This window comes from Janthinobacterium sp. PSRC1-1 (assembly GCF_049897525.1).
Lineage (GTDB): Bacteria > Pseudomonadota > Gammaproteobacteria > Burkholderiales > Burkholderiaceae_D > Janthinobacterium > Janthinobacterium tructae.
The window spans coordinates 1-115,343 of the sequence record NZ_JAFCWK010000011.1; the positions used below are offsets into that span (position 1 = coordinate 1).

The 115,343-nt window shown below is 64.3% G+C and carries 86 protein-coding genes and 1 riboswitch (1 of these 87 running past the window's edge); of the genes, 46 read left to right on the forward strand and 40 right to left on the reverse strand.

Features of this window, described 5'->3' with window-relative positions; genetic code table 11:
• Positions 1–21 precede the first annotated feature (21 nt).
• Together ACP7DW_RS21365 and ACP7DW_RS21370 are read left to right on the forward strand one after the other, a co-directional pair.
• Positions 22–11,271: a YDG domain-containing protein gene (locus ACP7DW_RS21365; RefSeq protein ID WP_426056732.1), complete on the forward strand. Its 11,250-nt coding sequence runs from the start codon at positions 22–24 to the stop codon at positions 11,269–11,271.
• Between the two features lie 122 nt (positions 11,272–11,393).
• The gene (locus ACP7DW_RS21370) at positions 11,394–11,597 is read left to right on the forward strand and encodes a hypothetical protein (RefSeq protein WP_426056730.1); all 204 of its coding nucleotides are present in this window, start codon (positions 11,394–11,396) and stop codon (positions 11,595–11,597) included.
• Here ACP7DW_RS21370 and ACP7DW_RS21375 read toward each other — a convergent pair.
• From ACP7DW_RS21375 to ACP7DW_RS21410, 8 genes are all read right to left on the reverse strand, one after another.
• Positions 11,594–11,914: a DUF2288 domain-containing protein gene (locus tag ACP7DW_RS21375; protein ID WP_298405475.1), complete on the reverse strand. Its 321-nt coding sequence runs from the start codon at positions 11,912–11,914 to the stop codon at positions 11,594–11,596. The two genes, ACP7DW_RS21370 and ACP7DW_RS21375, sit on opposite strands and share 4 nt — an antisense overlap.
• A gap of 52 nt (positions 11,915–11,966) precedes the next feature.
• On the reverse strand, positions 11,967–12,665 hold the full coding sequence (locus ACP7DW_RS21380; RefSeq protein ID WP_426056728.1) for an RES family NAD+ phosphorylase: 699 nt from the start codon (positions 12,663–12,665) through the stop codon (positions 11,967–11,969).
• Positions 12,666–12,667: 2 nt separating this feature from the next.
• Positions 12,668–13,105, reverse strand: coding sequence for an antitoxin Xre/MbcA/ParS toxin-binding domain-containing protein (locus tag ACP7DW_RS21385; RefSeq protein ID WP_426056726.1), 438 nt, complete (start codon positions 13,103–13,105; stop codon positions 12,668–12,670).
• A 135-nt stretch (positions 13,106–13,240) separates the two neighbouring features.
• Positions 13,241–15,853: a putative Ig domain-containing protein gene (locus ACP7DW_RS21390; RefSeq protein ID WP_426056724.1), complete on the reverse strand. Its 2,613-nt coding sequence runs from the start codon at positions 15,851–15,853 to the stop codon at positions 13,241–13,243.
• 83 nt (positions 15,854–15,936) lie between these two features.
• Positions 15,937–16,023, reverse strand: a riboswitch (cyclic di-GMP riboswitch).
• 266 nt (positions 16,024–16,289) lie between these two features.
• Positions 16,290–16,709, reverse strand: a complete 420-nt coding sequence (gene fos, locus ACP7DW_RS21395; RefSeq protein WP_426056722.1) for a fosfomycin resistance glutathione transferase — start codon at positions 16,707–16,709, stop codon at positions 16,290–16,292.
• 15 nt (positions 16,710–16,724) lie between these two features.
• Positions 16,725–17,312: an RDD family protein gene (locus tag ACP7DW_RS21400; protein WP_426056720.1), complete on the reverse strand. Its 588-nt coding sequence runs from the start codon at positions 17,310–17,312 to the stop codon at positions 16,725–16,727.
• A gap of 115 nt (positions 17,313–17,427) precedes the next feature.
• Positions 17,428–19,128, reverse strand: coding sequence for a single-stranded-DNA-specific exonuclease RecJ (gene recJ, locus ACP7DW_RS21405; protein ID WP_426056719.1), 1,701 nt, complete (start codon positions 19,126–19,128; stop codon positions 17,428–17,430).
• A complete protein-coding gene (locus ACP7DW_RS21410) occupies positions 19,125–20,177 on the reverse strand; it encodes a hypothetical protein (RefSeq protein WP_426056717.1) in 1,053 nt (350 codons plus the stop codon). Before ACP7DW_RS21410 ends, recJ begins: the two co-directional genes overlap by 4 nt.
• A 386-nt stretch (positions 20,178–20,563) precedes the next feature.
• Here ACP7DW_RS21410 and ACP7DW_RS21415 point away from each other — a divergent pair, with 386 nt between their 5' ends.
• The 10 genes from ACP7DW_RS21415 to ACP7DW_RS21460 all read left to right on the forward strand — a co-directional run bounded on the left by ACP7DW_RS21415 (position 20,564) and on the right by ACP7DW_RS21460 (position 35,164).
• Complete coding sequence (locus ACP7DW_RS21415) at positions 20,564–24,076, forward strand: SdrD B-like domain-containing protein (protein ID WP_426056715.1); 3,513 nt, start codon at positions 20,564–20,566, stop codon at positions 24,074–24,076.
• 66 nt (positions 24,077–24,142) lie between these two features.
• A complete protein-coding gene (locus tag ACP7DW_RS21420) occupies positions 24,143–24,814 on the forward strand; it encodes a PEP-CTERM sorting domain-containing protein (RefSeq protein WP_426056713.1) in 672 nt (223 codons plus the stop codon).
• 82 nt (positions 24,815–24,896) lie between these two features.
• Positions 24,897–27,062: a type I secretion system permease/ATPase gene (locus tag ACP7DW_RS21425; protein WP_426056711.1), complete on the forward strand. Its 2,166-nt coding sequence runs from the start codon at positions 24,897–24,899 to the stop codon at positions 27,060–27,062.
• Positions 27,059–28,372, forward strand: coding sequence for an HlyD family type I secretion periplasmic adaptor subunit (locus ACP7DW_RS21430; protein ID WP_426056709.1), 1,314 nt, complete (start codon positions 27,059–27,061; stop codon positions 28,370–28,372). The genes ACP7DW_RS21425 and ACP7DW_RS21430 overlap by 4 nt, the downstream gene beginning before the upstream one ends.
• Positions 28,372–29,655 (forward strand): TolC family protein, encoded by a 1,284-nt coding sequence (locus tag ACP7DW_RS21435; RefSeq protein ID WP_426056707.1) that lies wholly within the window; start codon positions 28,372–28,374, stop codon positions 29,653–29,655. Before ACP7DW_RS21430 ends, ACP7DW_RS21435 begins: the two co-directional genes overlap by 1 nt.
• 104 nt (positions 29,656–29,759) lie before the next feature.
• On the forward strand, positions 29,760–31,037 hold the full coding sequence (locus tag ACP7DW_RS21440; RefSeq protein ID WP_426056705.1) for a lipoprotein-releasing ABC transporter permease subunit: 1,278 nt from the start codon (positions 29,760–29,762) through the stop codon (positions 31,035–31,037).
• 65 nt (positions 31,038–31,102) lie between these two features.
• On the forward strand, positions 31,103–32,368 hold the full coding sequence (locus ACP7DW_RS21445) for a lipoprotein-releasing ABC transporter permease subunit (RefSeq protein ID WP_426056703.1): 1,266 nt from the start codon (positions 31,103–31,105) through the stop codon (positions 32,366–32,368).
• A 16-nt stretch (positions 32,369–32,384) separates the two neighbouring features.
• Positions 32,385–33,110 carry a lipoprotein-releasing ABC transporter ATP-binding protein LolD gene (lolD, locus tag ACP7DW_RS21450; RefSeq protein WP_035819561.1) on the forward strand — a complete coding sequence of 242 codons (726 nt, stop codon included), beginning with the start codon at positions 32,385–32,387 and terminating at the stop codon, positions 33,108–33,110.
• A 12-nt stretch (positions 33,111–33,122) separates the two neighbouring features.
• Positions 33,123–33,929: a TatD family hydrolase gene (locus ACP7DW_RS21455; RefSeq protein ID WP_426056738.1), complete on the forward strand. Its 807-nt coding sequence runs from the start codon at positions 33,123–33,125 to the stop codon at positions 33,927–33,929.
• Positions 33,926–35,164: a PQQ-dependent sugar dehydrogenase gene (locus ACP7DW_RS21460; RefSeq protein ID WP_426056701.1), complete on the forward strand. Its 1,239-nt coding sequence runs from the start codon at positions 33,926–33,928 to the stop codon at positions 35,162–35,164. The genes ACP7DW_RS21455 and ACP7DW_RS21460 overlap by 4 nt, the downstream gene beginning before the upstream one ends.
• Before the next feature lie 37 nt (positions 35,165–35,201).
• Here the strand turns inward: ACP7DW_RS21460 and ACP7DW_RS21465 are convergent, their stop codons facing one another.
• Together ACP7DW_RS21465 and ACP7DW_RS21470 are read right to left on the reverse strand one after the other, a co-directional pair.
• A complete protein-coding gene (locus ACP7DW_RS21465) occupies positions 35,202–37,190 on the reverse strand; it encodes a helicase-related protein (RefSeq protein WP_426056699.1) in 1,989 nt (662 codons plus the stop codon).
• Positions 37,191–37,328: 138 nt separating this feature from the next.
• Entirely contained in the window at positions 37,329–38,090 is a 762-nt protein-coding gene (locus ACP7DW_RS21470) for a hypothetical protein (protein WP_426056697.1), read from the reverse strand.
• Positions 38,091–38,307: 217 nt separating this feature from the next.
• Between ACP7DW_RS21470 and ACP7DW_RS21475 the strand changes: the two genes are divergently transcribed.
• The 3 genes from ACP7DW_RS21475 to ACP7DW_RS21485 are packed head-to-tail and all read left to right on the forward strand — an operon-like array spanning position 38,308 to position 42,120.
• Positions 38,308–40,734: a DNA internalization-related competence protein ComEC/Rec2 gene (locus ACP7DW_RS21475; RefSeq protein ID WP_426056695.1), complete on the forward strand. Its 2,427-nt coding sequence runs from the start codon at positions 38,308–38,310 to the stop codon at positions 40,732–40,734.
• Positions 40,735–40,773: 39 nt separating this feature from the next.
• A complete protein-coding gene (locus tag ACP7DW_RS21480; protein WP_426056693.1) occupies positions 40,774–41,538 on the forward strand; it encodes a hypothetical protein in 765 nt (254 codons plus the stop codon).
• A gap of 60 nt (positions 41,539–41,598) precedes the next feature.
• On the forward strand, positions 41,599–42,120 hold the full coding sequence (locus ACP7DW_RS21485) for a GNAT family N-acetyltransferase (protein ID WP_426056691.1): 522 nt from the start codon (positions 41,599–41,601) through the stop codon (positions 42,118–42,120).
• A gap of 3 nt (positions 42,121–42,123) precedes the next feature.
• Here the strand turns inward: ACP7DW_RS21485 and ACP7DW_RS21490 are convergent, their stop codons facing one another.
• Positions 42,124–43,047, reverse strand: coding sequence for a LysR family transcriptional regulator (locus tag ACP7DW_RS21490; protein WP_426056689.1), 924 nt, complete (start codon positions 43,045–43,047; stop codon positions 42,124–42,126).
• Positions 43,048–43,198: 151 nt separating this feature from the next.
• Between ACP7DW_RS21490 and ACP7DW_RS21495 the strand changes: the two genes are divergently transcribed.
• The 4 genes from ACP7DW_RS21495 (at position 43,199) to dcd (ending at position 46,250) form a co-directional block, all read left to right on the forward strand.
• Positions 43,199–43,960, forward strand: a complete 762-nt coding sequence (locus ACP7DW_RS21495) for a sulfite exporter TauE/SafE family protein (RefSeq protein WP_426056687.1) — start codon at positions 43,199–43,201, stop codon at positions 43,958–43,960.
• 20 nt (positions 43,961–43,980) lie between these two features.
• A complete protein-coding gene (locus tag ACP7DW_RS21500; protein ID WP_426056685.1) occupies positions 43,981–44,688 on the forward strand; it encodes an HAD family hydrolase in 708 nt (235 codons plus the stop codon).
• Between the two features lie 58 nt (positions 44,689–44,746).
• Positions 44,747–45,547 carry an alpha/beta fold hydrolase gene (locus ACP7DW_RS21505; RefSeq protein ID WP_071076829.1) on the forward strand — a complete coding sequence of 267 codons (801 nt, stop codon included), beginning with the start codon at positions 44,747–44,749 and terminating at the stop codon, positions 45,545–45,547.
• 133 nt (positions 45,548–45,680) lie between these two features.
• Entirely contained in the window at positions 45,681–46,250 is a 570-nt protein-coding gene (dcd, locus tag ACP7DW_RS21510) for a dCTP deaminase (RefSeq protein WP_071076830.1), read from the forward strand.
• A 37-nt stretch (positions 46,251–46,287) separates the two neighbouring features.
• Here the strand turns inward: dcd and ACP7DW_RS21515 are convergent, their stop codons facing one another.
• Positions 46,288–47,514 carry a PrpF domain-containing protein gene (locus ACP7DW_RS21515; RefSeq protein ID WP_426056682.1) on the reverse strand — a complete coding sequence of 409 codons (1,227 nt, stop codon included), beginning with the start codon at positions 47,512–47,514 and terminating at the stop codon, positions 46,288–46,290.
• 167 nt (positions 47,515–47,681) lie between these two features.
• On the opposite strand from ACP7DW_RS21515, the gene ACP7DW_RS21520 reads away from it, so the two are divergent.
• Entirely contained in the window at positions 47,682–48,017 is a 336-nt protein-coding gene (locus tag ACP7DW_RS21520) for a FlxA-like family protein (RefSeq protein ID WP_426056680.1), read from the forward strand.
• A gap of 40 nt (positions 48,018–48,057) precedes the next feature.
• Here the strand turns inward: ACP7DW_RS21520 and ACP7DW_RS21525 are convergent, their stop codons facing one another.
• Positions 48,058–49,548, reverse strand: a complete 1,491-nt coding sequence (locus ACP7DW_RS21525; protein WP_426056678.1) for a HAMP domain-containing sensor histidine kinase — start codon at positions 49,546–49,548, stop codon at positions 48,058–48,060.
• A gap of 2 nt (positions 49,549–49,550) precedes the next feature.
• On the reverse strand, positions 49,551–50,240 hold the full coding sequence (locus ACP7DW_RS21530) for a response regulator transcription factor (protein WP_071076833.1): 690 nt from the start codon (positions 50,238–50,240) through the stop codon (positions 49,551–49,553).
• Between the two features lie 193 nt (positions 50,241–50,433).
• Here ACP7DW_RS21530 and ACP7DW_RS21535 point away from each other — a divergent pair, with 193 nt between their 5' ends.
• The 3 genes from ACP7DW_RS21535 to ACP7DW_RS21545 are packed head-to-tail and all read left to right on the forward strand — an operon-like array spanning position 50,434 to position 51,938.
• A complete protein-coding gene (locus ACP7DW_RS21535; RefSeq protein ID WP_426056676.1) occupies positions 50,434–50,937 on the forward strand; it encodes a Spy/CpxP family protein refolding chaperone in 504 nt (167 codons plus the stop codon).
• 30 nt (positions 50,938–50,967) lie between these two features.
• Entirely contained in the window at positions 50,968–51,138 is a 171-nt protein-coding gene (locus tag ACP7DW_RS21540; RefSeq protein ID WP_426056674.1) for a hypothetical protein, read from the forward strand.
• Entirely contained in the window at positions 51,096–51,938 is an 843-nt protein-coding gene (locus ACP7DW_RS21545; RefSeq protein ID WP_426056673.1) for an intradiol ring-cleavage dioxygenase, read from the forward strand. The genes ACP7DW_RS21540 and ACP7DW_RS21545 overlap by 43 nt, the downstream gene beginning before the upstream one ends.
• On the opposite strand, the gene ACP7DW_RS21550 is transcribed toward ACP7DW_RS21545, so the two are convergent.
• Both ACP7DW_RS21550 and ACP7DW_RS21555 read right to left on the reverse strand, forming a co-directional pair.
• Positions 51,935–53,380: a DUF1501 domain-containing protein gene (locus tag ACP7DW_RS21550; protein WP_426056671.1), complete on the reverse strand. Its 1,446-nt coding sequence runs from the start codon at positions 53,378–53,380 to the stop codon at positions 51,935–51,937. The genes ACP7DW_RS21545 and ACP7DW_RS21550 overlap by 4 nt on opposite strands.
• A 9-nt stretch (positions 53,381–53,389) precedes the next feature.
• Complete coding sequence (locus ACP7DW_RS21555) at positions 53,390–55,180, reverse strand: DUF1800 domain-containing protein (protein WP_426056669.1); 1,791 nt, start codon at positions 55,178–55,180, stop codon at positions 53,390–53,392.
• 425 nt (positions 55,181–55,605) lie between these two features.
• On the opposite strand from ACP7DW_RS21555, the gene ACP7DW_RS21560 reads away from it, so the two are divergent.
• From ACP7DW_RS21560 to ACP7DW_RS21595, 8 genes are all read left to right on the forward strand, one after another.
• Positions 55,606–56,172: a hypothetical protein gene (locus tag ACP7DW_RS21560; protein WP_426056667.1), complete on the forward strand. Its 567-nt coding sequence runs from the start codon at positions 55,606–55,608 to the stop codon at positions 56,170–56,172.
• A gap of 75 nt (positions 56,173–56,247) precedes the next feature.
• A complete protein-coding gene (locus ACP7DW_RS21565) occupies positions 56,248–56,967 on the forward strand; it encodes a hypothetical protein (protein WP_152252015.1) in 720 nt (239 codons plus the stop codon).
• Positions 56,968–57,034: 67 nt separating this feature from the next.
• Entirely contained in the window at positions 57,035–58,327 is a 1,293-nt protein-coding gene (locus ACP7DW_RS21570; RefSeq protein WP_426085230.1) for a hypothetical protein, read from the forward strand.
• A 10-nt stretch (positions 58,328–58,337) separates the two neighbouring features.
• On the forward strand, positions 58,338–60,500 hold the full coding sequence (locus ACP7DW_RS21575; protein WP_426056666.1) for a hypothetical protein: 2,163 nt from the start codon (positions 58,338–58,340) through the stop codon (positions 60,498–60,500).
• A 20-nt stretch (positions 60,501–60,520) separates the two neighbouring features.
• Positions 60,521–61,567, forward strand: a complete 1,047-nt coding sequence (locus ACP7DW_RS21580) for an aminotransferase class I/II-fold pyridoxal phosphate-dependent enzyme (RefSeq protein WP_426056664.1) — start codon at positions 60,521–60,523, stop codon at positions 61,565–61,567.
• Positions 61,551–62,405 (forward strand): hypothetical protein, encoded by an 855-nt coding sequence (locus ACP7DW_RS21585; protein WP_426056662.1) that lies wholly within the window; start codon positions 61,551–61,553, stop codon positions 62,403–62,405. The genes ACP7DW_RS21580 and ACP7DW_RS21585 overlap by 17 nt, the downstream gene beginning before the upstream one ends.
• A gap of 43 nt (positions 62,406–62,448) precedes the next feature.
• Positions 62,449–63,099 (forward strand): hypothetical protein, encoded by a 651-nt coding sequence (locus ACP7DW_RS21590; protein ID WP_426056661.1) that lies wholly within the window; start codon positions 62,449–62,451, stop codon positions 63,097–63,099.
• Between the two features lie 13 nt (positions 63,100–63,112).
• Positions 63,113–63,847: an amidohydrolase family protein gene (locus ACP7DW_RS21595; protein WP_426056659.1), complete on the forward strand. Its 735-nt coding sequence runs from the start codon at positions 63,113–63,115 to the stop codon at positions 63,845–63,847.
• Between the two features lie 6 nt (positions 63,848–63,853).
• On the opposite strand, the gene ACP7DW_RS21600 is transcribed toward ACP7DW_RS21595, so the two are convergent.
• From ACP7DW_RS21600 to ACP7DW_RS21615, 4 genes are all read right to left on the reverse strand, one after another.
• A complete protein-coding gene (locus ACP7DW_RS21600; RefSeq protein WP_426056658.1) occupies positions 63,854–65,236 on the reverse strand; it encodes a sigma 54-interacting transcriptional regulator in 1,383 nt (460 codons plus the stop codon).
• Between the two features lie 280 nt (positions 65,237–65,516).
• Positions 65,517–67,775 carry an arginine/lysine/ornithine decarboxylase gene (locus tag ACP7DW_RS21605; RefSeq protein WP_141169729.1) on the reverse strand — a complete coding sequence of 753 codons (2,259 nt, stop codon included), beginning with the start codon at positions 67,773–67,775 and terminating at the stop codon, positions 65,517–65,519.
• Positions 67,776–68,025: 250 nt separating this feature from the next.
• Positions 68,026–68,511: a dihydrofolate reductase gene (locus ACP7DW_RS21610; RefSeq protein ID WP_426056656.1), complete on the reverse strand. Its 486-nt coding sequence runs from the start codon at positions 68,509–68,511 to the stop codon at positions 68,026–68,028.
• A 5-nt stretch (positions 68,512–68,516) separates the two neighbouring features.
• Positions 68,517–69,278: an alpha/beta fold hydrolase gene (locus ACP7DW_RS21615; RefSeq protein WP_426085171.1), complete on the reverse strand. Its 762-nt coding sequence runs from the start codon at positions 69,276–69,278 to the stop codon at positions 68,517–68,519.
• A 221-nt stretch (positions 69,279–69,499) separates the two neighbouring features.
• Here ACP7DW_RS21615 and ACP7DW_RS21620 point away from each other — a divergent pair, with 221 nt between their 5' ends.
• From ACP7DW_RS21620 to ACP7DW_RS21635, 4 genes are all read left to right on the forward strand, one after another.
• A complete protein-coding gene (locus ACP7DW_RS21620; protein WP_071076851.1) occupies positions 69,500–70,075 on the forward strand; it encodes a TerD family protein in 576 nt (191 codons plus the stop codon).
• A gap of 76 nt (positions 70,076–70,151) precedes the next feature.
• A complete protein-coding gene (locus tag ACP7DW_RS21625; RefSeq protein WP_426056652.1) occupies positions 70,152–71,402 on the forward strand; it encodes a TerD family protein in 1,251 nt (416 codons plus the stop codon).
• A 9-nt stretch (positions 71,403–71,411) separates the two neighbouring features.
• Positions 71,412–72,746 carry a VWA domain-containing protein gene (locus ACP7DW_RS21630; RefSeq protein WP_426056650.1) on the forward strand — a complete coding sequence of 445 codons (1,335 nt, stop codon included), beginning with the start codon at positions 71,412–71,414 and terminating at the stop codon, positions 72,744–72,746.
• A 184-nt stretch (positions 72,747–72,930) separates the two neighbouring features.
• Positions 72,931–75,216, forward strand: a complete 2,286-nt coding sequence (locus ACP7DW_RS21635; protein ID WP_426056648.1) for a TonB-dependent receptor domain-containing protein — start codon at positions 72,931–72,933, stop codon at positions 75,214–75,216.
• Here ACP7DW_RS21635 and ACP7DW_RS21640 read toward each other — a convergent pair.
• Positions 75,213–76,256 (reverse strand): SMI1/KNR4 family protein, encoded by a 1,044-nt coding sequence (locus ACP7DW_RS21640; protein WP_426056646.1) that lies wholly within the window; start codon positions 76,254–76,256, stop codon positions 75,213–75,215. The two genes, ACP7DW_RS21635 and ACP7DW_RS21640, sit on opposite strands and share 4 nt — an antisense overlap.
• Complete coding sequence (locus ACP7DW_RS21645; protein WP_426056644.1) at positions 76,256–77,230, reverse strand: thymidylate synthase; 975 nt, start codon at positions 77,228–77,230, stop codon at positions 76,256–76,258. Before ACP7DW_RS21645 ends, ACP7DW_RS21640 begins: the two co-directional genes overlap by 1 nt.
• A 157-nt stretch (positions 77,231–77,387) precedes the next feature.
• On the opposite strand from ACP7DW_RS21645, the gene ACP7DW_RS21650 reads away from it, so the two are divergent.
• Together ACP7DW_RS21650 and ACP7DW_RS21655 are read left to right on the forward strand one after the other, a co-directional pair.
• Positions 77,388–80,180: a bifunctional diguanylate cyclase/phosphodiesterase gene (locus ACP7DW_RS21650; protein ID WP_426056642.1), complete on the forward strand. Its 2,793-nt coding sequence runs from the start codon at positions 77,388–77,390 to the stop codon at positions 80,178–80,180.
• A gap of 157 nt (positions 80,181–80,337) precedes the next feature.
• On the forward strand, positions 80,338–81,780 hold the full coding sequence (locus ACP7DW_RS21655; protein ID WP_426056640.1) for an OmpP1/FadL family transporter: 1,443 nt from the start codon (positions 80,338–80,340) through the stop codon (positions 81,778–81,780).
• A gap of 82 nt (positions 81,781–81,862) precedes the next feature.
• On the opposite strand, the gene ACP7DW_RS21660 is transcribed toward ACP7DW_RS21655, so the two are convergent.
• Genes ACP7DW_RS21660 through wrbA form a run of 9 tightly spaced genes read right to left on the reverse strand, consistent with a single transcriptional unit; the run spans position 81,863 to position 92,065 of the window.
• On the reverse strand, positions 81,863–82,954 hold the full coding sequence (locus ACP7DW_RS21660) for a threonine aldolase family protein (RefSeq protein ID WP_426056638.1): 1,092 nt from the start codon (positions 82,952–82,954) through the stop codon (positions 81,863–81,865).
• Between the two features lie 9 nt (positions 82,955–82,963).
• Entirely contained in the window at positions 82,964–83,638 is a 675-nt protein-coding gene (gene leuE / locus ACP7DW_RS21665) for a leucine efflux protein LeuE (protein ID WP_426056636.1), read from the reverse strand.
• A gap of 2 nt (positions 83,639–83,640) precedes the next feature.
• Positions 83,641–85,503 (reverse strand): ABC transporter transmembrane domain-containing protein, encoded by a 1,863-nt coding sequence (locus tag ACP7DW_RS21670; RefSeq protein WP_426056634.1) that lies wholly within the window; start codon positions 85,501–85,503, stop codon positions 83,641–83,643.
• A gap of 36 nt (positions 85,504–85,539) precedes the next feature.
• Positions 85,540–86,616, reverse strand: coding sequence for a lipocalin-like domain-containing protein (locus ACP7DW_RS21675; protein WP_426056633.1), 1,077 nt, complete (start codon positions 86,614–86,616; stop codon positions 85,540–85,542).
• A complete protein-coding gene (locus tag ACP7DW_RS21680) occupies positions 86,616–89,207 on the reverse strand; it encodes an FtsX-like permease family protein (RefSeq protein ID WP_426056631.1) in 2,592 nt (863 codons plus the stop codon). Before ACP7DW_RS21680 ends, ACP7DW_RS21675 begins: the two co-directional genes overlap by 1 nt.
• On the reverse strand, positions 89,195–89,623 hold the full coding sequence (locus tag ACP7DW_RS21685; RefSeq protein WP_426056629.1) for a DUF4124 domain-containing protein: 429 nt from the start codon (positions 89,621–89,623) through the stop codon (positions 89,195–89,197). The genes ACP7DW_RS21680 and ACP7DW_RS21685 overlap by 13 nt, the downstream gene beginning before the upstream one ends.
• On the reverse strand, positions 89,620–91,050 hold the full coding sequence (locus ACP7DW_RS21690; protein ID WP_426056627.1) for an FAD-binding oxidoreductase: 1,431 nt from the start codon (positions 91,048–91,050) through the stop codon (positions 89,620–89,622). Before ACP7DW_RS21690 ends, ACP7DW_RS21685 begins: the two co-directional genes overlap by 4 nt.
• Positions 91,047–91,460 carry a DUF2069 domain-containing protein gene (locus tag ACP7DW_RS21695; protein ID WP_423245191.1) on the reverse strand — a complete coding sequence of 138 codons (414 nt, stop codon included), beginning with the start codon at positions 91,458–91,460 and terminating at the stop codon, positions 91,047–91,049. Before ACP7DW_RS21695 ends, ACP7DW_RS21690 begins: the two co-directional genes overlap by 4 nt.
• Positions 91,457–92,065 (reverse strand): NAD(P)H:quinone oxidoreductase, encoded by a 609-nt coding sequence (wrbA, locus tag ACP7DW_RS21700; RefSeq protein ID WP_426056625.1) that lies wholly within the window; start codon positions 92,063–92,065, stop codon positions 91,457–91,459. The genes ACP7DW_RS21695 and wrbA overlap by 4 nt, the downstream gene beginning before the upstream one ends.
• Before the next feature lie 67 nt (positions 92,066–92,132).
• On the opposite strand from wrbA, the gene ACP7DW_RS21705 reads away from it, so the two are divergent.
• Positions 92,133–93,509 (forward strand): YihY family inner membrane protein, encoded by a 1,377-nt coding sequence (locus ACP7DW_RS21705; RefSeq protein WP_426056623.1) that lies wholly within the window; start codon positions 92,133–92,135, stop codon positions 93,507–93,509.
• A 13-nt stretch (positions 93,510–93,522) separates the two neighbouring features.
• Here the strand turns inward: ACP7DW_RS21705 and ACP7DW_RS21710 are convergent, their stop codons facing one another.
• From ACP7DW_RS21710 to ACP7DW_RS21725, 4 genes are read right to left on the reverse strand one after another with little or no spacing between them, the layout of a single operon-like run.
• Positions 93,523–95,514 carry a DUF6630 family protein gene (locus tag ACP7DW_RS21710; protein ID WP_426056622.1) on the reverse strand — a complete coding sequence of 664 codons (1,992 nt, stop codon included), beginning with the start codon at positions 95,512–95,514 and terminating at the stop codon, positions 93,523–93,525.
• Positions 95,515–95,543: 29 nt separating this feature from the next.
• Positions 95,544–96,938, reverse strand: a complete 1,395-nt coding sequence (locus ACP7DW_RS21715; protein WP_426056620.1) for a PoNe immunity protein domain-containing protein — start codon at positions 96,936–96,938, stop codon at positions 95,544–95,546.
• A gap of 25 nt (positions 96,939–96,963) precedes the next feature.
• Entirely contained in the window at positions 96,964–97,770 is an 807-nt protein-coding gene (locus ACP7DW_RS21720) for an alpha/beta fold hydrolase (protein ID WP_426056619.1), read from the reverse strand.
• A 1-nt stretch (position 97,771) separates the two neighbouring features.
• Positions 97,772–99,082: an O-acetylhomoserine aminocarboxypropyltransferase gene (locus ACP7DW_RS21725; RefSeq protein WP_426056618.1), complete on the reverse strand. Its 1,311-nt coding sequence runs from the start codon at positions 99,080–99,082 to the stop codon at positions 97,772–97,774.
• Between the two features lie 280 nt (positions 99,083–99,362).
• On the opposite strand from ACP7DW_RS21725, the gene ACP7DW_RS21730 reads away from it, so the two are divergent.
• Positions 99,363–99,986, forward strand: a complete 624-nt coding sequence (locus ACP7DW_RS21730; protein WP_426056617.1) for a 2OG-Fe(II) oxygenase — start codon at positions 99,363–99,365, stop codon at positions 99,984–99,986.
• A 128-nt stretch (positions 99,987–100,114) separates the two neighbouring features.
• Positions 100,115–100,561: a CBS domain-containing protein gene (locus ACP7DW_RS21735; protein WP_010398828.1), complete on the forward strand. Its 447-nt coding sequence runs from the start codon at positions 100,115–100,117 to the stop codon at positions 100,559–100,561.
• A gap of 68 nt (positions 100,562–100,629) precedes the next feature.
• On the opposite strand, the gene ACP7DW_RS21740 is transcribed toward ACP7DW_RS21735, so the two are convergent.
• Positions 100,630–102,891 carry a putative bifunctional diguanylate cyclase/phosphodiesterase gene (locus ACP7DW_RS21740; RefSeq protein ID WP_426056615.1) on the reverse strand — a complete coding sequence of 754 codons (2,262 nt, stop codon included), beginning with the start codon at positions 102,889–102,891 and terminating at the stop codon, positions 100,630–100,632.
• 433 nt (positions 102,892–103,324) lie between these two features.
• Between ACP7DW_RS21740 and aroC the strand changes: the two genes are divergently transcribed.
• Entirely contained in the window at positions 103,325–104,419 is a 1,095-nt protein-coding gene (gene aroC / locus ACP7DW_RS21745) for a chorismate synthase (RefSeq protein WP_426056614.1), read from the forward strand.
• 119 nt (positions 104,420–104,538) lie between these two features.
• On the opposite strand, the gene ACP7DW_RS21750 is transcribed toward aroC, so the two are convergent.
• Positions 104,539–106,035, reverse strand: coding sequence for an HDOD domain-containing protein (locus ACP7DW_RS21750; protein ID WP_426056612.1), 1,497 nt, complete (start codon positions 106,033–106,035; stop codon positions 104,539–104,541).
• Entirely contained in the window at positions 106,032–107,771 is a 1,740-nt protein-coding gene (locus ACP7DW_RS21755) for a putative bifunctional diguanylate cyclase/phosphodiesterase (RefSeq protein WP_426056611.1), read from the reverse strand. The genes ACP7DW_RS21750 and ACP7DW_RS21755 overlap by 4 nt, the downstream gene beginning before the upstream one ends.
• 395 nt (positions 107,772–108,166) lie before the next feature.
• Between ACP7DW_RS21755 and ACP7DW_RS21760 the strand changes: the two genes are divergently transcribed.
• From ACP7DW_RS21760 to ACP7DW_RS21775, 4 genes are all read left to right on the forward strand, one after another.
• A complete protein-coding gene (locus ACP7DW_RS21760; protein ID WP_426056610.1) occupies positions 108,167–109,849 on the forward strand; it encodes an isovaleryl-CoA dehydrogenase in 1,683 nt (560 codons plus the stop codon).
• A gap of 145 nt (positions 109,850–109,994) precedes the next feature.
• Complete coding sequence (gene upp, locus ACP7DW_RS21765) at positions 109,995–110,645, forward strand: uracil phosphoribosyltransferase (protein ID WP_096235746.1); 651 nt, start codon at positions 109,995–109,997, stop codon at positions 110,643–110,645.
• A 20-nt stretch (positions 110,646–110,665) separates the two neighbouring features.
• Positions 110,666–111,028 (forward strand): Hpt domain-containing protein, encoded by a 363-nt coding sequence (locus ACP7DW_RS21770; RefSeq protein WP_426056609.1) that lies wholly within the window; start codon positions 110,666–110,668, stop codon positions 111,026–111,028.
• A 298-nt stretch (positions 111,029–111,326) separates the two neighbouring features.
• Positions 111,327–111,530 carry a cold-shock protein gene (locus ACP7DW_RS21775; RefSeq protein WP_010398811.1) on the forward strand — a complete coding sequence of 68 codons (204 nt, stop codon included), beginning with the start codon at positions 111,327–111,329 and terminating at the stop codon, positions 111,528–111,530.
• 263 nt (positions 111,531–111,793) lie between these two features.
• Here the strand turns inward: ACP7DW_RS21775 and ACP7DW_RS21780 are convergent, their stop codons facing one another.
• On the reverse strand, positions 111,794–112,705 hold the full coding sequence (locus tag ACP7DW_RS21780) for a LysR family transcriptional regulator (protein WP_426056608.1): 912 nt from the start codon (positions 112,703–112,705) through the stop codon (positions 111,794–111,796).
• A gap of 215 nt (positions 112,706–112,920) precedes the next feature.
• Here ACP7DW_RS21780 and aceB point away from each other — a divergent pair, with 215 nt between their 5' ends.
• Entirely contained in the window at positions 112,921–114,519 is a 1,599-nt protein-coding gene (gene aceB / locus ACP7DW_RS21785; protein ID WP_426056606.1) for a malate synthase A, read from the forward strand.
• 80 nt (positions 114,520–114,599) lie between these two features.
• Here the strand turns inward: aceB and gloB are convergent, their stop codons facing one another.
• Positions 114,600–115,343, reverse strand: partial view of a hydroxyacylglutathione hydrolase gene (gene gloB / locus ACP7DW_RS21790; RefSeq protein ID WP_426056605.1) — the 3' portion only. Its footprint extends 66 nt past the window's final position; the window shows 744 of its 810 coding nt (coding positions 67–810); its start codon lies off the right edge, out of view; the stop codon is at positions 114,600–114,602.

Genomic DNA, 115,343 nt, shown 5'->3' on the forward strand with positions numbered 1-115,343 from the left:
GATATCAACAACGCCGACTTCATGGCCGGCAAGTACCAATTTAGCGGCAATGGCACGGGTAAAGTCCTGAACCAGGGCTCGATCAGCGCGCCGGGCGGCTATGTGGCCTTGCTGGGCGCCAACGTGTCAAACGAGGGCACGATCCAGGCACGCCTGGGTTCGGTGGCGCTGGCGGCGGGCCGCGCCATCACGCTCGATGTGGCGGGCGACGGCTTGCTCAATGTCGCCGTCAACGCGGGCGCCGTGGGCGCTTTGGTCAACAATGGCGGCATGATCAAGGCTGACGGCGGCAGCGTGGTGCTGACGGCGCAGGCGGCCGGCGACCTCTTGAGAACCGTGGTCAACAACACGGGCGTGATCGAGGCGCAGACCATCGACACGCGCGGCGGCACGATCAAGTTGCTGGGCGACATGCAGACCGGCACGGTGAACGCGGGTGGCACGCTGGACGCCAGTGCGCCGGACGGTGGCAAGGGTGGCTTCATCGAAACCTCGGCCGCGCATGTGAAATTCGATGACGCGTTGAAGGTCACGACGGCATCCAGCCACGGCCTGACCGGCACCTGGCTGATCGACCCGACCGACTACACCATCGCGGCGACCGGCGGCGACCAGACCGGCGCGTTTTTTACGAATGCGCTCAAGAGCACCAGTGTGCAGATTCAGAGCATCTCGGGCGGCAGCGGCGTGCTGGGCGACATCAACGTCAACGACACGATTTCATGGTCGGCCAACCAGCTGAAGCTGACGGCGCAAAACAATATCAATATCAATCAGCCGCTGCGCGGCTCCGGCACGGCCAGCCTGGCGCTGGAATATGGCCAGGCTAACGTGGCGTCCGGCAACACCAGCAAGTACAACGTCAAGGCCGAGATCGACCTGCCGTCGGGGCTGAACTTCAGCACCAAGCTGGGCAGCGATACGGTGACGGCGACGACCTACACGGTGATCAACTCCCTGGGCGTGGCCACCAGCACCAGCGGCACCGATTTGCAGGGCCTGAAAAATGCGTTGTCCGGCAAGTTCGTGCTGGGCGCCAATATCGATGCCACCGTCACTTCGACCTGGAATGGGGGCCTGGGATTTACGTCCATCGGTACCACCAGCGTGCCATTCACCGGCCAGTTTGACGGCCTGGGCCATGTCATTACCGGCTTGAACAGTTCCACCACATCTGCGGCCGGCGCCGCAGGCCTGTTCGGCTCCAATACCGGCAGCATCCGCAATATCGGCCTGGTCGCGCCGGTCATTGCCGCCAATATCGCCAGTACACAAGGCAATGCCGCCGCACTGGTCGCCATCAACAGTGGCACCATCAGCAATGCGTATGTCAGCGGTGGTTCGGTGACAGTCACGACGGGCGCCATCGGCGCCGGCCTCGTCGGTCTCAACAGTGGCACGATCAGCGACAGCTACAACAGCAGCAAGGTCAGCGTCGTGGGGAACTATGACTTCTGGATGGGGGGGCTGGTGGGCAATACCACCAAAACCAGCACCATCATCAACAGCTATAACGCGGGTGAAGTGGTCGGCGCGTACACCGCGGGCGGCCTGGTTGGCAACAATCTGGGCGCTATCACCAATAGCTTCAATAGCGGCAATGTATCGGGAACTACCAATACAGGTGGGCTGACATCGCATAATCGCGGTACCGGGGTCATCACCAACAGTTTCAATACCGGCGCCGTGACGAGCAACAGCCTGACCGGCGGCCTGGTTGGCAGCAATGTGGCGTCCGGCCAGATCCTCAACAGTTACTCGACCGGCGCGGTGAGCAGCCGTAGCACCACCGCCACCGGCATTGGTGGCCTGGCTGGAGGAAACTCAGGCATTATCAGAAACAGTTACGCGACCGGCGCGGTGACGGGCGTTACTGCGGTGGGCGGCCTGATTGGCGCCAATACCAGCGCTGGCTTGACCGAGAATGCCTATTCGTCCGGCGCGGTGAGCCTGCTTTCCGGCGGCACCGGAACCTTGGGCGGCCTGATCGGCAGTATCGCTGCCGGCACGAATCCCTCGATCACCGGCGGGTATTACAACAACACCGTGAACTCCGGCATGCCAGGTGTCGGTACGAATGGCGGCGGCACCACGCCCGCGATCACTGGCCTGACATCGACGCAAATGCAAACTGCGTCGAATTTCAGCGCCTTTACTTTCACGACAGTGGGTGGCGCGACCGGTAACAACTGGGTCATGGTCGATACCGACGGCACGCTGAACAACTCGAGCGGCGCGCTGGGCGCCACCGGGCCGATGCTGGCGGCCGAGTACAGCACCAATATCTACTCGTCGCATCAGTTGCAATTGATGGCAATGAACCTGGCCGGCAACTACACGCTGCGGCAGGATGTCAACGTGGCGGCCACCGGCCTGCTGACCGACGTCTGGAATAGCAACAACTTCATTCCGGTCGGCACCAGCACGGCGACGCCGTTCACCGGCACCCTGGACGGCGCCGGCCATGTCGTGTCCGGCCTGGTCATCAACCGCCCCGGCACGAATTTCGCCGGCCTGATCGGCGCGACGTCCAGCACGGCCATCGTGCGCAATATCGGACTCGAAGGCGGCAGCATCACCGGCAAGAATGGCACCGGCGCGCTGATCGGCAGCAACCTGGGCACGGTCAGCGGCAGTTTCAGCACCGCCAGCGTGAGCGGCGCCACCCAGGTCGGCGGCCTGGTCGGCGCCAATGGCGTCGGCAGCACCATCACCAACAGCTACGCCAGCGGCGCCGTCACCGGCACCGGCACCATCGGCGGCCTGGTCGGCTTGAATACGGGCTCGCTGATCAACAACTATGCCAGCGGCGCCATCACCGGCGGCAGCGTCTCGGGCGGCCTGGCCGGCTCCAATAGCGGCACCGGCACCACCACCGGCAACTTCTGGGACACCACCACCAGCGGCCAGGCCACCAGCGCCACCGGCACGGGTTTGAGCTCCGCGCAAATGAAATTGCTGTCCACCTACAGCGGCGCAGCGTGGGACCTGGCCGGCGCGTGGATCGTCTACGACACTTATACCTATCCCTTGCTGCGCGCCTTCATGACGCCGCTGCAGGTGACGTTTGCCTCGAACACCAGCAAGACCTATGACGGCACCGCCACTTGGGCGGCGCCAGTCTACACGTATTCAAACCCGAACGTCTCGCTGGCCGGCTCGCTGAACTATGGCGCGGCGGGCACCGCCGTCAACGCCGGCAGCTACGCCATCACGACCGGCGGCCTGTATTCGGGCCAGCATGGCTATGCCATCAGCGCCAATGACGCGACCCTGACGATCAACAAGCGGGCCGCGACGCTGACCGGCGCGTTGGTCCAGGATCGCACATATGACGGCACCACCTCGGCCAACATCCTTGGCGGCATACTGAGCGGCATCTTGACGGTGGATAAAGGCAAGGTCACGGCCAACGTGGGCAGCTTTGACACCAGTAACGCCGGCACCGGCAAGACCGTGACGGTGATCGGCGGCGGCACCGCCGGCGGCAATTACGCGATCACGGGCGGCGGAGCAGGCCTGACCGGCACGATCACGCCGAAAGCGCTGACCCTGTCCGGCCTGGCCGCTACCACCCGGCAATATAACGGCAGTACCGCCGCCACGCTGACCGGCGGCTCCTTGACCGGCCTGATTGGCAGCGAAACGCTGAACCTGGGCGCCACGAGCGGCGTATTCGACGGCAAGAATGCCGGCACCCAAGCGGTGACGGTAACGCTGGGCGCGCTGTCCAATGGCAGCGGCCTGGCCAGCAACTACACGCTCGATGCGCCGACCAGCGTTACCGGCACCATCACGGCCAAGACGCTGACCTGGAATAACCTGGCGGTGGATAACAAAGAGTACGATGGCAACACGACGGCCGCCATCAACAAGGGCAGCATCACCGGCTTGGTTAGCGGCGAAACGCTGACAGCAGGCCCGACGGCCGCGTTTGCCGACAAGAACGCCGGCAATGGCAAGACGGTCACCGTCAGCACCCTGCTGGGCAATGGCGGCGGTGGCGGCCTGGCGTCCAACTACACGCTGGCCGATACTTCAGTGATGGCCAACATCACGCAAAAAGCCTTGACGGTATCGGGCATGACGGCCGGCACGCGCGCCTATGACGGCACCACGGCCGCGACCCTGGCCGGCGGCAGTTTGACGGGCCTGGTAACGGGCGAGACGCTAGTGGTCTCGGGCGGCAGCGGCGCGTTCGGCGACAAGAACGCCGGCAACGGCAAGGCGGTGACGGTGTCTGGCGTCAGCCTGGCCGACGGTACCGGCCTGGCCAGCAATTACACGGTCAGCAATCCGACCGATGTGACGGGTTCCATCACGCAAAAAGCGTTGAGCGTCACCGGCGCGCTGGCGGCCGACAAAACCTACGATGGCGCGCTCGATGCGACCATCACGGGCGGCAGCCTGAGCGGCTTTGTCGGTTCGGAAACAGTCGGCCTGGCGAGCCTGGCCGGCGCGTTTGCGGACAAGAACGCCGGCAGCGGCAAGGCCGTCAGCATCACCGGCGGCACCTTGTCCAACGGCAGCAACGGCGGCCTGGCCAGCAATTACTCGGTCGACCCTGTCAGCGGTCTTACGGCCGGCATCGCGCAAAAGGCCTTGAGCGTCACCGGCGTGGCGGCCGCCAACAAGGTATATGACGGCACGACCAAGGCAAGCGTGACCGGCGGCAGCTTGAGCGGCCTGGTCGGTGGCGAAACCCTGGGCCTGTACGGCCTGTCGGGCGCCTTTGGCGACAAGAACGCCGGCACCGGCAAGGCGATCACTGTCAGCGGCGCGACGCTGGCCGACGGCACCGGGCTGGCCAGCAACTACACGATCAGCAACCCGACCGGCGTGACGGCCAATGTCACCCAGGCAACCATCAGCTCGGTGACCAATGTGGTGGCCGACAGCAAGGTCTATGACGGCGGTACTGCCGTCACCTTCCTTGCTGCCACGGCCACTTTCAATGGCATGGTGAGCGGCGACAGCCTGGCCATCGGCGCCACCAAGGCGGCGTTCAGCGACAAGAACGCCGGCGCCGGCAAGGGCGTGACGATCTCCTTCCTGACCCTGGGCGGGCTTGACGCGGCCAACTACACGCTGGCGAGCAGCGCCGCGACTGGCACCGGCACGATCACGCCGAAGGCGCTGACGATTGCCGGCATGTCGGCCGTCAACAAGGCGTATGACGGCAGCACCAAGGCGACCTTGTCGGGCGGCTCGATCAGCGGCCTGGTCGGCTTGGAAACCCTGGGCGTGACGGGCTTGAGCGCCACCTTCGATACCAGGGACGCTGGCACCGGCAAGACGGTGACGGCGACCGGTTCGACCCTGGCCAACGGCGGCAATGGCGGCCTGGCGGCCAACTACACGATCAGCAACCCGACCGGCCTGATCGCCAACATCACGCCGAAAGCCTTGACGGTATCGGGCATGACGGCCGGTACGCGCGACTATGACGGCACCACGGCCGCTACCCTGGCCGGCGGCAGCTTGACGGGCCTGGTACCGGGCGAGACGCTGGTGGTCTCGGGCGGCAGCGGCGCGTTCGGCGACAAGAACGCCGGCAACGGCAAGGCGGTGACGGTGTCTGGCGTCAGCCTGGCCGACGGTACTGGCCTGGCCAGCAATTACACGGTCAGCAATCCGACCGATGTGACGGGTTCCATCACGCAAAAAGCGTTGAGCGTCACCGGCGCGCTGGCGGCCGACAAAACCTATGATGGCGCGGAGGGCGCCACCATCACGGGCGGCAGCCTGAGCGGCTTTGTCGGTTCGGAAACAGTCGGCCTGGCGAGCCTGGCCGGCGCGTTTGCGGACAAGAACGCCGGCAGCGGCAAGGCCGTCAGCATCACCGGCGGCACCTTGTCCAACGGCAGCAATGGCGGCCTGGCCAGCAATTACTCGGTCGGCCCTGTCAGCGGCCTGTCGGCCAGCATCGCGCAAAAGGCCTTGAGCGTCACCGGCGTGGCGGCCGCCAACAAGGGGTATGACGGCACGACCAAGGCAAGCGTGACCGGCGGCAGCTTGAGCGGACTGGTCGGTAACGAAACCCTGGGCCTGTCCGGCCTGTCGGGCGCCTTTGGCGACAAGAACGCCGGCACCGGCAAGGCGATCACCGTCAGTGGCGCGACGCTGGCCGACGGCACCGGACTGGCCAGCAACTATACGGTCAGCAACCCGACGGACGTGACGGCCACTATCAGCAAAGCCAATATCGGCGGGGTCAGTAACATCGTCGCTGGCAGCAAGGTATATGACGCCACGGATACGGCCACCGTCAGCAATGCCGGCGCCACGTTTGCCGGCATGGTCAATGGCGACAGCTTGAACGTCAGCGCGACCTCGGCCAACTTCATCGACAAGAACGCCGGCAGCGGCAAGGTTGTCAATGCCAGCGGCATGACCCTGGGCGGGACCGATGCGGGCAACTACAATCTGACGGCCATCACCGGCACGGGCGCAGGTTCCATCACGCAGGCGCTGATCACCGGCGTGACCGGTATCGCGGCCGCCGGCAAGACGTATGACGGCACGGATACGGCCACCGTCAGCAACGCTGGCGCCACGTTTGCCGGCATGTTCAATGGCGACAGCTTGAACGTCAGCGCGACCTCGGCCAACTTCATCGACAAGAACGCCGGCAGCGGCAAGGTTGTCAATGCCAGTGGCCTGACCCTGGGCGGCACGGATGCTGGCAACTACAATCTGACGGCCATCACCGGCACGGGCACGGGTACCATCACCCAGGCGCAAATTGCCAGCGTGAGCGGCATCACGGCCGCCGGCAAGACGTATGACGGCACGGATGCTGCCATCTTGAACGCCGGCGCCACCTACAACGGCATGTTCGGCGGCGACAGCCTGACGTTCACCGCCACCAAGGCCGCGTTCAGCGACAAGAACGCCGGCACAGGTAAAACGGTCAACGTCAGCGGCATCGCACTCGGTGGCGCCGATGCGGGCAACTACACCCTGGCCAGTAACACGGCCAGCGGCACGGGCAATATCGCCAAGGCGGCCATCACGGGCGTGAGCGGCTTTGCGGCGGGCACCAGGGTGTACGACGCGACCACCACGGCCACCGTCAGCAACGCCGGCGCCACGTTCGCCGGCATGGTCAATGGCGACAGCCTGAACATCAGCGCGACCTCGGCCACCTTCATCGACAAGAACGCCGGCAGCGGCAAGGTTGTCAATGCCAGCGGCATGACCCTGGGCGGCACGGACGCGGGCAACTACAATCTGACGGCCATCACCGGCAAGGGCACGGGCAGCATCAGCCAGGCGCAAATTGCCAGCGTCAGCGGCATCACGGCCGCCGGCAAGACGTATGACGGCACGGACGCGGCCATCTTGAACGCCGGCGCCACCTATAACGGCATGTTCGGCGGCGACAGCCTGACGTTCACCGCCACCAAGGCCGCGTTCAGCGACAAGAACGCCGGCACCGGTAAAACGGTCAACGTCAGCGGCATCGCGCTCGGTGGCGCCGATGCGGGCAACTACACCCTGGCCAGCAATACGGCCAGCGGCACGGGCGATATCGCCAAGGCGACCATCACGGGCGTGAGCGGCTTTGCGGCGGGCACCAGGGTGTACGACGCGACCACCACGGCCACCGTCAGCAACGCCGGCGCCACGTTTGCCGGCATGCTCAATGGCGACAGCCTGAACATCAGCGCGACCTCGGCCACCTTCATCGACAAGAACGCCGGCAGCGGCAAGGTTGTCAATGCCAGCGGCATGACCCTGGGCGGCACGGACGCCGGCAACTACAATCTGACGGCCATCACCGGCACGGGCACGGGTACCATCACCCAGGCGCAAATTGCCAGCGTGACGGGCATCACGGCCGCCGGCAAGACGTATGACGGCACGGACGCGGCCATCTTGAACGCCGGCGCCACCTACAACGGCATGTTCGGCGGCGACAGCCTGACGTTTACCGTCACCAAGGCCGCGTTCAGCGACAAGAACGCCGGCAACGGTAAAACGGTCAACGTCAGCGGCATCGCACTCGGTGGCGCCGATGCGGGCAACTACACCCTGGCCAGCAATACGGCCAGCGGCACGGGCGATATCGCCAAGGCGGCCATCACGGGCGTGAGCGGCTTTGCGGCGGGCACCAGGGTGTACGACGCGACCACCACGGCCACCGTCAGCAACGCCGGCGCCACGTTTGCCGGCATGCTCAATGGCGACAGCCTGAACATCAGCGCGACCTCGGCCACCTTCATCGACAAGAACGCCGGCAGCGGCAAGGTTGTCAATGCCAGCGGCATGACCCTGGGCGGCACGGACGCGGGCAACTACAATCTGACGGCCATCACCGGCACGGGCACGGGTACCATCACCCAGGCGCTGATCACCGGCGTGAGCGGCATCACGGCCGCCGGCAAGACGTATGACGGCACGGATGCTGCCATCTTGAACGCCGGCGCCACCTATAACGGCATGTTCGGCGGCGACAGCCTGACGTTCACCGCCACCAAGGCCGCGTTCAGCGACAAGAACGCCGGCAACGGTAAAACGGTCAACGTCAGCGGCATCGCGCTCGATGGCGCGGATGCGGGCAACTACATCCTGGCCAGCAATACGGCCAGCGGCACGGGTGCCATCACGCCGAAAGCACTGACGGTGACGGGTGTTACTGCCGGCAACAAGGTCTATGACGGCACGCTTGCGGCGGGCTTGACGGGCGGCGCCTTGAATGGCCTGGTCAGCGGTGAAACCTTGTCGCTGTCCGGTTTGACGGGCACATTTGCCACTCAAAATGCGGCCAGCAACATTGCCGTGACGGCCCGCGGCGCGCAATTGGCCGATGGCACTGGCCTGGCCAGCAACTACACGGTCAGCAATCCGACCGGCGTGACGGCCAATATCACGCCGAAGGCACTGACCATCGGTGGCATTGCTGCGGGCAACAAGGTCTACGACGGTACGCTGGCGGCCAGCCTGACCGGCGGCGCCTTGCAGGGCTTGGTGGGTGATGAAACCCTGGTATTGTCAGGCACCACGGGCGTGTTTGGCGACAAGAACGCGGGCAGCAACAAAACGGTCACCGTCAGCGGCGCCAGCCTGGCTGATGGTACCGGCCGGGCCAGCAATTACACGGTCAGCAATCCGACCGGCTTGACAGCCAGCATCACGGCCAAGGCCTTGACGGTGGCGGGCCAGCTGGCCGGCAATAAAGTCTACGACGGCAATACAGTCGCCAGCCTGTCCGGTGGCGCCCTGAGTGGCCTGGTGGCGGGCGAAACCCTGGGCTTTGGCGGCCAGAGCGCCGTGTTCAGCGACAAGAACGCGGCCAATGGCAAAGCCGTGACGGTAACGGGCACGAGCCTGGTCGACACCATCACCGGCCTGGCCAGCAACTATACGGTCAGCAACCCGACAGGCTTGACGGCCAGTATTATGGCCAAGGCCTTGACGGTAAGCGGTCAATTGGCCGGCAATAAAGTCTACGATGGCAATGCACAAGCGAGCCTGTCCGGCGGCGCCTTGAGCGGCCTGGTGGCGGGCGAAAGCCTGGGCTTTGGCGGCCAGAGCGCCGCATTCAGCGACAAGAACGCGGCCAATGGCAAAGCCGTGACGGTGACGGGCACGAGTCTGGTCGACACCATCACCGGCCAGGCCAGCAACTACACGGTCAGCAACCCGACCGGCTTGACGGCCAGCATCACACCGAAAGCCTTGACGGTGGCGGGCCAGTTGGCTGGCAACAAGGTCTACGACGGCAATACGGCGGTGCAATTATCCGGCGGCGCCTTGAGCGGCCTGGTGGCGGGCGAAAGCCTGGGCTTGGCTGGCCAGACGGCGACGTTTGCCGACAAGAATGCGGGCACGGCCAAAGCCGTGACGGTCAGCGGCACAACCCTGCTCGACACGGCCAGCGGTCTGGCCAGCAACTACACGGTCAGCAATCCGACCGGCTTGACGGCCAGCATCACGGCCAAGGCCTTGACGGTAAGCGGTCAACTGGCTGGCAACAAGGTCTACGACGGCAATGCAGAAGCCAGCCTGTCCGGTGGTGTGTTGCGCGGCCTGGTGGCCGGTGAAACCCTGGTGATCGGCGGCCAGAGCGCGACGTTTGCCGACAAGAACGCGGCCAATGGCAAAGCCGTGACGGTGACGGGCACGAGTCTGGTCGACACGGCCAGCGGCCTGGCCAGCAACTATACGGTCAGCAACCCGACCGGCTTGACGGCCAGCATCACACCGAAAGCCTTGACGGTGGCGGGCCAGTTGGCTGGCAACAAGGTCTACGACGGCAATACGGCGGCGCAATTGTCCGGTGGCGTGCTGGCGGGCCTGGTGGCGGGCGAAACCCTGGGCTTGGCTGGCCAGACGGCGACGTTTGCCGACAAGAACGCGGCCAATGGCAAAGCCGTGACGGTAACGGGCACGAGCCTGGTCGACACCATCACCGGCCTGGCCAGCAACTATACGGTCAGCAACCCGACCGGCTTGACGGCCAGCATCACGCCGGCCAGCCTGCTGGTGCGCGCCACGGGCGCCGCGTCGCGCGTGTATGACACCACCACCAACGCCAGCGTGACCCTGGCGGACAACCGTATCGCCGGCGACGTGCTGACCATCAGTAACAGCGGCGCCAGCTTTGCCGACAAGAACGCCGGCACCAACAAAACGGTGACGCTGAACGGCATTGCACTCAGCGGTACGGACGCCGGCAATTACACGGTCAACGCCACGGCGACCACCACGGCCAGCATCACGCAGGCGGCCCTGGGGGTGAAGGTGGACAATGCCGAGAAAGACCAGGGGCTTGCCAATCCGGCCTTCACGGCCAGCTACACGGGCTTGCTGGGCAACGACACGCTGGCGAACGAGGTCGGCGGCAATCTGGCGTTCAGCACGTCGGCCACCATCGCAACGCCATCGGGCAGCTATCTGGTGTCGGCGGCCGGCCAGACGTCGACCAACTATGCGTTGACGTACACGCCGGGCGTGCTGACCGTCAAGCCGACCGAAGCGCGGCAAAGCGCGGTGGCCAGCGTGATCGCGGCGGTCAATGTGGCGCCGTCGCAGGGCAATATGGTGCAGGCCGAAGTGGTGGCGAAAGGCGAAACCGTGACCAGCAAGGAAGACGTGGTGCAGGTGGTGGCGGAGCGCGGCCAGCCGCGGCAGGGCAGCACGCCGGTGGTGCTGACGACGGCATCGGTGAACAGCAATGTCTTGCCGGGCTTGCGCCTGAGTGTGGTCGATACGGGCCTGCGACTGCCTGTGGCGGCTGGCAACACCAGCATCGAAAGCCAGTAAGCATGTGCTAACCGGGTTTGCCAGTGGACGTGCCGCTTCGCGATGTAGGCGAAGCGGCATTTTTTTGCCGCCATGCCATCTGCTGGCAACCTCTCATCAGCCTGCCGCTTTCGACGCCAGTCGTGGCCGATGACGGCTACGTGCTGGAAAGCGGCAGCATTGCCGTGCGCGGCCCGGCCGAGCGTCTGAAACTGTCGGCGGCCAATTTGCTGCGCCAGCAACAGCTGCAAGGGCAATCGTATGTCGAGGATGCGGGCCGCAGCGACAGCGTGACCCGCCTGGACGGCAGCGCTGCGCTGCGCCTGCTGTTCGAGCGCAGTCTTTAGTGTTGCGTCGGCTTTTCCTGCTGCACCAGGATGAACGGGCTGACGACGACGGCCCACAGGGCCGCATCGGCCGCTTGCCAGTCCAGCGCCTGCTGGTCCGACACCTTGGCCACTTTGCCATCGACCATCCATTGCGTGATGGTGGACTTGTCGTCGTGCGAAATGCGCACGGCCACTTCGACCAGGTCCAGCTCATTGGCGACCCAGACGACGCTGCCCTGGGCGAAGTGTTTTTCCAGTTCGCTCCAGGCCAGGCGGGCCGTTTCGCTGTTCACTTTGAGGCGCAGTTCGGTGTCTTTTTCAGGATTGGTTTGCATGCGAGTATCAATGTTCGGTGAGTCGGGTGCCGTTGCGCGCGCTTGGCTAGCCTTACACGGCTTCCACGCGCGGCGTCGGCGTACCCTGCCATGTTAACCGATAGGCGGCACCTTTGCGAACATTGCCCACCAGGGCGGGGCGGAAGCAGGCCAGGTTGGTGCCGCTGGCGTGCCGGACGCTGGGGAAGATCACGCCCATGGAACCGGCTTCGAGCAGGATGGCGGCCAGGTCTTGCGAGGCGATGTAGCTGGCCGGATCGAGGCAAGCCTGGTAGCGCTCCTGGCCGCGCAGGTCGTGGAAGCTGGCGGAAAAATCGGCCAGCAGCGACTGGTAGCTGACGCTGTCGTCGAAATGGTCGATTTCCTGGTATTCCACGGTTTTATGGAAAATGATCTCGGCCAGCGCCGTCTGCATGTCGAAGGCGCAATACCAGGCGCCCCGCTCGCCATCGTTGAAACGCGCCCCTTCCGGGCGGGCATAGGTGTAGGCGGCGTTGATGATGCGGAAGTGCGGTACGCCAAAAACCAGCTCGTCCACGCCAATTCCTGGCGCGCCGCCATACTCGGCCACCAGGCGCGCGTTGGTCGCGTTATCGAGCTCGAACAGCTCGCGCAGGTGCTCGTCGTCCTCGGCCAGGGGCGCCAGCACGGAGTCTTCCATGTCGGCGAAACGCGAGGGAATCAGGCGGCAAGTGTCGATCTGGCGCAAGGCGGCCAGCGGCGGCAGGTGGTCATGGGCGGTGGCGGGCAAGATTACAGCCCTCCGCGGCGCGCGTCGAGCAGCTTGCGCACGGTCTGCATGGCCAGCAAGCCGCCGGCCAGCATCTGCGACAGCGGTGTGCGGCCAGCGAAGATGGGATTCTTGTTGGGCAAACTCACCCATTCGTCGGCCAGCTTGTCGCCGTACAGGATGTGCAAGGCCTTGTAGATGCCCAACAAATAGGAAATGCGCGTGATGCGGTCCACTTCCAGCACGCGGTCCGGGTGCTTTTTCCACTCGTACCAGGCGCTGCTGGACAAGCCGCCCAGCAGTTCGCGCGCATCGTCGTCGCGCAGTTTCCAGGCGGCGGTCAGCTTGAAAAACCCTTTCAGTGCGGCCTGCGACAATCGCTCGCGCTCGGCTTTGGCATTCAGGTCGACGAGCACGGCAGGCTCGAAGCGGCTCTTGGGGTAGGCGTAGGCGAGATTCATGGCGCTCCTTCAACAAAACTCTGTTTATGGATTATTTATACTCCTTTTCGGGACTCGTTGCAAGGTCGGCGCGCATGAAAAAGGGGCGCAGCAGGACAGGTGTCCCACTGCGCCCCATTGGCAAGCCGTGCTGGCTTATTTTGCCGTGACAGTGAGCGGCACGTTCAGTTGCGCCGTCAAGCCGTTATTGTCCAGCGCCACGACCTTCAGCGTATAGCTGCCGGCCACCGCTTGCGGCCAGGTGGCCGTGATGGTCAGGCCGCTCATGGAAAACTGCATGCCCAGCGGCGCGCCGTCGATCGAGATCCGCAGCGAGGTCGCCCCTGGCGCCGTCAGCACGATGCTGCCGCTCATGGCCTTGCCGGCCACGCCCGTCATGGCGGCGGCCGTGATGGTGGGACCGGCGGCGGCGATTTTCACCGTCGTCACGGCCTGGCCCGACAGGCCGGTCTTGCTGTCTTTGGCGATGATGGTCACGCCATACGTGCCAAGCACGGGGCTGGTCCAGCTGACGACGCCGGCCGCACTGATGCTCATGCCGGCTGGCGCGCCCGACAGGCCGTAGGTGACGGGGTTGGGCGCCACCACCGTGCTGGCGAACGACAGCGCCACGCCGGGCTTGCCAGTGACGCTGGCCGCCGTGACCACGGGCGGCAGCGGGGCGGCGATGGCCACCGTGTAGATGCCTTTGCCGCTCAAACCGGTCTTGCTGTCCTTGGCTATGACGGTGACGGCATAGGTGCCCGCCAGCGGCACCGCCCAGCTCACCAGGCCCGCGCTGCTGATGCTCATGCCGGCTGGCGCGCCAGCGAGCGTATAGCTGACGGGGTTCGGTGCGGTGACGCTGACAGTGAAGGCCAGCGCCGTGCCGACCTTGCCCGCGACGGCGCCGGCGGCGACGACAGGCGCCGGTTGCGGCGCGATGACGATGTTGTACACGGCCTGGCCGGTCAGACCGCTGACGGTATTGCGCGCCACCATGGTCACGGCATAGCTGCCGGCGATGGGCGCGGCCCAGCTGACGACGCCCGTGGCGGCGATGCTCATGCCGGCCGGCGCGCCCAGCATGGTATAGCTGAGGGGATTGGCCGCGCTGGCCGATACCGTGAACGAGAGCGGCGTGCCGACCATGCCGCTGATGCTGGCCCCCGTTACCACGGGCGCGACCGGGGCGGCTGGCATGCCCGACAGGCTGGCCAGCAGGCTTTTCACGTTGGGCGTGCCCAGCCCCGCCAGCGGGTCATAGCCGACCCTGGCCGTGCACACGCTGCAGGTGCCGTTGCTGCCGCGCGTGATGTCGGCAAAGCTGCTGGCAAAGGTGCCGGGCACGGTGGCGATCTGACCGTACAGCGTCGTATGCGCCAAGCCCAGCGCCGTCTTCGCTTGCAGCGCGCGGCTGGCGTTGGCGATGGCGATCAGGCCCGCCCACTGTGGCGTGGACAGGCTGGTGCCGCCGATGCTGAGCCAGCTGGCGGTGCTGCTGCCCTGTGCCATCACGGCCGTGTACTGGCCTGTGGCGGGATCGGCATTGAAGGCCACGTCGGCCACATTGCGGCGCAGCAAGCCCGTCATGCCCGGTACGTTGCTGGCGCTCTGGTAGGAGGGCAGTGCCGTATAGGCGCTGATGCCGCCGCCCGTGCCCGACCAGGCAGCTTCGCTGCGCGTGCCGCTACCGCTGTAGCTGAGCGTGGTGCCGCCCACGGCCAGCACGTTCGGTGACACGGACGGCCAGGACACGCTGCTGCCCGAGTCGCCCGTGGCGGCCAGATACGTCATGTTCTTGCCCGTGAAGGCGCTGTCGACGGACGCTGTCCAGTTGCCTTCGACGGCGCCAAAACTCATCGACACGACGCCAGGCCCCATCAGGTTGGCCAGGCGCACGGCGCCCAGCAGGCTGTTGATGGAAGCGTCGGGCGCCTCGATCAGCACGATGCGCGCCAGCGGCGCCGTGGCATGCGCCCACTGCACGTCGAGCGCGATTTCCATGGCCCAGCCCGAGTTATAGGCGGGCGCGGTGGCCGTCATGGTGCTCGATGGCGTGTTGTAGACAACAGAAAACTCACAGCCGCTGGCCGGCGCGGGTGGCAAGGGCAGGGTGGCATTCGTGGCGATGGCCTTGGTGGTGCAGGCGGGCAAGCCGAATTTCTGGTTGAAGAGGGCCAGTTCGGCCGCCGCGTTCGGGTTGTGCATGGCGTCGACGATATAGATCGTCTGCCCCGCGCCCAGCTGGGCCGCCTGGGCTGGTGTCAGCGCTGTGCCCGCCGCCGGCAGGGCGGGCAGGTCGTAGGCGGCGCGGATTTGCGCGGGGGAATAGGTCGCCACCACGCTGCTGCCGGCCATGGGCGTGGCGCTGTCGCCGTCCAGCAGCGGCGCGATGTTTTGCGCCGCCTGTTGCGCGGCGGCGATCTTTTGCGCCGTCAGGCGGCGCGTGGTCATTTCCCGCATGGCGCCGGGCACATGCTGCAAGTGCGGACGCCAGTGGGCCGAGCCGCTGCTGTTGGCGCTGTCGCGCCCGTCAGGTGCATCGAGCAGGGCGGGGGCGGCATGGAACATCGGCTGCGCCACCAGCGCACCGACGGCGGCGGGGATGACGGGCACTTCGACACTGAACTGTGTCGCCGCCGTGGCAATGGCGGCGGGCGGCGCCGATGTCTCCTGGCCCGGGCCGCAAGCGCCCAGCAGGATGGCGGCAGTGGCGCCCAGCAGCAAACGCCCTTGACGGGGATGCAGGGGGGTGAATTTTTTCATGGCGAAACTCTCCGGGTTGGCGAGGGCCACATCTCGACAATGCATCCTGGCATGGCGCCGCGCGCTGGCGGTCCCGGCCCTGCATTGGCAGCCCCGCTGCCGTGGCGCTTGCGCGCGGTAGGCCGGTGGCTTTGCGTCCCCGACTTTCGGCGGGTTTGCCCTCAGAATTGATCATGCATCGTGACAAGCTTCCTGATGCGTTATCAATTCTAGCGAATTTACCAAATAAGTGTTAACTATTTTCAATGAACATGTTCATTTTTATAATGATATGTGGTGAATTTGCCTATTCTCGGAGGTAATCTTGCCAGCTTGATTAAGCCTTACAGACAAGGTTATCAGAGGGCTATCGACGTGTGGCAGTGTTTTTTCACAGCAACGGCGCTTGTTTTTCCGCTAATTTAATGAATTTAATGAATTTATCGAATATGCTGTTTCAAGCATCCGCCTCGAACACCATGCCTGGATACGGCGCTGCGCGGCAGGCCGCCAGCCGCTGCGCCAGGTTGCCCTCATGGGCTTCCAGCTGGTGGCCGTCCGGATCGAGAAAATACAGGGAATCGCCGGAGCTGCGATTTTGCTGCCATTCGGGCACGCCAGCGGCGCGCAGGCGGGCGGCAAAGGCGGCGAAGTCTTCCGGGGAAATGGAAAACGCATAGTGCGTGTAGGCGGGGCTGGCCAGCGCGGCTGCGTCCTGTCCATCCAGCGACAGGCACAGCCACAAATCCCCGGCCGACAGATACGCGCCCCTGTCCCAGCGCGCATGCAGGCGCAGGCCCAGCGTATCGCGGTAAAAGACGGCGCTGCGATCAAGGTCGCGCACGGACAGGGTGAGGTGGTTCAGGCCGGTTAACATGTTGCTGGATAACTTTCAGGTGGGGGTGATGGCCAGTGGCGGCGTTTGCGGTGCTTTGGCTGAAAGCTTGACGACGACAGTGCCGGCCATGAAGTCTTGCAGGGCGCGGCGCTGTTTATTCAGCATCAGGGCGATGAACTCGCTAAGCATCCAGATCCATACTATATTAACGAACCATTCCTCCCAGGCGCTCGCGTAGCCGAAGGCCGAGGCTCCCTGAGTCAATGTGGCAGGAAGGAACAGTAGTAAGAGCTCCCAAAGTCTTGGAATATCGGCCAATAGACTGAGGTCGGCTACGACAGAGTAGCGTAGCCAAGTGGCGCGGCAGGTAACTGCAGATCCATCCTGCATGCGTAGTTTTAATTTGAATAGCCACATGCCTGGAGTCGAACCGTGGCGAGCAACTAGAAAGACGTTGTATACCAGCATGATAGGCAGAAGAAGAAGAGAAAGCTCTTCAATAATATGCGTAGGCACAACGGTACGTAGAGCAATGAATATTGCCGCGGCAATGACGCCTCCAATTACGGCAAGGCTTAATATCATCGTTATTTGATCAAATAAAAACGCGCCCAGCCGGCGCCAGAATCCCCCGTATTCCATCCGATATCCTCCCAGTCAAGGCAACCGGCGGCTGCCTGCATGACTAGATACGCTATTGCTTAGGGGGAATGTTGGCTATCTGGCGCATGCTTGAGGTGGGGCAACAGTCACGCCATTAAGCAGGCTCCGCGTGTTCGACCATGAGCTGCACCTTGGTCGTGCCATTGTATTCATTCGCATCGAGCCGGAAGGCGACCCTTGTGCGTTCGCCCAGCGCGTCCGTGTGGCCGAACCAGATGGCGTCGAAGCGCACGCCGTTCTTTTCCAGCAGCAGCTTCAAATGGCGCTCTTTTAATATGCGCTGGCTGACGACGCGGAATTCATCGCAGAAGACGGGCGGGGCGAAGCCCTGGCCCCACACCTGGCCATCCATCAGCTCGATGAAGGCCGTCGTGTAGTAGGCGTCTTCCAGCGGGCCGTCCGTTTCCACGACCCGCTCCAGCTGTTGGGCGCTGAGCCAGGCCTGGCCCACGGCTTCGAAGGCCTGGGAAAACGCCTCGAAGGCGTCGGCGCGGATGGTCAGGCCCGCCGCCATGGCGTGGCCGCCGAACTTGTCGATCAGGCTAGGCGCCCGTTTCGACACGAGGTCGAGCGCGTCGCGCAAGTGGAAGCCGGGAATCGAGCGGCCCGAGCCCTTGATCCAGCCGTCCGCGCCGGGCGCGAACGTGATGGTCGGGCGATAAAACTTTTCCTTCAGGCGCGAGGCGACGATGCCGATCACGCCCTGGTGCCAGGATTCATCGAAGACGCTGATGGTGCTGCTGTTGGCCGGCTCGAAAGCATCGAGGTGCAGCAGGGCCGTATCCTGCATGTCCGCCTCGATTTCGCGGCGCTTCAGGTTGATGTCGTTGAGTTGCTGGGCCAGTGCCCAGGCGCGGCCTTCGTCGTCCGTGATCAGGCATTCGATGCCCAGCGACATGTCCTGCAGGCGCCCGGCCGCATTCAGGCGCGGGCCCAGGGCAAAGCCCAGGTCGAACGGCGTGGCGCTGCGCGCTTCGCGGCCCGCCACGCGGAACAGGGCGGCCACGCCCGCGTGCATATTGCCCTTGCGCATGCGTTTGAGACCTTGGGCGACGAGGATGCGGTTGTTGCTATCGAGGCGCACCACGTCGGCCACCGTGCCCAGCGCCACCAGATCGAGCAGGTTGTCGAGCTTGGGCTGCGTCTGTGCATCGAATACACCGCGCCGGCGCAGTTCGGCCCGCAGGGCCAGCAGCACGTAAAACACCACGCCCACGCCGGCCAGGTTCTTGCTGGGAAAACCGCAGGCGGGCTGGTTCGGATTGACGATCACGGCCGCGTCGGGCAGGGTGTCGGCCGGCAAATGGTGGTCGGTGACGACCACCTCGATGCCGCGCCGGTTCGCTTCGGCCACGCCGTCGATGCTGGCGATGCCGTTGTCGACGGTGATGATGATGTCGGGCGACTTTTCGCGCGCCGTCAGTTCGACGATTTCCGGCGTCAGGCCGTAGCCGTATTCAAAACGGTTGGGCACGATGAAATCGACGTCGGCGCCCATGGCGCGCAAGCCGCGGATGGCCACGGCGCAGGCGGTGGCGCCGTCGCAATCGTAGTCGGCCACGATGACCATGCGCTTCTTGGCGGCAATGGCGTCGGCCAGGAAGACGCCGGCCGCGCCGATGTGCAGCAAGCCGGACGGCGGCATCAGGGCTGCCAGTTCGCTCGACAGTTCTGCCGCGTCCGTCAAGCCGCGCGAAGCGTACAGGCGGGCCAGCACGGGGTGGATGCCGCCCTGGCGCAGCAATTCGGATTCGCGGTAAGGGCAGGGACGGGTGGCGATGCGGGTACGGGTCATGATGCTTTCAACTTGTTCAGGGTAATCGCGCGCCAGAATTTGCGCTGCGCATGCTTGCTGGTGGTGCAGCTTAGCCAGGCGTCGCGGTGACTCAGCATCAGGCGCAGCTGCCGCACGCGGCCATCCTTGACGGCCGCCAGCAGGGGGGCGAACCAGTCCGCTTCCAGCGCTTGCAGCTGTTGCAGCCACATGCCCCATTCCTGGGCCTGCGCCGCTTCGATCAGGCCGCCCAGCACGACGATCGCATCCTGTTGGCTTGCCAGCACACTGTTTGGACTGGCATCGCGCTGCGCCGGTTCCGCCAGTGCGGCCAGCCAGCCCGGTGCTTCCCTGGTATGCAGGCTGGCGGCGCAGCGCGCAGCGTCCACTGTTGCCACGCTCCCGCCCCAGATCCAGAAGGAATTGATGGCTTTCAATCCCCGCTCCTCGCGCGCCGCGTTGACAGGGTGTTCATGCCACAGCATCTGAACTTCATTTTGCAGGCGGCGCGCGGCGCGCGCGTGCTCGCCTTCCGGCATCCAGACGGACAGGTCTTGCGTGGTGGCGGCGTCCGGCGAGGCGCACTGCAAGTCGCTCCAGCCATCGGCGCGCATGAACCAGGTGCCCGCGTCGCCATACGCCAGTGGCTGGCCGATCTCGTCGAAATACGGGGACGCAATGTCGAACAGGGCGCGGCCATCGGCCTCGCTCAGCTTGAGCTGGCGCAAGTCTTCCAGGCTGATATGGCTGCGGGCAATGGCCAGGTGGGCCGGGTGCAGCAGGAAATAGCGCCCGCCCGGTTCCGGCACGAGGCCGTAGCCGCGCATGGCGCGTGCGGCAAAGGCCGCCTGCGCCGCCTCGCCGTTGGGCGCGGGCGACAGTTCCAAGGCGTGCGCCAGCCACGCTTCGTGCGGTAGCAGGCGCTTGGCGTTGTCAAAAGTTTCCAAATCGCAAGTGGAGGTGCGCGACAGCAGTGCCGCCAGCGCGGGCGCTTGCAAGACCTTGAGCAGGTCGGCAGCCAGTTCGGCATTGGGCAAGGCGAAGGGCAGGACGAGGGTAAGTTGATTCATCCCGAGATTGTAGGCGATTGTAGTCATGCCAGAGTAGGGGCAGATAATCTTCTGTAGGTACTTTAAGTATCAAAAAAACATCAAGGTTATATAAATTTAATTCTTTTTGAGGGAAAACAATTTTCTTTTGAAAATATAGGCGATATAATTGCGTCAACTTAAATATCAGAAAGATAACCACACCCCAGCTGTGTGGTTGCGTCGTCTGGCTCCTGTATCCCTCGAAACCGAATACAAGATGCTGCCGGCTTCATTTTTTAAACAAGTTTCTTTCTTGGAAGCCCACCCATGTATACATTCGCCGCTTTGCGCAGCCAGGCTGATCGCGCCCTGGCCTCTCACGTTGCCACTCCTGCCGCCACCGCTGCGCATCGCCAGGAGGCCGCATGACTACCTACAATTTGTCGACCACGGTGCACGTGTGTGAAGACATCAACAAGAACTTTGATATCCGCGACCTGCTGATACAGGCCGGCTATACGGCGCAAGGCGAGCTGAACATCAAGAATTTTACCGTCCTGTTACCGGATGATACGGAATCGACCAGCAACACGCCCCTGTTCGGCATGCTCGACGCGGACACCGTGTATGTGCGTCCCGGCGACTGGGCAGCCAACTACCACGGCAATTTCTCGACCATCCAGGTGACGATCGACAAGGGCAATGGCGATATCGTCCAGCTGGAACTGCAAGTGATCATCGATCCCGTCAACGACGCGCCCGATGCGGCCGACAAGACCTTCAACCTGGTCGATGGCGCCAGCGTCGTGCTCAGCGAGAGCGATTTCGGCTTCCACGACGACGTCGAGCACGACGGCTTCAAGTCCATCGTCATCACCAATACCACCACGGCAGGGCAAGTCTTGCTCAACGGCGTGGCCGTCGCGGTCGGCACGGAAGTCTCCATCGACGACATCCGCGCCGGCCACCTGGTCTTCGTGCCGAGCCAGAGCGTGGCCGGCAATTTCGATCTGGGCTTCAAGGTGCGCGATGACGGCGGCGTTGCCGGCTGCAACGCGCAAGACCTGAGCCTGGTGCCGCATCACCTGACCTTCAACGTGCCGATGGCCCACCTGGGCGACTTCGTCTGGGAAGACACAAATGCCAACGGCGTGCAGGATGCGGGCGAAGCGGGCATCGCCAATGTCGTGGTGCAATTGAAAGACGGCGCCGGCACTGTGGTGGCATCGACCACCACCGACGCGAATGGCGGTTACCACTTCGATGTCAATCCCGGCACGTATTCCGTCACCGTCGTGACGCCGAATGGCTACACGGCGACAGCGGCCAACCAGGGTGGCGACGCGGCCAAGGATAGCAATATCGATGCGGCCGGCAACATGGCACCCGTCACCCTGGCGCCAGGCGAGACCAATTCGAGCCTGGACGCGGGCCTGTACCGCGCCGCCGAGCTGGGCGACCGCGTGTGGTTCGATGCGAACAAGAACGGCGTGCAAGATGCGGGTGAAGCGGGCGTGGCCGGCGTGAAAGTGACCTTGCTCGATGCGTCGGGCAACGCCGTCGGCAGTCCGCTCGTCACGGACGCGAATGGCAACTACCTGTTCACGAATCTGAAGCCGGGCGCCTACAGCGTCCAGTTCGACAAGACCAGCCTGCCTGCCGGCTATGCCTTTACGGGCCAGGACCAGGGCGGCGATGAGCAGCGCGATTCCGACGCCATCGCCATCGACGGCAAGACGGCGCAAGTGCTGCTCGCTTCCGGCGACAGCAACCATAGCCTGGATGCGGGCATCGTGGCCTTGCCGGCCTCGCTGGGCGACCGCGTCTGGCATGACGCCAACTTGAACGGCGTGCAGGATGCGGGCGAAGCGGGCATCAGCGGCGTCACGGTGCAGCTGAAAAATGCGGCCGGCGGCGTGATCGGCTCGACCGTCACGGATGCCACCGGCTACTACAATTTCAGCGTCGATGCCGGTACCTATTCCGTCGCCGTCGTCGCGCCGCCAGGCTATTTGAGCACGGCCAAGGATGCGGGCGGCAACGATGCGCTCGACAGCGATATCAACGCGGCGGGTCAGAGCGCCCTGGTGACCGTTGCCGCCGGCCAGAACTACAAGGACCTCGATGCCGGCCTGTATAAAACCGCCAGCATTGGCGACCGCGTGTGGTTTGACGCCAACGGCAACGGCACGCAGGACGCGGGCGAAGCGGGTATGGGTGGCGTGAAAGTCAATCTGTACAACGCTTCGGGCGCCGTGGTGGCCAGCGCCACCACGGATGCCAGCGGTCATTACCTGTTCAGCAACCTGGTACCAGGCAATTACTACCTGGGTTTCGTACCGCCGGCCGGCTACAATTTCACCAAGGCCGACGTGGGCGGCTATGCCACCGATTCGGATGTCAATCCGGCTACCGGCCTCACCACCACCATGATTGCGCTGAAATCGGGTGACGTCCAGCTCGATTGGGATGCGGGCCTGGTCAAATGTGCGCCGGTTACCGGCAGCATCGGCAATCGCGTGTGGGAAGACAATAATTACAATGGCGTGCAGGAGGCGGGCGAACTGGGCGTGGCGGGGGTGAAAGTCAACCTGCTCAATGCCAGCAACCAGATCATTGCCACGACAACGACGAATGCCAGCGGTAATTACCTGTTCGACAACCTCGTCGCCGGCAGCTACAAGGTGGCAGTCGTGCGTCCATCGGGTTTCTATTACACCAAGGCGAATGTCGGTAATGACGCCAGCGATTCCGACGTCGATGCGAGCACGGGCCGTTCCGGCCTGATCAACCTGGCCGCCGGCCAGAACGACATGAGCTGGGATGCGGGCATCTACCGCAAAGCCAGCCTGGGCGACAAGGTGTGGCGCGACGCCGACCATGACGGCGTGCAGGATAGCAATGAGGCGGGCATCGCCTATATCAAGGTGCAACTGTTTTCGGGCAGTGGCGCATTGCTCGCTACCACTTACACCAACTCGAATGGCAACTACAAGTTTGCCGACCTCGATCCGGGCAGCTACTCGCTCAAGTTCGACAAATCGGGCGTGTATCACGCCGGCTACGCCATGGATAGCTGGAAGTGGGGCGTGAAGAACGTGGGCACGAACGACAACGTCGATTCGGACGTCAACAGCAATGGCTCGTATGCCAACGTGGTCTACACGGATATCCTGAAACTGGCCTCGGGCCAGAACGACATGAGCTGGGATGCCGCCATCACGCCTATCGTGATCGACCTGAATGGCGACGGCGTGCATACCATCGCCCGCGCCGATTTCCATGGCAGCTTCGACTTGCTGGGCACGGGCAGCGCCATCCAGTCGGGCTGGGTCTCGGCCCATGACGGCTTGCTGGCCATCGACAGCAACGGCAATGGCAAGATCGACAATATTTCCGAACTGTTTGGCGGCAACGAGAAGGGCACGGGCTTTGCCAAGCTGTCCAGCTATGACTCGAACGGCGACGGCGTGGTCGACGCGAAAGATGACAAGTTTGCCGAACTGCGCATCTGGCGCGACGCCAACAGCAATGGCGCGACGGACGACGGCGAACTGATGTCGCTGCACGACGCGGGCGTCGCCAGCCTGACGGTGTCCTACACGGAACTGCCTTTCCTCGACGCCAACGACAACCTGCACCTGGAGCGCAGCAGCGCCACCCTGGCCAACGGCAAGACGGTCGATATGACGGACGTGTATTTCAACGTCGATGCCAAGGATGCGGCCAAGGCCGGCGTATCGCTGCCAAGCATGGCCGACCTGCTGCGCGATGACCATGCGCTGGACACGGCGCTGGGGCAGGACGCGAGCGTCGCCACGGTGGCTGCAGCCCCCGCTGCTCCCGCTGTCGAAGCCCAGGCCCAGTGCGAGATGGCGGAAGTGTTGCGCCGCGCCATGGCGCACACCACTGCACAGCCCCAGGAAATGGCTGCCTGATGTCTCTTGCCGGGCCGTCATCCTGCCCGGCGCTCACCACATTGAATAAATCATAGGAAATACACCATGAAACAATCCATGCACCTGATCGTCCGCGCCGCCATCACAGCCGCTGTTGTCACCCTCGCCAGCGGCAGCGCCCTGGCCGCGTCCAATCTGCAAGTCGTCGACTCGCATAGCGTCAGTGTGTTTACGGCCAGCGGCGGCGCCTTCGGCGCCGGCAACGCCATCTCGCCGACCTTGTGGCAAGTCAAGTACGACAGCAATACCTTCCTGGCGTTTTGCCTCGATCCCCATGTCGGGCTGAACAACGATTCGAACAGCTACAGCAGTGGCGTCTTTGCCGCCAGCGACGCCGTCAAGCGTCTGTACGAGGGCTATTACGCCTCGTCCATCGCGAATGTGTCGGCCAACGCCACCAGTGCCGCCGCCTTCCAGGTGGCCTTGTGGGAATTGAACAATGACAACAGCAATGTGTTGACGGGTGAGCTGCGCTTCAGGAGTCTGAACAATGCAGTCGTCAGCGAAGCGAACGCCATGCTGGGCGTGGCGACAGGCGCTGGCAGCATCAAGAATCTGTACAACTACACCAGCCTGAGCAGCGTCAACCCCGCTTCGCAAACCCTGCTGAGCGTGTCGCCGGTGCCGGAAGCGCAAACCTGGGCCATGCTGGTAGCCGGCCTGGGCTTGCTGGGCTTCATGGCGCGCCGCCGCAAGGGCGCCGCCGCGCTGAATTAACCATCGCTCATCGCGCAAGCGATAGCGTTCCCGCTGCGGCGCGCCCGACCGGCGCGCCGCAGCGTTTTATTGTGAACCCATCATGACCCCAGCCCCCGACACTTCCACCGCTTCCGCCGGCAGGTCCACCGATGCCATCGCCGATGCCATCGTCTTCCTGGCGCGCTTTTTCGGCGTTGCCGTGCAGGCCGAACGCCTGCGCGCCAGCGTGCTCGCGCATGGCGACCCGGCCGCCGCCGACTTCCTCGACCAGGCGCTGGCCCATGGCAGCCTGGCCGGCACGCCGCTGCCGGTGGGTAAGCCGCGCCGCCCCACGGAAATGCCGGCCCTGCTGTTGAATGGCGCGGGACAGGCGCTGGTGGTGCTGGCGATCGCCGACGGCAAGTATGAATGCCATGTGCCCGGCATCGAAGGCAGTTCCTGGCTGGATGCGGCCATGCTGGCGCAGGAAGTGCCCGCCGGGCGCTGGGTGGCCGTGCGTCCGGTGATGTTCTTCGATCAGCGCAGTCTGCTCTACAGCATGCCGGCGGCGGGGCGCTGGTTCTGGGATGTCTTCAACCGCAACCGCTGGGTCTTTCGCTGGGCCTTGCTGGGCACTCTGGTGCTCAATATCATCAGCGCGCTGGTGCCGTTTTACGCGATGGCCGTGTATGACCGCGTGATCCCGAACAATGCCACGGCCAGCCTGTGGGTGCTGACGATCGCCGTGGTGGGACTGACCGGTTTTGAACTGGCCATGCGCTTGCTGCGCGGCGAACTGGTGGAAACGGCGTCGCGGCGCATGGACGTGGCCCTCTCGTCGAGCATCTTCGCCCAGTGCCTGCGCCTGCGCGCGGCCAGCCGGCCCGCCTCGGGCGGCACGCTGGCCAATACCGTGCGCGATTTCGAATCGGTGCGCGAATTCTTCGCCTCGACCACCCTGACCACCCTGGGCGACTTGCCGTTTTTGCTGCTGTTCCTGCTGGTCATTGCCTTGGTCGGCGGCTGGCTGGTGCTCGTGCCGCTGGCCGCCATTCCGATCCTGCTGCTGGTCGCCTTTGCCTCGCGCGCGGCGCTGGCGCGCCATGTGGCCGCCTCGATGCAGGAAAGCGGGCAGCGCACGGCGCACCTGTTTGAAACCATGAATGGCCTCGACACCATCAAGGCGCTGGGCGCCGAGGCGTGGAGCCGCCGCAAATGGGAAAGCCTGACCGTGGCCATCGCCGCCAACAGCGTCGAGACGCGCGAAATCGTCAGCCGCGTCAATTACATCAACACGGCCGTGCTGGCCCTGTCCGGCACGGCCGTGGTGGCCGTCGGCGCCTTGCTGATGGGCGAGCGCCTGCTGACCTTGGGCCAGATCATCGCCGTGAGCATGCTGACGGGCCGCGCGCTGGCGCCCGTGAGCCAGATCGCGGGCCTGATCATGCGCTGGGAGCAGACCAAGCTGTCGTATCACGCACTCAATAAAATCATGGAAGCGCCCACCGACGACGATGCGGCCAGCCTGCAGGCGCCGCCCCTGTCCGGACGCATCGAATTTCGCGACGTGGGGTTTGCGTATCCGCACTCGCCGCCGCTGCTCGATAAACTCAACCTGCATATCCGCGCCGGCGAAAGAGTGGGCGTGATCGGCAAGCTCGGTTCCGGCAAGAGCACCTTGCTGCGCCTGCTGCTCAACCAGTACGGTCCGCAAAGCGGCAGCGTGCTGTTCGACGACCTGGCCAGCACCCAGCTCGAACCATTGAGCCTGCGCCGCCAGATCGGCTATGTGCCGCAGGACGTGACCCTGTTCCATGGCACGCTGCGCGAAAACATCGAATTGGGCCGCAGCGGGCCCGATGACGCCAAGCTGCTCGACGCCATCCGCCTGGCTTGCCTGGACGACATCATCACCCAGCTGCCCAACGGCGTGGCGACGGAAGTGGGCGAGCGGGGCGAGCGCCTGTCGGGCGGCCAGCGGCAAGCCGTGGCCATGGCGCGCGCGCTGCTGGTCAAGCCGCCCATCCTGCTGCTCGATGAACCGAGCAGCATGTTTGATCCGGCCACGGAACAGCGCCTGATCGCGCGCCTGCGCACCTTGCAAGACACCACCATCGTGCTCGTCACGCACCGCATGGCCATGCTGGCGCTGGTGGACCGGCTGATCGTCTTCGACCGTGGCCGCGTCGTGGCCGACGGCCCGCGCGACGAGGTGCTGCGCGTCTTGAACGGACAGGGCGCCAAGCCCGCCGCCGCCGTTGCAGCCAACACGGGAGCGCCGGCATGAGCGCCCTGCATGCGCGTCCCTTGCCGCAGGCGCACCCGGACCCGGAACGCGAGCCGCGGCGCCTCGTCATCCGCATGCTGGCGCTGATCGCCGTGCTGGTGGTGCTGACCTTGGCCTGGGCCACGTTCGCCCAGCTCGACGTGTCCGTGAATGGCCGCGGCGCCATCACGCCGCCATCGCATCTGCAGGAAGTGCAAAGCCTGGAAGGCGGCATCGTGCGCGAGATGCTGGTGCAGCCCGGCCAGCAGGTGCATCGCGGCGATTTGCTGCTGCGCCTGGACACGGCCCAGTACGAAGCCAACCTGGGCGCCAGCGTGCAGAACCGCCTGGCCGCGCTGGCGGGCAGGGCGCGCCTGGACGCGCTGCTGACGGGCGGCACGCCCCGCTTCGAGCCGGCATGGCAGCAAGAAGCGCCTGAACTGATCGCCAAGGAAACGCAGTTGTGGCGCGACGGCCAGCGCGAGTTCGCGTCTGCCACGGCGGCCGCGCGCGAAGGCGTGACGCGCCGGCGCGGCGAGCTGGCCGAGGCGCACGGCCGCATCGCCCAGCTCGAGACGGGCCTCAAGATCGGCATGGAAAGCCTGGCGATCGAGGAGCGCCTGTTCAAAGAGGGCGCCGGGTCGCGCGGTGACTACCTGAACGCGCAGCAGCGCGTGCAGCAGCAGCGCACGGAACTCGACGGCCTGCGCAGCTCCGTGCCGCGTTTGCTGGCCACCCTGGCCGAAGCGCAGGCGCAGGCCGGCGAAGTCGAAGCGCGCATGCGCGGCCAGTGGGGTGCGCAGCGCAGCGAATACGAAACCAAGGCGGCCGCGCTGGCCAGCACGGTCAAGGGCCAGCAGGATCAAGTGAGCCGGCGCGACATCACGGCGCCCGTCGACGGCGTCGTCAACCGCGTGCTGGTGGCCACCGTCGGCGGTGTGGCGCAGCCCGGCAAGCCCATTCTGGAAATCGTGCCGGCCGACTCCGAGGTGCTCATCTCCGTGCGCGTGAAACCGTCCGACATCGGCTTTATCCATGTGGGGCAGAGCGCCTCGGCCAATGTGCTGGCGTATGACGCCACCACCTACGGCCGCATGCAGGCGCAGGTGGTGCGCGTGGGCGCCGACGCCATCCCCGACGAACGCAACGAGCCGTATTTCGAGGTGCAGCTCAGCACCGACCGCCGCCAGTTGACGGCGCATGGCAAGGTGCTGCCGGTCACGCCCGGCATGCCGGTCGACGTTGGCATCCTGACGGGACGCCGCTCGGTGATGCAATATGTGTTCAAGCCCGTGCTGCGCGGCTTGCAGTCTTCCCTGCAGGAGCGTTGATGCGTGCCTTTTTATTCTGCATGGCATTCGCCTGCGCGAACGCGGCGGCGCAATCCGCGCCGCCGGCCACGTTCCAGGCGCAGTCCATGCGCGGCTTGCCGGCCTTGCTGGCGCGCGCCGTGCCGCGCGATCCGCAAGTGATCGCGGCGCAGGCGGCGCTGGCCACCACCGAGGCGCGCTACAAGCAGGCCCGTTCGCGCCTGTTTCCGAATGCGGCGCTGCAGGCCACGCGCGGGCGCAGCAACGATCTCGATGGGACGCTGGACGTGCAGCGGCGCACGCACCAGGTGGAGGCCAGCCTGCGCTGGAATGTGTACAACGGCGGCGCCGACGGCGCCGAAATGGATGCCGCCGGGCGCGAGGTGGCGGGTGCCGCCTTCGACGTGCAGCGGGCACGCGCGGACAGCGCGGAAAAGCTGGCCGAAGCCTATTTCGACATGCAGCGCCTGGAACGCAGCCTGCTGCAATCGCAGGAGCGGCTGCGCGACGTGACGCAGCTGGTGCAGCAGGTGATGCGCCAGGCGGAGCTGGGCAAGGCATCGGAAGTGGACCGCGAGCTGGCGCAAAGCTCGCAGCTCGATGCGGAACTGGTACACGACGGTTTGCTGACGGACCGTCTGGCCGCGCAGATCAAGCTTGAAGCGCTCGCTTTCGAGCCGGTGGCGCAGTTTGCCGACTTCACGTTTGCGCCGCTGCCGGCGCAGGCCCTGGAAAACGCCGACACGCAGCAGGCGCAATTGCGCGCCGCGCGCGAACGCGCCGCCGCCGCCCGGCTGCGCGTGCGCAGCGTGGCGGCCACCCTGGCGCCGAAAGTGGACCTCGATGTCAGCCATCTGTTGAATAACAAGACCACGCCGCCGCCATCGACCATCCAGCAGCGCGGCTGGTCGGTGGGCGTGAGCTGGGAGTTTCCGCTGGGCGGCGGCAGCCTGGCGCAGCGCGACGAGAGCATCAGCCGCGCCCAGGCGGCCGACGCGGACGTGGTCCGCGCCGAGCAGGGCACGCGCGCCGACCTGGCCAGCATGCTGCCCCGTATCGCCAATGCGCAGCGCACCCTGGCCTTGCTGGAAGAGCAGGAAAAGAAGATGGCCTTTGTCGTGCGCGGCGGGACCATCCAGTACGAGGCGGGCCGGCGCAACCTGCAGCAGATCATCCAGACGCGCGACAGCTACTTCACGATACAGCAGCGGCGCATCGACCAGCTGCACCGTTTGACCCTGGCGCAGATGCGTCAGTACGCTCTGTCCGGGCAGCTGTTGCAGGTGTTCGGCCTGGCGCAATAGGAACATTGCTGCGGGCGTGCGGCGCTGCACACATAGTTTCATGCATAAAAAGCCCATTGTGTGGCACACTGCGCGCTCGCATATTATCGTTGTCGCGGGAGCGCATGAGCATCATCAAACAATTTCCCTTCGAGTGGCAGGTCGGCGTGCGCTATACGCGCGCCGGGAAGCGCAGTGGCCGCAACAGCTTCATTTCCTTCATTTCCCTCATTTCCGTGGCCGGCATCGGCCTGGGCGTGGCCGCCCTGATCGTCGTCCTCTCCGTCATGAACGGCTTCCAGAAGGAAGTCACCGACCGTTTGATGTCGGTGCTGGCCCACGTCGAGGTGTTCGACACCAGCGGTTCCATGCCGAACTGGCAGGCGCAGGAGCGCGCCGCCTACGCCAACCCGCAAGTCAAGGCAGTGTCGCCGTTCGTGGAAACGCAGGGCATGCTGCTCAACGACGAAACCATGCGTCCGTCCATCGTGCGCGGCGTGCTGCCGCAGCAGGAAACGACCGTCTCCAGCGTGGCGAGTCAGATGAAGCAGGGCAGTTTCAAGGATCTCACGCCAGGCTCGTACAACATCGTGCTGGGCATCGACCTGGCCAAGGCGCTCGATGTGAAAGTGGGGCAGAACGTCACCCTGATGCTGGAACGCGAGCCAAGGGCGGGCGATCCGGCCACGGGCATCGTCATGCCGCGCATGCGCGCGCTGAAAGTCGCCGGCATCTTCGAGGCCGGTCACAACGAGCTCGATGGCAGCCTGGCCTTCGTCAACATGCAGGATGCGCAGCAGCTGCTGCAGCTCGACGGCCCGTCCGGCCTGCGTCTGCGTCTGCACGACATGAACCAGGCGCCGCAGGTGGCGCGCGAACTCAAGGCGTCGATGCCGGGCCAGCTGTGGATGCGCGACTGGTCGCGCGCCAGTGCCAGCTGGTATGCGCTGGTGCAAAGCCAGAAGAACATGATGTTCATCATCCTGAGCATGATCATCGCCGTGGCCGCGTTCAACCTCGTCTCGACCCTGGTGATGTCGGTCACCGACAAGCAGGCCGACATCGCGATTTTGCGCACGCTGGGCGCCTCGCCGTTTTCCATCATGAAGATTTTCATGATCCAGGGCGCGCTGGTGGGCTTGCTGGGCAGTGCGCTGGGCGTGATCGGCGGCGTCGTGCTGGCGCTGAACGTGGGCGTCATCGTGCCCTTCATCGAAGGCATCTTTGGCCTGCACTTCATCTCCAAGGAGATCTACCAGATCAGCGCCGTGCCGTCCGACGTGCACTGGCTGGACGTGGCGCAGATCGGCCTGATCGCCTTTGGCCTGGCGCTGGTGGCGACGATTTACCCGAGCTGGCGCGCCGCCAGAGTCAAGCCGGCCGAGGCGCTGCGCTATGAGTAATTGGCTGATCAACAAACTGCTGGGGTCAGACCCGGCGGGTCGGACCCCAGAGAATTAACGAATCAATGAGCATGTTAAAAAATATTCCCTTCGAATGGCTGGTCGGCCTGCGCTACACGCGGGCCGGCAAGCGCAGTGGCCGCAACAGTTTTATCTCCTTCATCTCGCTCATTTCCATGGCCGGCATCGGCCTGGGCGTGGCGGCGCTGATCGTCGTGCTGTCGGTGATGAACGGCTTCCAGAAGGAAGTGACGGACCGCATGCTGTCCGTGCTGGCCCACGTGGAAGTGTTCGACAACAGCGGCAGCATGCCGGACTGGCGCGCCGAAGCGGCGCAGGCCTTTAAAAATCCGGCCGTGAAAGGCGCCGCGCCGTTCGTGGAAACGCAGGGCATGCTGCTGCGCGACGATGCGCTGCGCCCCGCCATCGTGCGCGGCGTGCTGCCCGAGGAAGAGCCGAACGTCTCCGACGTGGCCGGCCAGACGCGCATGGGCAGCTTCAAGGCGCTGCAGCCGGGCACCTTCAATATCGTGCTGGGCATCGAGCTGGCGCGCGCCTTGCGCGTCAACCTCGGTGAAAAAGTGACGTTGATGCTGGCGCAGGGCCAGGTCACGCCGGCCGGCGTGCTGCCGCGCATGCGCAGCTTTACCGTCAGCGGCATCTTCCAGGCGGGCCACAATGAATTCGACGCCGGGCTTGCCTTCATCAACATCGAAGACGGCCAGCGTTTGCTGCGCATCGACGGCCCGTCCGGCCTGCGTTTGCGCCTGGCCGACATGAACCAGGCGCCGCAAGTGGCGGCGGAATTGAAAAAATCCATGCCGGGCGACCTGTGGCTGCGCGACTGGTCCAAGCTGAACGCGAACTGGTTCGCCGCCGTGCAGACGGAAAAGCGCATGATGTTCATCATTTTGACCCTGATCATCGCCGTTGCCGCCTTCAACCTCGTGTCGACCCTGGTGATGACGGTGACGGACAAGCAGGCCGATATCGCGATTTTGCGCACGCTCGGCGCTTCGCCCCGCTCCATCATGAAGATTTTCATGATCCAGGGCGCGCTGGTGGGCATCCTGGGCACGATGTTGGGCGTGGGCGGCGGCGTGCTGGTGGCGATGAATATCGACGTCATCGTGCCCTTCATCGAGCATTTGCTGGGCGTGCAGTTCCTCTCCAAGGACATTTACTTCATCAGCACCGTGCCGTCCGACCTGCGCTGGCCCGACGTCACCAAGATCGGCGTGCTGGCCGTGATCCTCGCCTTTTTGGCGACCCTGTACCCAAGCTGGTGGGCTGCCCGCGTCAAACCTGCGGAAGCCCTGCGCTATGAATAAACCACTGACGACGACCATGACCGATCTGAACAAACCTGCTTCCAACGGCGCTTCCGCCGATTCCGCCGTCCTGTCCTGCCGTGGCCTGGGCAAGACTTTTACACAGGGCAGCTACAAGGTACAGGTGCTGGCCGGCATCGACATCGATGTCCACCGTGGCGAGCGGGTCGCCATCGTCGGCGCTTCCGGCTCCGGCAAGTCGACCCTGCTGCACCTGCTGGGCGGCCTCGATACGCCCACCAGCGGCAAGGTGACCCTGCTGGGCAAGGATTTCGCCACCCTCAGCGAAAAGGCGCGCGGCGACTTGCGCAACGCCTCGCTGGGCTTTGTCTACCAGTTCCACCACTTGCTGCCCGAGTTTTCCGCGCTCGACAACGTCGCCATGCCGCTGATGATACGGCGCATGAAGCGCGCGCCCGCTACCGAGCTGGCGCAGCAGATTCTCACGCGCGTGAACCTGGCCAAGCGCGTCACGCACACGCCGGGCGAGTTGTCGGGTGGCGAACGGCAGCGCGTGGCCCTGGCCCGTGCCCTCGTCACGCAGCCGGCCTGCGTGCTGGCCGATGAACCGACGGGCAACCTCGATCACGCCACGGCCGAACAGATTTTCGACCTGATGCTGGAACTGTCGCGCACCCTGGGCACGGCCTTCGTCATCGTCACGCACGATATCGAACTGGCCAAGCGCTGCGACCGCGTGCTGCGCCTGACGGACGAAGGGCTGCAGCCGTACCAATATTAAGGAGCCGCCATGCTGTGGATCGACACGCACTGCCACCTCGACGCGCATGAATTCGGCAGCGAATCGCTGCAGGTGGCGGCGCGCGCGCAGCAGCAGGGTGTGGGCATGATCGTCATTCCCGCCGTCGAACGGGCCAATTTCAGCATCGTGCGCGAGCTGGCGGCAGCGGCGCCCAACGCCTGCTATGCGCTCGGCATCCACCCGATCTACGTGCCGCACGCCACCGAGGACGATCTGATCGCTCTGCGCGAAGCCGTGCAAGCCGCCATGGCCGACCCGAATTTCGTCGCCATCGGCGAGATCGGCCTCGATTTCTTCCTCCCCATGCTGTGCGAACCGGCCATGCGCGCCAGGCAGGAGCATTTTTTGCGCGAGCAGCTGAGAATCGCCCGCGACTTCGACCTGCCCGTGCTGACCCACGTGCGCCGCTCGCAGGACATCGTCCTCAAGCACGCGCGCCAGATCCGCCCGAACGGCGGCATCGCGCATGCGTTCAATGGCAGCTTCCAGCAGGCGCAGGGCTATATCGACCTCGGTTTCAAGCTCGGTTTCGGCGGCGCCATGACGTTTACCCGCGCGCTGCAGATACGCCGCATGGCCACGGACCTGCCTTTGCAGGCCATCGTGCTGGAGACGGACGCGCCCGACATTTCCCCCAGCTGGGTCCATCCGGGCCGCAACAGTCCCGAAGAATTGCCACGCATCGGCGCCGTGCTGGCCCAATTGCGCGGCCTCGATATCGCGCAGGTGGCCGCTGCCACCAGCGCCAATGCGCGTGCCGTGCTGCCCCGATTACCCTTGATGGAAACACCCTCATGAACAAGAAGATCATCGCCGGCGCCCTGGCGGCCTGCCTGTCCACCGTGTTGGCGCCCGCCATGGCGGCGCCAAACGCCCAGTGCGACGGCATGCCGCGCCTCGATGTCGCCACGCCAGCCGGCTTTTGCGTGGCCGTGCTGGCCGACGGCCTGAAATTTCCCCGTGGCGTGCTGCCGCTGACGAATGGCGATATCCTCGTCACGGACATGGCGGGATGGGCGCCGAAGCAGGGTAAATTATGGCTGCTGCAGCGCAAGGGAGCTGGTGCCGGTTACGAGCGCAAGCTGTTGCTCGACAAGCTGGATCGCCCGAACGGCATCGTGCAGGGACCGGACGGCATGGTCTACGTGGGCGAGGTGGGACGCATCTTCCGCTTCGACCTGCGCGATCCCGCCCGCGCAACCACCGACATCATTGGCGGCAAGGCAAAGACGCCGCGCCTGCCAGGCCTCGGCTTGCACCTGCTGACGACCATGCGTTTCAGCCCCAAGGGCGACCTGTATGTGAACGTGGGCTCGAGCACCGACCATTGCGAGAACGATGGCAAGGCGCCCGATGCGGGCAAACCATGCGCCTCGGCGGAGGGACCGGAAGCGCTGGGCGCCATCCGCGAATACACGATGGCCTGGCCGGCCGGCACGGTGACGGGCTGGCGCACGCATGCGCGCGGCTTGCGTAACTCGATGGCGCTGGCTTTTCACCCGGTCACGGGCGAGCTGTGGCAGGCGGAGAATTCGCGCGACGCCATCCAGGCCGCCATGCCGCAGTTGAAAAGCGACGAGAACCTGCCGCACGAAGAACTGAACCTGATCAAGGCCGACCGGCATTACGGCTGGCCGTACTGCTACGACGACAACGTCGCCAGTCCCGAATATCCGAAGATGGCTTGCGCCGCCCGATACGCGGCGCCGCAGCGCCTGCTGCCCGGCCATGCCGCGCCGCTGGGCATGACGTTCTACACGGCCAGCCGTTTCCCCGAACTGTACAAGAACAGCCTGATCATCGGCTACCACGGCTACCGTGCCAACGGCCACCGCCTGGTGGCGCTGCTGCCCGACAAGGCCGGCGCGCCGCTGGGCAAGTCCGTCGAGTTGATCAGCAACTGGGAGCGCAAGGGCAAACAGGGCAGGGGTGCGCCCGTCGACGTGAAACAGGGGCAGGATGGCGATATCTACATGGCCGACGACCATAATGGGCTGGTGCTGAAACTGCATTATGCGGCGCCAAAGCCGTAACGCATATTGCTTGACGTTCTGGCCACTCCGTTGACCCCTATTTGAACTTCTTGCTGGCGCGTCCGCGCGAAGCGGCATTGTGCGCGCGCAGGATGGAGTCGACCCGTTCCGACGCGTCGCGCGACAGGTTTTGCGCCACGGCGATATCGGGGAAGAACTCGGGCAGGCGGTAGCTGAGCCACGCATACGCCGAGTAGTAGCGGCAAGTGTCTTCCACCTGCTGCAGATTCTGCGTGCCGCCGCCATAGGCATGCTGGCGCAAGGTGCTGGTTTTTCCCTGCGACAGATTCTTAGCCCAGTGTTCCCACGCCGTTTGCAAGGACGGCACTTTGCTCGATATCGGCACCAGCGACAGCGTGAACTTGTCGGCCACGGACAGGGGCAGGGTGTCGAGCCAGACGGCGCGCTCCTTCTGGTCTTCGGTGATGCGCGGGAAGAAGAAGCCGTCCGGTACGTCGATGTTGTGGATGAAGCGGCGCAGCAGCTTTGACAGCGACAGTTCGCCCGTCACCGACGAAATGCGGTGCAAATGCTCCAGCGAGGGCGCCACGGCAAAGCCGCTGGTGTTCAGCGGGTGCAGCTTTTCCTTGAGCAGGGCGCGCATCACTTCATGCGTCTCGTTGTCGTAGCCGGCCACCAGGCCCTCTTCATGCACGCCATAGCGGCCAGCGCGCCCGGCGATCTGGCGCGCCAGTGCGGCCGAAATCTCTTCCTCTTCGCGGCCATTGTATTTGACGCAGGTGGTCATCACGATGCGCGCGATCGGCATGTTCAGGCCCATCGCCAGCGCATCCGTGCCGACGACGATGTCGGCCGTGCCGTCGCGGAAGCGCTGCGCCTGCGCGCGCCGCACTTCGGGCGACAGATTGCCGTAGACGGTGGCCACGGACAGCCCCGTTTCCGTGATCATGTCGCGCCACATCAGCACTTCGCGGCGCGAAAAGGCGATGACGGCGTCGCCGCGGCGCAGGTTGCGCACCTTGCGCACGGCGCTCGCTTCCATCGACAGGGGCGCCATGCGTTTGAGTACATGCACTTCCAGCGGGCAGTCCAGGCGTTCGGCCAGCGCCTCGATGGCGCGCCGCGCTTCGGGCGCGCCCACCAGGTACACGGTGTGGGCCGGTGCGCCGCAGACGGCCGCCGTCCACGCGGCGCCCCGGTCCGGGTCGGCCAGCATCTGGATTTCATCGATGACGGCCACCTCGACGACGGTTTTCGTATCCAGCATTTCCACCGTGCTGGCCACGTGCGTGGCGCCGTCGACCACGCGGCGTTCCTCGCCCGTGATCAGGCTCACGGCCAAGGGTTTTCCGTGCGGTGCGGCTTCCTGCAGGCGTTCGTAGTTTTCCAGGGCCAGCAAGCGCAAGGGCGCCAGGTAGATGCCGCTCTTTGCTTTGACCAGCGCTTCCATCGCGCGGTGCGTCTTGCCGGAGTTGGTGGGCCCGAGCAGGGCGATGAAGCGGCGCGGCAGGCGGCGCGCCATCTCGAACGAGGCCGGATACTCGGCCAGGTTGATGCTCTGGCGCGTGCGCGCCGCGTGCTGCTCTTCCTGCTGGCGTTCGATGGCGTGATTAAAACGCTGGCGGATGCGGTCGAAGACCATGCCGGCCGGCTCCGACGTCTGCATGTCGGCCAAGGTGTGCAGGAAAACCATCGGGTCCGTGTCCACGTCTTCGCTCAGGCCCGCGATATCGGCGACGAAATCGATCACATGCTGACGCAGTTCCTCGAAGACGGCCGCGCTGGCCCGTTCGCGCACCAGGGCCAGCTTGGCCTCGCGGTCCATCTTGCGCCACTTGGCCGGCCGCGCCAGCACGCCCTGCGCTGGCACCAGCGCATACGGCACCACCAGATGGCCTGCCTTGACCGTGCCGGAAAAGCGCACGAAGACGCGGCCTTCCATCTTGACGAGGCGGATATGCTCGGCCAGCTCCCCCAGTTCCGCGACCAGGGTGGCGTCGTTATTGTCTTCGGTGCTGTCGGAAATGTCGCTGGAAGTGTCGGGAGGAAGTGCGGAGGAAGTCATGTCGTGCCTGGGTGTTGAAGTAAGCGAGGCCGATTATACCGCGTGGCAATTGCGCTGACTGTGGCGCCTTGCGGCCAAGCCGTGGCGTCGCACGGTCGGGTCGCAAGGAAGACATGGAGGACGATGAAAAAGTGGCGATCAAGGCGTGCCGCGTGGTTGGGCGGGAGGCGCGGCGCGCGGTGGAGTGTTCGCGCCCAGGGTGTTGAATGCCGAGTGCAACCTGGCGATGAGCTGTGGCACGGTGCCCCGGAAGTAAATGAAGGTGCCATTGCCGGGGTGTGTCACGCCCAGGAGCATGGCGCCGTCGTCGTCCACGACATGCTCCAGGTGCTGGTACATGCAGGCGATATACTCTTCGAACTTTTTCCGCGGCAGGCCGATGCCGTCGCCGTAGTAGTCAGGGTGCATCTGGCTGGGGGTATCGTCTTGCGCATTCAGTAAATCGTAGAAAGCATCGAAGGAGATGGGGCTGCGGGAATAATCCAGCGCATGCCAGGTCCTGTCCTGGAGCAGGATGCCGTCGACGATGTCCTTGCGTGACTGCCGGGGCGCGACGGCATGCGCGTAAGGTTCAAATGCCAGCACGGCATCTTCAGGATAGGCGGCGAAATGGCCCACGTTGGCCATTTGCTGACAGCTGCTGTCATTGCGCAGATGCTGATACAGCGCGTGCCGGTGCGGTTTGCCGGTCACGCTTGCTTCCTGCGCGATGCCGGCGCGCTCGAGCTTGAATTCCACCAGAAAGTAGCGAAGCCCGACCTTTCCCGCTAGATCACCGAGTTTGGCATCGAAGTCATTCTGGCTATTGCCCAGCAACACAGTGTCCGGACGGAGGCCATCGGCCCCTTCCCTGGCACCCCACAGACGGAAAAAGTGATGCGTATAGTGGCTTTCGTACATGGTGATTTTCCTTGTAAATGGTAAGGGACGGCATCGATCATCGTACGCGGAAGACTCCTGCATGCAATAAAATTGAGGCTGATTGTCAGAGTAAATCGCTTGAGATTGATGGATATCAAACAAGTGAGTTTCTGTTCCTGGGCAATGGGTGGAAAGTCTATTCTTTCACAGGCAGCGCCCACTTCTTCCTGTCAGTATTTGAACGCAAGGCCGCATCATGCGCATGGGCATCCTTGGTTTTGCAATCGGTGCGGTCCTGCTGCAAATGCAGGCGGAACTACCCGCCGCTGCAGGTAGGGTACTGTTGTGCATGTTGGTTGTCGCGCTGGCGTATGCGTTGTTGATGTACCTGCAGCGGTGGGCCTTGGGTGGCGTCGCCGGCTTGTGCTATGGCGCCGCCTTGGGCTTCTTCTGGGCCGCCTGGCTGGCCCAGGCCGCCATGGCGCCGCAACTGGCGCTGGCCGATGAAGGCCAGGACATTACCGTCACGGGCACGGTGGCCAGCCTGCCGTACCGTTTCGAGCAGGGCGTGCGCTTCAATTTTGCCGTGGAGAAGGCGGTGGGCGCCAAGGTGCCGCCTTTGATCGCCCTGTCCTGGTACGCGGGTTTCCGTGATGCCGTGACGAACGAGGTGGGCGACGTGCAGCCGGGCGAGCGCTGGCGTTTGACGGTGCGGCTGCAGCGTCCACATGGCAACGCGAATCCCATGGGCTTTGACTACGAGGCATGGCTGCTGGAGCAGGGCGTGCGCGCCACGGGCTATGTGCGGCCGCAGCCGCGCGCCGATACGCCGAACGTGCGCCAGGCCGCCTTCGTGCCCGGCTTCGGCAATGTGGTCGAAGCGAGCCGCGCGGCGTTGCGCGCGCGCATCCTGCGCAGTCTGGAAGGCAAGCAGTATGCGGGCGTGATCGTGGCGCTGGTGGTGGGCGACCAGCGCGCCATTCCCCAGTCGGACTGGCAAGTGTTCAACCGCACGGGCGTCAGTCACCTGATTTCGATTTCTGGCTTGCACATTACGATGATCGCGGGCCTGTTCGCCTTGGGCGCAGGTGCGCTGTGGCGGCGCTCGTTTTTCACGGAGCGGCAACTGCCGTTGCTGCTGCCGGCGCAAAAAGTGGCGGCCCTGGCCGGCGCGCTGGCGGCATTTGTGTATGTGCTGCTGGCCGGTTTTGGCGTGCCCGCGCAGCGCACTTTATATATGTTGCTGGTGGTGGCGCTGGCCCTGTGGCTGGGGCGCATCACCAGCATCGGCCATATCCTGTGTCTGGCGCTGGGCGTGGTCGTGCTGCTCGATCCTTGGGCCGTGCTGTGGCCTGGTTTCTGGCTGTCGTTCGGCGCCGTCGCCACCATGCTGTACGCGACGGCGGGCCGCACCACGGCGTCCTTGCCGCAGAGCGCCGGCCGCTGGCGCCGCTTGCGCGCGGCCGTGGCGCTGGGCGCGCATACGCAGTATGTGGTGACGGTGGGGCTGGTACCGTTGACGATGCTGCTGTTTTCGCAAGTGTCATTGGTCAGCCCCGTGGCCAATGCGCTGGCCATTCCCGTCATCAGCCTGCTCGTCACGCCCTTGTCGCTGGCCGGCAGCCTGCTGCCGGCGCCTTTGTGCGACTGGCTATTGCTGCTGGCACACGCCATCGTGCAGATGCTGGCGCAGGTACTGGACTGGCTGGGTGCGCGCCGTTTTGCCGTGTGGACGGCGCCCGCGCCGCCAATCTGGAGTTTTTGCTGGGCATTGTTTGGCACGGCATGGCTGCTGGCGCCACGCGGCTGGCCGCATCGCTGGGCGGGCATGCTGGGCTGGCTGCCGCTGCTGACGGCCTTGCCGTCCAGCCCGCCACCTGGCCAGATGTGGGTCACTGCCTTTGACGTGGGACAAGGCATGGCCGTGCTGGTGGAAACCCATGGACACCGCTTGCTGTACGACACGGGACCCGCCTACAGCCTCGACTCCGATGGCGCCAGCCGGGTCATCGTGCCTTACTTGCGCGCGCGCGGCATCGCCAAACTCGACGGCGTGATCATTTCCCACAGCGACCTCGATCACGCGGGTGGCGCCGTATCCCTGCTGGAAAACGTGCAGGTGGGCTGGCTGGCTTCGTCGCTGTTCGATGGCCACCCGGCCGTCGAGGCGCGGCGGCAAGCCCGGCGTCCGTATCTGCATTGCGTTGCCGGTCAACGCTGGACCTGGGAAGGCGTGCACTTCGCCATGCTGCACCCGCTGCCCGCCAGCCACGCGGACATCAGCCTGACGCCGAACGCCCGCAGCTGCACCGTGAAAATCACGGCGGGCAAGCATGCGATCTTGCTGGCCGGCGACATCGAAGCGGCACAGGAAGCGCAACTGCTGGCGCGCTCGGTGGACGGTGACTTGGCGGCCGACGTGCTGCTGGCGCCGCACCACGGCAGCGGCACGTCATCGACGCCGGCGTTTTTGAACGCCGTCCATCCGGCCCTGGCGATTTTCCAGGTCGGACACAGGAATCGCTATAAACATCCGAAGGCGCAGGTGTATGCGCGCTATGGCGAGATGGGTATTGCGCGGCTGCGCACGGATGTGGAAGGGGCGGTGGTGATGGAGTTTGGGGGCAATATTGATGTGATGCAGTATCGGGCTAGCCGGCCGCGTTATTGGCATGGGCGATAAGGTAATGCGCCTCACCGGATGCCGAACAGGAGATTTACTATGTGCGATGAATGCAATCCCTTCGAGCGCTTGCTGGCGAAAGCCGACGCTGGTTATCGGCGCCTGCGTTCGATTCGGTGGGATCAATGGTTGCGTCATGTGGACGAGGTTTCGCCAGCGTTGGCGCAGGCGATGCGGCATACGGGTATTGGCATTGCGAGTGGCTTGTTTACTGGCTTGATCTTATTTGGATTGCAATTTACGAGTGATCAGCCTGTCAATGACATGGCCAAGTCGCTGCAGTGCAAATTTATCGTGCATTACCAGGATATCCCAGCGCCCTTGTTCAATCTGGTCCTATTTCTGGTGGCATGCACCATGTTGTTGACTGCCGAGTGGGGGCATTTTCTTAGGCAGAAAGTGCTGGTGCCTGTCATACATGGCATCTCGCATACAGTGTCAATTACCACCGGGATGTTATTGTCGCTCGTCTTTTCTGAAGTGTTGACGAAGAGGTTTCTACCGAATGTCAGGCAATGGTTAGGCAGCCTCCTTGTTATTTTGATAGTGTGGATACTCGCAGTGACGATGAACGCCGTTATTTATTTGTGTCGCTACGGCGCGGTGGGACTATGGCGAAAGAACAGCGGCGCTGGCGAAGACTATGCTGCGCCGCAAAAAAAATATGAGATCCTGCACTTTATTTTTCCACTGGTGGGCATTTTTCTTATCTTTTACCTGTGGGGAGATGTCAAGCGAAGTGCCGTGCAGGTGGCGGATGCCGCCAAGGCCAGCAAGGTGGCGGCTTGTGCAGTTGCACACTAGCTGTTTTCATATTCGCTTCAGCCAGCATCTCAACGGAAGAACCCAGTCGAGGAGCGTTGATTGTTACATCGAAGCACCCATTATCTGATCAGTCCGGCCCAAGCCGCCGACATTGACGCCATCACGGCTTTGCTGCAAGCCAATTCCCCCTCGCAGGGAGGCAGCCTGACGGGAGAGTTTTCGCGCGACAAGGTGGCCGCCATGGCGGCTGGACAATCGCCCGTCATCGTGTCGCGGCGCGCGGCGGACGGGCCTGTCGTTGGCGTGCTGTTCAGCGCGGCGACAGCCACCGTGCAGGCGCCCGTGGTATTGGCCATGCTGGCCGCGTATGCGGGAAGAGACAACGCCTATGTGTACGGTCCCGTCTGCATTGCGGACTCGGAACGGGGGCAGGGCTTGCTGGCGCTGCTGTACTCCGCCATGCGGGAGCGGCATGGCGGTGCGGAGGCCGTGCTGTTCATTCGGCGCGACAATATTGCTTCGCTTCGCGCGCATGAACGGCTGGGCATGCGCGAGGTGGCCGCCTTTCTCTTTGATGGCGCACAGTTTGCCGTGTATAGCGATGCCATCGCCGCCAAATAGACGCTAACATTCTCGTTCATCCGGTATCTCCAGCCCCCGCTGCCGGACATATTCCAGAAACAGCCGCGCCCCCTTGGCCATCCTCGACGTGCCATACACGGCATGGATGCTGGGATCGAGCTCCTTTGACGACGTCAGCCGGTACGCCGTGCAGACCCTGCGTAAATTGCCGGCGGCCACGGCCGGTTCGGCCAGCCAGCTGGCCAGGCGCACGATGCCGGCGCCTTCCAGGGCCGCCTGGAAAGTGGCGATGCCGGAAGTGAAGCGGAAGCGCGGTTGCACCTGGTAGCGCACGTTGCGTTCGGTGGAGACAAAATGCCAGTCGCGCAGGATGCGCGGGGCCGAGTGCATGATGATGTCGTGGCCGGCCAGCTCTTCCGGTTCATCGGGCGCGCCCATGCGTTCTATGTAGCCGGGCGAGGCGTACATGTAGCGGCGGTAATTCCACAGGGGATAGCCGATCAGCTCGCTAGACTGAGGGAAGGCGCCGCGGATGGCGAAATCGAGCTTTTCCTGGATGGGGTCGATCGATTTATCGGAGAAATGGATGTCCACCGACACATTCGGGTAGTCGCGCGAAAACTGCGCCACCACCTTCGGCAAGAAACCCAGCGACAGGATTTCCGGCGCCGAGAGGCGCACCCAGCCTTGCGGCGAGTTGCTCAACTCGGCCAATTGGTCTTCCGCCTCGGCCTGCGTTTCCAGCAAGTGCTTGGCCGACGCGTAATACGTCTCGCCGGCTGTCGTCAGGGTGAACTGCTTTTGCGTGCGCAGGATCAGTTCGGCGCCGATGGCGTCTTCGAGGAACTGGATGGCGCGCGTGACGGCCGACGGCGAGCGTCCCAGCATGCGCGCCGCGTGGATGAAGCTGCGCTTTTCGACCACGGTGCAGAAGGCGCGGATCTCCCACATCAGTTTCATCGACATCGCGTGGCTCCCGGCAAAAGAGGCCAGTAGACCGCATGGGGCGAATTCCGTCAAGCGTTACGCCTGATTGCGTTTTCCGCAATTTGAAGTTGCATCCGGAAAAATCCACGGCGCCTATACTGCCGCTGTCGCCCATTCCTCATTGCCTATCATGCTGACCATCTCACTGCTGTGTTTATTTGCCTTCTTTGCCGGCCTGATCGATGCCGCCGTGGGCGGGGGCGGGCTGATACAGCTGCCGGCCCTGTTCAACCTGATGCCGAACATGGCCTCGACCTCCTTGCTGGGCACGAATAAACTGGCATCGGCCTGCGGCACCACGTTTGCCGCCCGCTCGTTCGTCGGCAAGGTCAACATTCCCTGGCTGCTGGTGCTGCCCGCCGTGGCCAGCGCCTTTGTCATGTCCTTCCTCGGCGCGGCCGCCGTATCGTATGTGCCGCAGCAGGTGGTGCGCCCGATGGTGCTGGTGTTGATCATTATCATGGCCATCTACACCTTCATCAAGAAGGATTTCGGCACGACGCGCGAAGCGCGCCCGATCGGCCCGCGTGAACGCATCCTGGCCATCGTCATCGGCGGCGCCATCGGCTTTTATGACGGCCTGTTCGGGCCGGGCACGGGCAGCTTTTTGATTTTCCTGTTCATCCGCGTCTTCGGCTTCGATTTCATCCTCGCCTCGGCCTGCTCGAAACTGGTGAATATCGGCACCAACGTGGCCGCGCTGGCCTTTTTCATTCCCGCCGGCCACGTGGTGTACGCGGTGGCCGCACCGATGGCCGTGTGCAATATCCTGGGTGCGCTGACGGGTACCTGGATCGCGGTGCGCCGCGGCGCCGCCTTCGTGCGCATCCTCTTCCTCGTGCTGCTGGTGCTGCTGATCGTGAAATTGTCGTACGACATCTTCTTCAAGTAAGTTTTGAGCCTAGCCTAGTCATGAAAACCATCCAGGGTGTGCTATGGGACAACGATGGCGTGCTGGTTAACACCGAGCAGCTATTTTACGAAAGCAACCGCGATTTGCTCTTGCCCTACGGCATAGACCTGACGCCCAAGCAATTCTTTGACTGGTTCCTGGACAATAACTACGGCGCCTGGCATGTGCTGCTGGGGCAGGGCCACGCGATCGAGCTGGTCGAGCGCCTGCGCGCCGAGCGCACCGTGCTGTTTGCGCAACGCTTGCGCCAGGCGCGCCAGCTGGCCATGCCCGGCATCGCGCAAGTACTGGCGGCGCTGCGCCCGCACGTGGCCATGGGCGTGGTCACCAGCGCCTACGCACAGCATTTCCAGATCAGCCATGCGGCCACGGGCATGTTGCGCCACTTCGATTTCGTGCTGACGCGTGAAATGTATGGCGAAAGCAAGCCGGCCCCCGATGGCTACCAGATGGGCTTGCAGCGCCTGGGCCTGGCTGCGGCCCAATGCGTGGCGGTGGAAGATTCGCCGCGCGGCTTGCGCGCCGCCAGGGCAGCCGGGCTGGAATGCATCATTGTGCGCAATCACATGAACCGCGAGCATGCGTTTGACGATGCTTTTTGCGTAGTGGAATCGAGCGCCGAGCTGGGCGCGGTGCTGGCCTCGTTCGTGCCCGGCATGGCGCCGGCGCCCCCGCTGCTGCCTCAGAAATTAGAGGTCTTCCTCTGATACGTCTTGCCGGCATGCCATTACAATTGCCTATCGCATTCACCGGCACCATCCCACGATGACACTCCCGCAACTGCACTTTGCCCACGCCAACAGCTATCCCGCCGGCACCTACCGCAAGCTGTTCGGCCTGCTGGGCCAGCACTACAGCGTGCAGGCGCTCGACATGCATGCGCACGACCCGGCATATCCCGTCAGCACGGGCTGGCCCGAGCTGGTGCGCGAGTATATCGATGACCTGGAGCGCCGCTACAGCGCGCCCGTGATCCTCGTCGGCCATTCGCTGGGCGGCATGCTCAGCGTGATGGTGGCCAAGCAGCGGCCCGACCTGGTGCGCTGCGTGGTCTTGCTCGATTCGCCCGTGGTGGCGGGCTGGCGCGCCTTGCTGGTGCGCCTGGCGCGCAACACGGCGCTGGGCGAGCGGTTTTCGCCGTCGCGCTTTTCCGCCCGGCGGCGCAAGCAGTGGCCCGATGCGCAAGCCGCGTATGCCCACTTTGCCGCCAAGGACATGTTCGCCATCTGGGCGCCGCAGGTGTTGCGCGACTACATCGACAGCGGCCTGGTTCCCCATCCGGACGGGGTGCAGCTGCGCTTTACGCGCGAAGTGGAAACGGATGTCTACCGCAGCCTGCCGCACCATATCGGCGGCCTCGTCAAGGATGGTTTACAGGTGCCCATCGGCTTTATCGGCGGCACGGAATCGGTGGAATGCCGCCAGGCGGGCTTGAAGGCCACGCGCAAGCTGGTCGGCAAGTTTTTCCGCCAGGTGCCGGGCGGCCATCTGTTTCCCATGGAAAACCCTGAACTGACGGCGCAAGTCGTGCGCGAGATGATCACTTCCTTGCTGGCGAAACAGTAGCCTGAGACCAACGATTTTCATCTTGCAAGGGCCAACAGTGGCGGATTTTCGCGTAAAATCCTGCCATTCGGGCCGTGCCTGCAGCAGGCGTGCGGCCCCCGCCATTCCGATATTCTAGAAAGATACCCCTGCGATGACGATTAAAAGCGATAAATGGATACGCCGCATGGCCGAATCAACGGGCATGATCGAGCCGTTCGAACCGGGCCAGGTCAAGGAACGCGACGGCAACCGCATCGTTTCCTATGGCACCTCCAGCTATGGCTATGACATCCGCTGCGCCGACGAGTTCAAGCTGTTTACCAACATCAACACCACCATCGTCGACCCGAAGGATTTTGATGCGAACAACTTCGTCGATGTGTCGGGCAAGGGCTATTGCATCATCCCGCCGAACTCGTTCGCGCTGGCCCGTACGGTCGAGTATTTCCGCATTCCCCGCAACGTATTGACGATTTGCCTGGGCAAGAGCACCTACGCGCGCTGCGGCATCATCGTCAACGTCACCCCGTTCGAACCGGAATGGGAAGGTTTCGTGACCCTGGAATTTTCGAATACGACACCGTTGCCGGCGAAAATCTACGCCAACGAAGGCGTGGCGCAAGTGCTGTTCTTCGAGTCCGATGAAGTGTGCGAAACCTCGTACAAGGACCGCGGCGGCAAGTACCAGGGCCAGGTTGGCGTGACCTTGCCGAAGACCTGATGGATTGCCGGGGCGAGGCGCCGCCCCTGGCCTTGTTTTAAATCTGGCTCAGCAGCCAGGCTTTCAGCGCGGCGGAAGCCTGGTATAGCGGCACATGGCCGCGCAGCAGGATTTGCGCGCTGCGCCGGTACGCCGCACCGTGGATGGCGATGTGTCCCACCGGATCTTGACGCGCCACGATGGTGGTGTCCAGGATGCCGGCCGGGTTTTCGATGCCGACCTCGATATCCCTGTCTGCCAGCCCGACGGGCGGCAAGCCATGCGCCAGGCCATGCGCCACCGTTCCTTCTATCAAGCATGCCGCCGCCAGGCAGCAGCCGCCCGAGACGGCCAGCGAGGCGTGGCCCGCTTGCGGCGTGAAGTAGCGTACCGCAATATGTCCCTCTCGCGCCGCCGCGCCCACGATGCAGAACTTGGGGATGGTTTCGCTGCGTTCCAGTTCTTCCAGTGTCATCAATGCGCCATCGCGCCGCCGCAAGCCCATCAACAGTCCCGCCGCGCTCCACACCTGGCGGATGGCCTGCATGAAAGCCGTGTCCGCCTCCAGTTCCCGTACCGGTTCCTGCGCCGTCTTGCCGAACTGGCTCGCCAGCGCGATGACCATGGGCACGGCCACGTCCACGCACGAGACGTCATAGCCGTGCACCTGGTCTTGTACATTTCCTGTTGGTAGTAATTTGCCTGTCTTGGCGCCTGCTGGCTGCTGCAGGAACAGGTCGACGCGGGGGAAGCTGCCGGGTACGCCGGGAATGCTGCTCGCCGTAAAGCTGCCATCGAGTTCGCGCGCCATGCGCGAGGTGGTGATGACGCCCGTGTTGGTGTTGCGGATATCGATATCGTGCGCGCCGATCGCCAGGGCCTCGATCACGCCGCTGTCCAGGCCCCACAGTTGCAAGGCCGACGACATATTGCCGCAGTTCACGCTCCAGTCGATATGCGCATGCTCGCCAGCCAGCTGCGCCAGGGTGCTGACCAGGCGCGGCTGGCCCGCATGCCGTTCCACCTCGGCGAGGAAGACTTTGTTGCTGGTGGGTGCGCCGCGTCCCAGGCCCGTGATCTGCCGGTTGCCTGGCAACGGGCGGGACTGGGGCGTGCCCATCAGGTGGCGCAGCAATTCCTCGCGCAGTGCCAGGTCCGCCGGCACGCTGGCCGCATGCAGAACCAGGCCCGTCGACGTGCCGCCACGCATGTGGTGGACGGGAAACTCGATCACGCCGCAGCGCTGGCGGAGCACGAGGTCGGGCAGGGCGGGCAGCAAGGGCATGGCGATCCGATCAAGGTACGTCTGGGGAGCTGCCAGTGTGCCAGTTTTTTGTGCCGAGGAGCAAGAGTGCGTGCCGGCGGCCGTCTTTACCTGCCTTTACACCCGCGGCCCTACATCCGCGCCCCTGCCTGCCGTTAACCTTGGTATTGACACATCGAGGAGGCAGTATGGTAGCGGCAATCGGTTCAGGCAGCGCAGTCGGCGCGGCCGGTAGCGCCAGTTCGGGCAGCAGTTCGCAGATCGCGGCGCTGCAAAAGCAGATCACGGCGGCGCAAAAAGAATTGACGGAATCGCAAAAGGGCGAGCAGACGGAGGCGTCGCAAAAGCTGCAACAGCAGCTGGCACAGCAAATCCAGGCCTTGCAGGCGCAAATTGCCCAGTTACAGGCGGCAGCGGCGCAGGCGCAGCAAGCTTCTCAGACGGCCAGCAGCGCCGATACGGCGACGAGTCCGGCCAAGTCAAGCTCGTCGACCCTGGGCAGCATCATCGATACGCAGGCGTAGCAGCACATCCGCGCGTCAATACGCCAGGCTCGCCGACAGGTCAGCCTGGCGTTTTGACGGGCAACAGCATTTCCACGCACAGCCCGCCACCACTGCGCAAGCTGGCCGCTATGCGGCCGCCATGGGCGCTGATGACGTGCTGGGCGATGGCCAGGCCCAGGCCATGGCCGTCCGTGCTGTGCTGGGTATGGCTGGCGCGGAAGAACGGTTCAAAAATGCGGGCCAGGTCGGCGCTGGCCACGCCGGGGCCGCGGTCCAGCACGGCAATGCGCAGCAGATCCTGCTTGCCGTCATGCCGGCGCGACAAATTCACTTCCACCGTGCCGCCGTCGGGGCTGTGCTTGATGGCATTGCGCACCACGTTTTCCACGGCGCGCGCCAGCAGTTCCGGCCGGCCCGTGACAGCGGCGTCGGCAATGGCCGCGTCGCCCGCCAGGGTGATGCCGACCTGGCGCGCCTTCGCCTCGTAGCGGGCATCTTCCATCATGTCGTGCAACAGGTCGGCGATGCCGACGTCTTCGCTGAGGGGCGAGCCGGCGCCCGCTTCCAGCCGCGACAGGGTCAGCAGCTCGCCGATCAGCTTATCCATGCGTTCGCTTTCGCGTTCGATGCGCTGCAGCGAGGCGTCCATCTTGTCCGGCTGCTGGTGCGCCAGACCGATGGCCGCTTGCAAGCGCGCCAGCGGCGAGCGCAGTTCGTGCGACACATCGTGCAGCAAGCGCGTCTGGCTCTCCATGAGGCTGCGCAAACGGCCCGTCATGCGGTCGAAATCGCGGCCCAGGTCCGTCAATTCATCGCCGCGCTTGCCGCTGGCGTGAAAACGCGGCGCCAGGTCGCCATGCGAGGCAGCCTCGAATGCTTGCCGCAGGTCGCGGATGGGACGCGCAAAATACCAGGCCAGCAAGAAGGAGAACAGCAGGCTGGCGGCGATGGCGGCGGCCAGCGGAATGAAGGTGCGGTAGGGGCTGTCCATGCGCGGGCCCGGTGGCATGCCGCGGCCGAAGTCGCCGCGTGGCGGCGGGGCGCCCGCTGCGTTGGGCCGTGGACCGGCTGCCATGCCGCGCGGGCCGCTCATGGTGACAGCGTTGAGCGTGTCGCGCGCCGCGCCCGCTTCGGCATTGCGGAAACGTTCGGACGAGGGCAGGAACAGCAGGTAGCGCACGCCGTCGCGGCCGATGACCTCGCGCACCACGGCATGGGGCGAGCCTTGCGCCAGCAGCGCGCGCGCCTTGGCCAGCATGGCGGGATGCACCGTGCGGCCCATCAGTTCTTTCCCTTGGGCATCGACGGCGAATACGCGCATGCGTTCGAGCTTGCCCAGGAATTGCCGCAAGGCCTGGCTGCCGCCCGCTTCCACGGTGGCGCTGGCCGCCTCGATGATCATTTGCGCCGGCGGACTGGTATCGATGCCGAGGGCCCGCTCCTGCTGCGCCGCCCGGTTTTTCAGCCAGAAGGTACCGCCGATGCCGATGGTGGCCGTCACTTGCGCCAGCATGATGCACAGAAAAAACTTCCAGAACAGACGGCCCACGCTTACTCCTTGATCAGCTGGTAGCCGAGACGGTAGACGGTCTGCAGGCAGGAACGGCCGTCGGCCAGGCTGCCCAGCTTGCGGCGCAGGCTGCTCAAGTGCACGTCGATATTGCGGTCGAAGCGGGCCATGGGCCGGCCCAGGCCCAGTTCCGACAATTGATTCTTGCTCACGGGCTTGCCCGCATGGCGCACCAGCACTTCCAGCAGATTGAATTCCGTGCTCGTCAGCTCCAGGTGCGCGCCGGCCCAGGCAACGCGGCGCTGTTCCGGCCACATCGTCAGTTGTCCAACAGCCAGCGGTGCCAGGCCCGAGCTGTCGTGCGGCGCCGCTTGCGAACGGCGCAGGATGGCGCGGATGCGCGCCGTCAGTTCGCGCGGCGTGCACGGCTTGGTCACGTAATCGTCGGCGCCCAGCTCCAGGCCGACGATGCGGTCCGTATCGTCGCCGCGCGCCGTCAGCATCAGGATGGGCAGGTTGCTGCCGGCGCGGATGCGGCGCAGGGTTTCCAGGCCATTCATGCGCGGCATCATGACGTCGAGGACGGCGATGGCGTACAGGCCCGTCAGTGCCTCGGCCGCGCCGCTTTCGCCGTCATGCACGGCGCGGGCGTCAAAACCTTCCTGCGTCAGGTATTCCTGGAACATGCCGACCAGTTCCACGTCGTCATCGATTAACAAAACCTTGCTCATGCCTGTGCTTTTTTCGGGTGAATATCGCCCGATGATAGCAGTCAGCAGGGGTGGTTCAGGGCCCTTTTACCCGCTTTTACATGCGTCTGCTTACATTTGCGCAGCTTCTTTTACATGCTTTTACGCGGCCCTAACGTTGCTTTACATGCCAGACGCCGACAATCAGGGCTGATCGCCACGAAAGGAAAACCCGATGAAACACCTGAGTATCGCCGTCTCCCTGTTGCTGCTGTCCGCCTGCAGCATGCCGCTGCTGGCGCTGGCCCAGCAAGCATCCGCACCGGACGGCCCGCTAGCGCGTGCCATGGAAGGGCCGCCGCCCGGCGTCGTCCATGGTCCCGGCGGCCCTGGCGCGCCAGGCTTGCCGCCGTTCCTGCACGGTATCGAGTTGAGCGAGGCGCAGCAGGACAAGGTTTTCGCCGCCACCTACGCCCAGGCGCCCTTGCTGCGGGAACAGGAAAAGATCGCCTTCAAGGCCCATGCGCAGCTGCGCGAGCTGGCTGCATCGAGCGCCTACGACGATGCGAAGGCCGGTGCGCTGGCCAACACGGCGGCGCACGCCATGGCGACAATCAGCTTGCTGCAGGCGCGGCTGGAGCAGCAATTGCTGGCCGTGCTGACGCCGGAACAGCGCAAGCAAGCGCAGCTGCGGCGCGACAGCCGCCAGGGCTTGCACGCTTCCCAGCGCCCGCGGTAAGCGGCAGGCGCGAGCACAGGGAGAGTCTGCATGCGCATCCAAGCCCCGCGTCCGGACCGCAGCTTGCCGGCGTTTTCGCGCCAGGCGACCCAGGCGCTGTACTTGTGCGCCAGTCTGAGTCCCGCCTTGGCGGGCTTGCCCCATTTGTTGGAGTATGTATGGAATTACATGATCACGGTCTGGTATCCGACCTCGAAATGATGCGGCAGGCGGCCGAGCGGCGGCAAGTCCTGCGCTGGCTGCTGGCCGGCGCCGCCACCTTGCCTTTGATGAGCTGCGGCGGCGGTTCGGCGGCAGGCGGCGCTGCCAGCACGGGCACGTCCGGCAGCGCCGTCACGCTACCGGTCGCGGGCGCCTGCCCGGTGATGCCCGAGGAAACGGGCGGGCCGTATCCGGCCGATGGCACGAACACGCATGGCGGCAGCATCATCAACGTGCTGAAGCAGTCGGGCGTGGTGCGCAGCGATATCCGCGCCAGTTTTAACGGCGCCACGGGTGTGGCGGAGGGCGTGCCATTGAGCATCAAGTTGCAGTTGCTTAACGCCAGCGCCAGCTGCGCCAGCCTGGCCGGCTATGCCGTGTATGTATGGCATTGCGACCGCGACGGCTTGTATTCGCTGTATTCGAGCGGCGTGACGGCGCAAAATTACCTGCGCGGCGTGCAGGAAACGGATGCGTCCGGCAATCTCGGTTTTACGACGATCTTTCCCGGCTGCTATGCGGGGCGCATGCCGCACGTGCATGTCGAGGTGTATCCCAGCCTGGACAAGGCGGCTAGCGGCGCGAACCGCCTCAAGACGTCGCAGTTCACCTTCCCGATGGCAACCTTGAACGAGGCCTACACGGCCAGCGGCTACACGGCCAGCGTGCGCAACCTGGCGCAGATCAGCTATGCCACCGACAACGTTTTCAGCGACGGCAGCAGCTTGCAGATGGCCACGGTGACGGGCAATGCCACGCAGGGCTATGTCGTCACCCTGAGCATCGCCGTGAACGGTTAAGTGACTGTCATGAAACCCAGATCGCGCTGGCTGAAGTTGCCGATATTCGGGAACACCTCGGCCAGCTGGCTGTCGGCCACGCCGAACCACTTGGCCAGGGTGGCGCCGTACTGGTCGACGGAGGTGGTCGGCAGCAGGGCGCCGGAACCCACGTCCAGCGCATGGCCCAGGCCCGTGGCGGGGACGGTGCCGTAGATGTCGCCCCCTTTCACGGCACCGCCCACGATAAAGTGGTGCGCGCCCCAGCCGTGGTCCGTGCCGTCGCCGTTGCTGCTGAAGGTGCGGCCGAAGTCCGAGGCCGTGAAGGTCGTCACCTGGCGCCGTACATCGGTGCCCTGCAGGGCCGCCAGGGTGGCGTCGAAATACGCCAGCGCGTGTGCCAGGCGCGCCATCAGGTCGCCATGCAATTCCTTCTGGCGGTCATGCGTGTCGAAACTGCCCAAGGTCACATAAAACACTTGCCGTTTCGCCGCCAGGGCGCCGCGCCCGCCGATGATGCGCGCCACCGTCTGCAATTGCACGGCCAGCTGGTTGACGCCGGACGCGCCCGTGTTCGGGTTGACATAGGGCGGCGGATTGGGCACGCCACCCGCGCCGGCCGCCAGCATGGCGCCGCTCAGCACGCCCTGGCTGGAAATGGCGCGCTGCACCGTCGCCACGTGTTCCTGCTCCATCAGGTCGTCGCCCGCCGTGCTGATGATGTCGCGCAAGGCGGTCTCGCCCTGGGTGCTGCCGAACAGATAGCCGCTGCCGATATTGCGGATGGGTACGGCGCCCGCCTTGCCCACCTGGAACTGGCGCACCTGGCGCCCGCTGAGGAACAGCGCGTTCGACGCGGCCGAGATGGCCGTAAACGTGGCATTGCCGTTGCCCGTGCCGAGCAGGTCGCCCAGGCGTCCGCCCCAGCCCACGCTGGCGCCTTCCGGCAAGCCCGATTGCCAGGTCGATTGCTGGTCGTTATGCGAAAACAGTTTCGGCGGCAGCGCCACATTGCCCGCCTTGTATTGCGCCAGGGTGACAGGCTGGATCAGGGTGCCCACATTGGCAAGGATGGCGGCGCGGCCGCCGTCGAACAGGTCTTTCACGGGGGCGAGGGCGGGATGCAGGGCAAAGCTGCGGCCTGCCTGCGCCGTGGCGGGCACGATCGGCAGCACGCCGCCCGTTTCGCCCACGCCGGGCAGGTGGATCGAATCGTTGCCGCCCGTGTTGCGTAACCGTAAGTATTCACTCCAGGATGGCGTGTCGGTGGCCAGCACCGTGTTGAAGGTATCGTTGCCGCCGGCCATGAACAGGCACACGAGAGCCTTGTAGTCGTCGGCCGACTGGGCCGCTGCCTGGCCCATGGCGGCTAGGTTGAGGGCGAATGGCGCAGCCGTGCTGCCGGCCAGGCCCAGCATGGAGCCGAGGAAGCGCCGGCGCGAGAAGTGGGAGGTGATAGTCATGCAGCTTCCTTATTTTTGAACCAGGTATTCAGGCGAGGCCATGGCCAGGAAAATGGCCAGGTGCACGCGGTTGGTTTTCGCCGTCGTCACTTGCGCGGCATTGCTGCCGCTGGCGGCGGGAATCGCGATGCTGGTGATGGCCGAGAGGATTTTGCTGCGCAGCCGGGACGACATATGGCCCGACATCAGCAGCAAGTTGACCCGCTCCAGCAAGGCGGCAGGCTGCTCGGCCAGGGCCAGTTCGGCCGAGTAGTCGGCCCGCACGGCACGGCTTTCCGCCACGCCGCCGCTGATGGCATCCTGCATGAAGTTCAGGTAGCCGGTGACGGACGGCTCAGACGTGATCTGCATTTCCGGCGCCACCAGGCCCGCCGTCGCCAGCGCGGAATTGGGCGGCACGTAGGAGGGACGGAAGTAGTTGAAGACGGACGGCGCGTTCATGGGGTTCTGGCCCAGTCCCGACAGCGGATCGCTGAGGTAATAGATGCGGTACTGCAAAGCAGCATCCTTGGCGTTAAACGCGCGCATCCAGTTGCCCAAGCGCAGCAGCGGTTCGCGCAGTTTGCCCGTGCGCAGGGTGCTGCCGGCTGGCGCCAGCGCTTCGGGGTCCAGCAGCACGGCGCGGATCACGGCCTGCATGTCGCCGCGCACGCCCGCACCATTGTTGGCAAAGGCGGCCGCGACCCGGCCCACATAGGCCGGGCTGGGATTGCTGGTGACCAGGCGCTGGATCAGCTGGCGGCCAAAGAACGGGCCAACGTTCGGATGCTTGAACAGGGTGTCGAGGGCCAGTGCCATGTCCGCTTCGCCGCTGCCGGCGCCGGCCGCACTCACGCCGAGAAAGTGTTTTTCGCTGGTGGAGTGAAACGCCGCATAGTTCTGCATCGGTTTCCAGTCGCGGTCCGGATCGGCCAGGCTGCCAAAAAAACGCTTCGTGCCCTGGTCGGGGCCGGCCCAGCTCCAGCCCGTAAACACTTTCGCCAGGCCGCTCACATCGTCGCGCGTGTAGGTGTCGATGGGTTTGCCGCCGGACATTTTCAATGAGCCATCCGCGTTCAGCTGGTACAGGCCGATGGTAAATAACTGCATGACTTCGCGCGCGAAATTTTCGTCGGGTGTGCGTGTGGCTGATTCCTTCTGGTTGCGTAGGTGCGACAGGTACAGCCCCATCATCGGGTGGGTGGCCACACCCTGCAGCAGGGTGCGGAAGTTGCCGAACGCCTGTTGTCCCAGCATATCGTAGTAACTGGCGAGGCCCCGCGTTTGCGGCCCTACGGCCGCGTTTTGCGTGGAGACGACGAAGATTTCAGACAGGGCAAAGGCCACGCGCTGGCGCAACTGGTCGTCGCCGCGCACGGCTTGCTGCCAGAACGACTCATAAAAGTCGTTTGACACGGCCTGGGTGGCCGCTGCGCCTGCAGCCGGATACTTGGCGTCAATATATTTGCGGTGCAAGGTTTGCGGCTTGGAAAACTGGGCCTCGAACCAGGCGTCGCTGTCGCTGGCCGCCAGCGCATCGATGGCCGCCATGTTGGGGCCGAACGTGGCCCGGCCCAGGAAGCGCGACGCTTCCTGGCGCGTGAAGGTGGTCGTCTGTTTGGCCGGCGGCGTGCTCAGGGGCGGGGGTGGAATGGCGTCGCCCGGCGTCGTGCCGGGGGCGGTGGTCGCCGGCGGCACGACCGAAACGTCCGGGTTCTGGGGCGCGCCGGTCTTGCTGTCGCCGCCACCGCCACCGCCGCAGGCGGATAGCAGACTGAGCAATGTGATGACCAGTAAGCGGCGCAAAGTAGGGGGAGTCATTTAGTTTCTTTCGGGCAATTAAAATATGGCCCGTTAATTGTAGGGCTTGCTTACCAGAATCTTCTTTCCAATTAACTATTTGCGTGTTGGCTACGTTTATTGTTAATCGGTGTTGGCGTGTCATTGAGGGTTTTTTTGTCGACATAGCGCGAAGTTTGTTTTTTGAAAATGAAAAATATTTTTTGCTGATGACGCGCACTGTGGCGGATAGGCGACGTAATCATTCCTGCCAATTAAGCTTGTTGGAAAGCTTATCTTGACAACGAAACTCGCTTCGCCGGAAACGATGGTTTTTACGCCATCGGCGAAACATCGTTCGCCGTGCCATGCCGTTCTTCCCCCACGTCCTTTCCCCGCATATGGCTGGCATGGCCCTTGCGTCAGGGAGGCATGGGCGATTCGCCCATCTTTCACCGGAGCCTGCCATGACCAGCCGCCTGCTCGCCTATCGTCCCGAAATGGAATTGCCTGATGCGCCGGCCATGCCGCCCCTGCAGCAGGAAGATGAGCTGGCCCTGGCGGCGCACTTGCTGGAATTGCAGGGGCCGGCCCAGTTCGATGCTTTCCTGACACGCCAGCTGGGCGCCACCGTGGCGGGCCGGCAAGTGCGCGGCACGCCGCTGGAAGGGCCGCTGCGCCAGCTGCTGGGCAAGGTGGTGGCGCCCCTGCTGCCCCTGCATGGCGGTTCGCCGCAGGCGCTCAAGCGGCGCGCCGCCGGCATCTTCGGCATGGAACTGGAAGGATTGAGCCCGGAAGACAAGGAATTCGAACTGGCGCGCCAGGTTGTGCATCTGATCGATGCCGTCAATACGGAACTGGCGCAGGACGGCGGCATGGACGCGCGCGCGCCCGGCGCGCGGGTGGAGACTGCCCTGCTGCAGGTGGCGCGTAGCGTGGCGCCAGGCTTGCTCAGGCAGGCGGCGCAAACGCCGGGACGGGACGCTGGCCGCTGGCGCCGCGAGGGCGGGCACATCGTCGTGCTCGATTGTTAGCCGGATGGCCAGGCTGTCCGGCAAGGTAATCCGAACTGAGGTGTCAACCGAGGTGTTAACTTTGAGGAGCTCATCATGCATGACATAGATCGTACGACCCTGGAATACGGGCAGGAGATGTCCGGCTTTGAAGCGGAGCAGTTCGAGTTCGGCCAGGGCGAGTGGAGCGGCGAGGGCGGCGCGAACGCCATGTTTTCCGAGGCCGAGGAGATGGAGCTGGCCAATGAACTGCTGTCGGTCAGCAATGAAGCCGAACTGGAACAGTTTCTCGGCAACTTCCTGCGCAAGGCCGCGTCGGTGGCGGGCGGCATCATCAAGTCACCCGTGGGACAAGCCATCGGCGGCGTGCTCAAGGGCGTGGCGAAGAAGGCGATTCCCCTGGCCGGCGGCGCCATCGGCGGCTATTTCGGCGGTCCGCTGGGGGCCAAGATCGGCAGCGGCCTGGCGTCGGCTGCCGGCAGCGCGCTGGGGCTGGAAGGGGAAGCGTCATCGAATGAAGACCGCGAATTCGAGGGCGCCAAGCAATTCGTGCGCCTTGCCGCCGACACCGTCAACCGCGCCGCACAAGCGCGCGGCAATGGCGACCCGCGCGCCATCGCCCAGGCGGCGGCCAGTGCGGCGGCGCGCCAGTTCGCACCGGGCCTGCTGGGACGCGCGGCCAGTCAGGTCGCCACGCAGAACGGCAGCGGCGCGGGCGCCATGGCGCCGGCCGGCGCGCGTCCGGCATCGGGCATGCGCCCGTCCAGCGGGCGCTGGGCGCGCCAGGGCCATAAAATCGTCCTGTACGGCGTCTGACATCATGGCCATCGGCGCTTACGCTGCCTGGATGCTGGCGCAGGAGGCGCGCTCGCTGCTGACGCGGCTGGCGCGGCTGGAACCGTTCGCGCTGATCGAGCCGACGGTGCTGGCGGCCGCCCTGATGCCCAGCGCCCAGTCGGCCATCGAAAGCCAGCTGGTGCAGGGCCGGCGCGAGTTGCGGCGCATGGTGGCCCAGTTCCAGTGGTGGCTGCGGCGCGAACACGCCGACGGCGCCAGCATGGCTACCGCCGCCGAGGCGCAGCGCCGCTTCACTTTCCTGCGCCTGAAATTCAACGCCGCGCTGACCCAGTTCGACCTGTTCAACGAAGTCATCACGCAGCGCAGCGAGCACAAGACGGGCGTGTGGCTGGCCGGCCTGGACATCGTTGCCGCCGACGCGCTGGCGCTGCCCGGCAATGTGTACCAGGCGCCGCCCGTGATCTGCTACCTGGACCGGGGGCCGGGCGCGGCCATCCGCCGCGCCCGCACGCGCCTGCCGGGCGGCGGCGACAATCCCGTGGCCATCATCCGCCTGCCGCGCGAACGCATGATCGGCAGCAGCATCGCCTCGTCGCTGGTGCACGAGGTGGGGCACCAAGGCGCGGCCCTGCTGGACCTGGTGGCGTCCTTGCGGCCCGTGCTGCAAGCGATGCAGCACGGCGGCAGCGGCCTGGTGCACGTATGGCAGCTGTGGGAACGGTGGATCTCCGAGATCGTGGCCGATTTCTGGTCGCTGGCGCGCGTCGGCGTGGCCGCCACCCTGGGTCTGATCGGCGTGGTCAGCCTGCCGCGCGTGTTTGTCTTCCGTCTCAATATCGACGATCCCCACCCGGTGCCATGGCTGCGGGTGCGCCTGAGCTGCGCCATGGGACGGGCCCTGTATCCGCATCCGCAGTGGGACCGGCTGGAACAGCTGTGGCTGTCGTACTACCCGCTGGCCGGTCTGCCGCCGGCCCGGCAGCGGCTGCTGGAACAGTTGCAGGCCAGCATGGCGGCCCTGGTGGGCTTGCTGGTGCAGCACCGGCCGCCCGCCTTGCGCGGCGGCTCGCTGGTCGAAGCCATGGCCGTGCACACGCGCCAGCCGGCCATGCTGGCGCGGCTGTTTCGCAGCTGGAGCCTGGCGCCGGCGCAGATGTACCAGGCCACGCCGACCCTGGTGTTCGCCGTACTGGGCCAGGCGCGCGCCAGTGGCAGCCTGAGTCCCGAAGACGAAAGCGAGTTGCTGGGACGTTTGCTGACCCATTGGGCCCTGCGCAGCACCCTGGACACATCGGAGCTGTGCGCCGACGTCGTACGGCATGGCCGCCAGCCCGGCAGGGCGCTCGCGCCCCTGGCATCGCGTTTGATTATCCATTGAGGAGAATGACATGAGCAGCAAGATGAGCAGCAACAGGAGTGGCAAAAGCGGGGTGGCGGGCCAGGCGGGCCCGAAACAACACGGTGGCAGCATCGCCGTTACCGTGCACGAGCAGAATAGCGGAGTCATGGTCGTCAATGCGGCCGTCAGCCTGTACCGGGGGCTTGATGCGGATTGCCATAATTTCAATCCCGCCACCTGGGTGGCCGATCCCGCCATGCTGGTGGGTGTGCGCTGGACCGATGGCAACGGCTGCACCGTGTTTTCCGACCTGACGACGGGCAGTTACGTGGGGGTGTATGGCAATTTTCCCGCCACCGCGCCCCAGTGTGTGACGGTGCAGACCGGCTGCAGCGCCGTGCTGTGCTTCAAGCCACAGCTCAACCCGCAGGTGGCGCTGGCGTTTGAAACACCGGACTGCCATCCCAGCGATTGTCAGTTCGGCAGGGTGGGCGACCGCGCCGTGGCCAGCGTCTCGTTTGACGGCGATCAAAGCGCCGACGGGCGCGACCTGGTGCAGGTGCTGGCCGCCGCGCCGTGGGTGCCCCTGCGCGGTACGCCGAACGCGTTTTCCACACCAGTGCGGCGCACCGGCATGCACCGTTTCGCGGCGCAGATGATGCTGTCGCAGCGGCCCGAACTGCGCAATGCCTTGCCCGTGCCGGAGGGCCTCAGCCCGAATGCCATGCTGGCCGTGGATGCGGACTACGAGACGGAAGAGCGCCAGCCGCAGCCCATCTCCGGCAATGTGGGCGTGTCGCTGACGCGCACGGAGACGGAGCCGACGGAAGACTTGCCGCTGTGGACCTTGATACGCAACAGCACCGAAGCGATGTCGTTTACGAATTACCTGCATTTCATGGACAGCCTGTTTTGCGGCGACCTGGCCAATGTGCGCGGCTTCGAGCAGGAACGCTTCGTGAAGAAGGCCGACATGTTCCAGCAGCTCAAGCAGCGCCGCGCGCTGCCGTTCTCGGATTCAGATTCCTACCGCGTGCTGAAAGTGGCGACGGAAGCGTTCGTGATGGTCAATTGCGGCGTGCTGAACCAGCCGCTGGCCTTCAATCCGGCCGAGGACAACGCCTACCTGGACCGGCGCGACATTCCCCAGGGACGCGACCTGGAAACCGTGCTGCGCAACGATTACCTGGAAAACATCGATGGCTTCCAGACCTTGCCGTATCTGGCCGTGATCCGCCGCAAGCTGCCCGACATCCCCATCAGTATCCCGCGCGGCCAGGAAGGCGAGGTGGACCTGTGCTTTGGCATCATCCAGGAAAAGCTGGCCAACCCTTGCCTGCTGGAACTGATCTGGTCGTACTGGCACGAAGAGGGCATGCTGGTGCAGACCATGAATGCCATCACGCAGCGCTTCCAGAACTTGCGCGCGCCGGGCAGCGGCCTCGATCCCCTGTCGAACACGGAAATCGACATGCTGCGCCCGCTGAACAACTTGCTGTGGGGATACACGCAAGATGAGCAGCACCGGCTGACCGTGGTGCGCCGCAATTACGAGTACGACCACCACTACGGCGTGCGTCTCGATGGCAAGGCGGTACAGCACTTCCGGCCAGCCGACAGCCGCTCGAAATTCCTCGAAGCGTTCCATCATTTGCTGCGCCTGCTCACCTCGTTCTACAAGCAGGACGACGACACCACGGTAAAAGCGGACGCCTTCCCCGTGCTGAACGCCTTGAAGGAAATCCATCTGATCCTCTCGCAGGGCGCGCACAACCAGTTCGGCGACTTGCCGTCGACGGCGCGCATCGAGATGCTGATGCAGCAATGGATGCTGGCGCGGCCGGAATTCCGCGAATTTTTGCCCACGCGCGTGATGGTGGCGTATCCGGAACCGTGGATGGACCGGGTCGATGCCATGAAGAAACTGCAGGGCTGGACGGATACGAGCGTGATGCATTTCCGTAACCTGGCCATCTTTGGCGAGCAATTGCTGCTCTCCGTGCGCTACGGCAACTGGAGCGATATCTATGAGCCGACCCAGGCGTTCAACTGGGCGCGCTTCTGGCGCCCGCAAGTGCAAGGCTATATCCACGGCTACCGCGCCGCCACCGGGGTCGATTTGTCCGTCGACAGCAGCGACCCGGTGGTCGAGGCGACCATGCCCTCGGTGCTGCTGCGCCAGCGCCTGAGCCAGCAGCTGCGCAGCGTCTAGGGCGGGAGCGAGGCGCGTGCATGCTCGACTTTACCAGTGCCCTGTACCTGGGCATGCGCCATCCGGCGGCCTCGCTGGCGCCGTGGAGCAGCCTGACCCTGGGTCAACCGGCCGCGCTGCAGGAGCCACCCGGCGCGCTGGCGCTGGCAGCGGACCTGGCGGCGCTGCAAGGTTGCGAAGCGGCTTGCGTGCTGCCATCGACCCTGCATTTGTTCTGGGACCTGTTCGGCATGCTCGCTGCCGAGCGGCTGGTGATCCTCGTCGATGGTGGCAGCTACGCCATCGCGCGCTGGGGCGCCGAGCGGGCGCAGGCGCTGGGCTTGCCGCAGCAAGTGTTTCCCAGCGGCGAGATGGCGTTGCTGCGGCGCCTGGTGGCGGCCTGGGGCGGGCAGGGGCGGCGCCCGTTGATCCTGGCCGATGGCTATGTGCCAGGCAGCGAACAGGCTTTGCCGCTGGCCGGCTATGCGGCCCTGGCGCGCCAGGGCGGCGGTTATCTGCTGCTGGACGACACGCAGGTGCTGGGCGTGGCCGGTGCGCAAGGCGGCGGCTCGGCGCGGCGGCATGGCTTGCAAGGCGGCTGCGACAAGGCGGGCGGCCACCTGATCATCGGCGCCTCGCTGGCCAAGGGCTTTGGCGTGCCGCTGGCCGTGCTGGCCGGCAGCGACGGCCTGCTGCGGCGCTTCGCGGCGCACAGCCAGACGCGCGTGCATGCCAGTCCGCCATCGGCCGCCGTGCTGGCGGCGGCGCGGCGCGCGCTGGCGCTCAATGCGCAGCATGGCGACGCCCTGCGCGCCAGGCTGGCGGACAGGGTGGCGCAGTGGCGCAGCGGGATGGCGGCGGCCGGCATCGCTTGCCGCGGCGGCAGCTTTCCCGTGCAGCGCCTGCCCGGCTGCGCCCATTTGCAGCCGGCCTTGCACGCAGCGGGCGTGCTGGCGCTGGCGCAAGCGGGCGAAGGCCCCGGTGCGCTGACATTTCTGCTGCGGGCCGACCAGACGCCCCGGCAACTGGAGCAGGCGATGGACTTGCTTGAACATCACATCAGGAGGCGATATGCACGAAGCATTTGAAATGCTGCCCTTTGCGGGGCAGCCCGGCGCGGCCGGCGAGCAGGAATGGCTGGGGGAATGGTCACAGGAATGGTCACAGGAGTGGCAAGGGGAGGACGAGGCCGAATGGGAGGGCGAGCGCCCGCGTCCCGGTAGCGCTCGCGGCGGCATGCGCGGTGGCGGACTGCGCGCGCGCCCGCCCTTGCGCGGACAGCGGCGTCCCGCGCCGCCGCGCTACCAGGGGCAGGGGCGCCGGCCGCCCCGCCATGCTGCCCAGCCCTTGCCCTACCTGCCGCCGCGCTACCGGGGCTGGGGCGGCTACCCGGCCATCTACCCCACGCTGTATCCGGCGCCCTATCCCGTGGCGGAACCGGCTTTTGGCGACCAGCAGGAGCCGGATGCGGACCAGGGCCAGGACCAGGGCGCCGACCAGGTGCAGGACGATGACCAGCAGCAGGGCGAAATCCCACCGACCCTGGCCGGCACCATGGGCCGGGTGCCGGAAGCGGCAGCCTTGACCTACCAGGCGCTGGGCACGCTCGCCAATGCCTTGCGCGACCCGAACGGCCGTGGGGCGGGCCTGTATGTGATCGAGTTCGATGCGGGCGGACGGCGCCGGGCCTACAGCGGCCAGACGGACGACCTGCACCGGCGCCTGCTGCAGCACCGCCTGTGCGGCCAGATGATGGGCGTCGACGTGAGCGGGCATCAGGTGTACGTGGCGCACCTGTCCTCGGCGGCGCAGCGGCGCCGCATCGAGCAGCGCATCCACGACGACATGTTCGCCAACCAGCGCGGCGTGCTGACCAACCAGCGGCGCGAGCTGGAACTGGCCGTGCTGGGGGAAATGTGGACCTGAATGTGGACCTGACAGCCAGGCATCGACCATCAAGGAGAACATCATGCACCAACTCGAATGCGCATGCGCGCAATGCCGGCAGCGGGCCGGCGCCGCGTTTGAAGTGCTGGAATTCGGCCAGGACTGGCCCGGCAAGGGCCGTACACCGGCCGTCTTCGGCGAAGAGGAGGAACTGCAGCTGGCCATGGAATTGCTGGAAGTGGCCAGCGAGGAAGAACTCGAGCAATTTCTCGGCAATGTCTTCAAGAGCGTGTGGAAGGGCGTCAAGAAGGTGGGCTCGACGATTGCCAAGGTGGCCAAGCCCCTGGGTGGCGCCTTGAAGGCGATGGCCAAGACGGCCTTGCCCTTTGTCGGCGGCGCGCTCGGCTCGATGATCCCGATACCGGGCGTGGGCACGGCGCTCGGCTCGGCCCTGGGACGCGCGGCCAGCAATGCGCTGGAGCTGGAAATGGCAGCCGAGGCGCCGGCCGACCGCGAGCTGGAGCTGGCGCGCCGCTTCGTGCGCATCGCGGGGCAGGCGGCGCGCCTGGCGGCCGACGGCGATGGCAGCGCGCGCGCCGTGGAAAGCGCGCTGACGCGGGCCCTGCACCAGCAATTGCCGCACTTCCGCTCGCCTGCGCCGCAGCAGGAAGAAGAAAGCGGGCGCTGGCGCCGGCGCGGCAACCGCATCGTCGTCATGGGCGACTGGGCCTGAGCGGGCGGCGGCCATGTCTGCGGTCATCGATTGCCATTGCCATGCGGGACCGGGCGACGGCTTGAGCGGACCGTGGGACAGCGATGCGCCGCTGGATGCTTACTTGCGCCGCGCGCAGGCGGCTGGCATCGCCCGCAGCGTGTTGTTCGCCACCTTTCACTCCGATTACGCGATCGCCAACCATGGCGTGGCGCGCCTGGTCGCTGCCGATCCGCGGCGTTTTTACGGTTTTGCCTTCGTGCATGCACGGCGCGACCGGGGCCGCATCATGGACCTGGTGCGCACGGCCGTCGAACGCTATGGTTTTGTCGGCATCAAGGCGCACCGGCTCGATGCGCGCATCAGCGGCGAAGTGTGCGACGCGGCGCGCTTCTTCGGCTTGCCCGTGCTGTACGACCCGGCCGGCGAGGTGGCCGTGGCCGAACTGCTGGCGCAGCAGTATCCCGACGTCGACTTCATCCTGCCCCACCTGGGCAGCTTCGGCGACGACTGGGCGGCGCAGCTGGCGTTGATCGATCACCTTGTTCGTCACGCGAACATTTACACGGACAGTTCCGGCGTGCGCCGTTTCGACTTGCTGCAGCAGGCCGTGCGCCGCGCGGGGCCGCACAAGGTCTTGTTCGGCTCGGATGGTCCCTGGCTGCATCCGGGGCTGGAATTGCACAAGATTGAGCTGCTGGGCTTGCCGCCGCTGGATGTGGCGCTGATCACGGGAGGTAATTTTTTGCGGCTGGCTGGGCTGGCATGAGGTGGATCACCGAGCGGCTGGCGTAGCCGGTGTCGTAGCTGCCGCAGCTTGCGCCGCGCAGGTGGCGGCCTTGCGGCGTATCTGCAGGGCGCGGTCGGTCACGCCCAGCCGGGCGGCGGCGCGCTGGTTGTTGCCGTGTTCCTCGGCCAGCATCAGGCGGATGGCCGTGTCGGTGGCGCAGCGCGTGATGTGCGACAGCTTGCAGCCCTGTGCCAGGGCCCGCCGCACGGCCGCTTCGAAATGCGGGTCGGGCCAGTGCGGCGCCTGCAGCCGTTCATCGGGGGGCAGGGCGCCGATGGTGATGGGGCCGGGGCCGCAATGGCGGTGCCAGATGCGCGTGACGGTCTGGCGCAGCTCGCGCACATTGCCCGGATAGTCGCGCAGCAGCAGGTATTCGCGCACGGCGGCGTCCAGCGGGGGCGGCGGCTGCTGGGCCAGTTCGGCGAGGAAATGCCGGGCCAGTGGCAGGATATCGTCCTGGCGTTCGCGCAGGGGCGGCGTCTGGCAACGCCAGCCGGCGATACGGTAATACAGGTCGGCGCGAAAGGCGCCGCGCGCCACTTCGTCTTCCAGTTCGCGGTTGGTGGCGCACACGAGTCTGAATTGTGTGGGTTGCCAGGTATTGCCGCCCACGCGCTTGTATTTGCGTTCCTGGATGGCGCGCAGCAGCTGCGCCTGCAGTGTCAGCGGCAGTTCGCCCACTTCGTCGAGAAACAGCACGCCGCCGTCGGCCAGGGCGAAAGCGCCGTCGCGCGCCCCGGCGGCGCCCGTAAACGCGCCCCGTTCATGGCCGAACAGTTCGCTGCCGGCCAGTTCCGGTGACAGGGTGGTGCAGTCGAGGATGGTGAAGTCGCCGCCGCAGTTGCCGAGGCGGTGGACCAGTTGCGCCAATAAGTCCTTGCCCGTGCCCGTCTCGCCCGTGATCAGCATTGACGCCTGGCTGAAGGCGGCCATTTCCACCACCTGGTGCAGCAAGGCGGTCCAGGCCGCGCTGTCGCCCACCAGGTGCTGGCGCACGGCGCTGGACGCCAGCAGCTGCGCCACGGCTTGCCAGCGCTGCAGGCGCGCCAGCACCTGGCCCGCATCGATGGCGCCATCTGGCCACAGCAGCACATCGAGCGCGCCAGCGGCCATCAGGGCGCGCTGTTGTGCGCAACTGGGGACGCGGCCGCAAGCTGCAATGGCCAGCACGGAGGCGTGCCGGCACAGGGCCGGCAGCGCTTGCAGCAGTGCGGCATCGGCCTCGGCAAACAGCACGATGCCCGCTCCCTCCTCGCCTTCGTGCCGCCGGGCCACAGTTACCTGAGCCTGCTTCAAGGCCGTCATCAGCAAGGCGCCACTGCCAGCCGCCGCCTGCTGCACGATTTCCAGCCACACCTTGAGCGTCATATGCCAGCCATCACGAGGGCACGAGTCGCCCATCTTAGAAGCCCGATACCCCAGCCGTTTGATCTGGCGCAAGCGTGCGCGGTAGCCTGAAATGAAAAACGCCGCCTGATCTGCATCAGGCGGCGCTAAGTAGCATCAACTGTTTTTAACGAACGTCACGACGGTTCATCCAATCGTAGCGAGCGGCAGTGATTTGTGGCCGAGAAGCGCAACCGTACTCTAGTACGGTGAGCATCGCCGGCCGCAAAGCGCGCCGCGCAGTAGATTGGATGAGCCGTCACTAATCGTCCAATTTGACGCAATCCACAAAATAGCCGCGCTTGCCATCGACTTCGCGTTTCACCAGGCCATGCACATCCGTCTCGAAGCCGGGGAAGCGCTCGTTGAAGTCGCGCGCGAAGCGCAGGTAGTCGACGATGGTCTTGTTGAAGCGCTCGCCCGGGATCAACAGCGGGATGCCCGGTGGATACGGCGTCAGCAGGATGGACGTGATGCGGCCTTCCAGTTCGTCGATGGCCACGCGCTCGATTTCGCGGTGCGCCATCTTGGCGAACGCGTCCGACGGTTTCATGGCGGGGATCATGTCCGACAGATACATTTCCGTCGTCAGACGCGCCACATCGTAGGCCTTGTAGAAATCATGGATTTGCTGGCACAGGTCGCGCAAGCCCATTTTTTCGTAGCGCGGGTTGGCCGCCGCAAATTCCGGCAGGATGCGCCACATCGGCTGGTTCTTGTCGTAGTCGTCCTTGAACTGCTGCAAGGCCGTCAGCAGGGTGTTCCAGCGGCCCTTGGTGATGCCGATGGTAAACATGATGAAGAACGAGTACAGGCCGCATTTTTCAATGATGACGCCGTGCTCGGCCAGGTATTTGGTGACGATGGACGCGGGGATGCCCGTCTCGCCGAACTGGCCATCGAGCGACAGGCCCGGGTTGACGATGGTCGCCTTGATCGGGTCGAGCATGTTGAAGCCGGGAGCGAGGTCGCCGAAGCCGTGCCAGTCATCCTCGGCGCGTATCATCCAGTCTTCCTGCTGGCCCATGCCTTCGTCGTTGAAGCTGTCCGGCCCCCACACCTGGAACCACCAGTCCTGGCCCCATTCCTGGTCGATCTTTTTCATGGCGCGGCGGAAATCGAGCGCTTCCATGATCGATTCTTCCACCAGGGCCGTGCCGCCCGGCGCTTCCATCATGGCCGCAGCCACGTCGCACGAGGCGATGATGGAATACTGCGGCGAGGTCGAGGTGTGCATCAGGTAAGCCTCGTTGAAGGCGTCCTGGTCCAGCTTGACCGTATCCGATTCGCGCACGAGGATTTGCGAGGCCTGCGACAGGCCGGCGAGCAATTTGTGCGTGGACTGGGTCGAGAAGATCATCGATTCCTTGGCGCGTGGACGGTCCTTGCCGATGGCGTGCATATTCTTGTAGAAATCGTGGAAGGTGGCATGCGGCAGCCATGCTTCATCGAAGTGCAGGGTGTCGATCTTGCCGTCCAGCATTTCGCGCAGGGTTTCCACGTTGTAGATCACGCCGTCGTAGGTCGATTGCGTGATGGTCAGGATGCGCGGCTTCTTGTTCTTCGCTTCACGCGCGAACGGATTCGCCTCGATCTTGCGGGCAATGCTTTCCGGCGTGAATTCATGCAGCGGGATGGGGCCGATGATGCCCAGGTGATTGCGCGTCGGCATCAGGAACACGGGAATGGCGCCGCACATGATGATCGAATGCAAGATCGACTTGTGGCAATTGCGGTCGACGACGACGATGTCGCCCGGCGCCACGGTCGAGTGCCACACCATCTTGTTCGAGGTGGACGTACCATTGGTAACGAAATAGCAATGATCGGCATTAAAGATGCGCGCCGCATTGCGTTCCGAGGCGGCGACAGGGCCCGTATGGTCGAGCAGCTGGCCCAGTTCTTCGACGGCGTTGCAGACGTCGGCGCGCAGCATGTTTTCACCGAAGAACTGGTGGAACATCTGGCCGATCGGCGACTTCAGGAAGGCCACGCCACCCGAGTGGCCGGGGCAGTGCCACGAGTAGGAACCGTCGTTGGCGTAGTGCACCAGGGCGCGGAAGAACGGCGGCGACAGGCCGTCGAGGTAGGATTTCGCTTCGCGGATGATGTGGCGCGCGACGAATTCCGGCGTATCTTCGAACATGTGGATGAAACCATGCAGTTCGCGTAGGATATCGTTGGGAATGTGGCGCGAGGTGCGCGTTTCACCGTACAGATAAATCGGGATGTCGGCGTTCTTGTAGCGGATTTCTTCGACGAAGGCGCGCAGGGACTTGAGCGCATGGTCGGTTTCCTCGATGGAGCCGGCGCCGAACTCTTCATCGTCGATCGACAGCACGAAGGCCGATGCGCGCGATTGTTGCTGGGCAAATTGCGACAGATCGCCGTAGCTGGTCACGCCCAGCACTTCCATGCCTTCTTTTTCCATTGCGGCGGCAAGGGCGCGAATGCCCAGGCCGGACGTATTTTCAGAACGGAAATCCTCGTCAATGATGACGATGGGGAAACGAAATTTCATGCATGTCTCCAAAAAAGCAAGCCGCCCCTGACAGATGTGGAGGGGCGGACTAGGGCGCGACGGTCAGGCGGTCGTACAACCCGGCAGCCGCAGAAAAAAAATAAGAACGGGATTCTCGCAGAAATGCGGCATCTGCGGGAAAAAAATATCGTAGCCTAGCGTCACCAGCATGCGCTAGCGTGACGCAACGGTGTGACAGGGGTATTACAGCAACCTTCTGGCTATGTTTCTGGCTATCTATATCACCTTATCAGGCTTTGCGTTCCAGCGTGACAAAGGCGTACGGCAGGCCGGATTTCTCCGAGACCTGCGCCTCGCGCGCGGTTTCTTGCCATACGGCATGGTCCACGGCGGGGAAAAAGGCGTCGCAGTCAAACGTCCGGCCGATTTCCGTGATGATCAAACGCTGCGCCAGGGCCAGTGACTGCCGGTAGATGTCGGCGCCGCCGATGACATAGCCTTCGGCGCCATCGAGCAGGGCGATGGCCGCTTCCAGCGACGAGACCGCTTCCACGCCCTCGTGGCGCCAGTCCGGATTGCGCGTGATGACGATGTTGCGGCGGTTCGGCAGCGGACGGCCGATGGAATCGAAGGTCTTGCGGCCCATGAGGATGGGGTGGCCCGTCGTCAGGCGCTTGAAATGCGCGAGGTCTTCCGGCAATTTCCACGGCAGGGTGTTGTCGATGCCGATGCCACCTTGCTGGTCGGTGGCGACGATGATGGTCAAATGGCTCATGGATTCTATGAAGTAAGTGGGCGCGGTGCGCTATGCCCGTCATTATCGTTGAAATTGCCGGACGCCTCCAGATGCGCACGCATGGCGTCGGCCAGCGCGCCCGGCGCTTCCAGCGGAATCATGTGGCCGGTGTTGTCTTTGAGTAAGTGCAAGGTCGCCTGCGGCAGGCGGGCGGCCATGGCGCGCAGGTCGTCCGGATCGACGAGCTTGTCGTCTTCGGCTCCCACGATCAGCACGGGACAATCGAGTTCCGGCAAGCGCGCCATCAGGTCGGGGCGGTCTATCGTGGTGAGAAATTGCGCCAGCAGCACGTCCTTGCCCAGGTCCAGTCCCATCTGCTGGATCAGGCCCGTGATGGCGGCATCGTCCAGATGCGAGGGATGCAGCAGTTCGCGCAGGCGCTGGCGTGTGATGCCCGCATAGGCATTGCGCTCAAGCATGGCGACGATGCGCTGGCGCGCGCTAATTTCCGCCGGCAGCAAACCTTGGGCCGAATTGGCGATCAAAGTCAAAGACTGCACGCGCCGCGGGTGCGCCAGTGCATGTTCGAGCGCCAGGTAGGCGCCCAGTGAAAAGCCCACCAGGTGGGATTGCGGAGCGCTGTTGCTGGCGATCATCTGCTGCATCTGCGCGCGCGTGCGCGCCTGATGCAGGGGCACGTGCTGCAAGTGAAAGGCGTCGCCCAGGGCAGGGGCCAGGCGCGACCACAGGCGCTCGTCGCACAAGGTGCCGGGGATGCAGTCGAGTCGTATCGTTGTATTGTTCAAGGACAAGCCTGGTACAGGATGGTGAAAATTTTTGTCGAGCGGCATTATCCGTCATTTTGCGCATCCGGATCGCAGCACGGTATTTTCCGTATGGCATTATTTTCAATAGTGCGCGGCTGGCAAGCAGGAACTTTATGGTAGGCTCATGACTCATCAAGCCGGCATGCCGGCGACGTGACCTGAAACACCGAATGCAACCCCCACATTAAAGAGGAAACACCATGGCGATCAGTTTGCAAAAAGGCGGCAATGTCAACCTGAGCAAGGAAGCTCCCGGCTTGACGAAAATCGTGATTGGCCTGGGCTGGGACCCGCGCGCCACTGATGGCGCCGCTTTCGACCTGGACGGCAGCGCCTTCCTGCTGAAAACGGATGGCAAGGCCCGTTCCGATGCCGATTTTATTTTTTACAACAACCTGAAGTCGGTTGACGGCTCCATCGTCCATGCGGGCGACAACACCACCGGTGGCGGCGATGGCGACGACGAGAAAATCTCCGTCGACCTGGCCAACGTGCCGGCCGACATCGACAAGATCGCCGTGGCCGTCACCATCCACGACGCGGAAGCCCGCAAGCAAAACTTCGGCATGGTCGGCAAGGCCTATATCCGTTGCCTGAATGGCGACAACGGCGCGGAAATCGCCCGCTATGACCTGTCGGAAGACGGCTCGACGGAAGCGGCCATGATCTTCGGCGAAATCTACCGCGCCGGCAGCGAATGGAAATTCAAGGCGATTGGTCAAGGCTTCAAAGGCGGCCTGGGCCCACTGGCACGCTCGTTCGGCATTAATGCATAAAAAGCAGTTGTTTGCGTAAATGTACCGGGTGGCGCCGCTGCCCGGTTCTGTCTTTCTTCTCTCTCTCCCTGACTCCATGGAAAACCTGATCAAGGGGCAGCGTCTGGCGCTGTCCGGCCTCGTCACGGGCAATGTCGTGCAACTGGGGCTCGCCAGCGCGGGCGTGGCGCTCGATTTTGCCTGTTTCGGCCTCGATGCCGCCGGTAAATTGTCCGACGACCGCTACATGACCTTCTTCAATCAGCCGCGCACGCCGTGCGGCGGCGTGGAAACCTCGGCGCCGTCCGGCGATGCGGCCGGTTTCAGTTACCAGCTTGAACGCTTGCCCGCCTCCATCGAACGCCTGGTTGTCACGGCCGCCATCGATGGCGCGGCCAGCATGGCGCAGCTGGCCAGCGGCCACCTGCGGCTGCTCGACGGCGGGCGCGAACTGGCCCGTTACGCGTATGCGGGTGCCGATTTTGCGCAAGAAAAAGCCGTCATGCTGGGCGAGTTTTACCGCAAGGACGGCGGCTGGCGCTTCATGGCCGTGGGCCAGGGTTTTAACGGCGGCCTGGATGCGCTGGTCGCCCATTTCGGCGGTGTAGTGGCGCAAGCAGCTCGCGAACCTGCGGCGCCGAAGATTTCCCTGTCGAAAATTTCGCTGACCAAGGCGGGCCAGACGCACAAGGTCTCGCTGGAAAAGGGTGCCGGCGCACCGGCCAGGCTGACCGTCAAGGCCACCTGGGTCGATAACGGCGATGGCGACGACGATAACGACGATCTCGACCTGCGCGTGGGCATCCTCTTGCCGAACGGCCAGATGCGCTTCATCCAGGCGCCGGACACGGCGGGCAGCTTTGACGTCATGCCGTATGTGCGCCACCTCGGCGACGTGGCCGGTGCGGCGGGCAAGGAGCCGGCCACGGAAACGGTCGAAGTCAACCCTGCGCTGGCGCAACATTACGGCGGCACGGTGGGCCTCGTCTTCAGCGTGTATTCGGCGGTGGCCAACGGCGCCGTGTCGGTGGCCTCCATGCGGCCGAAGATGGTCATGCAATACGGCCAGCAGATCGTCGAGTGCGACTTCGATTTTCGCCTGTCGAAGGCAGCCGGGGACGACACGGTCTACACCTATGTGATCGGCATGGCGCGCATCACGCCCGACAGCATCATCCTGGAGCCGTCCGGCAAGACCTCGGAGCCCGGCAGCGAAGCGACGCCGTGGCTGAGCTGGCAGGGCGAGAACCTGCAACTGGCCTTCAACGGTCCCGTCGTCTTCAAGGGCGAGGACAAGGAAGATGAAGATGATTGCAATGCGGACAATCCGCGCCGCTACATTCCATAGGAGATACAGATGGAAACCTTGGCCAAGGGTCAGCGCTTGCCGCTGGCCAATCTCGTTCCCGATGGCGTGCTGCAGATCGGCGTCGCCGCACAGGGCCTGGCGCTCGACGTGGCCTGTTTTGGCCTCGATGCGGCCGGCAAGCTGTCCGACGAGCGCTACATGACCTTTTTCAACCAGCCGCGCACGCCGTGCGGCGGCGTGGAAGCGCGCGCGGGCAGTGGCGGCGACATGGCTGAATTTGCCTTGCAGTTGGCGCGCTTGCCGGCCGGCATAGACCGGCTCGTCGTGACGGCCTCCATCGATGGCGGCGGCGTGATGTCGCAACTGCAAGCTGGCCATGTGCGCCTGCAGGCGGGTGGGCGCGAACTGGCCCGCTTCGCCTTTGCCGGTAGTGATTTCCCACAGGAAAAAGCCGTCATGCTGGCGGAAATCTACCGCAAGGATGGCGGCTGGCGCTGCATGGCCGTGGGCCAGGGTTTCAATGGCGGCCTCGATGCGCTGGTGCAGCATTTCGGCGGCGAAGTCGACCAGGCCGCTTCTGCCGCCTCTGCCGCGGCTTCGGCCGTCCTGCAGGCGAAGATCAACCTGGAAAAGCGGGTCGAACGCGAGGCGCCGCAACTGGTGAGCCTGGTCAAGCAGGCGGGCGTGTCGCTGCAAAAAGTGGGCCTATCCGAGCACCGGGCCAAGGTGTGTTTATGCCTGGATATTTCCGGTTCCATGGGACGGCTATATAAAGAAGGGCTGGTGCAGCGCTTTGCCGAGCGCATCCTGGCCCTGGGCTGCAAGTTCGACGACGATGGCGAGATCGATGTTTTCCTGTTCGGCAAGAACGTCCACCATCCGGCGCCCATGGCCTTGAGTAACTGCAATAGCTACGTGGGGCAGGCCATACAGCGCCATCCGCTGGAAGGCGACACGCGCTATGGCGCCGCCATGCAGGCCATCCGCGCGTTCTATTTCCCCGACGCGGCCGGCGGCGAGCGCACGCGGCCCGTCGCGGCCGAGTTGCCCGTGTACGTGATGTTCGTCACCGATGGCGGCACCAGCGACCAGGCGACAACGGAGAAGCAATTGCGCTGGGCCAGCAATGAACCGATCTTCTGGCAATTCATGGGCATCGGCAAGGGGCGCAAGTCGAAAAGCAAGTTTCTTGCCGCCTTTGCCGATTCCGACTTCCCCTTCCTGGAAAAACTCGACGAACTGCAGGGACGCCTGGTCGATAACGCCAATTACTTTTCCGTCAGCTCGCCCGACGAGCACAGCGATGCGGAGCTGTACGACTTATTGATGACGGAATATCCGGGCTGGCTGACACTGGCGCGCGGCAAGGGCTTGCTGAGCTAGGGTAAAGGCAGAGCAAAGTTCATCGGATGAGGCTATACGGCCACAAGTGGAAGAGATTTGTAAATTGAAGTAAATAACAATGGTTCGCATTTGCTTTGCTCAATGCGGTCGTGGCATGCTTGGCATGTGCTCTCACGCTGCGGCGTAGTGCCTCATCCGTAGCGTCTCGATTATTGTTAGCCATATGCATAAACTTCTTTTCCATTGCCTGGCGGGCGGCAGCCTGCTCGTTTCCGGCGCCGCTGTCCAGGCGCAAACTGGTACCGGCGATACCGTCGTCAAGCCCGCACCAGCAACCGTACCGGCCAAGGCGCCAGCCGTTGACGCGCCCGCGACCGTCAGCGTGACGGCCGAACGTCCCACGGGCCGCATCGACCGGCAAGTCTACGACGTCAAGTCCGATGTGGGCAGCAGCAACGGCACGGCGGCCGACGCGCTCAACAATGTGCCATCCGTGGCCGTCGACCCCGACGGTTCCGTGTCCTTGCGCGGCAGCAGCAATGTGCAGATATTGATCGATGGCAAGCCGTCGGCCATGCTGCAGGGCGATGCGCGCGGCGCCACCCTGAACGCCATGGCGGCCGACGATATCGAATCGGTGGAAGTGATCAACAATCCCGGCGCCCAGTTCGGTAACGAAGCCGGTGGCGGCCCGATTTTGAACCTGGTGATGCGGCGCAACCGCAAGCCGGGCGGCTTTGCCACCGTCAACGCGAATGCGGGCATCGCCGGGCGCTACAATAGCGCCGTCTCCGGCAGCTACAATGAAGGGCCGTGGGGCTACCAGGGCGGCATCAATGTGCGCCATGACGGCCGCAATTCCGTGGGCGAGGTCAGCCGCGAGCGCCTGGAGCGTGGCACGGGCGCGTTCGCCCCCAGCAGCCAAAGCTCCGCCAGCAATGGCTTGAACGACTCGCTGGGCTTGCACGGCACCGTCAACTACAACCTGAACGCGAACGACACCCTGGCCGCCAGCGTGTCATATAACGGGCGCAGCAATGACCAGCGTTCGCTCGACCGCTACATCAATGGCGACAGCACGGGCAGCACCATAGCCGACTATGTGCGCAGCACCGTGCGCAACGGCGACAGCCGTAACTACAGCTGGGGCGGGCGCTACGACCACAAGGGAGCGTTGCCGGGCGAAACCCTGAAGATCGACCTGCGCGTGTCTTCCTCGACCAATGAGAGCGACAGCGATTACGCGAATACTTATGCGGTCGCGCCCGTCAATGCCTTCGACAGCCGCGCGCGCCAGCACAGCGAGACGGGCAACCGCATCGTCGACTTCAGCGGCGACTACGAGCGTCCGCTGGCGGGCGGCACAGCCAAACTGGGCTACAAGGTGGCCGACAACCAGAGCAGTTTCGACACCTTATATGCGGACATCAACCCGGCCAGCCTGGCGGCAACCGTCAACCCCATGCGCAGCAACCGTTTCGAGCTCGACGAGCGCACCATCGCGCTGTACGGCTCCTACCAGATGCGCCTGAGCGAGCGCTGGGGCGCGCTGGCCGGCTTGCGTGCCGAGTACACGGACTTGAACGTGCGCCAGATCACCAGCGGCGTCGAGGCCGGCAACAATTACGTCAATTACATCCCCAGCCTGTTCGCCACGTATAAGGTCAGCGACGAGAGCAATCTGCGCTTCAGCTATGCGCACCGCCTGCGCCGTCCGAGCGCGGGCGACCTGAACCCGTACGTGGTGTACCGCGACGAGTTCAATGTGTCGGCCGGCAACCCGAAGCTGAAACCCACGCAGACCGATTCGTTCGAGATCGGCTATGAAACGAAGATCGCCGGCCTGGAAAGCAGCTTGCGCGCCTACCACCGCCGCGACACGGACGCCATCGTCGATTACCGCTACTTTATCAGCGACAATGTGCTGCTGACCACGCGCGAAAACGGCGCAGGCAGCCATGCGAGCGGCCTGGAGTTCAGCGTCAGCGGCAAGCTGACCCCATCCTTGACCCTGAATACGAGCGGCAACCTGGCGCGCAGCCAGCAGACGAGTTCGGACGACCTGGGCAACCGCAGCACGCGCACGGCGAATGCCCTGAGCGGCCGCGCGCGCCTGAACTACCAGTTCGATGCGGCGAACCAGCTGCAGCTGGCCCTGCAAATGCAAGGCAAGATGCTGTCGGGGCAGGGCTACCGCTCGCCGAACAATACCTTGAATATGAGCTGGCGCCACACGCTGACGCCGCAGCTGAGCCTGGTCATGAACGTGACCGATGTGTTCAGCAGCAACAAGATGGAAACCGTCATCAACAGTGCTTCGCTGCGCGAGACGAGCACGCGCCGGTTTGATGGACGCATGATTTATGTGGGGCTGTCGTATCGCCTCGGCGGCGCCACCTCGGCGGCGAAAGAAGGCGAACGCGAACCGCGCTTCGGGCCGCCGGGCGGACGGGGGCCGGGCGGCCCTGGCGGTCCCGGCCCGGGCGCAGCGGGAGGCGAAGCAGGCTAGGCGGCCAGCGCGATCTCGTGCAGGAAGTCGATGAAATCGTCCGTATGGCGCTCGAAGCGCCATTCTCCCGCGCCATGTTGGGCGCGGTACACGGGCAAGTCGCCGTCGATGCTTCTTTCTTCCAGGTGCACGCAGTATGGGTCGCCGCCCGCATCGGCAATCACCACCAGCTTCGACTGCCAGCGCGCGATGGTGTGATGCTGCACGGCATCGACGGCGTAGCCGTGCTGGGCCTTCACCAGCTCGGCCGCGCCGTACAGGTGCAGGCCCTGGGGAAAGCGCTTGCCGTCGACATGCACGCGCAGCGGCGAATACCATGCCAGGAAGCGTCGGTAGATCTCTGGCAAGACCCAGTGCGCGTCGATCTCGGCCATGTCCGCGGCGCTGGCGACCGTCAGCCAGTTCGACGGTTGCGCCAGGTCCTGTTCGCGCTGGCGCCGCAGCGCCAGTTTGCGCTCGAGGAAGGTGGCTGCCACTTCCAGGCGCGACAGCGGCCGGGTCAGCGTCTCATGCGTGGCGGGCGCCTTGTAGCCGGCACCATCCGGGTAGCCGTCCGCTTGCCAGGCCAGCACGGCGCAAAGTCGCAGCTGCTCTGCCTTCCAGTGGCCGGGATCGGGTGGCAAGCCCTGGTCAAACGGCTGGCGGCTGAACATGGCCAGGCTCTTGATCGCCTTGGCGCGCACGTCCAGGCTGGTGGCGCCGGACGCCGCCAGCGCCACCAGCGGCGCATACGCCTCCACGCCTATGCTTTTCAGCAAGCCATCGACGCCCCAGTACGCCAGTGCCGGCTGCTCCAGTGCCCAGGCGAAAAAGGCCGCATGTTGACTGCCTTCCACCAGGTGCACGATATCCGTCATCAAAAAGCTGCGCCAGTGCAGCAGTTGCCCATCGCGCGCATACGCCGTCAAAATGTCGAGCACGGCCAGCCGGTCGTCGGGCGCATGCTTTTTCAGCAGCCGCTCTTTCAGCCTGGCAAACTTGCTGCCGTCCGTTTCGTCAAACAGCTTGCGGTGCAGGGCCGCCAGCGGTGCGACCGCCATCAGACGGCCATCGCCGCCTTGATGGGCGCATGGTGCTCATAGCCTTCCAGCGAGAAATCCGACGGTTCGATCTTTTCCAGCCATTCCGGCTCGTACTTGCCCGTTTTCGCATAGTCGGGCACGCGCTCGGAAATGACGAAACGCGGCGCCGGGAACGGTGTGCGCTTCAATTGTTCTTCCACCATCTCGAGGTGGTTTTCATAGATGTGCGCGTCGCCGATGAAGTAGGTGAACCAGCGCGGCGTGTAACCGGTCAGGCGCGCCACCAGGTGCAGCAAGGCCGCGCCTTCGGCGATGTTGAACGGCGTGCCCAGGCCGATATCGTTGCTGCGCACATACAAACACAGCGAGATTTCGCGCGTGCTGGCGTTCGGGATGAACTGGTACAGCAAATGGCAGGCGGGCAGGGCGACGGCGTCCAGCACGGCCGGGTTCCAGCCGTGGAACAGGATGCGCCGGCTGCCCGGGTTTGTCATGATGGTATCGAGGCACTCGCGCAACTGGTCGACGGCCTTGTACAGCAATACTTTTTGCACGCCGTCTTCGACGATGGGGGCGACCAAGGTAAAGCCGTTCGCTTGTGCGTCGGCAATTTGCGCGGGCTGGTCGGCGTCCAGCAATTTGTACGCGGGCCATTGTCGCCATTGCACGCCATACACGGGGCCGAGGTCATCCTCGCCTTCGCGGTAGGGGTTGGCCAGCCATTGCGCGTTTTCGTTGGCGTTCTGGTCCCACACCTTGCAGCCCAGCGCGCGGAATTCGGCCGCGTTGCGCGAAGCGCGCAGGAAGGCGCATAATTCGCCGATCACGGATTTGAAAGCCAGCTTCTTGGTCGTCACGGCAGGGAAATTGCCGTTGGCCAAGTCGAAACGCATCATGGCGCCCGGCACGCTCAGGGTGCGGATGCCCGTGCGGTTGTCTTGCCAGCTGCCCGTTTCGAGCACGGTCTTGATCAAATCTTGATATTGCTGCATGTATTTCTCCAACGGTAAGGATGGTGATTGTAACGCAGGCACGACAGACGGGCCGCGGCCCGCACACATAATTACGTCGCCGGCTCACCTGCAAACATGACTCTGTGGTAACTTGTGTGTCCTTAAAGAAATATATAGAAATGGCAGATGCTGCACCATGTTCTTGCGACAATTTGTAAATAATAATAACGCTGCCGTGGTGGAAATGAGCAGGGCCGATTTTCTCAAGGCTAACCTGCGCCTGATCCTGGCCTGGCCCTTGCTTGGGTTGGTCCTGTGCGCGGTACTGTGGACGGCCACTTTGCTGCAGCTGGAGGCGGAAAAGAAGGTGGCGCAGCAGCAGGCGCTCGACAGCGTGTCTTCCTTGTCGAAAGCGTATGGCCAGTATCTGCTGCGCACGCTGGAACAGATGGACCAGCTGACCTTGCAGCTCAAGTATGAGTGGGAAAACTCGCGCGGCCAGTTGCGCCTCGATCAATTGAAGATGCAGGGCATGTATGCCTTGCCGCAATTTGCCATCGTCGCCATCCTCGACCGCAAGGGCCACCCGGTGACGGCCACGGCGCCGCTGCAGCGCCTGCGGGTCAACGAGCGCAGCGATTTCCTGCTGCGCCACTGGCGCAGCAATTCCAGCGCGCTGCGCATCGCGCTGGGGCGGGCCAATGCGGCCAGCGAGGCCACGCTGCCCGGCGCCGACGAGAGCCTCGTGCATTTCACGCGCCGGCTGGAAGACGAAGATGGCAATTTTGACGGCGTGCTGCTGATCTCCATCCATTCCAGCTATTTTTCCGAATTTTACAACAGCGTCAGTTTCGGCAAGTTCGGCATCTCCGCCATGGTGGGCGAAGAGGGTGAGCTGTTCAGCACGCGCCTCGGCTCGCGCGTGCTGCCGACCCCGAGCGGCGAGGGCACGCCGTTTCTCGACACCAGTTTCCTGGAAACGGACAGCGGCGCCATGCATTCGGGCGGCAGGATCGCTTTTTCCGACAAGCAAAGCCGCTATGTCGGCTGGCAGGCGCTGAAAGCCTATCCGTTTACGGCTGTGGTTGGCCTGTCGGACGGCGAAATGCTGCACCCGTACGAAGAAACGCGCACCATTTACATCGGCATCGCGCTGGCCGTCACCGCGCTGCTTCTGGCCTTTGCCGCCGTCGCCACCGTGCTGTCGCTGCGCCTGGCGTGGCGCCATCACCAGTCCGAAGGCGTGCGCAACGCTTACCGCATGGCCACCGAAGGCACGAGCGACGGCTTTTACATCATTTCCGCCCTGCGCGGCACGGATGGCAGCATCCTCGACTTCGAGATCGTCGACTGCAACGAGCCGGGCGCCGGCTACTTCGGCGTGCGCCGCGAACAATTGCTGGGCATGCGCCTGCAGTCGCGCGCCCACGAACCGTATTTCCGCGACCTGATCCATAACTACCGGGCCGCCATGCAGTCCGGCTTTTCCGAGGAAGAGATCGAGTTGCCGGATGGAAACCCTTTCAAGCTGCGCTGGATACGCCGGCGCCTGGTGCGCAGCGGCGACCGCCTGGCCGTCACCCTGCAAGACATCAGCACGGCCAAGGAGCATGAACGCGACTTGCGCCGGCTGGCCAACGAGGACGGCTTGACGGGCTTGCCCAACCGCTACTGGCTGCAGCAATTCCTGCCTGGCGCCCTGGGCCGCGCCGCCATCGCGCGGCAGATGCTGGCGCTGCTGTTCATCGACCTCGATGGTTTCAAGGATATCAACGACACGCAGGGCCACGCCGAGGGCGACAAAGTGCTGCGCGCCGCCTCCTTGCGCCTGAAGGGCGTGCTGCGGCCGGGCGACCACGTGGTGCGTCTGGGCGGTGATGAATTCGTCGTCGTGCTCGACCCGGTGGAGGACGACAGCCGTGCCGAACAGGTGGCGCAGCGCATCGCCATCGCCTTCGACGAGCCGTTCTATCTGGGCAGCGAACGCCACAAGATGGGTGCCTCGATCGGCATCAGTCTGTATCCGCGCGATGGGGTCGAGACGGAAGTGCTGCTGAAGAACGCCGATATCGCCATGTACGCCGTGAAAGTGGCGGGCAAGGGCCATCACCGCTTCTTCCAGCCGGAATTGTTCGAAACCATCCGCAACCGCCGCGAACTGGAGCAAAGCCTGGTGGCGGCGCTGGAGCAGGACCAGTTTCTCGTCGTCTACCAGCCGCGCGTCGACGCCATGAGCGGCCAACTGTGCAGCATGGAGGCGCTGGTGCGCTGGCACCATCCGCTGCACGGCATGGTGCCGCCGCTGGAATTCATTCCCGTGGCCGAGAGCAGCGGCCTGATTTCGCAGCTGGGCGAAGTCGTCATCGAAAAGGTGTGCCTGCAAATGGCGCGCTGGCAGACCAGCGGGCTGGAGCTGGTGCCCGTCTCCATCAACGTCTCGGCGCGCCAGTTCGGCCGTGGCGACGTGCACCAGGTACTGGCGTCCGCGCTGACGCGCCACCGCATCGATGCGCGGCTGATCGAGGTGGAAATCACCGAATCGGCCATGATGGATGAGCAGAACCGTGCCGTGGAGCAGCTGTCGGCCATCCGCGCGCTGGGCGTGCGCCTGCTGGTCGACGATTTCGGCACCGGCTATTCGTCGCTGTCGCAGCTGCAGAAGTTCGCCATGGATGGCTTGAAGATCGACCGCGCCTTCACCATGGAGCTGGGCCGCTCGGAGCAGGGCGAGGTCTTCGTGCGCGCCATCCTGTCGATGGCGCATGCGCTGGGCATGAGCGTGGTGGCCGAAGGCGTGGAGACGCGCGAGCAGCTCGACATCCTGCGCGCGCTGCAATGCAACGAAGTGCAGGGCTATTTCATTTCGCGCCCCGTGCCGGCCGAACAGATGCTGGCGCTGATGCAGCAGCGCTTTCTGATACCGCTTCCAGCGCCTGCGCCGGCATCGCAAGACGTCATGATGGGCGAGGAAAACAACGCTGTTTCTTAAAAAGAGCGAACGTTCGCTTTTTTTTAAAAAATATTATATGCTTCGCTCATGCCGTCAGTGAGGAAGTTCACGGCGGCAAGAACAGTGCAAGACGGGGCAGCTTGAGCTACCCGAGACAATGTGACGAAGACACTTCATATAATAAAGAGAGACTAACTTGAAACATAAATATCTGCCCCTTCTGATCGCCGTCGCATGCGCCGGCTTCGCTTCCACCGCCCAGGCATCGGGCTACCGTTTTGGCTCGCAAAGCGTGTCCGCCCAAGGCACGGCTGATGCCAGCGGCGCCGAAGCGGCTGACGCGTCGACCATTTTCTACAACCCGGCCGGCCTGTCGCGCCTGGAAGGCACGCAGTTCGTGGGCGGCGGCACCCTCGTCGTGCCGCATTCGACCTACCAGGATACGGGTTCGCAGCAGTTCTGGAAGGGTAATCGCACGCCATTCACGGCCACCAAGGATTACGCGCCGGACGCGGTAGTCGCGCCTGCCTTGTATGCGAGCAAAAAGATCAATGACCAGTGGACTGTGGGTGCAGGCCTGTTCGTGCCGTATGGCGCCAAGCTCGATTACGGCAATGACTGGACCGGCCGTTATGCGATCACCAATATCAAGCTCGAAGCCATCGCCTTGAATCCATCGGTGGCGTTCAAGCTGGATCAGCATCACTCGTTCGGTTTCGGCGTGACGGCCGAATACATGAAGGCGGAACTGGGCCAGGGCGTTGACGTGCCGGGTTCGGTTGCCTTCCTGGGCGAAAAAGCGCCAACCGCATCGCAGGCATTCATCAACAACATTCTCAAGACGCAAGGCGTGAGTGCCGCAATGGCAGCCGGCGCCGCGCTGCAAGGCCAGATCAAGGATGGCCATGCTTCGATGGACGGCCACGATTGGGGCTTTGGCTTCAACCTCGGCTACCTGTACCAGCTGAACGAAGGCACGCGCTTCGGTATTGCTTACCGCTCGTCGATTTCGCACAAGCTCAAGGGCAGCACCATCTGGGACTTCTCTCAAGTGACGAGCAATCCTGCCGTGAACGCCTTCATCGCCAAAGCCTCGAACAAGGTCAATTCCGAGGCGCTGGTCGAACTGCGCACGCCGGAAACCCTGTCGGTCAACGCCTTCCACCAGATGGATGATCGTTGGGCCTTGATGGGCGACGTCACCTGGACCCGCACTTCGCGCCTGGAGAACCTGGATATCCAGTTCCCGCCAACGGCCGAAGGCGCCGAGCGCATTCGCCAGAACTGGAAAGACACTTACCGCGTCTCGCTGGGCACCAACTACAAGTACAGCGAGAGCCTGATGCTGCGCGCCGGTATCGCGCACGACCAGGCACCGGTACGCAGCGCCGAACTGCGCCACCCGGCCTTGCCAGACAGCGATCGCATGCAGTATTCGATCGGCGCGAACTGGAAGCTGAACGCCAATTCCTCGCTCGACCTGGCCTACAGCTACATCGACTTCAAGGATGCTGACGTCAACTACAAGAATCTCTGCTCGCCGGTGATGACTGGCTGCACCGGCAACGGTGAAACCACCAAGGGCCTGTTCAAGACCCGCATGCAGTTGATCGGTCTCGCTTATAACTACAAGTTCTAAGCAGGTAGTGGCGGCCGACCCGGCCGCCATGAAAGGAAAAAAGCGCCTTCGGGCGCTTTTTTTTGGGTGTCACGATCGTCGATTACTCCCTGGCGCGCATGCCCTGATCCAGCAGGCTCAAGGCATGCTGCACGCTATCGTCCGGCAGTTCCAGCAACTGATCCCCCACATACCATTCCACCACGCTGTACCCAGGCAGGGCGGCGTGGCTGGCGCGGCCGAACAGCCAGATGCCGTGTTCTTCGGCCACCTGGTTGCGGATGGCGATGGCCCGCTCGCGCGAGACGGGCAAGTGCAGGTGCAGCATGTTGGCCTGCGGCTGCGCAGGGTTGACGGCGATGCTCGGAAAGTCGCGTAGCAGCGCGTACAGCCACTGCGTGCGTGCGAAATAGCGGGGCATGGCGGCGAGGCGCGCGTCGAACTGCATGGCGGCGGCTACCACGTAGGGCGTGCGGTGCACGATGTTGCCGCCCTGGCGGTGAAACCACGCGCGCGCCCGTTCGACAAAGGGGCGGCTGCCGGCCAGCATGGCGCCACCGAGGCCGCCGATGCCCTTGTACAGCGACACGTAGACGGAGTCAAAACCATCGCAGATGGCGGGCAGGGGCTGGCCAAAACCGGCTTGCGCTTCCCACAGGCGCGCGCCATCCATGTGCAGGTGAATATTGTTGTCGCGGCAGTGCCGCTTGATGTCGTTCAAGTTATCCCACGACGGGCACTGGCCGCCGATTTCGCGCATCGGCAGTTCGAGCTGTACCGCGCCCAGCGCATCGGGCACGGCGCGCAGCTCATCCACCGTCCACGGACGGTGCGGGTCGCCGATCATCAAACCCTTGAAGTGCTCCAGCAACGCATGGTTGCCACGCTCGTGGCGCAGGATGTGCGACGTCGGATGCAGCGCCACCAGCGAGGAACCCCGGTCCTGGCAGGCCAGGCGCAGGGCCGTCACCTGCGTCATGGTGCCCGTGATGCAGAACACGGCCGCTTCGAAACCGAGCAGGCTGGCGACCTTGTTCTCGAACTGTTCGATCAGCGCGCCTTCGCCATACGTGTCATGCACGATGTCGTTGGCCTCGCACCAGGCGGCCATGGCGGCGAAGGTGGCCGCGGGTGTGGGCTGGCGGTGGCCCGGCAGGATGGTATGGCAGCGCTGGCGCAGCTCAAGCTCGTTCACGGTAGTCCCTTACAGGGTGGCCGTGGCCAGTTTCGCGCCGAAGCCGATGAACATGGCGCCCACGCCGCCGCCCATGCCGGCCGACAGGCGGCGACGGCGGCGGAAGGTCTCGGCCAGGCGCGCGCCGACAAAGATGATGGCCGTCAGGTAGCTGAAGCTGATCACCTGGCAGATCAGGCCCAGGCCGATGAAGGACAGCACGGGCTTTGAAAAGGCCGGATCGACGAACTGGATGAAAAACGAGATGAAGAACAGGATCGCCTTCGGATTCATCAGGCTGATGATCAGGGCCTTGCGGAACGGGTCGCTTTCCTTGACGGGGGCAGGGACAGCCGCCGCCTCACCTTCGGCGGCGCTGGGCGCGCGCAGCTTGCGCCAGCAGCCGATCAGCATCTGCAGGCCGATCCAGCCCAGGTAGGCCGCGCCGATGTATTTCACGACATAGAACAGGGCCGGGCTGGCTTTCAGCAGGGAAGCGACGCCGCAGGCCGACAGCACCATCAAAATCAGGTCGCCGGCGAAGATGCCGAAGGCGCCCTGGTAGGCGGGCCGCACGCCGCGCTGGGCGGCCACCGACAGCACGTACATGGAGTTGGGGCCGGGCAGGATAACGATGAAGATGGTCCCCAGTAAAAAGGTCCAGAAATCGGTGATGCCCAGGTTGGCGTGAAAAAGTGCGTTCATGATTATTCTGCTGGATTGAGCTGTACGTGATGGAATTGCAGTGCGGCCAGGTTCGCATAGATGCCCCCGAGCGCAACCAACGACGCATGTGTGCCCGTCTCGACGATCTTGCCGTCTTCCATGACGATGATGCGGTCGGCCCGCTGCACGGTGGCCAGGCGGTGCGCGATGATGACCGTGGTGCGGCCCACCATGGCCGCTTCCAGCGCCTTTTGCACCAGGCGTTCCGATTCCGCGTCCAGCGCGCTGGTCGCTTCGTCGAGCAGCAGCAGCGGCGGGTTTTTCAGCAGGGCGCGGGCGATGGCGATGCGCTGGCGCTGGCCGCCGGACAGGCGCACGCCGCGTTCGCCGAGGAAGGATTTATAGCCGTTCGGCAGGCGTTCGATGAATTCGTGGGCAGCCGCCATTTTTGCGGCCGCGATGACCTCTTCGTCGCTGGCGCCGGCGCGGCCATAGCGGATGTTTTCCATGGCGTCGGCCGAGAAGATCACGGTATCTTGCGGCACGATGCCGATGGCATCGCGCAGGGTGTGCAGGTCGAGCTGCTTGATATCCACGCCATCGAGGCGGATGCTGCCGCTTTGCGGATCATAGAAGCGCAGGAACAGCTGGAACAGCGTGGTCTTGCCGGCGCCCGACGGACCGACGACGGCCACCGTTTCGCCGGCGCGGATATCGAGGCTGACGTGGTCCAGCGCGTGGGTGTCCGGGCGCGATGGATACGAGAACATGACGTCGTCCAGCGACAGCGAAGCGCCGTTCGCCGCGCGCGCGGGCAGCGGCAGTGGCTTGACAGGCGACTCGATTTCCGATTTGACGGCCATCAGTTCCAGCAGGCGCTCGGTGGCGCCGGCGGCGCGCTGCGCTTCGCCCATCACTTCAGACAGCGCGCCGATGGCGCCGGCGACGATGGACGCGTACAGGATGAACTGGCCCAGATCTCCGCCCGTCATCGAGCCTTCCAGCACGGCGCGCGCGCCCAGCCACAGCACGAAGACGATGGTGCCGAAGACCAGCAGGATGGCGATCATGGTCAGCAGGGCACGCGCGCGGATGCGGCGCATGGCCGTCATGAACGCGCCTTCGACGGAGTCGCCAAAACGTTTTGATTCGATTTTTTCGTGCGTAAACGCCTGCACGGTGGGCATGGCGTTGAGGATTTCGCCGGCCATGGCCGAAGCGTCGGCGATGCGGTCTTGCGAATCGCGCGACAGCTTGCGCACGCGGCGGCCAAACACGATGATGGGCACGACGACGAGGATCAGCAAGCCGATGATGATGCCGGCCAGCTTGGCACTGGTGACGAACAGCATCACCAGGCCGCCCAGGAACAGCAGCACATTGCGCAGCGCCATCGAGATGCTGGTGCCAACCACGGCCTGGATCAGCGTTGTGTCGGTGGTGATGCGCGACAGCACTTCGCCCGTCTGCGTGGTTTCAAAGAATGCCGGGCTTTGCGTGACGACGTGGCGGTACACGGCGCTGCGGATGTCGGCCGTGACGCGCTCGCCCAGCCACGACACGGTGTAAAAACGCGCGGCAGTCGCCAGCGCCAGGATGGACGCCACGCCGAACAGGGCGAGGAAGACCAGGTCGACATGCTGAATGCTGCTGGAACCGGCCGCGCCGCCGAAGCCCAGGTCGATCATCTGCTTGAACGCGGCGGGAATGGCCAGGGTGGAGGCGGCAGCCACCACCAGCGCGATCCCGGCCAGGAAGAACTGCTTGCGGTACGGCGTCAAAAAGGGCATCAAGCCCTTGAAGGCGGCCAGGCTGCCTTTCTTCAGTTCGCGGCTGGTGCCGGTGTCGGGGGACGGTGTGGTTGCGGTGGTGCTCGTGCTGCTTGTTTCTGTGCTGGTTGTCATTGTTTTTCGCTTAGGATTTACTGTATTTTGTACTATTTACAACTTCATCGGCTGCACATAGCCCGTCATTTCCAGGTAGGCGCGGCCCACCGGCTGGCCGTCGCGCTCCACCGTCACGGCGCCTTCCCAGTACACGGCGCCCGTCGAGCGGCGCGAATCGAGTTCCTGGTCGGGTTGCAATGGCTTGATGTGCCAGCGCGTGGGGCCAGTGCGGATCTCGGTGGCGACCGGGTATTGGGCCTGCGTGCGGGGCGAGCGCCACAGCTGCGTGGGCGTGAAATCGACGTCGCCGGGAGCGAACTGCGTCATCTTGCCGGACGCATCGCGCCATGTCGCGTGCGCCCATAGTTTAGCACCTGTCTTGCTGCGGATCTGGAAGGCCATCAGGGCGCCGCCGTCATCGAGGTTGGCGCCTATCCAGTTCCAGCCGCTGGCATCCGCATCGAGCACCTGGCTCGACCACTCGTGATCGAGCCAGGTGGTGCCCGTCACCGCTTCCGGCTTGCCGCCCGCGCGCGCGATGGTACCCGTCGTGCGCAGCTGCGGCTCGCTGTAATAGTAACTGCTTTGCGCGGGCCGCGCGCCCTTGCGCGAGTAGCCGCCGTCACCCTGCAGCAGCACGGGCTGCGTGGGGGCCAGGGTCAGCTGCAGTGTAAAGTCGCGCGCGGCCAGGCTGACCTGGTAGCTGCCGTCCGCTTGCCGCCGCATGCGCCAGTCGTCGAGTTTCACATCCGTGTCGCCCACCTTGGCGTAGGCCAGGCCGAACCCCTCGCGCGCGCTTTTTTCGTCGTGCAGCAGCTTGCCGACCTTCGGGTCGGACAGGGCCGCATGGCCGATGATCAGCTGCTTCGGCGCGAAGGCGCTGGGGTTGCCCGTATCGGTGGCCGTGGCGCTGCGAAAGAAGGTCACCTGGTAACCCAGCTGCTCGCCGCCGGCGGTCTTGACCCAGCCCGTGGCGTACCACCATTCCGTCTTGTACGCGGGATGGGCACCGAAATCGTGCGGCAGGCGCAGGCTTTGGCCGGCCGGCAGCGGCGTGACGGGGGCGAAGGCAGGCGGCGCGGCGATGGCGGCGGTGCTGCAGAACAACAGCAAAAGAGTCAAACGGCGCATTACCAGTCCTCCCTGACGGCGCGGATGGGGCCAGCGGACAGCGCTTGCCGGCCCGCGATGAGGGCAGTCAGGGCGGCCGCCGTCAGCAGGGCGGCGGCCACGCTGGCGATCAAGGACCACGGCAGGTGCAGTTGCATGGTCCAGTGGAACGATTGCGGATTGACGATGAAGACCAGCACAAAGCTGATCAACAGGCCCAGAACAAAACCGGTGGCGATGCCCAGCGCCGTCAGCGCGCCGCCTTCCAGCGCGAGGATGGACAAAATCTGCCCGCGCGTCACGCCCACGTGGCGCAGCATGCCAAATTCGCGCGCGCGCGCCAGGGTTTGCGCGGAAAACGTGGCGGCCACGCCGAACAGGCCGATGACGATGGCGATCGCTTCCAATAAATACGTGACGGCGAAGCTGCGGTCGAAGATCTGCAGGCTCAGGGCACGGATGGCCGACGGATTCGATACTTCCAGGCTGGCGCCGAAGGGCAGCGTTTTCAGGCGCTGCTGCAGCTGCTCGCCCGTGGCGTCCTTGGCCAGCCACAGGGCCGCATCGCTCACGTCATGGTCGCCGGTCAGCGCGCGGTAGTCGTCCAGTGGCATCTGGATGGCGCCGGACGAACGCGCATAGTCGCGCCAGATGCCGGCGACAAAGAACTTGTGCAGGCCGCCCGCCAGCGGCAGGGCGATCTGCTGGCCAGGTTTGACGTTGTACAGGTCGGCCGCCGCTTCGGATAGCCACACGGGTTTCGCGCCATCTGGCACGGGCACGGTGTCACCCACCAGCACCATGCTTTTTCCCGGATCGGCCAGGTTGACGGGGCGCGCCAGCAGCATCACGTTGGGGCGGTCTGGCGCCAGCGACAACGAGCGCAGGCGCTGGAAATCCACCCTGGCCACGCCGGGCAGGGCGCTGATGGCGGCTTGTTCGCGCGGGTTCAGGCCCGCCGTGCCGCCGCTGGCGGTGGTGCGCGTATACACGTCGGCCGGCAAGATCTGCAACAGCCAGTCGTCGACGGAGACGCGGAAACTCGACACCATGATGGCCATCGCCACCATCAGGCTGAAACTCGACAGTACGCCGCCGAGCGCGATGCCGGCCTGGCCCGAGGCGTTCGCCAGGCGGGACAGGGTCAGGCTGCGCACGGGGGCGTGGCTGCTCGCGTCCGTGCGCAGCCAGGCGCGCTGCAGGACGCGGAAGACGACGGCCGCCAGTTGCGGCATCAGGGCGATGGCGCCGATCAGCAGCAGGGCGATGGACAGATAGCCGAACAGGGGCAGTTCGAACACGGGTGGCAAGAACGTCAGGGCGCCGGCCAGCAGCAAACAAGCCAGCGCGGGCCAGGTTTTCGCCAGGCGCGTCGTCACGACTTCTTCGCTGCCCGATTTCAACGCGATGGCGGGGGCGGCGCGTGCCGCTTCCAGCGCGGGCGCCGCGCAGCCCAGCAAGGCGACACCGAGGCCAAGGGCAAAATACACGCAGGCGGCGACGGGCGTGAATTGCACCTGCGGCTGCACGCCCGCGAAATAGCCGGCGCCCAGGTCGCCGCCGAAGAAGCGCAGGGCCACGGCCGCCATGGCATAACCGCCGGCGATGCCCAGGCCAGCGCCGACCACGCCCAGGCTGGCGCCTTCGAGCAGCACCTGGCGCAGCAATTGTCCCCGCTCCATGCCCAGCACGCGCAGCAGCGCGAACTGGCCGCGGCGGCGGATAACGGACAGCGCCTGCGTGGAAAACACCAAAAAGGCGCCCGTAAACAGGGCGACGAGGGCCAGCACCGTCAGGTTGACCCGGTAGGCGCGGCTGAGGTTATTGTTGCGGCTATTCTGGTTCTCGTCATTCGGCTGGCCCACCTGGAAACGCCCCGGGTAGCGCGCTTCCAGCGCGCGCGCGAGATCGGCCTGGAAGGCGTCGCGGTTGACGCCCTGGCGCAGTTTCAGATCGATGCGCGACAGCTTGCCCAGCTTGTTGAAGCGCCACTGCGCCGCGCCGATATCCATCACGGCGATGCGCTGGCCGGCGCGCGCGCGCTGCAGCGACCCGGCCACGCGCAACGGCACCGTGCCCGTGCCCGATTGCAGGGCGACCTGTCCGCCTTCGGCCACAGCTAGCCAGCGCAAGGCGGCCGGCGATAAAAAGATGGCGTCGTCGGCCAGGGTGTCGAAAGGCTGGCCCTCGGCCGGCGCGCCGATCAAATCGGGCGAGACGAAGCCGGCGCGGAACACGTCGAGCGCCAGGATGTGCAGCGGGCCGCCGTCTTTCTTACCTGCCACGCCGGCTTGCAGTTCCAGCACGGGCGACGCCACGGCCACGCCGTCGCGCTGCGCCAGCCATGGATAGATGCTTTCGTCGAACAGCGCTTCGCGCCCGGCTACCTGCACGTCGGCCTGGCCGGACAGGCTTTTGACGGCCGTGGAAAATTCGTTGAAGGCGGCCGCGTTGATCAGGTGGATGGCAAAGCCCAAGGATACGCCGATGGCGATGGCGAGTATGGCGACGAGGGCGCGCACGGGATGCGCGCGCCATTCGCCCAGCAGCAGCCAGCGCGACAGCAGGCGCGTCGTCGCCGGGCTGGCCAGCGGCGCACTCAATTCAGACATTCGACGGCCAGGCGTTCGCCGGCGCGCCGCGCTTTCAGTTGCGCCGCGTCGCGGTTCTTGTCGCCGGCGCCGACGGCGTCCTGCGCCGCCCATTTCTGCTCCAGGCGCAGCTTGGCGCAATGCTTGTCATGCGTTTCCTTCTGTTTGGCGGCCCGTTCGCGTGCCTGGTCTGCCAGATTTTCCTGCTTCTTGCGCGCCGCCTCCAGCTGGCTGGCCACCCGTTGCTGGCGCGTCGCCGCGCCCTTGTCGACGGCAGGCGGGGGCGAGGGGATTTCCAGAATCTGCAACTGGCCGCCCGTGCAGGGCGCAGCGCTGTAGCTGGTCTGGCCATCCTGCACGCATTTGTAGACGTCTTGCGCGCCAGCATGGCCGGCCAGGCCCGCGCAGATGGCGAACAGGAAGAATGGTATTCTCACAGGATCTTCCCCGGATTCATGATGTTCTGCGGGTCCAGCGCCTGCTTCACGGCGCGCATCAGCTGCAGTTCCAGCGGCGACTTGTAGTGTGCCAGGTCGTCCTTTTTGAGGGCGCCGATGCCGTGTTCGGCCGAGATGGAACCACCAAAAGCGTGCACCTGGTCGTGCACGATGCGGTTGATGGCATCCTGGTTGGCCAGGAAGTCGCGATCCGTCATGCCGGCTGGCGGCGCCACGTTGTAATGCAGGTTGCCGTCGCCCAGGTGACCGAAGCACACCAGCTGGCAGCCGGGGAAGGCCGTTGCCAATGCCACGTCCGTGACGGCGATGAAATCGGCGATGCGGGAAATCGGCAGCGAGATATCGTGCTTGATGTTCTTGCCCGCCTGCGCCTGTGCCAGTGGAATGTGCTCGCGCAACTGCCACAGGCCTTCGGACTGCGCCACGGAACTGGCGACGACGGCGTCTTCAATCAACTCGTCTTCCAGCGCCGCGCCGATGCTCGCTTCGAGCAATTCGACGGCGTGCGCCTCGGACTGGCTGCTGGATAATTCGAGCAGCACGTACTGGCCATGGACTTCGGCAAATGGCCGTGGCAACTGGGGGAACTGTTCCGCCACCAGTTGCAGACAATATTGCGACATCAGTTCAAAACCCGTCAGGCTGGCGCCGCAATGGTCTTGCATCAGGCTTAACAAACGCAGGGCGTGGGCGGGTGAGGGCATGGCGGCCAGCGCCGTGATGCAGGCTTTCGGCTGCGGGTACAGTTTCATCACCGCACCCGTGATCACGCCCAAGGTACCCTCGGCGCCGATGTACAGGTCGCGCAAGTCGTAGCCGGTATTGTCCTTGCGCAGGCCGCGCAAGCCGCTCCAGATCTCGCCCTGCGGCGTGACCACTTCCAGGCCCAGGCACAGTTCGCGCGTATTGCCGTAGCGCAGCACGGCCGTGCCGCCCGCGTTCGTGGCCAAATTCCCCCCGATGGTGCAACTGCCCTCGGCCGCCAGCGACAGGGGGAACAGGCAGCCGGCGGCGGCGGCCGCTTCCTGGATGGTTTGCAAAATGCAGCCCGCATCGACCGTGATGGTGCGGTTGACGGGGTCGAGCGCGCGGATGCTGTTCAGGCGCGCCAGCGACAGCACGATGGCCGTGCCGGCAGCGTCCGGGATGCTGCCCAGCACCAGGCCCGTATTGCCGCCTTGCGGCACGACGGGGACTTGCCATTGCGCGCAGGCGCGCAGCACGCCTGCCACTTGTTCCACCGTGGCGGGGCGCAGCACGGCCAGGGCCTTGCCGGTAAACCGGTCGCGCCAGTCGGTGAGGAAGGGCGCCATGTCGGCGTCCAGGGTGAGGACATAGGCGTCGCCCAGCAGGTCGCGGCAGGCGGCGAGGAAGTCGGCCTGGTTACTCATAGTCTGTTCGATCATTTTTTGATGCTCACTTTATTCACTTTTTCCAGCAGTTCCCTGGCCATGCGCTTGGCAGCCTTTTTATACGGGCGCAGATACAGCACGGCGCAGAAGAAGTAGATGCAGACGATGGCCGCCTCGCCCCAGGCCATCATGGCGGAGACGGGATTCGTGTCGCTGTAGCCGCGCACCACGCCCTCTGTAAAATACAGCAGGATCACCATCGATGACCATTGCAGGGTGTAGACGTCGCGCTTGATGACGCCGTACAGGGGAATGAACAGGGGCGCGGCTTTCAGCACGACCCAGGAGCCGCCCGGCTGCAGCGGCGCGACGACGGTTTCCCACAGCAGGCACCAGACGATCAGGGTGACGAGGCTGGCGATGGCGCCCCAGTGAAAATACTTGTGCAGTGTGCCGTGCATCATGCGCCTGCCAGTTTTGCGGCGTTTTCCGCCAGGCGCCGGCCCAGGGCGACGGCCAGGCGTTTTTCATCGTCGCTCAGCGCCTTGTCGCCAGCGATGCCTGACCAGTGCGTGGCGCCATACGGCGAGCCGCCCGTGGAAGTCGTCATCAGTTCGGGATGCGTGTAGGGCAGGCCCATGACCAGCATGCCGTGGTGGAAAAGGGGAATCATCATCGACAGCAGGGTCGATTCCTGGCCGCCGTGCAGGCTGCCCGTGGACGTGAACACGCAGGCGGGCTTGCCGGACAGGCTGCCAGCCAGCCAGTCGCTGGCCGTGCCATCCCAGAAGTACTTCATGGCGGCGGCCATGTTGCCGAAGCGCGTGGGCGACCCCAGGGCCAGGCCCGCGCATTCCTGCAAGTCTTCCAGTTCCACATAAGGAGCGCCATCAGGCGGCACTTCCGGCGCCGTCGCTTCCGTCACCGTGGAGACGGCGGGCACGGTGCGCAGGCGCGCGTCGCAGCCAGGCACGCTTTCCACTCCCTGGGCTATCAGCTCGGCCAGCTGGCGCGTGGCGCCATGGCGTGAATAAAACAATACGAGAATAATCAGATTGGTTGGCTTCATCATTGGTATTATAGGGCGCTTTACAGCCTGATACGACTGCTGTCATGGCGCCGTTCTGATTTTGCACATGTTTTCAAAATATATACTCCCCATCTTTCACTACCTGTGGCGCGCCCTGAGCATGGGGCTGACCGTCGTGCGCGGCCTGACGTGGTCCGAAACGCGCGACCTGCTGCAGTTCGCGCGCCGCCGCGTGCGCGAGGAAAGCCTGCCGCAGGTGGCCGGCAGCCTGACCTTCGCCACCGTGTTCGCGCTGGTGCCGCTGTTCACGCTGGCCCTGGCGATCTTCACCACTTTCCCCCTGTTTAATACCTTCCGCCACGCGCTGGAAGACTATTTCGTGCAAAGCGTGATGCCCAAGGGCATTTCGAACACCATCCTCGATTATTTGACCACGTTTGCCTCGAAAGCCACGCGCCTGTCGGCCATCGGCGCGGGCGCCCTGATCGTCACCTCGGTGGGCATGATGGGCTTGATCGAACGCGTCTTCAACCGCATCTGGCGCGTGCGCCAGGAGCGCCGCTGGACCAAGCGTTTGCTCGTCTACTGGGCCATCGTCACCCTGGGGCCGCTGCTGGTGGGTGTCTCGCTGACGGTGACCTCGCGCCTCTTCATGGCCACCAGCGGCGTGGTGGGCGCCGTGCCTTTCCTTGGCGCCGTGTTTTATACGCTGGTGTCGATCGGCCTGACCATGCTGGCGTTCACCCTGCTCTACATCGCCGTGCCGAACCGCGACGTGGACTGGCGCGACGCGGCCTGGGGCGGCTTGCTGGCGGCGCTGGCGTTCGAGGTGGCCAAGCGCGGCTTCGGTGAATTCATCCAGGAATTCCCCACGTACTCGCGCATCTATGGCGCGCTGGCCGCCTTGCCGCTGTTCCTCGTGTGGATATACCTGAGCTGGATGATCACCCTGGTGGGCGCCTTGCTGGTGGCCGCCTTGCCGGTCGTGAAATACGAGCGCTGGTGGTACGAGGCGGCGCCGGGCAGCGAATTCGTCGACGCCGTCGCCATCCTGAAGGTGCTGCACCAGGCCTGTCACTGCGCCGATTCGGCCCTGGTGGGCGCGGCCGAGATCCGCCGCAGCACGCGCCTGGGCTTCGAAGAGATGGAAACCCTGCTCGACAAAATGGTGCAGCAGGGCTGGGTGGGACGCGTCAACGTGGAGGGCGCCGTGCGCGTACAGTGGGGCAAGCGCGTGGCCGACAGTTCCGACCACTGGGTCTTGCTGGGCAATGTCAACCGCATCAGCCTGGCCGACGTCTACCGCTTGTTCGTCTTCGGCGGCATGCGCGTGAACTCCGGCTATCCGGCCGGTTCCACCAACGAGCGCGATATCCAGGCGGCCATCGATGCGGCAGCGCTGGCGGCGCAGGTGGAAAACGCCGTGGAGCAGGGACTGGGCCTGACTTTGGCACAGCATTTCGGGGCCGTCAAATGCAACTGAGCGGCCCTTACTCTTAGTGCACTACGGGCCTTAACGCCGCCTGCAGCGCCACCTTGCTGAACGCGGCCGCATCGGACGCGCGCACCACGCCCAGATAATACGTATCCTCGCCACCGTGCAGATTGACCAGGCGTAGCTGATGCGGCGCCAGGTGGGCGGCGATGGCGGCCAGACCTTCGGCCATGGCGTCGCCATCTTCGCGCTGCGCCCACGAAAAATCGCGCAGCGCGGACAGGCCGATATGCCGGGCGATGCGCGGCACTTCATCGACGGCTTTCCAGTCCAGCGTGGTGCCGTGGCCCAGCGCATCGGCGGCGGTGGACCAGAGCAGGAAGAAGCACGCCGCCTCGGGCGTATCGCCTTCATATTCCTCTTCCGGGTCGTCCTGCGCCAGCTCTTCGAGCGTGATGTCCACGCAGCGCGCGGCCAGTGCCGCATCGCCTTGCAAGAGCAGGGCGGCCATGGCCTGCAGCTGTTCGCGGTCGGCTTGCGCCAGGATCTGCGCTGGCGTAAAGCTGCGGCGGGGCGCCGGTTTCTTCTTCGTCAAGCCGAGGGATTCGCTCAACTGGGCCGTGATGGCCGCCTTGAAGTTGTCCACGGTGTCGAACTGTTCCAGCAACTGGCCCGTAAAATCCATGCTCCAGGCCATGCCCTCCTTGACGACATATAAAAAGTCGCTTTGCACGGCCACGCCGCGCAAATGGTGGGCGGGTGGATACAGGGGCGTAAACGCCTGTTTTCCATCCAGGGTCAGCATGCAGGCCAGTCCCTGCGCATCGATGGCGAAGATCAGGTTCTTGCGCACTTTGGGCGGCGACGAGGTGGTGGCGCTATCGATGGCTTCGTACTGGCAGGGCGCCAGCGGCTCGCCCTTGCTATTGATCAGGCCAAACAGGAAGCGGCCATCGATGCGCTGGCTGACGATGGCGATTTTTTTCTTCGTGCCGAAATCCTGCACGGAACTGTAGACCGGCGGCACCACGACCTTGCCTGTCTTGTCGAGCACGCCGCAGACATTGCGTTCGTCGTCATTGTCTGTCTGGCGTTCGATGTCGATATAGCCATCTTCGCGCTCGCACAGGTTGTCGACCCTGTCGATGAGCAGTGCGCCATCGGGCAGGCGCAGCAAGCGGCTGGCGCCGTCTGCATCGATCTGCTGCAGCAAGTGGGGGCTGATCACATACAGCGCGCCGGGGGTGGGCGGTAGCACCACCGTACCGTTGAGGTCCAGCACGCCGTGCGCATCGGGGGCGTCCGCCGTGGCAAAGGTGATCCAGCCATCGTCCGCGTAGTCAACGCCCAGCTCGACATAGCGCCGCGACAGCGGCACGATCCAGCGGCCATACGGCGTGACCAGGCCGGTGACCTCCGGTTCGCCAGCGGCGCTCACTGCATAGCACAGCGCATCTTCCTCCCATCCCACTACTTCCAGGCCTTGCAGGAAAGGCAGTTCGTCCGCGCCGAGTTCCTCGACATCGGCCAATTGCGCGTCGGCCGTGGCCGACCAGTAGCCGGTGGCCGGCGATGTGGCGCCGGCGGCCGGCAGGGGCGCCAGCGCTTCCCGGTCGCCGCGCAGCAGGGCAAAATGCAAGGCTTGCGCCTCGGCGCGCAGGGCGTCGAGCGCGGCGGCGTATTCCGGCGTGCCGATATCGTGCGGGACCAGCTGCACGCAATCGAGGATCAGCCACGCCTGGCCTCCGGCCAGCAGGGTGCTGATGCCGGCGCGCGCGACGATGGCGGCCGCGTCGCGCGGCTTGTCCATCAGCGCGGACAAGGCTTGCCAGCTGGCCTGCGCCTGCGCCATCGGCGCGGCCAGCACGCAGGGGCAGTCTTCGCCATCGCCGTAGATGGGCCAGGCGACGGCTTGCGCGCCAGCGCCGATGAGCAGCTTGAACAGCGCAGGTACGTCCAGTCGCCATTCGGCCAGGCCGGCAATCGTCTCGGTATCGAAGCCGGCCTGGCCGGGCAGGAAGGCGGTGCTGAACAGGGCTGCGGTATTGATCATGGATATGTATCTGAAAGTGAACGGGGGAGTCAGGGGGCTGGCGGCATGACCCAGTGCGCCAGCGCGCTGCGCTCCAGGCCCAGGTGTTTGGCCACGGCGGCCGCCTCGAAGGCCCACAGGCCGTAGTAGCCGCCCAGGCCGTGTGCGCGCAAATGGCCGTTGAACCAGTCTTCGCGCACCAGCGCGCCATGCCAGTTGGCCAGGTAGTGCCGCAGGTGTTCCAGCTGCTGCGCGCGATCGTCCGCCTCCAGGCACGCGAACAGGGCCGAGTAGGGCTCGGCGAAATACCACTCGTCGACGGCGGGACGCTGGGGATCGATGGCCGCCAGCAGCGCTTCGTATACGCCATCTTCGCCATCGAAGGCCGTTTGCAGGGCGGCCAGGCGGGCAGCCAGGTCGTGGCGGCCGAACAGCAGGGCGGCGCCCAGCAGCTGCAGGGTGCGTGCGTAATCGGTCAATTGTTCGAAATCAAAGGCAGGCAAGGCATCGTCATCGTAGGCCGCGGCCAGGGCCGCGCGCGCCGTTTCGCAGGCGGCAATCGCCGTTTCCAGCGCCGTTTCCACGTCAGGCATGGGCAAGCCTGCCGTGTAGCGCAGCGAGAAGACCTGATACGCCGTGCTGGCGGCCGCGCACGCCCAGTAGGCGTCATCGCCGCCATCGACTTGCGCCTGCTTTTGTGCGCGGGTATAGGCGGCCAGCAGGGTGTCGAGGTAAGCGAGGTTGCGGGAAAAATCAAATGGCGCGGGCGGCGTCTGGCGCGGCGCATGGGTCCAGGGTGCGGATGCCGGCGGACAGGGATCGGCGCATTCGCGCTGGATGGCCCAGTCGGCGAAGATTTGCTGCAAATATGCCGCCGTCTCGTCGTCGTGGGCGATGGCGCCCGCGCCCACCATGGTCGTGCCGAGCAGGGTGTAGCCAGGGAAGCGGCTGCTCTCGTAGGCGATGGTGGTCACGCTCTGGATGGCCTTGCCGTCGCTCAGGTCGCGCACGCGGAAATACACGTCGTCCCAGCCGGCCAGCGGTGGCGCAGGCGCTGCATTCGGCAAGGTCGCCCAGCTGCCGTCCGCCTGCTCTTCATAGGCGTCGAGCAGCTCGTCGAGGCCGCCGGGGCGGTCGATGCGGTTGTTGGCGTCGTATTGCAGGCCCAGTTCGGCCGCGAAGGCTGCCGCGTGGCGGCCCTCGAAGACCAGGTACAGGGCGCTGGTGGTGCCGACCAGCAGATCCGTGTGCTGGCCCGCCACGACCAGCGCCTGCGGCAGCCGGCACCATTGGTAGTACGGAATGCCGGCCATGGGGCCGCCTTCGTCCGCCAGCGGGTTAGTGAAGCGCAGCTGTTCCAGCCATGTATAGCGTGCGTGCCGCTCCGCTTCCGTGCCGCTGCCCCGGCCAGTCAATTCGTCAAACAGGGTATTCAACCACATCATCCATCTATCCTAAAAAAACATGCGCTCACGCTGCCTGTGCGAACGCAAACAGCGCGTCGAGCACGGCGTCCGGTTGCTCGGCCATCAATTCATGTCCGCTGTCGACCTGTACCACGGTGCCATGCGCGATGGCAGACGTGAGCAGCTTGGTCGATTTGGGCGGCGTCATCATGTCGCGCGCGCCGAAAATGAATACAGTGGGGCAGTGTACCGAAGCGGCGGCGATTTCACCGTTCGCGTAGGTGTTGCACGCATAAAAATCCGTGTGAAACACGTGAGCCGGGTTGAGGGCGGCGATGCGCTGTTTCAAGCGCCGCGCACCGCCCATGGCATAAAAACCCGGGCCGGGAAACGACGGCTTTTGCGCGATCGACGAATGCGACCAGATATTGACCATGTCGATGGCCGCCTGTTCGTCGTGCAGCGCCGTTTCCAGCAGCGCCGGCGAGACTTTCATCGGGTAGGTGGAACCGAGCATGGCCAGGTGGCTGACGCGATCCGGTGCCAGGTACGCCGCTTCCAGCGCGATCAATGAACCCATGCTGTGGCCGATCAGCATGGCCTTGTCTGCACCAGCGGCGTCCAGCACGGCCAGTATCCAGCGCGCCAGATCCTCGACGCTGGCTTTCGCCGCGCCGCCGCTGCGGCCATGGCCCGGCAAGTCGACGGCCAGCACGTTCCAGCCGTGGTGGGCGAAATAGCGCGTTTGCAGGGCCCACACGGAATGGTCGTTCTGCGCACCGTGGATGAAGACGGCCGTGGGCTGGCTCGGGTTGTATGGTTTGCCGCCCGTGTAGCAGTAGGCCGTGGTGTTTTCGATGGTGAACAGCATCTCAGGTGCCTTTCTGCGACAGTTTCAGGCTGCGGGCCAGGTCTTCGATCAAATCGTCCGCGTCTTCCAGTCCCACCGACAGGCGCATGGTGCCTTGCGTGATGCCGGCCTGCGCCAGCTGATCGTCGGGCACGCGGAAATGCGTGGTGGAGGCGGGGTGGATGACGAGCGACTTGGCGTCGCCCACGTTGGCCAGGTGCGAGAAGATCTTCAGGCTGTCGACAAAGCGCTGGCCCGCCGCGCGGTCGCCGCGCAGGCGGAAGGTGAAGACGCCGCCCGCGCCTTTCGGCAGCAGGGTCTTTGCCAGTGCGTAATCGGGGTGCGATGGCAGCTCGGGGTAGGACACGCCATCGACGGCCGGATTGGCCAGCAAAAAGTCGATGATCTTGCGCGTATTGGCCACGTGGCGGTCCATGCGCAGGCCCAGGGTTTCGATGCCTTGCAGGATGGCGAAGGCATTGTGCGGGCTCATGACGGCGCCGAAATCGCGCAAGCCTTCGCGCCGCGCGCGCAGGGCGAACGGCGCCACCGTCGACTCTTCGGCGAAGACCATGCCGTGAAAGCCGTCATACGGTTCGCACAGTTCGGCAAAACGCCCCGTCTTGTCGTAGGCGGCTTGCCAGTCGAAGGTGCCGCCATCGACCAGCAAGCCGCCGATGGCCGTGCCGTGCCCGCACAGGAACTTGGTCGCCGAGTGGAACACCAGATCGGCGCCATGCTCGAACGGCCGCAGCAAATACGGCGTGGTAAAGGTCGAGTCGAGCATCAGCGGCAAGTGGTGCTCGTGCGCCAGGGCGGCAATCGTCGGGATGTCGAGCACGTCGAGGCCAGGGTTGCCCAGCGTTTCGCCGAACAGCACTTTCGTATTCGGACGGATGGCGGCGCGCCAGGCATCCACGTCGCGCGGGTCGACGAATGTCGTCTCGATACCGAAGCGTTTCAATGTATAGGCCAGCAGGTTGTGCGAGCCGCCGTACAGGGCGCGCGAGGCAACGATGTGCGAGCCGGCGCCGGCGATGGTACATAAACCAAGGTGCATGGCGGCCTGGCCGCTGGCCGTGGCGAGGCCGGCCACGCCGCCTTCGAGCGCGGCGATGCGCTCTTCCAGCACGGCGTTGGTGGGATTCGAAATGCGCGAGTACACGTGGCCGGCCCGCTCCATGTTGAACAGCGAGGCCGCATGCTCCGAACTCTTGAAGGCAAACGAGGACGTGAAATGGATGGGCGTGGCGCGCGCGCCCGTGGCCGGGTCGGGTGCCGCGCCCGCATGCAGGGATAAAGTATCGAAACCGGGGTATTTCGGGCCGCTCATGGTGTCTCCGCCAAGTTTTATAGTGGCAAGATCGTAACCTGATTTAGCGCTGAGTAAAAGGGCTCGCGTGCAGGGCGCATGATGCCGTGCTGGCGGGGCGCGCGTGTCACTTGAAGTCAAAAAAAGTGACCGGCTCCGCGTGGCGGTGGTAGCATGCCGGATCAGCGATATTCGGGTTGTTCGACCATTGCGCGTGCGCCGCACCGCGGGGAAGCAGCTGCAGCGAACGACATCCTGGGCTTCAGGCGCACTCTCATGTATGTCCACCAGGAAAGATTTTATGCCCGCAATATCGTTCGACGGCGCCCTTGCCGTGCCCGGACCGTCTATCGTTGACGGCCTGTGCCGCGCAGCCTGGCTCCTGCAAGAGCAATTCATTTCCCCTGAACTCAGCCGCCAGCTGGCCGCCGAATGCGTGCAATCCATGCTAAGCGGCAAGATGAAGGGCGCCGGCGTGGGCAGCGGCCATGCACCGCTGCTGCAGCCGGACATCCGCGGCGACCATATCGCATGGCTGGAAGCGGGCCGCTCAAGCGCCTGCGATAGCTATCTGAAGCAGATGGAAGCGTTGCGCCAGACCCTCAATCGCGAGCTGTTCCTGGGGCTGGAAGAGTACGAAAGCCATTTCGCCCTGTATGCGCCGGGCGCCTTTTACCGGGCTCATCTGGACCGTTTCCGCGACGATGACAAACGCACCGTGTCCGTCGTGCTGTACCTGAACGACGACTGGCTGCCCGAACACGGCGGCGCGCTGCGTTTGCACCCCGATGGCGGCCCCAGCGTGGATATCGCGCCCGAAGCAGGGCGCATGGCCATGTTTCTGTCGGGCGAGATGCTGCACGAGGTGCTGCCGACGGCGCGCCAGCGTCTTTCTATCGCCGGCTGGTTTCGCCGCAGAGCGTAATGGAAAGTTGCGCGCAATCCCCCTCGATTTGATTGCGCGCAAGGCTGGATTTTTCCGCAGGCATAGGCTACAGTCGCAGTAAGGGCTAGAATAACTAAAATACCAATCACGCGGACAGGACGGCCAATATGAAAGTATCTGAAATTCTCCAAGTCAAGGGCAACATCCTCTACACGGTCACGCCTGACCAGCCCCTGCTTGACGCGGCCAATACCATGGCGGAAAAAGACATCGGTTCGCTGGTGGTCATGGAATTTGGCGACCTGGTCGGCATGCTGACCTTCCGCGAAGTGTTGAACGCCTTGCATGAAAACGCGGGCCAGATCGGCGGCGGCACCGTGCGCAAGCACATGGATGACCATCCGATCACCGTCACCCCGGATACGGAAGTGAATGAAGTGCGCCGCATCATGCTGGAAAAACATGCGCGCTACCTGCCCGTCATGAATGCCAAGACCTTGCTGGGCGTCATCTCCTTCTACGACGTGGCACGCGCCGTGCTCGAAGCGCAAAGCTTTGAAAACCAGATGCTGAAAGCGTATATCCGCGACTGGCCGGCTGAAACCACCGATTAAGCGATCGCAATGCAGTAAAGACAACGCCGGCACTGCCGGCGTTTTGCATGGTCAATGCAGGCTGGCGCCTACGCCGCGCCCTGCAGCGCCTCGTTGTTCAGCCAGGTGCCCAGCGCCGTGGCCGTCATGGGGCGGGCGAACAGGAAGCCTTGCGCCATCGGGCAGCCCAGCGCTTGCAAAATTTGTGCTTGCCGCTCGTCTTCCACGCCTTCGGCGATCACGGCCAGGCCCAGGTTGCGGCCCAGCTGGATGACCATTTCGGCGATGCTGCTGCCACGCGCGGAACCCGTGATTTCCGTCACAAACGCGCGGTCGATTTTCAGGCGGTCGACTTGCAGCCGCTGCAGGTACGACAGCGACGAAAAACCCGTGCCGAAGTCGTCGATGGCGATGCTCACGCCCGTCTGCTTGATCTGCCACAACATCTTGATCAGCAGGTCCGGCTCTTCCATGGCCATCGATTCCGTGATTTCCAGTTCGATGAACTCGGGCGGCGCCTGCGTCTCTTCCAGCGCCGCGCGCAGCATCTCCAGGAACAGCGGGTGGCGGAACTGCACTTGCGACACGTTGACGGACATGACGAAGTTGCGGTGGCCCTGCTCGCGCAGCAGCACCAGTTCGCGGCAAGCCGTGCGCAGCACCCATTCACCGAGCTCGATGATGATGCCCGAATACTCGGCAATCGGGATGAAACGGTCGGGCGAGATGAACTTGCCGTCCGGCGTCTGCCAGCGCAGCAGCGCTTCGGCGCCCACGGGGCGGCGCGTGGAGAGGTCGATCTGCGGTTGATACACGACAAACAGCTGGCCCTGGCTGAAGGCCGTGCGCAGCGCATGCATCATGCGGACTCTTTCGCGGATTTCGATGCCCATGCTGCGTGAAAAATAGAAGTGCCCGGCGCGCTGCTGGCTTTTTGCCCGTTTCAGGGCGATATCGGCATCCTTCAGCGCATCGGCGCCCGTGCCCGCATGTTCGCCCAGCCGCACCAGGCCCAGGGTGGCCGACAGCTGCACATCCTGGCCATCGATGCAGAACGGCGCCTGGAACAGGGCCAGGATCTTGGCCGGGTTGACTTGCGACGAGTCGCCCAGCACGCAAAAGATGTCGCCGCCCAGGCGCGCCACCGTCAGCTGGGAACCGAGCTGGGTTTGCAATCGGCCCGCCACGGCAATCAGCAGGGTGTCGCCGAACTGATGTCCCAGCGCATCGTTGGTCTCGGCAAAATGGTCGAGGTCGACCAGCGCCAGGGTGGCGTCGTCGCGCGCAGGCCCGGCCAGGGTGGCGTCGAGGATTTCCACCAGGCGCGTGCGGTTCGGCAGCTTCGACAACTGGTCGTAGAAGGCGGCGTTGTGCAGGTGCGATACCAGTTCGACATTGTCCAGGCCCACGGCGACGTTGCTGCAAAACACTTCCAGCAGGCTTTCATCGATGGCCGAGAGGGGCCGCGGCAGGACCAGGTAGGCGGCCGCATCGCGGCCGGCCTTGCCCGAGAAATACAGGGTCGCGTAGTCGTGCGCGTAGACATTGCGCCGCTGCGCCAGTGTGTGCTCGATGGCCGCCATCACGCGGGGGTTTTGCAGGCCGCACAGGGCGCTGTGCGGCAGGCTGGAAAAGCTGCCCGTGCAGGCTGACACGAGCAGCTCCTTGCCGCCATTTTCCAGCATTTCTTGCACGCACAGCAGGCCATCGGCGCCGATGCCCAGCAGGTCGGCGATCTGCGCCAGCACGCCGGCCGAGAAATTCTGCACGCCGTGCAGCGCCATCAGCTGCGTGCTGGCGTGGACGATACGGTCCAGGCCGCGCCGGCTGTTGCTGATCGAGCGTATCTGTTCGTACGAGCGGATGGCGGCCGTCACGGTGGTAAACAGCTTGATGCGCGTCAGTTCGGACTTGGTCTTGTAGTCGTTGATGTCATAGTCGCGGATGGCGTCGATTTCCGGCGCATAGCCGGGCTGGCCTGTGCGCAGGATGATGCGCACGTCCTTCATTTTGAGGGTTTCGCGGATGTAGCGCACCAGGTGCAGGCCCGCGTCATCCTGTTCCATCACCACGTCGAGCAGGATGACGGCGATGTCGTCTTCATGCTTGAGCAGTTCGCGCGCCTGGCCGGCCGAATACGCATGCACGAATTCCAGCGGGCGGTGCTGCATTTCCAGGTTGCCCAGGGCGAAAGTGGTGGTGGAGTGGACGTCTTCATCGTCGTCGATGATCATCACCCGCCAGACGCTGCGCGGTGCGACGGCCAGCGGCTGCGCTGGTTGCTCATCGAGGAATACCAGGTCGTCGTGATCGTCCTTGTTGGCGTCAAGGGGGATGATCGGTGCGGGCATGTATAGCTTCTCCAGGATGACTCGGAACGAGATGTGAGCACATCAGAAATGTCCATGGCGTTGTTGCAGCGCCTCGCCGTACTTGCGTACTGTCTTCGGCGCCGCGCCTAGCCCTGGCCATTTCTGATGCACTCAGGGCGCATCGAAAATGTAGCACTCCGGTGCTGCCGAGGCTCGCACATTTTCTGATGGTCCATCATTCAAGTATATAGCTATTTAATAAGCAAAATGTTTTTTTAAGCCTATTCCGTAGAGCAATATTTCCTGTATTGCATGATTGCAACTCATATCTGGTGTTTTTTGTATGAAAAAAAACACGGGATTTAAAAATGGTGATGACGGGCGGGAATATCGGGCCTTGCCGCGGCATTAGCGGCATGGCATGCCCCGCAGGCTGGTAGAATTGAGTTTTCCAGTCCTCACACTTCCTACTATGTCCGGCAATTCTTTTGGCAAGCTGTTTACTGTTACCACTTTCGGCGAATCGCATGGCCCGGCCATCGGCTGCGTGATCGATGGCTGTCCGCCAGGATTGATCCTGTCGGAAGCCGATATCCAGCCCGAGCTGGACCGCCGCAAGCCGGGCACCTCGCGCCACGTGACGCAGCGCCAGGAATCCGATACGGTGGAAATTCTCTCCGGCGTGTACCAGGGCGTGACGACGGGCACGCCCATCGCGCTGCTGATCCGCAATGAAGACCAGCGCAGCAAGGACTACGGCAATATCGCGGAAAGCTTTCGCCCCGGCCATGCCGACTACACCTACTGGCATAAATACGGCGTGCGCGACCCGCGCGGCGGCGGGCGTTCCTCGGCGCGCCTGACGGCGCCCGTGGTGGGCGCGGCGGCGATCGCCAAGAAGTGGCTGCTGCAGCAGTACGGCACCACCTTCAAGGGCTGCATGAGCCAGCTGGGCGACATCGCCGTGCCGTTCCAGTCCTGGGGACACGTGCATGCGAACCCCTTCTTTGCCGCCAGCGGCGACGCGGACCTGATCGCGCGCATGGAAGCGGCCATGGATCAGTTGCGCCGCGACGGCGATTCCATCGGTGCGCGCATCGACGTGATCGCGCAAAACGTGCCGGTCGGACTGGGCCAGCCGATCTACGACAAGCTCGACGCCGACATCGCCTACGCCATGATGGGCATCAATGCCGTCAAGGGCGTGGAAATCGGCGCCGGTTTCGATTCGGTGGCGCAAAAGGGTTCCGAGCACGGCGACGAACTGACGCCGGAAGGCTTCATTGGCAATAACGCCGGCGGCGTACTCGGCGGCATCTCGACGGGACAGGATATCAGCGTTTCGATTGCCATCAAGCCGACGTCGTCGATCCGCACGCCGCGTCGCTCGATCGATAAAGAGGGCAATCCCGTGATGGTGGAAACCTTCGGCCGCCACGACCCCTGCGTGGGCATCCGTGCCACGCCGATCGCCGAAGCCATGCTGGCGCTGGTCTTGATCGACCACGCCCTGATGCACCGCGCGCAATGCGGCGATGTCAGCGTGAATACGCCGAAGTTGAAGTAAGTTGAATGTTGTCGGATGACGGGCCTGCGGCCCTAATCCGACCTACGACCCACGCCATGTGTAGGTCGGATTAGCGGGGCATCGCCCCGCGTAATCCGACAACATCGTTGGCGTTTCTATCAAGCCACCTTGTTCGCCACCAGCTCCAGTTGATGGCGCATCTCCACCGACTGCACCAGTAACGCCCGGATATCGTTGATCAGGTTGAATTCCGTCTGGTTCAATTGAATCGGCGGGAAGCTGTCGTCCCAGTCGCCGTACAGGAAGCCCGTGGGGTGGCCGTTGGCCGACAGGGGCAGCACGACGAAGCTGCGCGCTTCCGACAGGGTGGCTTTCCACCATTGCGGCAGCTTGGCGGCAAATTTCGGGTCGCGCGCATTGTCGATGAAGATCACGCGGTCGCTATTGAGGGCCGCGTGGAAGACGTTCGGCTCATACGCGTCGCCAAATACCATCAGCTCCTGCAGGTCGGCCATGCCTTCGCCCATGCTGATGCGCGCCGAGTATAAATGATCGCGGTGGTTGCGCACGAATGCCACCGAGCGCGAAAAATCAAAGCCCTGGTGCAGCGTTTCGAGCGCCATCGAGACCATCTGGCCCGGGCTGGCGCTGCCGATGGCGCTGCGCAGGTCGGCCAGGCCGCCGATCAGGATGCGGTTGCCTTCGGCGCGCATGCGCGTCGAGGCCAGCTGGCGCGCGCGCCGTTCGGCCGGTTTCGACAGGGGCGCGATCGACAGGTCGGCCGCCGCCATGGCTTTCGCCTTGTCCACCGCCACCACCAGGTCCGTGGCAGCGATGCCCAGCGTGCCGGCATAGTCGTCGATCAGCGCATGCACCTGCGCCGCGCCGGCCGCATCGTCATGCCACAGCGAGTCGGCGCAACGCGCCGCCATGGTCGACAGTCCTGCCATCCAGTCGGCGCCGCTGACGGGCGAGTTGTCGGGCGACGGCTCCATCGGACGCATGCCGTTGATCAGGTGCTGCGGCAAGCCCCAGTGGGTGGCCGTGGCATAGCCCACTTCCGGCAGCGACAGGCCGAGGATTTCGCGCGCGGCGGCCGCCTCGTTGCCGGGACCCGCATGCGCCTGCATGCGCGCCCAGAAGTCCGTCATGTAGAACGTCACCATCATGCGGCCCAGGGTGTGCAGCATGGAGCAGACGACGGCTTGCTCCGCCTGCAGGCTGCCGGCGCTGGTGGCCACTTGTTGCGCCACCATCCCGGCCAGCACGGCCTTTTCCATTTCGACGTGCGCACTGACGGAGTCGGGCGAGGCCTGCGACAGCTCCTCGATCAGCTTCAGTCCCAGCGCCAGGTGGCCGATGGCGTCGATGCCCAGCACCAGCACGGCCTTCGAGACCGTGTTGACCCGCTGGCCGAAGGCCGAATACATGCCGCTGTTGGCCAGGCGCAGCACCTTGTGCGTGAGGACAGGGTCGGACAGCACCGTTTGCGTGATGTCGAATTCGTGGTCATCCTCGCCGCGCATGGCGCCCAGGATGGCGCTGATGGCTTTCGCGAAGCCGGGCATGTCGCCCTGCTGGCGCGTGCGCGCCCACAGCAGGTCCAGGGTGTTTTTGCCGAGCTGTGTCGGTACCGCGAAATGACCTGGATTCATTGCACCCCTCCGCGCTGTTCATTGGCAGGCGGCGTGGGCACCAGCGCCGCATAGGTTTTTTCGCTCAAGGCCGATAGCGCGGCATGGGCCGGCATCGGTTTGCCCGTCAAATAGCCTTGCACATACTGGCAGCCGCGCGACTCCATGAAGTGCATCTGCTCCTCCGTTTCCACGCCTTCGGCCACCACGGACAAATTCAAATGCTTGGCCAGGTCGAGAATGGTGTTGCAGATGGCCGCGTCCTTGCTCGATTCGGGCAAGTCCTTGATGAAGGTGCGGTCGATCTTCAGTACGGAAATGGGGAAGCGCTTCAGATACGCGAGCGAAGAGTAGCCGGTGCCGAAATCGTCGATGGCGATGCGCGCGCGGCGCTCCGTCATCTTGACGAGGATGGTTTCCGCATGCACGGGGTCGATCATCAGGGTGCCTTCGGTAATTTCCAGCACCAGGTGTTCGCCCGAGAGTCCCGAAAAGGCGATGGCATCATCGAGCACGTCGAGGAATTTGTCGTTGCGGAACTGGCGCGGGCTGATGTTGACCGAGATGTACAGCGGCCGCTTGGCCACTTCCTGGAACTGCTTGAGTTGCACGCAGGCCGCCTTCAGCGCCCAGGCGCCCAGCAGATTGATCAGGCCATTGGCTTCGGCAATCGGGATGAAACGCACCGGCGGCACCAGGCCCAGGGTCGGGTGCTTCCAGCGCATCAGGGTTTCGAAGCCCTGGATCTGCCGCGTGTGCGCATTGACGATGGGCTGGTAAAACAGCAGAAACTCGCCTTCGCGCACGGCGTGGAACATGGCCGCTTCCAGTGAGATATCGTGTTCCGACGGGCCATTCAGGCGCGGGCTGTAGACCAGACAGCGGGCCTTGCCCGTTTCCTTGGCGCGCGACATGGCCGCATCGGCCAGCGCCACCAGGCGCACTTCATCTTCCGCGTGCAGCGGATAGATCGATACGCCCACGGACGCCCCCACGTAAATCGTGTGGCCATCGACTTCGAACGGCGCCTGCAGGGTGGCCAGCAGGCGGCCCGTCACCAGCTTGATTTGCGCATCGGTGGCGCTGCCCGGCAGCACGGCGACGAATTCATCGCCGCCCACGCGCGCCAGGGTGTCGCTGTCGCGCAGGGTCTTGCGCAGGCGCGCGGCGGCCAGGCGCAGCACGGCGTCGCCGACGGGGTGGCCCAGGCCATCGTTGACCTTTTTAAAACCATCGAGGCCGATGGTGGCGACCGAAAAACCCTGGCCCGAACGGGCCGCCTGGGCGATGACCATGCGGATGCGGTCCGACAGCAGCAGGCGGTTCGGCAGCCCGGTCAGCGCATCGTGCGTGGCCATGTGGCGCAAGCGCTCCTCCGTGTTGTGCTGGGCCGAGGTGTCGCGCCCGACGACCAGCAATTCGGCCACGCCCGCTGCATTCATATAAGAAGACAGGCGCAGCTCGAACCAGAGTTCCTGGTCCGGCGTTTGCAGGCGCACTTCCAGGCGGCCCGGTTCTTCCAGGGAATCTTCCAGCGCTGCCTGCAGCGCCGCGCGCGATGCTTCGGTGGCCAGCGGCAGCAGCAAGTGGCCGGACAGGCCTGAGGGCGCACCGAACAGGGTGGCCGCGCGCTTGCTGGCGAACAGGATCAGGCCGTCCGTATCGAGCCGGAACACGACGTCGCCTGCCTCTTCCATGAGGTTGTCCAACTCGTGGCGTGCCTCGCGGTGGGCGGCGGATGGGGTACTGGAAAACATCGTGCTGGCTTTTACCTTTTTATTATCAGTGCCGGCGCACGCTGCAGGGCAGGGCGCCAACGGAAAGAGTGCATCGTGCGTGACGCGTGCCATAGAGCCGGAAGGGCGGCTATCGGAATGCGATCCACACGAAATGTATCATTGAAAAGCATTCGATTACATGAAATAGAGCAACATTGCTTCAGGTTTTGTAAATATTCCTGCCTTCCATGAAAAAAATCATGCTGCGCGACACGCGCAGGCATTTTCGTTCCCCATGGAACATTTATCTGCGCTTGCTTGCACTGGCGCGCTTGCCCCGCCCTGCGCTTTACGCTAGTCTGGCTGACAGACGGTGTTGACGGTGCGCCAGCGACAGCCAGGGCGCCATGATAACAAATCGCGGGAGACCCCCCATGAATGCTTTTGACACGCATGAAGTTTTCAACCAGGCCACGCCGTTCGAAAACGTCAATCTGTTCGCCTGCGACCCGGCGCTGATCGAAGCGCTGCTGCGCGAGGGCGGCGGCGCGGCGCGGCAGGAGCTCGACGCGCTGGGCGAGAAACTGGGCCGCGCCGAGACGTATGCGCTGGCGCGCCTGGCCAATATCCACACGCCCGAGCTGCAGCAGTTTGACCGGGCCGGGCGCCGCATCGACGAGGTGCTGTTCCATCCGGCCTGGCATGAGCTGATGGCCATCCTCGTGGGCGCCGGCGCGCACGCTGCGCCCTGGGCGTCACCGGGCCCCGGTGCCCAGGTGGCGCGTGCGGCCGCCTATATATTAGTGGGGCAGGTGGAAAACGGCACGCAGTGTCCCGTGACGATGACGTATGCCTCGGTGCCGGCCTTGCGCCAGGCGCTGGATCTGCCGCACATCGCGCAGCGCTGGCTGCCGAAAATCCTCTCGCGCGAATACGATCCCCGCTCCCTGCCCGTGGAACAGAAACGCGGCGCCCTGGTCGGCATGGGCATGACGGAAAAGCAGGGCGGCTCGGACGTGCGCAGCAACACCACGCGCGCCGTGCCCGTGCCGCCGGCCGAGGCGCGGGCCCTGTTCGGCGACGAGGCTGGCGGCGCCTGGCGCATCGTCGGCCACAAATGGTTTTTTTCGGCGCCGCAGTGCGACGCCCATCTGATCCTGGCGCAGGCGGAAGAGGGGGGATTGTCCTGTTTCTTTTTGCCCCGCTACCTGCCCGACGGCAGCCGCAATGCCATCCGCGTGCAGCGCCTGAAGGATAAGCTGGGCAACCGCTCGAATGCCTCATCGGAAGTGGAATTTACCAATGCCTGCGGCTGGCTCGTGGGGCAGCCGGGGCGGGGCATTCCCACCATCCTGGAAATGGCCAGCCATACGCGCCTCGATTGCGTGCTGGGCAGCACCGGCATCATGCGCGCCGCCCTGACGCAGGCGCTGCACCATGCGCGCCAGCGGGCCGTGTTCGGCAAGCCGCTGGCCGGGCAGCCATTGATGCAAAACGTGCTGGCCGACCTGGCGCTCGAATCGGAAGCCGCCACGGCCTTTGCCCTGCGCCTGGCCCGCTGTTTCGATGAAAAGGACGATGCAGGCCAAGCGATGCTGGCGCGCGTGCTCACGCCGGCCGGCAAGTACTGGATTTGCAAGCGCGGTCCCGGCTTCGGCGCGGAAGCCATGGAAGTGCTGGGCGGCACCGGCTATGTGGAAGACGCGCCGCTGGCGCGCCTGTACCGCGAGCTGCCCGTCAACTCGATCTGGGAAGGTTCGGGCAACGTCATGTGCCTCGACGTCTTGCGCGCCTTCGGCAAGTCGCCGGCCGCGCGCGACGCCCTGGCGGCCGAGCTGGCGCTGGCCGGCGATGCCGACGCTGCCTTTGCAGAGTACCGGACGCGCCTGCTGGCCGACCTGGACGGGCCGCAAACGGATGAATTTGGCGCCAGGCAATTATCTGAGCGCATCGTGCTGGCCGTGCAGGCCGCCTTGTTGCTGCGCCATGCGCCGCCCTTCATCGCGCAGGCCTTCCTGCAGTCGCGGCTGGTGCAAGCGCCGGGCGGCGCGTATGGCCGCTTGCCGGCGGGCACCGATTGCGCGGCCATCCTGGCGCGCGCGCTGCGCGAGTATTGACCCCGATAAATCCGATTATTTCGAAAATTCCAGCCACAGGCGGGCTGTGGGCTGGGATAATGCGGCAATCCATCATTTTATCGACACACAGCGCGCCTGCGGCCATGCTTGCCGCCGCGCCAGAGAGCAAAGAAAGAACAACAATATGAAACAAGATCCACGCTTCCCGAATTTGTTCATTACCGATCACCCTTTGATCCAGCACAAACTGAGCCACATGCGCGAGCACGACACGTCCACGCGCACCTTCCGCGAATTGCTCAAGGAAATCACTTTGCTGATGGGCTATGAAATCACGCGCGACCTGCCGCTGACCACGCGCGAAATCAAGACCCCGCTGGTGACCATCGACGCGCCCGTCATTGCAGGCAAGAAACTGGCCATCGTGCCCATCCTGCGCGCCGGCATCGGCATGAGCGATGGCTTGCTGAACCTGGTGCCATCGGCCCGCGTGGGCCACATCGGCGTGTACCGCGATCCCACCACCCACATGCCTGTGGAATACCTGGTGCGCCTGCCCGATCTGAGCGAGCGCACCTTCATCCTGTGCGACCCGATGGTGGCGACCGGCAATTCGGCCGTGTACGCGGTCGACGTGCTGAAGAAGCGGGGCGTGACGGACGAGCAGATCATCTTCCTGGCGCTGGTAGCGGCGCCGGAAGGCGTGACCGTGTTCCAGAACGCGCATCCGAAGGTCAAGATGTACTGCGCCTCGCTCGATTCGCACCTCGATGACCACGCTTACATCGTGCCGGGCCTGGGCGACGCCGGCGACCGCATCTTTGGCACCAAGTAAGCCAATCCGCGAATATTGCGATGGCAACCTTGACCGACCCGGATTTTCGCGCGCGTTTGCGCGCCCTGAACGAAAAATATGCGGCTGGCGTACCGGCCATGATGCAAGCGATCACGCAGGCCAGCGGCCGCTGCGACAGTGAAGGCCCCCGTCTGGAGCCGTTGACGCAGTTGCACCGCGCGCTGCACGCGGTCGCCGGCTCGGCCGCCACCTTCGGTTTCGCTGCGCTGGGCCAGGAATGCCGGCGCATCGAACAGCAGGTGCGCGCCATGCTCAACACGCCTGCGCAGGCGGTGGAGGAATGGCCCGCCGTGCGGGGGCAAGTGGAGGCGCTGCTGGACTGGGCCGCGCGCGATGCGGGCGCCACCCATTTCAGCGTGTAAGTGACAGCGCCTTAGAGATGTGGTTGCAATGATTCATTTGATGCAACGCAAAGCACCGGCGTCGCAGATTAGGATATAGTGTCTCCATGCCGCTGGTACAGGGCGCCGCAAGACGGGGATTTGGCTATTAAAGTAGTGTTCGCAAGTTTATTTTGCGAAAGAATGGTTTTTCTCAGTTTTGTTGGTATAATTGGGCATCGTTGGATTCGAGGTAGTAGTGCAGTTTGTCTGTCATTTCTTTCTTGCTTCAAACGATATAACGGGCGCAAGCCCAACTTAACTGAAATAGGAAATTGTAATGGCAACTGGCATCGTAAAATGGTTCAATGATTCGAAGGGCTTCGGCTTTATTACCCCTGACGAAGGCGGCGAAGATCTGTTCGCTCACTTCTCGGCTATCCAGTCGAACGGCTTCAAGTCCCTGCAAGAGAACCAACGCGTTTCTTTTGAAGTGACCGCTGGCCCTAAAGGCAAGCAAGCTTCGAACATTCAGCCAATCTAATACGCTGGATCAAACGAAATAAAGAAATCCTCGGTCTCCGAGGATTTTTTTTCGCCTGAATTTTCGTGAGGCAGGGGTTTTGCGAGTGTTTTATGGCTTACGCGGCTCTTTTTAGCGTGCTTTGCATCACCGCGTAGGTCGGCTTGGCGCTTGCGCGTAAGCCGACAATGGTGGTGTTGGCAAGAGGTATGGGGTGGTGTCGGATTACGCTACGCCAAGCCGACCTACGCTTAGCTGCGTTCTTCCAGTTCGGCCCGCATTGACTAGATTGCTCTTTCACGCCAGTAGTCGGGCTGGGAATATGAGTGCCTTAAAAAATCCACAAACGCCCGTATGCGCAGCGGCAAGTGGCGGCGCTGGGCGAACACGGCATAAATATCGTTGCCCGGCGCGGCGAACTGGTCGAGCACCGTCACCAGCTGGCCCGAGGCGATTTCGGCACCAACCTCCCACATCGAGCGCCACGCCAGACCCTTGCCGGCCAAGGCCCAGTCGTGCAGCACTTCGCCATCGTTGCACACCATATTGCCGGCCACCTTCAAAATGACATTCTTGCCGTTTTCGCGGAAGGTCCAGCCGCGCTGGCTGCCTTCGCTGCTGATCGCCAGGCAATTATGTTTCGCCAGGTCAGCCGGGATGCGTGGCGTGCCGGCCCGTTTCAGATAGGCGGGCGAACCGACCAGCACGCGCTGGTTGTCGGCCAGTTTCGTACTCACCAGAGACGAATCGGACAGGCTGGCGATGCGGATGGCCACGTCGATGCCTTCGCCGATCAGGTCGACGAGGCGGTCGTTCAGATTCAGCGACACCGTCACGTCGCGGTGCTCGGCGACGAACGAGGGGATCAATGGCGCCACATGCTGGCGCCCGAAGCCGGCCGGCGCGGAAATGAGCAAATGGCCGCTGGCCTTCACGCTGCGCTCGGCCACGGCCGCTTCCGCCTCTTCCAGTTCTCCCAGGATGCGCTGGCAATCTTCCAGGAAGGCCGCGCCTTCATTCGTCAAGGCCAGCTTGCGCGTCGTGCGCTGCAGTAATTTGACGCCCAGGCGCTGCTCCAGCGCATCGAGGCGCCGGCCTATCATGGCCGGGGCGATGCCTTCCGCGCGCGCGGCCGCCGACAGGCTGCCCCTGGCCACCACTTCCACGAAGGTTGATATTTGTCTGAACTGGCCCATATGCTGTGCTCGCTATCTCGTCACTTGTGATAAAAACGCATAGATGAAGTGATTTTTAATCTCGTTTCCATGCCTTATAGTGCAATACTATAGGACAAACGCACCGCCCGGCAGAGTGTTTTACGCCTTTGTCCCGCTTGTCCGCGCAGTCATTCAGCTTATACTTGGATCACCAGATACCCTTTGCTTATATTTATTAAAAACCGGAGAACTTCATGACGCAGAACACGATCACACTTCCCGAAGGCATGCAAATCACGGGTGAAATCCAGCCCGGCTACGAACAGATTTTGACGCCGGCAGCGCTGGCGCTGGTGGCCAAGCTGACGCGCGCATTCGAGCCGCGCCGCCAGGAGTTGCTGGCCGTGCGCGTGGAACGCGCCAAGCGCCTCGACGCGGGTGAGCGTCCTGATTTTCTGCCAGAAACCGCGCATATCCGCGATGGCGACTGGAAGATCGCGCCGATTCCGAAGGCGCTCGAATGCCGCCGCGTGGAAATCACCGGTCCCGTCGAGCGCAAGATGGTCATCAACGCCTTCAATTCCGGCGCGGACAGCTATATGACGGACTTCGAAGATTCGAACACGCCGAACTGGGATAACCAGCTGACGGGCCAGATCAATATGTTCGACGCCGTGCGCAAGACGATTTCGCTGGAGCAAAATGGCAAGTCGTACAAGCTGAACGACAAGATCGCCACCCTCGTCGTGCGTCCGCGTGGCTGGCACCTCGATGAAAAGCACGTGCTGGTCGACGGCAAGCGCATTTCCGGCGGCATTTTTGATTTCGCCCTGTTCATGTTCCATAACGCCAAGGAACAGCTGGCGCGCGGCGCCGGCCCGTATTTCTACCTGCCGAAGATGGAATCGCACCTGGAAGCGCGCCTGTGGAACGACATCTTCGTCATGACGCAAAGCGAACTGGGCTTGCCACAAGGCACGATCAAGGCGACTGTCCTGATCGAAACCATTTTGGCTGCGTTTGAAATGGATGAAATCCTGTACGAACTGAAAGAGCACAGCTCTGGCTTGAACGCGGGGCGCTGGGATTACATCTTCTCGTGCATCAAGAAATTCAAGCTGGACAAGGATTTCTGCCTGGCCGACCGCGCGAAAGTCACCATGACGGCGCCGTTCATGCGCGCCTACGCCTTGCTGCTGCTGAAAACCTGCCACAAGCGCGGTGCGCCCGCCATTGGCGGCATGGCAGCCTTGATCCCGATCAAGAACGATCCCGAAAAGAACGACATCGCCATGGGCGGTGTGCGCAACGACAAGGCGCGCGACGCCACCGACGGCTACGACGGCGGCTGGGTTGCCCATCCGGGTCTGGTGGAACTGGCCATGGGCGAGTTCACGAAAGTGCTCGGTGACAAGCCGAACCAGATCGAGAAACAGCGTCCCGACATCGAGGTGAAAGCGTCGGATCTGCTGAACTTCCAGCCGGAAGCGCCGATCACGGAAGCGGGCTTGCGTTACAACATCAACGTGGGTATCCACTATCTGGGCAGCTGGCTGGCTGGCAACGGTTGCGTGCCTATCCATAACCTGATGGAAGATGCGGCCACGGCCGAGATCAGCCGCTCGCAAGTGTGGCAATGGATTCGTTCCAGCAAAGGCGTGCTGGAAGACGGCCGCAAGGTCACGGCCGACATGGTACGTGCCATGATTCCGGAAGAACTGGCCAAGGTGCAGCGCGATGCGCCGGGCGGCAACGGTCCGACCTATGTGCGCGCGGGCCAGATTTTCGAGGAAATGTCGACGTCGGAATCGTTCGCCGAGTTCCTGACCTTGCCGCTGTATGAAGAAATCTGATCCCGATCAAATAGATCGATAAAAAAATCCCGGCGATGCCTGATGGTGTCGCCGGGATTTTTCTTTGTAGAGACAGAAGCTTAAAAGTTGTTTTTCCACATACGCAGCGCCGCAAATGCTTCCACGGGCGAAGCGTCGTTGGCCAGCTTGCCTTCCACCTTCAGGCTGGTCAAGATGGCCGGTTCGCGGTAGCGCAGGAAGGGATTCGTGGCTTTTTCCATGGCAATGGTCGACGGCACGGTGGATAAACCCTGCTGGCGCTTTTCCGTGTCGATGGCGATGCGTTCCTGCAGGGCACGGTTGCCCGGTTCGACGGCGTTGGCGAAGCGCAGATTGGACAAGGTGTACTCATGCGCGCAAAATACCTCGGTATCATCGGGCAGGGCGGCCAGCTTGCCCAGCGAGTCGGCCATCTGGCCCGGCGTGCCTTCGAACAGGCGGCCGCAGCCGCCGGCAAACAGGGTGTCGCCGGAAAACAGCCATGGCGCATCGCCTTGCTCCGAGCGCTGGCGCACATAGGCGATATGCCCCTTGGTATGGCCGGGCACGTCGATGACGGTCATCTGCAAACCGAGCTCCGGCACATAGGCGACATCGCCTTCACCAAGCGCTTGCGTGATGGTTGTGATAGCCTCATTGCGCGGGCCGAAGACGGGCACGGCGAAATGCTGCAACAATTCAGGTACGCCACCCGTGTGGTCGGCGTGGTGGTGCGTGAGTAAAATGGCGCACAAGGTCAACTGATGTGCTTGCAGCGCATCGAGGATGGCCATGGCATCGCCAGGGTCGACCACGGCGGCGTGGCGGCCGTCATGGATCAGCCA

Coding starts and splice junctions, on each gene's coding strand:
- ACP7DW_RS21365 (WP_426056732.1), top strand. CDS start 22: ATGGCCGGCAAGTACCAATTTAGCGGCAATGGCACGGGTAAAGTCCTG.
- ACP7DW_RS21375 (WP_298405475.1), bottom strand. CDS start 11,914: ATGCAAACCAATCCTGAAAAAGACACCGAACTGCGCCTCAAAGTGAAC.
- ACP7DW_RS21385 (WP_426056726.1), bottom strand. CDS start 13,105: ATGAATCTCGCCTACGCCTACCCCAAGAGCCGCTTCGAGCCTGCCGTG.
- ACP7DW_RS21390 (WP_426056724.1), bottom strand. CDS start 15,853: ATGAAAAAATTCACCCCCCTGCATCCCCGTCAAGGGCGTTTGCTGCTG.
- fos (WP_426056722.1), bottom strand. CDS start 16,709: ATGTTAACCGGCCTGAACCACCTCACCCTGTCCGTGCGCGACCTTGAT.
- ACP7DW_RS21400 (WP_426056720.1), bottom strand. CDS start 17,312: ATGGAATACGGGGGATTCTGGCGCCGGCTGGGCGCGTTTTTATTTGAT.
- recJ (WP_426056719.1), bottom strand. CDS start 19,128: ATGACCCGTACCCGCATCGCCACCCGTCCCTGCCCTTACCGCGAATCC.
- ACP7DW_RS21410 (WP_426056717.1), bottom strand. CDS start 20,177: ATGAATCAACTTACCCTCGTCCTGCCCTTCGCCTTGCCCAATGCCGAA.
- ACP7DW_RS21415 (WP_426056715.1), top strand. CDS start 20,564: ATGACTACCTACAATTTGTCGACCACGGTGCACGTGTGTGAAGACATC.
- ACP7DW_RS21420 (WP_426056713.1), top strand. CDS start 24,143: ATGAAACAATCCATGCACCTGATCGTCCGCGCCGCCATCACAGCCGCT.
- ACP7DW_RS21425 (WP_426056711.1), top strand. CDS start 24,897: ATGACCCCAGCCCCCGACACTTCCACCGCTTCCGCCGGCAGGTCCACC.
- ACP7DW_RS21430 (WP_426056709.1), top strand. CDS start 27,059: ATGAGCGCCCTGCATGCGCGTCCCTTGCCGCAGGCGCACCCGGACCCG.
- ACP7DW_RS21435 (WP_426056707.1), top strand. CDS start 28,372: ATGCGTGCCTTTTTATTCTGCATGGCATTCGCCTGCGCGAACGCGGCG.
- ACP7DW_RS21440 (WP_426056705.1), top strand. CDS start 29,760: ATGAGCATCATCAAACAATTTCCCTTCGAGTGGCAGGTCGGCGTGCGC.
- ACP7DW_RS21445 (WP_426056703.1), top strand. CDS start 31,103: ATGAGCATGTTAAAAAATATTCCCTTCGAATGGCTGGTCGGCCTGCGC.
- lolD (WP_035819561.1), top strand. CDS start 32,385: ATGACCGATCTGAACAAACCTGCTTCCAACGGCGCTTCCGCCGATTCC.
- ACP7DW_RS21460 (WP_426056701.1), top strand. CDS start 33,926: ATGAACAAGAAGATCATCGCCGGCGCCCTGGCGGCCTGCCTGTCCACC.
- ACP7DW_RS21465 (WP_426056699.1), bottom strand. CDS start 37,190: ATGACTTCCTCCGCACTTCCTCCCGACACTTCCAGCGACATTTCCGAC.
- ACP7DW_RS21470 (WP_426056697.1), bottom strand. CDS start 38,090: ATGTACGAAAGCCACTATACGCATCACTTTTTCCGTCTGTGGGGTGCC.
- ACP7DW_RS21475 (WP_426056695.1), top strand. CDS start 38,308: ATGCGCATGGGCATCCTTGGTTTTGCAATCGGTGCGGTCCTGCTGCAA.
- ACP7DW_RS21480 (WP_426056693.1), top strand. CDS start 40,774: ATGTGCGATGAATGCAATCCCTTCGAGCGCTTGCTGGCGAAAGCCGAC.
- ACP7DW_RS21490 (WP_426056689.1), bottom strand. CDS start 43,047: ATGTCGATGAAACTGATGTGGGAGATCCGCGCCTTCTGCACCGTGGTC.
- ACP7DW_RS21495 (WP_426056687.1), top strand. CDS start 43,199: ATGCTGACCATCTCACTGCTGTGTTTATTTGCCTTCTTTGCCGGCCTG.
- ACP7DW_RS21500 (WP_426056685.1), top strand. CDS start 43,981: ATGAAAACCATCCAGGGTGTGCTATGGGACAACGATGGCGTGCTGGTT.
- ACP7DW_RS21505 (WP_071076829.1), top strand. CDS start 44,747: ATGACACTCCCGCAACTGCACTTTGCCCACGCCAACAGCTATCCCGCC.
- dcd (WP_071076830.1), top strand. CDS start 45,681: ATGACGATTAAAAGCGATAAATGGATACGCCGCATGGCCGAATCAACG.
- ACP7DW_RS21515 (WP_426056682.1), bottom strand. CDS start 47,514: ATGCCCTTGCTGCCCGCCCTGCCCGACCTCGTGCTCCGCCAGCGCTGC.
- ACP7DW_RS21520 (WP_426056680.1), top strand. CDS start 47,682: ATGGTAGCGGCAATCGGTTCAGGCAGCGCAGTCGGCGCGGCCGGTAGC.
- ACP7DW_RS21530 (WP_071076833.1), bottom strand. CDS start 50,240: ATGAGCAAGGTTTTGTTAATCGATGACGACGTGGAACTGGTCGGCATG.
- ACP7DW_RS21535 (WP_426056676.1), top strand. CDS start 50,434: ATGAAACACCTGAGTATCGCCGTCTCCCTGTTGCTGCTGTCCGCCTGC.
- ACP7DW_RS21540 (WP_426056674.1), top strand. CDS start 50,968: ATGCGCATCCAAGCCCCGCGTCCGGACCGCAGCTTGCCGGCGTTTTCG.
- ACP7DW_RS21545 (WP_426056673.1), top strand. CDS start 51,096: ATGGAATTACATGATCACGGTCTGGTATCCGACCTCGAAATGATGCGG.
- ACP7DW_RS21550 (WP_426056671.1), bottom strand. CDS start 53,380: ATGACTATCACCTCCCACTTCTCGCGCCGGCGCTTCCTCGGCTCCATG.
- ACP7DW_RS21555 (WP_426056669.1), bottom strand. CDS start 55,180: ATGACTCCCCCTACTTTGCGCCGCTTACTGGTCATCACATTGCTCAGT.
- ACP7DW_RS21560 (WP_426056667.1), top strand. CDS start 55,606: ATGACCAGCCGCCTGCTCGCCTATCGTCCCGAAATGGAATTGCCTGAT.
- ACP7DW_RS21565 (WP_152252015.1), top strand. CDS start 56,248: ATGCATGACATAGATCGTACGACCCTGGAATACGGGCAGGAGATGTCC.
- ACP7DW_RS21575 (WP_426056666.1), top strand. CDS start 58,338: ATGAGCAGCAAGATGAGCAGCAACAGGAGTGGCAAAAGCGGGGTGGCG.
- ACP7DW_RS21580 (WP_426056664.1), top strand. CDS start 60,521: ATGCTCGACTTTACCAGTGCCCTGTACCTGGGCATGCGCCATCCGGCG.
- ACP7DW_RS21585 (WP_426056662.1), top strand. CDS start 61,551: ATGCACGAAGCATTTGAAATGCTGCCCTTTGCGGGGCAGCCCGGCGCG.
- ACP7DW_RS21590 (WP_426056661.1), top strand. CDS start 62,449: ATGCACCAACTCGAATGCGCATGCGCGCAATGCCGGCAGCGGGCCGGC.
- ACP7DW_RS21595 (WP_426056659.1), top strand. CDS start 63,113: ATGTCTGCGGTCATCGATTGCCATTGCCATGCGGGACCGGGCGACGGC.
- ACP7DW_RS21600 (WP_426056658.1), bottom strand. CDS start 65,236: ATGACGCTCAAGGTGTGGCTGGAAATCGTGCAGCAGGCGGCGGCTGGC.
- ACP7DW_RS21605 (WP_141169729.1), bottom strand. CDS start 67,775: ATGAAATTTCGTTTCCCCATCGTCATCATTGACGAGGATTTCCGTTCT.
- ACP7DW_RS21610 (WP_426056656.1), bottom strand. CDS start 68,511: ATGAGCCATTTGACCATCATCGTCGCCACCGACCAGCAAGGTGGCATC.
- ACP7DW_RS21620 (WP_071076851.1), top strand. CDS start 69,500: ATGGCGATCAGTTTGCAAAAAGGCGGCAATGTCAACCTGAGCAAGGAA.
- ACP7DW_RS21625 (WP_426056652.1), top strand. CDS start 70,152: ATGGAAAACCTGATCAAGGGGCAGCGTCTGGCGCTGTCCGGCCTCGTC.
- ACP7DW_RS21630 (WP_426056650.1), top strand. CDS start 71,412: ATGGAAACCTTGGCCAAGGGTCAGCGCTTGCCGCTGGCCAATCTCGTT.
- ACP7DW_RS21635 (WP_426056648.1), top strand. CDS start 72,931: ATGCATAAACTTCTTTTCCATTGCCTGGCGGGCGGCAGCCTGCTCGTT.
- ACP7DW_RS21640 (WP_426056646.1), bottom strand. CDS start 76,256: ATGGCGGTCGCACCGCTGGCGGCCCTGCACCGCAAGCTGTTTGACGAA.
- ACP7DW_RS21645 (WP_426056644.1), bottom strand. CDS start 77,230: ATGCAGCAATATCAAGATTTGATCAAGACCGTGCTCGAAACGGGCAGC.
- ACP7DW_RS21650 (WP_426056642.1), top strand. CDS start 77,388: ATGTTCTTGCGACAATTTGTAAATAATAATAACGCTGCCGTGGTGGAA.
- leuE (WP_426056636.1), bottom strand. CDS start 83,638: ATGAACGCACTTTTTCACGCCAACCTGGGCATCACCGATTTCTGGACC.
- ACP7DW_RS21670 (WP_426056634.1), bottom strand. CDS start 85,503: ATGACAACCAGCACAGAAACAAGCAGCACGAGCACCACCGCAACCACA.
- ACP7DW_RS21675 (WP_426056633.1), bottom strand. CDS start 86,616: ATGCGCCGTTTGACTCTTTTGCTGTTGTTCTGCAGCACCGCCGCCATC.
- ACP7DW_RS21680 (WP_426056631.1), bottom strand. CDS start 89,207: ATGTCTGAATTGAGTGCGCCGCTGGCCAGCCCGGCGACGACGCGCCTG.
- ACP7DW_RS21690 (WP_426056627.1), bottom strand. CDS start 91,050: ATGATCGAACAGACTATGAGTAACCAGGCCGACTTCCTCGCCGCCTGC.
- ACP7DW_RS21695 (WP_423245191.1), bottom strand. CDS start 91,460: ATGATGCACGGCACACTGCACAAGTATTTTCACTGGGGCGCCATCGCC.
- wrbA (WP_426056625.1), bottom strand. CDS start 92,065: ATGAAGCCAACCAATCTGATTATTCTCGTATTGTTTTATTCACGCCAT.
- ACP7DW_RS21705 (WP_426056623.1), top strand. CDS start 92,133: ATGTTTTCAAAATATATACTCCCCATCTTTCACTACCTGTGGCGCGCC.
- ACP7DW_RS21710 (WP_426056622.1), bottom strand. CDS start 95,514: ATGATCAATACCGCAGCCCTGTTCAGCACCGCCTTCCTGCCCGGCCAG.
- ACP7DW_RS21715 (WP_426056620.1), bottom strand. CDS start 96,938: ATGATGTGGTTGAATACCCTGTTTGACGAATTGACTGGCCGGGGCAGC.
- ACP7DW_RS21720 (WP_426056619.1), bottom strand. CDS start 97,770: ATGCTGTTCACCATCGAAAACACCACGGCCTACTGCTACACGGGCGGC.
- ACP7DW_RS21725 (WP_426056618.1), bottom strand. CDS start 99,082: ATGAGCGGCCCGAAATACCCCGGTTTCGATACTTTATCCCTGCATGCG.
- ACP7DW_RS21730 (WP_426056617.1), top strand. CDS start 99,363: ATGCCCGCAATATCGTTCGACGGCGCCCTTGCCGTGCCCGGACCGTCT.
- ACP7DW_RS21735 (WP_010398828.1), top strand. CDS start 100,115: ATGAAAGTATCTGAAATTCTCCAAGTCAAGGGCAACATCCTCTACACG.
- ACP7DW_RS21740 (WP_426056615.1), bottom strand. CDS start 102,891: ATGCCCGCACCGATCATCCCCCTTGACGCCAACAAGGACGATCACGAC.
- aroC (WP_426056614.1), top strand. CDS start 103,325: ATGTCCGGCAATTCTTTTGGCAAGCTGTTTACTGTTACCACTTTCGGC.
- ACP7DW_RS21750 (WP_426056612.1), bottom strand. CDS start 106,035: ATGAATCCAGGTCATTTCGCGGTACCGACACAGCTCGGCAAAAACACC.
- ACP7DW_RS21755 (WP_426056611.1), bottom strand. CDS start 107,771: ATGTTTTCCAGTACCCCATCCGCCGCCCACCGCGAGGCACGCCACGAG.
- ACP7DW_RS21760 (WP_426056610.1), top strand. CDS start 108,167: ATGAATGCTTTTGACACGCATGAAGTTTTCAACCAGGCCACGCCGTTC.
- upp (WP_096235746.1), top strand. CDS start 109,995: ATGAAACAAGATCCACGCTTCCCGAATTTGTTCATTACCGATCACCCT.
- ACP7DW_RS21770 (WP_426056609.1), top strand. CDS start 110,666: ATGGCAACCTTGACCGACCCGGATTTTCGCGCGCGTTTGCGCGCCCTG.
- ACP7DW_RS21775 (WP_010398811.1), top strand. CDS start 111,327: ATGGCAACTGGCATCGTAAAATGGTTCAATGATTCGAAGGGCTTCGGC.
- ACP7DW_RS21780 (WP_426056608.1), bottom strand. CDS start 112,705: ATGGGCCAGTTCAGACAAATATCAACCTTCGTGGAAGTGGTGGCCAGG.
- aceB (WP_426056606.1), top strand. CDS start 112,921: ATGACGCAGAACACGATCACACTTCCCGAAGGCATGCAAATCACGGGT.